At 50.8% G+C, this 114,850-nt stretch carries 114 protein-coding genes, 8 tRNA genes and 3 pseudogenes (2 of these 125 running past the window's edge); 51 read left to right on the forward strand and 74 right to left on the reverse strand.

Annotated features, from left to right (window positions below; genetic code table 11):
• The 8 genes from CWM57_RS09310 to uvrY all read right to left on the reverse strand — a co-directional run.
• Positions 1-319: the 5' end (the start) of a YecA family protein gene (locus CWM57_RS09310; RefSeq protein ID WP_100675378.1), read on the reverse strand. It extends 350 nt beyond the left edge of the window; 319 of the gene's 669 nt are visible here — the first part of the coding sequence; it begins with the start codon at positions 317-319; the stop codon falls past the left edge of the window.
• A gap of 90 nt (positions 320-409) precedes the next feature.
• Positions 410-1,291, reverse strand: a complete 882-nt coding sequence (locus CWM57_RS09315) for a dihydrodipicolinate synthase family protein (RefSeq protein WP_100675377.1) — start codon at positions 1,289-1,291, stop codon at positions 410-412.
• Between the two features lie 222 nt (positions 1,292-1,513).
• Positions 1,514-1,600: transfer RNA gene (locus tag CWM57_RS09320), tRNA-Leu, on the reverse strand.
• A gap of 13 nt (positions 1,601-1,613) precedes the next feature.
• Positions 1,614-1,687, reverse strand: a tRNA-Cys gene (locus CWM57_RS09325).
• 40 nt (positions 1,688-1,727) lie between these two features.
• A tRNA-Gly gene (locus CWM57_RS09330) sits at positions 1,728-1,803 on the reverse strand.
• A 150-nt stretch (positions 1,804-1,953) separates the two neighbouring features.
• The gene (gene pgsA / locus CWM57_RS09335; protein ID WP_008804219.1) at positions 1,954-2,502 is read right to left on the reverse strand and encodes a CDP-diacylglycerol--glycerol-3-phosphate 3-phosphatidyltransferase; all 549 of its coding nucleotides are present in this window, start codon (positions 2,500-2,502) and stop codon (positions 1,954-1,956) included.
• Positions 2,503-2,559: 57 nt separating this feature from the next.
• On the reverse strand, positions 2,560-4,392 hold the full coding sequence (uvrC, locus tag CWM57_RS09340; protein WP_074385435.1) for an excinuclease ABC subunit UvrC: 1,833 nt from the start codon (positions 4,390-4,392) through the stop codon (positions 2,560-2,562).
• Positions 4,389-5,045: a UvrY/SirA/GacA family response regulator transcription factor gene (gene uvrY / locus CWM57_RS09345; RefSeq protein WP_002911539.1), complete on the reverse strand. Its 657-nt coding sequence runs from the start codon at positions 5,043-5,045 to the stop codon at positions 4,389-4,391. Before uvrY ends, uvrC begins: the two co-directional genes overlap by 4 nt.
• Positions 5,046-5,506: 461 nt before the next feature.
• Here uvrY and CWM57_RS09350 point away from each other — a divergent pair, with 461 nt between their 5' ends.
• A complete protein-coding gene (locus CWM57_RS09350) occupies positions 5,507-5,731 on the forward strand; it encodes a DUF2594 family protein (protein ID WP_061154045.1) in 225 nt (74 codons plus the stop codon).
• 67 nt (positions 5,732-5,798) lie between these two features.
• Here the strand turns inward: CWM57_RS09350 and sdiA are convergent, their stop codons facing one another.
• From sdiA to tcyJ, 5 genes are all read right to left on the reverse strand, one after another.
• Complete coding sequence (gene sdiA / locus CWM57_RS09355; protein WP_074385434.1) at positions 5,799-6,521, reverse strand: transcriptional regulator SdiA; 723 nt, start codon at positions 6,519-6,521, stop codon at positions 5,799-5,801.
• A 319-nt stretch (positions 6,522-6,840) separates the two neighbouring features.
• Positions 6,841-7,593, reverse strand: coding sequence for an L-cystine ABC transporter ATP-binding protein TcyN (gene tcyN, locus CWM57_RS09360; RefSeq protein ID WP_100675376.1), 753 nt, complete (start codon positions 7,591-7,593; stop codon positions 6,841-6,843).
• Positions 7,590-8,258 (reverse strand): cystine ABC transporter permease, encoded by a 669-nt coding sequence (gene tcyL / locus CWM57_RS09365; RefSeq protein ID WP_008804215.1) that lies wholly within the window; start codon positions 8,256-8,258, stop codon positions 7,590-7,592. The genes tcyN and tcyL overlap by 4 nt, the downstream gene beginning before the upstream one ends.
• 15 nt (positions 8,259-8,273) lie before the next feature.
• Complete coding sequence (gene dcyD, locus CWM57_RS09370) at positions 8,274-9,260, reverse strand: D-cysteine desulfhydrase (RefSeq protein WP_061154042.1); 987 nt, start codon at positions 9,258-9,260, stop codon at positions 8,274-8,276.
• A 95-nt stretch (positions 9,261-9,355) separates the two neighbouring features.
• Positions 9,356-10,156, reverse strand: coding sequence for a cystine ABC transporter substrate-binding protein (tcyJ, locus tag CWM57_RS09375; protein WP_061154041.1), 801 nt, complete (start codon positions 10,154-10,156; stop codon positions 9,356-9,358).
• Between the two features lie 200 nt (positions 10,157-10,356).
• On the opposite strand from tcyJ, the gene amyA reads away from it, so the two are divergent.
• Positions 10,357-11,844, forward strand: coding sequence for an alpha-amylase (gene amyA, locus CWM57_RS09380; RefSeq protein WP_074385431.1), 1,488 nt, complete (start codon positions 10,357-10,359; stop codon positions 11,842-11,844).
• Between the two features lie 45 nt (positions 11,845-11,889).
• On the opposite strand, the gene yedD is transcribed toward amyA, so the two are convergent.
• Positions 11,890-12,324 (reverse strand): lipoprotein YedD, encoded by a 435-nt coding sequence (yedD, locus tag CWM57_RS09385; protein WP_165784168.1) that lies wholly within the window; start codon positions 12,322-12,324, stop codon positions 11,890-11,892.
• 372 nt (positions 12,325-12,696) lie between these two features.
• Here yedD and rcsA point away from each other — a divergent pair, with 372 nt between their 5' ends.
• Positions 12,697-13,320 carry a transcriptional regulator RcsA gene (gene rcsA / locus CWM57_RS09390; protein WP_074385429.1) on the forward strand — a complete coding sequence of 208 codons (624 nt, stop codon included), beginning with the start codon at positions 12,697-12,699 and terminating at the stop codon, positions 13,318-13,320.
• Between the two features lie 32 nt (positions 13,321-13,352).
• On the opposite strand, the gene dsrB is transcribed toward rcsA, so the two are convergent.
• On the reverse strand, positions 13,353-13,544 hold the full coding sequence (dsrB, locus tag CWM57_RS09395; protein ID WP_061154037.1) for a protein DsrB: 192 nt from the start codon (positions 13,542-13,544) through the stop codon (positions 13,353-13,355).
• Between the two features lie 133 nt (positions 13,545-13,677).
• Here dsrB and CWM57_RS09400 point away from each other — a divergent pair, with 133 nt between their 5' ends.
• Positions 13,678-13,899, forward strand: a complete 222-nt coding sequence (locus tag CWM57_RS09400) for a YodD family protein (RefSeq protein ID WP_165784174.1) — start codon at positions 13,678-13,680, stop codon at positions 13,897-13,899.
• 299 nt (positions 13,900-14,198) lie between these two features.
• On the opposite strand, the gene dgcQ is transcribed toward CWM57_RS09400, so the two are convergent.
• Both dgcQ and CWM57_RS09410 read right to left on the reverse strand, forming a co-directional pair.
• A complete protein-coding gene (dgcQ, locus tag CWM57_RS09405; protein ID WP_074386162.1) occupies positions 14,199-15,878 on the reverse strand; it encodes a cellulose biosynthesis regulator diguanylate cyclase DgcQ in 1,680 nt (559 codons plus the stop codon).
• A gap of 115 nt (positions 15,879-15,993) precedes the next feature.
• A complete protein-coding gene (locus tag CWM57_RS09410) occupies positions 15,994-16,905 on the reverse strand; it encodes a DUF808 domain-containing protein (protein ID WP_074385427.1) in 912 nt (303 codons plus the stop codon).
• 182 nt (positions 16,906-17,087) lie between these two features.
• Here CWM57_RS09410 and yedA point away from each other — a divergent pair, with 182 nt between their 5' ends.
• The gene (gene yedA / locus CWM57_RS09415) at positions 17,088-17,999 is read left to right on the forward strand and encodes a drug/metabolite exporter YedA (protein ID WP_061154034.1); all 912 of its coding nucleotides are present in this window, start codon (positions 17,088-17,090) and stop codon (positions 17,997-17,999) included.
• On the opposite strand, the gene CWM57_RS09420 is transcribed toward yedA, so the two are convergent.
• From CWM57_RS09420 to drpB, 4 genes are all read right to left on the reverse strand, one after another.
• A complete protein-coding gene (locus CWM57_RS09420) occupies positions 17,974-18,468 on the reverse strand; it encodes a very short patch repair endonuclease (RefSeq protein WP_044649871.1) in 495 nt (164 codons plus the stop codon). The genes yedA and CWM57_RS09420 overlap by 26 nt on opposite strands.
• Entirely contained in the window at positions 18,449-19,849 is a 1,401-nt protein-coding gene (locus CWM57_RS09425; protein ID WP_165784175.1) for a DNA cytosine methyltransferase, read from the reverse strand. The genes CWM57_RS09420 and CWM57_RS09425 overlap by 20 nt, the downstream gene beginning before the upstream one ends.
• Positions 19,850-19,925: 76 nt before the next feature.
• Entirely contained in the window at positions 19,926-20,633 is a 708-nt protein-coding gene (locus CWM57_RS09430) for a phosphohydrolase (protein WP_100675375.1), read from the reverse strand.
• 42 nt (positions 20,634-20,675) lie between these two features.
• On the reverse strand, positions 20,676-20,957 hold the full coding sequence (gene drpB, locus CWM57_RS09435) for a cell division protein DrpB (RefSeq protein WP_061154030.1): 282 nt from the start codon (positions 20,955-20,957) through the stop codon (positions 20,676-20,678).
• A 539-nt stretch (positions 20,958-21,496) separates the two neighbouring features.
• Here drpB and ompC point away from each other — a divergent pair.
• Positions 21,497-22,642 (forward strand): porin OmpC, encoded by a 1,146-nt coding sequence (gene ompC / locus CWM57_RS09440; RefSeq protein ID WP_100675374.1) that lies wholly within the window; start codon positions 21,497-21,499, stop codon positions 22,640-22,642.
• Between the two features lie 274 nt (positions 22,643-22,916).
• Here ompC and CWM57_RS09445 read toward each other — a convergent pair.
• Positions 22,917-23,006: transfer RNA gene (locus CWM57_RS09445), tRNA-Ser, on the reverse strand.
• Positions 23,007-23,096: 90 nt separating this feature from the next.
• Here CWM57_RS09445 and mtfA point away from each other — a divergent pair.
• On the forward strand, positions 23,097-23,897 hold the full coding sequence (mtfA, locus tag CWM57_RS09450) for a DgsA anti-repressor MtfA (protein WP_162677286.1): 801 nt from the start codon (positions 23,097-23,099) through the stop codon (positions 23,895-23,897).
• A 100-nt stretch (positions 23,898-23,997) separates the two neighbouring features.
• Positions 23,998-24,073, forward strand: a tRNA-Asn gene (locus CWM57_RS09455).
• A 242-nt stretch (positions 24,074-24,315) separates the two neighbouring features.
• Here the strand turns inward: CWM57_RS09455 and CWM57_RS09460 are convergent.
• The 3 genes from CWM57_RS09460 to CWM57_RS09470 are packed head-to-tail and all read right to left on the reverse strand — an operon-like array spanning position 24,316 to position 27,970.
• A complete protein-coding gene (locus CWM57_RS09460) occupies positions 24,316-25,527 on the reverse strand; it encodes an aminotransferase class I/II-fold pyridoxal phosphate-dependent enzyme (RefSeq protein WP_100675373.1) in 1,212 nt (403 codons plus the stop codon).
• Positions 25,528-25,548: 21 nt separating this feature from the next.
• Positions 25,549-26,880 (reverse strand): LLM class flavin-dependent oxidoreductase, encoded by a 1,332-nt coding sequence (locus CWM57_RS09465; RefSeq protein ID WP_074385379.1) that lies wholly within the window; start codon positions 26,878-26,880, stop codon positions 25,549-25,551.
• Between the two features lie 4 nt (positions 26,881-26,884).
• Entirely contained in the window at positions 26,885-27,970 is a 1,086-nt protein-coding gene (locus CWM57_RS09470) for an iron-containing alcohol dehydrogenase family protein (protein ID WP_100675372.1), read from the reverse strand.
• A gap of 365 nt (positions 27,971-28,335) precedes the next feature.
• On the opposite strand from CWM57_RS09470, the gene purB reads away from it, so the two are divergent.
• The 4 genes from purB (at position 28,336) to CWM57_RS09490 (ending at position 32,947) form a co-directional block, all read left to right on the forward strand.
• A complete protein-coding gene (purB, locus tag CWM57_RS09475; protein WP_100675371.1) occupies positions 28,336-29,718 on the forward strand; it encodes an adenylosuccinate lyase in 1,383 nt (460 codons plus the stop codon).
• Positions 29,715-30,251, forward strand: a complete 537-nt coding sequence (locus CWM57_RS09480) for a GNAT family N-acetyltransferase (protein ID WP_074385377.1) — start codon at positions 29,715-29,717, stop codon at positions 30,249-30,251. The genes purB and CWM57_RS09480 overlap by 4 nt, the downstream gene beginning before the upstream one ends.
• Complete coding sequence (locus CWM57_RS09485; protein WP_100630761.1) at positions 30,252-31,436, forward strand: amidohydrolase; 1,185 nt, start codon at positions 30,252-30,254, stop codon at positions 31,434-31,436. It begins immediately after the preceding gene.
• A gap of 167 nt (positions 31,437-31,603) precedes the next feature.
• Entirely contained in the window at positions 31,604-32,947 is a 1,344-nt protein-coding gene (locus CWM57_RS09490) for an MmgE/PrpD family protein (protein ID WP_100675370.1), read from the forward strand.
• Here the strand turns inward: CWM57_RS09490 and CWM57_RS09495 are convergent.
• The 5 genes from CWM57_RS09495 to CWM57_RS09515 form a co-directional block, all read right to left on the reverse strand.
• Positions 32,942-33,703: an amino acid ABC transporter ATP-binding protein gene (locus tag CWM57_RS09495; protein ID WP_008804191.1), complete on the reverse strand. Its 762-nt coding sequence runs from the start codon at positions 33,701-33,703 to the stop codon at positions 32,942-32,944. The two genes, CWM57_RS09490 and CWM57_RS09495, sit on opposite strands and share 6 nt — an antisense overlap.
• Complete coding sequence (locus CWM57_RS09500) at positions 33,696-34,634, reverse strand: amino acid ABC transporter permease (RefSeq protein WP_008804190.1); 939 nt, start codon at positions 34,632-34,634, stop codon at positions 33,696-33,698. The genes CWM57_RS09495 and CWM57_RS09500 overlap by 8 nt, the downstream gene beginning before the upstream one ends.
• Positions 34,631-35,527, reverse strand: coding sequence for an ABC transporter substrate-binding protein (locus tag CWM57_RS09505; protein WP_008804189.1), 897 nt, complete (start codon positions 35,525-35,527; stop codon positions 34,631-34,633). Before CWM57_RS09505 ends, CWM57_RS09500 begins: the two co-directional genes overlap by 4 nt.
• A 397-nt stretch (positions 35,528-35,924) precedes the next feature.
• Positions 35,925-36,884 (reverse strand): quinone oxidoreductase family protein, encoded by a 960-nt coding sequence (locus tag CWM57_RS09510; protein ID WP_100675369.1) that lies wholly within the window; start codon positions 36,882-36,884, stop codon positions 35,925-35,927.
• Positions 36,885-37,010: 126 nt separating this feature from the next.
• Positions 37,011-37,400, reverse strand: coding sequence for a RidA family protein (locus tag CWM57_RS09515; protein WP_074385372.1), 390 nt, complete (start codon positions 37,398-37,400; stop codon positions 37,011-37,013).
• Positions 37,401-37,541: 141 nt separating this feature from the next.
• On the opposite strand from CWM57_RS09515, the gene CWM57_RS09520 reads away from it, so the two are divergent.
• Positions 37,542-38,462 carry a LysR family transcriptional regulator gene (locus CWM57_RS09520; RefSeq protein ID WP_100675368.1) on the forward strand — a complete coding sequence of 307 codons (921 nt, stop codon included), beginning with the start codon at positions 37,542-37,544 and terminating at the stop codon, positions 38,460-38,462.
• A gap of 308 nt (positions 38,463-38,770) precedes the next feature.
• Positions 38,771-39,007, forward strand: a complete 237-nt coding sequence (locus CWM57_RS09525; RefSeq protein WP_008804185.1) for a hypothetical protein — start codon at positions 38,771-38,773, stop codon at positions 39,005-39,007.
• 198 nt (positions 39,008-39,205) lie between these two features.
• Here the strand turns inward: CWM57_RS09525 and ldtA are convergent, their stop codons facing one another.
• The 3 genes from ldtA to nac all read right to left on the reverse strand — a co-directional run bounded on the left by ldtA (position 39,206) and on the right by nac (position 42,200).
• Complete coding sequence (gene ldtA / locus CWM57_RS09530; protein ID WP_061153989.1) at positions 39,206-40,147, reverse strand: L,D-transpeptidase; 942 nt, start codon at positions 40,145-40,147, stop codon at positions 39,206-39,208.
• Between the two features lie 78 nt (positions 40,148-40,225).
• Complete coding sequence (cbl, locus tag CWM57_RS09535; protein WP_004180456.1) at positions 40,226-41,176, reverse strand: HTH-type transcriptional regulator Cbl; 951 nt, start codon at positions 41,174-41,176, stop codon at positions 40,226-40,228.
• 106 nt (positions 41,177-41,282) lie between these two features.
• Positions 41,283-42,200, reverse strand: coding sequence for a nitrogen assimilation transcriptional regulator NAC (gene nac / locus CWM57_RS09540; RefSeq protein WP_002911729.1), 918 nt, complete (start codon positions 42,198-42,200; stop codon positions 41,283-41,285).
• Between the two features lie 330 nt (positions 42,201-42,530).
• Between nac and CWM57_RS09545 the strand changes: the two genes are divergently transcribed.
• Positions 42,531-42,606 (forward strand) — tRNA-Asn (locus tag CWM57_RS09545).
• 73 nt (positions 42,607-42,679) lie between these two features.
• Here the strand turns inward: CWM57_RS09545 and CWM57_RS09550 are convergent.
• The 8 genes from CWM57_RS09550 to CWM57_RS09585 form a co-directional block, all read right to left on the reverse strand.
• Positions 42,680-44,170, reverse strand: a complete 1,491-nt coding sequence (locus tag CWM57_RS09550; protein WP_100630765.1) for a cysteine desulfurase — start codon at positions 44,168-44,170, stop codon at positions 42,680-42,682.
• Complete coding sequence (locus CWM57_RS09555; RefSeq protein ID WP_074385369.1) at positions 44,157-45,101, reverse strand: family 2A encapsulin nanocompartment shell protein; 945 nt, start codon at positions 45,099-45,101, stop codon at positions 44,157-44,159. The genes CWM57_RS09550 and CWM57_RS09555 overlap by 14 nt, the downstream gene beginning before the upstream one ends.
• 37 nt (positions 45,102-45,138) lie before the next feature.
• On the reverse strand, positions 45,139-46,314 hold the full coding sequence (gene moeB / locus CWM57_RS09560; RefSeq protein ID WP_100675367.1) for a molybdopterin-synthase adenylyltransferase MoeB: 1,176 nt from the start codon (positions 46,312-46,314) through the stop codon (positions 45,139-45,141).
• Complete coding sequence (locus CWM57_RS09565; RefSeq protein ID WP_008804180.1) at positions 46,311-46,601, reverse strand: MoaD/ThiS family protein; 291 nt, start codon at positions 46,599-46,601, stop codon at positions 46,311-46,313. The genes moeB and CWM57_RS09565 overlap by 4 nt, the downstream gene beginning before the upstream one ends.
• 59 nt (positions 46,602-46,660) lie before the next feature.
• Complete coding sequence (locus tag CWM57_RS09570) at positions 46,661-47,089, reverse strand: Mov34/MPN/PAD-1 family protein (RefSeq protein ID WP_100630767.1); 429 nt, start codon at positions 47,087-47,089, stop codon at positions 46,661-46,663.
• Complete coding sequence (locus CWM57_RS09575) at positions 47,082-47,987, reverse strand: PLP-dependent cysteine synthase family protein (RefSeq protein WP_100675765.1); 906 nt, start codon at positions 47,985-47,987, stop codon at positions 47,082-47,084. Before CWM57_RS09575 ends, CWM57_RS09570 begins: the two co-directional genes overlap by 8 nt.
• A gap of 64 nt (positions 47,988-48,051) precedes the next feature.
• Positions 48,052-48,981, reverse strand: coding sequence for a serine O-acetyltransferase EpsC (epsC, locus tag CWM57_RS09580; RefSeq protein ID WP_008804177.1), 930 nt, complete (start codon positions 48,979-48,981; stop codon positions 48,052-48,054).
• Between the two features lie 443 nt (positions 48,982-49,424).
• A complete protein-coding gene (locus CWM57_RS09585; RefSeq protein WP_100675366.1) occupies positions 49,425-51,059 on the reverse strand; it encodes a Na+/H+ antiporter in 1,635 nt (544 codons plus the stop codon).
• Between the two features lie 562 nt (positions 51,060-51,621).
• On the opposite strand from CWM57_RS09585, the pseudogene CWM57_RS09590 reads away from it, so the two are divergent.
• The 3 genes and pseudogenes from CWM57_RS09590 (at position 51,622) to CWM57_RS09600 (ending at position 54,351) form a co-directional block, all read left to right on the forward strand.
• Positions 51,622-52,402 (forward strand): annotated as a pseudogene (locus CWM57_RS09590) (TetR family transcriptional regulator C-terminal domain-containing protein).
• Entirely contained in the window at positions 52,323-53,300 is a 978-nt protein-coding gene (locus tag CWM57_RS09595) for an MDR family oxidoreductase (protein ID WP_100630769.1), read from the forward strand. Before CWM57_RS09590 ends, CWM57_RS09595 begins: the two are co-directional and overlap by 80 nt.
• Before the next feature lie 118 nt (positions 53,301-53,418).
• Positions 53,419-54,351 carry a nucleoside recognition domain-containing protein gene (locus tag CWM57_RS09600; RefSeq protein ID WP_012967638.1) on the forward strand — a complete coding sequence of 311 codons (933 nt, stop codon included), beginning with the start codon at positions 53,419-53,421 and terminating at the stop codon, positions 54,349-54,351.
• On the opposite strand, the gene CWM57_RS09605 is transcribed toward CWM57_RS09600, so the two are convergent.
• Positions 54,262-55,884, reverse strand: a complete 1,623-nt coding sequence (locus tag CWM57_RS09605; RefSeq protein WP_100675365.1) for an alpha/beta hydrolase — start codon at positions 55,882-55,884, stop codon at positions 54,262-54,264. The two genes, CWM57_RS09600 and CWM57_RS09605, sit on opposite strands and share 90 nt — an antisense overlap.
• A 270-nt stretch (positions 55,885-56,154) precedes the next feature.
• On the opposite strand from CWM57_RS09605, the gene pmrD reads away from it, so the two are divergent.
• A complete protein-coding gene (gene pmrD / locus CWM57_RS09610) occupies positions 56,155-56,400 on the forward strand; it encodes a signal transduction protein PmrD (protein ID WP_100675364.1) in 246 nt (81 codons plus the stop codon).
• Between the two features lie 129 nt (positions 56,401-56,529).
• Positions 56,530-57,984 carry an AMP nucleosidase gene (locus CWM57_RS09615; RefSeq protein ID WP_061153980.1) on the forward strand — a complete coding sequence of 485 codons (1,455 nt, stop codon included), beginning with the start codon at positions 56,530-56,532 and terminating at the stop codon, positions 57,982-57,984.
• Between the two features lie 88 nt (positions 57,985-58,072).
• On the opposite strand, the gene CWM57_RS27575 is transcribed toward CWM57_RS09615, so the two are convergent.
• Positions 58,073-58,231: a hypothetical protein gene (locus CWM57_RS27575; RefSeq protein WP_165784169.1), complete on the reverse strand. Its 159-nt coding sequence runs from the start codon at positions 58,229-58,231 to the stop codon at positions 58,073-58,075.
• Positions 58,232-58,836: 605 nt separating this feature from the next.
• Here CWM57_RS27575 and CWM57_RS09625 point away from each other — a divergent pair.
• From CWM57_RS09625 to CWM57_RS09660, 8 genes are all read left to right on the forward strand, one after another.
• Complete coding sequence (locus CWM57_RS09625) at positions 58,837-59,190, forward strand: type II toxin-antitoxin system RelE/ParE family toxin (protein ID WP_074385362.1); 354 nt, start codon at positions 58,837-58,839, stop codon at positions 59,188-59,190.
• Between the two features lie 4 nt (positions 59,191-59,194).
• A complete protein-coding gene (locus CWM57_RS09630; RefSeq protein WP_061153979.1) occupies positions 59,195-59,497 on the forward strand; it encodes a helix-turn-helix domain-containing protein in 303 nt (100 codons plus the stop codon).
• 704 nt (positions 59,498-60,201) lie between these two features.
• Complete coding sequence (locus CWM57_RS09635) at positions 60,202-61,065, forward strand: DUF6387 family protein (protein ID WP_032443437.1); 864 nt, start codon at positions 60,202-60,204, stop codon at positions 61,063-61,065.
• Positions 61,066-61,211: 146 nt separating this feature from the next.
• On the forward strand, positions 61,212-61,430 hold the full coding sequence (locus tag CWM57_RS09640; protein ID WP_002911792.1) for a helix-turn-helix transcriptional regulator: 219 nt from the start codon (positions 61,212-61,214) through the stop codon (positions 61,428-61,430).
• A 15-nt stretch (positions 61,431-61,445) separates the two neighbouring features.
• On the forward strand, positions 61,446-61,775 hold the full coding sequence (locus CWM57_RS09645; RefSeq protein ID WP_001588070.1) for a hypothetical protein: 330 nt from the start codon (positions 61,446-61,448) through the stop codon (positions 61,773-61,775).
• A gap of 13 nt (positions 61,776-61,788) precedes the next feature.
• On the forward strand, positions 61,789-62,100 hold the full coding sequence (locus CWM57_RS09650) for a hypothetical protein (RefSeq protein WP_001030749.1): 312 nt from the start codon (positions 61,789-61,791) through the stop codon (positions 62,098-62,100).
• A gap of 78 nt (positions 62,101-62,178) precedes the next feature.
• A complete protein-coding gene (locus tag CWM57_RS09655; protein WP_000164588.1) occupies positions 62,179-62,469 on the forward strand; it encodes a hypothetical protein in 291 nt (96 codons plus the stop codon).
• Positions 62,470-62,520: 51 nt separating this feature from the next.
• A complete protein-coding gene (locus CWM57_RS09660) occupies positions 62,521-62,901 on the forward strand; it encodes a hypothetical protein (protein ID WP_100675362.1) in 381 nt (126 codons plus the stop codon).
• Positions 62,902-63,026: 125 nt separating this feature from the next.
• Here the strand turns inward: CWM57_RS09660 and CWM57_RS09665 are convergent, their stop codons facing one another.
• The 4 genes from CWM57_RS09665 to CWM57_RS09680 all read right to left on the reverse strand — a co-directional run bounded on the left by CWM57_RS09665 (position 63,027) and on the right by CWM57_RS09680 (position 65,820).
• On the reverse strand, positions 63,027-63,431 hold the full coding sequence (locus CWM57_RS09665) for an H-NS family nucleoid-associated regulatory protein (RefSeq protein WP_100675361.1): 405 nt from the start codon (positions 63,429-63,431) through the stop codon (positions 63,027-63,029).
• A 160-nt stretch (positions 63,432-63,591) separates the two neighbouring features.
• Positions 63,592-64,059: a DUF4756 family protein gene (locus CWM57_RS09670; RefSeq protein ID WP_100675360.1), complete on the reverse strand. Its 468-nt coding sequence runs from the start codon at positions 64,057-64,059 to the stop codon at positions 63,592-63,594.
• A 198-nt stretch (positions 64,060-64,257) separates the two neighbouring features.
• Positions 64,258-65,058, reverse strand: a complete 801-nt coding sequence (locus tag CWM57_RS09675; protein WP_100675359.1) for a hypothetical protein — start codon at positions 65,056-65,058, stop codon at positions 64,258-64,260.
• 27 nt (positions 65,059-65,085) lie between these two features.
• Entirely contained in the window at positions 65,086-65,820 is a 735-nt protein-coding gene (locus CWM57_RS09680) for a replication/maintenance protein RepL (RefSeq protein WP_100675358.1), read from the reverse strand.
• A 1,339-nt stretch (positions 65,821-67,159) separates the two neighbouring features.
• Here CWM57_RS09680 and CWM57_RS28155 point away from each other — a divergent pair.
• The 5 genes from CWM57_RS28155 to CWM57_RS09705 all read left to right on the forward strand — a co-directional run bounded on the left by CWM57_RS28155 (position 67,160) and on the right by CWM57_RS09705 (position 70,967).
• Positions 67,160-67,429: a hypothetical protein gene (locus CWM57_RS28155; RefSeq protein ID WP_100675357.1), complete on the forward strand. Its 270-nt coding sequence runs from the start codon at positions 67,160-67,162 to the stop codon at positions 67,427-67,429.
• 233 nt (positions 67,430-67,662) lie between these two features.
• Positions 67,663-68,625, forward strand: a complete 963-nt coding sequence (locus CWM57_RS09690; protein WP_100675356.1) for a hypothetical protein — start codon at positions 67,663-67,665, stop codon at positions 68,623-68,625.
• Positions 68,626-68,687: 62 nt separating this feature from the next.
• Positions 68,688-69,860: a ComEA family DNA-binding protein gene (locus CWM57_RS09695; protein WP_100675355.1), complete on the forward strand. Its 1,173-nt coding sequence runs from the start codon at positions 68,688-68,690 to the stop codon at positions 69,858-69,860.
• Between the two features lie 459 nt (positions 69,861-70,319).
• Positions 70,320-70,529 carry a hypothetical protein gene (locus tag CWM57_RS28160; protein WP_048757356.1) on the forward strand — a complete coding sequence of 70 codons (210 nt, stop codon included), beginning with the start codon at positions 70,320-70,322 and terminating at the stop codon, positions 70,527-70,529.
• Positions 70,530-70,571: 42 nt separating this feature from the next.
• Entirely contained in the window at positions 70,572-70,967 is a 396-nt protein-coding gene (locus CWM57_RS09705; protein ID WP_032724213.1) for a hypothetical protein, read from the forward strand.
• Positions 70,968-71,093: 126 nt separating this feature from the next.
• Here CWM57_RS09705 and CWM57_RS09710 read toward each other — a convergent pair whose 3' ends face one another.
• Complete coding sequence (locus CWM57_RS09710; protein ID WP_100675354.1) at positions 71,094-72,512, reverse strand: hypothetical protein; 1,419 nt, start codon at positions 72,510-72,512, stop codon at positions 71,094-71,096.
• 332 nt (positions 72,513-72,844) lie between these two features.
• Positions 72,845-73,048: pseudogene (locus CWM57_RS28400) on the reverse strand (DUF4756 family protein); the annotation flags it as partial.
• A gap of 533 nt (positions 73,049-73,581) precedes the next feature.
• On the opposite strand from CWM57_RS28400, the gene CWM57_RS09720 reads away from it, so the two are divergent.
• On the forward strand, positions 73,582-75,546 hold the full coding sequence (locus tag CWM57_RS09720) for an AAA family ATPase (protein WP_100675352.1): 1,965 nt from the start codon (positions 73,582-73,584) through the stop codon (positions 75,544-75,546).
• Between the two features lie 206 nt (positions 75,547-75,752).
• Here CWM57_RS09720 and CWM57_RS09725 read toward each other — a convergent pair whose 3' ends face one another.
• The gene (locus CWM57_RS09725; RefSeq protein WP_100675764.1) at positions 75,753-76,076 is read right to left on the reverse strand and encodes a helix-turn-helix domain-containing protein; all 324 of its coding nucleotides are present in this window, start codon (positions 76,074-76,076) and stop codon (positions 75,753-75,755) included.
• 202 nt (positions 76,077-76,278) lie between these two features.
• Between CWM57_RS09725 and CWM57_RS09730 the strand changes: the two genes are divergently transcribed.
• From CWM57_RS09730 to CWM57_RS09740, 3 genes are read left to right on the forward strand one after another with little or no spacing between them, the layout of a single operon-like run.
• Positions 76,279-76,842: a hypothetical protein gene (locus CWM57_RS09730; RefSeq protein ID WP_100675351.1), complete on the forward strand. Its 564-nt coding sequence runs from the start codon at positions 76,279-76,281 to the stop codon at positions 76,840-76,842.
• Between the two features lie 5 nt (positions 76,843-76,847).
• Positions 76,848-77,399, forward strand: coding sequence for a lipoprotein (locus tag CWM57_RS09735; RefSeq protein WP_100675350.1), 552 nt, complete (start codon positions 76,848-76,850; stop codon positions 77,397-77,399).
• Between the two features lie 11 nt (positions 77,400-77,410).
• A complete protein-coding gene (locus CWM57_RS09740) occupies positions 77,411-77,686 on the forward strand; it encodes a hypothetical protein (RefSeq protein WP_100675349.1) in 276 nt (91 codons plus the stop codon).
• Between the two features lie 154 nt (positions 77,687-77,840).
• Here CWM57_RS09740 and CWM57_RS09745 read toward each other — a convergent pair whose 3' ends face one another.
• The gene (locus CWM57_RS09745; RefSeq protein WP_133122258.1) at positions 77,841-79,820 is read right to left on the reverse strand and encodes a hypothetical protein; all 1,980 of its coding nucleotides are present in this window, start codon (positions 79,818-79,820) and stop codon (positions 77,841-77,843) included.
• A gap of 117 nt (positions 79,821-79,937) precedes the next feature.
• On the reverse strand, positions 79,938-81,449 hold the full coding sequence (mobQ, locus tag CWM57_RS09750) for a MobQ family relaxase (RefSeq protein WP_100675347.1): 1,512 nt from the start codon (positions 81,447-81,449) through the stop codon (positions 79,938-79,940).
• A 773-nt stretch (positions 81,450-82,222) separates the two neighbouring features.
• On the opposite strand from mobQ, the gene CWM57_RS09755 reads away from it, so the two are divergent.
• From CWM57_RS09755 to CWM57_RS09780, 6 genes are all read left to right on the forward strand, one after another.
• Positions 82,223-82,894 (forward strand): hypothetical protein, encoded by a 672-nt coding sequence (locus tag CWM57_RS09755; protein ID WP_100675346.1) that lies wholly within the window; start codon positions 82,223-82,225, stop codon positions 82,892-82,894.
• 4 nt (positions 82,895-82,898) lie between these two features.
• Positions 82,899-83,204, forward strand: a complete 306-nt coding sequence (locus CWM57_RS09760; protein ID WP_004860249.1) for a conjugal transfer protein TraD — start codon at positions 82,899-82,901, stop codon at positions 83,202-83,204.
• A gap of 549 nt (positions 83,205-83,753) precedes the next feature.
• Positions 83,754-84,365, forward strand: a complete 612-nt coding sequence (locus CWM57_RS09765; RefSeq protein ID WP_165784176.1) for a type 4 pilus major pilin — start codon at positions 83,754-83,756, stop codon at positions 84,363-84,365.
• Between the two features lie 115 nt (positions 84,366-84,480).
• On the forward strand, positions 84,481-85,050 hold the full coding sequence (locus CWM57_RS09770; protein WP_087848987.1) for a type 4 pilus major pilin: 570 nt from the start codon (positions 84,481-84,483) through the stop codon (positions 85,048-85,050).
• 255 nt (positions 85,051-85,305) lie between these two features.
• A complete protein-coding gene (pilV, locus tag CWM57_RS09775; RefSeq protein WP_100675344.1) occupies positions 85,306-86,847 on the forward strand; it encodes a shufflon system plasmid conjugative transfer pilus tip adhesin PilV in 1,542 nt (513 codons plus the stop codon).
• Positions 86,848-86,980: 133 nt separating this feature from the next.
• A complete protein-coding gene (locus CWM57_RS09780) occupies positions 86,981-87,196 on the forward strand; it encodes a hypothetical protein (protein ID WP_100675343.1) in 216 nt (71 codons plus the stop codon).
• An 82-nt stretch (positions 87,197-87,278) separates the two neighbouring features.
• Here CWM57_RS09780 and CWM57_RS09785 read toward each other — a convergent pair whose 3' ends face one another.
• The 6 genes from CWM57_RS09785 to CWM57_RS28405 all read right to left on the reverse strand — a co-directional run bounded on the left by CWM57_RS09785 (position 87,279) and on the right by CWM57_RS28405 (position 95,594).
• On the reverse strand, positions 87,279-90,239 hold the full coding sequence (locus CWM57_RS09785) for a type III restriction-modification system endonuclease (protein WP_100675342.1): 2,961 nt from the start codon (positions 90,237-90,239) through the stop codon (positions 87,279-87,281).
• Between the two features lie 9 nt (positions 90,240-90,248).
• Entirely contained in the window at positions 90,249-92,135 is a 1,887-nt protein-coding gene (locus tag CWM57_RS09790) for a site-specific DNA-methyltransferase (protein ID WP_100675341.1), read from the reverse strand.
• Positions 92,136-92,314: 179 nt separating this feature from the next.
• Complete coding sequence (locus CWM57_RS09795; RefSeq protein ID WP_100675763.1) at positions 92,315-93,586, reverse strand: tyrosine-type recombinase/integrase; 1,272 nt, start codon at positions 93,584-93,586, stop codon at positions 92,315-92,317.
• Positions 93,587-93,765: 179 nt separating this feature from the next.
• Positions 93,766-93,841, reverse strand: a tRNA-Asn gene (locus CWM57_RS09800).
• A 128-nt stretch (positions 93,842-93,969) separates the two neighbouring features.
• Entirely contained in the window at positions 93,970-95,406 is a 1,437-nt protein-coding gene (locus tag CWM57_RS09805) for an EmmdR/YeeO family multidrug/toxin efflux MATE transporter (protein ID WP_165784170.1), read from the reverse strand.
• An 8-nt stretch (positions 95,407-95,414) separates the two neighbouring features.
• Positions 95,415-95,594 carry a DUF5951 family protein gene (locus CWM57_RS28405; protein WP_219163281.1) on the reverse strand — a complete coding sequence of 60 codons (180 nt, stop codon included), beginning with the start codon at positions 95,592-95,594 and terminating at the stop codon, positions 95,415-95,417.
• Between the two features lie 5 nt (positions 95,595-95,599).
• Between CWM57_RS28405 and CWM57_RS09810 the strand changes: the two genes are divergently transcribed.
• Positions 95,600-95,675, forward strand: a tRNA-Asn gene (locus CWM57_RS09810).
• A gap of 53 nt (positions 95,676-95,728) precedes the next feature.
• Here the strand turns inward: CWM57_RS09810 and CWM57_RS09815 are convergent.
• Together CWM57_RS09815 and CWM57_RS09820 are read right to left on the reverse strand one after the other, a co-directional pair.
• Positions 95,729-96,061, reverse strand: a complete 333-nt coding sequence (locus CWM57_RS09815) for a type II toxin-antitoxin system PemK/MazF family toxin (RefSeq protein ID WP_074385360.1) — start codon at positions 96,059-96,061, stop codon at positions 95,729-95,731.
• Positions 96,062-96,319, reverse strand: a complete 258-nt coding sequence (locus CWM57_RS09820; protein WP_100630806.1) for an antitoxin — start codon at positions 96,317-96,319, stop codon at positions 96,062-96,064. It lies immediately after the preceding gene.
• A gap of 527 nt (positions 96,320-96,846) precedes the next feature.
• Here CWM57_RS09820 and CWM57_RS09825 point away from each other — a divergent pair.
• A complete protein-coding gene (locus tag CWM57_RS09825; RefSeq protein WP_100675340.1) occupies positions 96,847-97,947 on the forward strand; it encodes an AarF/UbiB family protein in 1,101 nt (366 codons plus the stop codon).
• Here CWM57_RS09825 and CWM57_RS09830 read toward each other — a convergent pair.
• The 3 genes from CWM57_RS09830 to CWM57_RS09840 all read right to left on the reverse strand — a co-directional run bounded on the left by CWM57_RS09830 (position 97,944) and on the right by CWM57_RS09840 (position 100,712).
• The gene (locus CWM57_RS09830; RefSeq protein WP_061153976.1) at positions 97,944-98,915 is read right to left on the reverse strand and encodes a sensor domain-containing diguanylate cyclase; all 972 of its coding nucleotides are present in this window, start codon (positions 98,913-98,915) and stop codon (positions 97,944-97,946) included. The genes CWM57_RS09825 and CWM57_RS09830 overlap by 4 nt on opposite strands.
• Positions 98,916-99,121: 206 nt before the next feature.
• A complete protein-coding gene (locus CWM57_RS09835) occupies positions 99,122-99,958 on the reverse strand; it encodes an alpha/beta fold hydrolase (protein ID WP_064323654.1) in 837 nt (278 codons plus the stop codon).
• Positions 99,959-100,136: 178 nt separating this feature from the next.
• Entirely contained in the window at positions 100,137-100,712 is a 576-nt protein-coding gene (locus tag CWM57_RS09840; protein WP_100675339.1) for a hypothetical protein, read from the reverse strand.
• Positions 100,713-100,843: 131 nt separating this feature from the next.
• Here CWM57_RS09840 and CWM57_RS09845 point away from each other — a divergent pair, with 131 nt between their 5' ends.
• Positions 100,844-101,758 (forward strand): LysR substrate-binding domain-containing protein, encoded by a 915-nt coding sequence (locus CWM57_RS09845; RefSeq protein WP_100675338.1) that lies wholly within the window; start codon positions 100,844-100,846, stop codon positions 101,756-101,758.
• Between the two features lie 5 nt (positions 101,759-101,763).
• Here CWM57_RS09845 and CWM57_RS09850 read toward each other — a convergent pair whose 3' ends face one another.
• Together CWM57_RS09850 and CWM57_RS09855 are read right to left on the reverse strand one after the other, a co-directional pair.
• Complete coding sequence (locus tag CWM57_RS09850) at positions 101,764-102,099, reverse strand: DUF1869 domain-containing protein (protein ID WP_074385354.1); 336 nt, start codon at positions 102,097-102,099, stop codon at positions 101,764-101,766.
• Between the two features lie 6 nt (positions 102,100-102,105).
• On the reverse strand, positions 102,106-102,438 hold the full coding sequence (locus CWM57_RS09855; RefSeq protein ID WP_061153971.1) for a DUF1971 domain-containing protein: 333 nt from the start codon (positions 102,436-102,438) through the stop codon (positions 102,106-102,108).
• Positions 102,439-102,535: 97 nt separating this feature from the next.
• Here CWM57_RS09855 and CWM57_RS28030 point away from each other — a divergent pair.
• Positions 102,536-102,664: pseudogene (locus CWM57_RS28030) on the forward strand (hypothetical protein).
• Here CWM57_RS28030 and CWM57_RS09860 read toward each other — a convergent pair.
• On the reverse strand, positions 102,661-104,571 hold the full coding sequence (locus CWM57_RS09860; protein ID WP_012967625.1) for a putative bifunctional diguanylate cyclase/phosphodiesterase: 1,911 nt from the start codon (positions 104,569-104,571) through the stop codon (positions 102,661-102,663). The pseudogene CWM57_RS28030 and the gene CWM57_RS09860 sit on opposite strands and share 4 nt — an antisense overlap.
• Before the next feature lie 10 nt (positions 104,572-104,581).
• Positions 104,582-105,079, reverse strand: a complete 498-nt coding sequence (locus CWM57_RS09865) for a molybdopterin-dependent oxidoreductase (protein ID WP_100675337.1) — start codon at positions 105,077-105,079, stop codon at positions 104,582-104,584.
• 306 nt (positions 105,080-105,385) lie between these two features.
• Here CWM57_RS09865 and shiA point away from each other — a divergent pair, with 306 nt between their 5' ends.
• Positions 105,386-106,705, forward strand: coding sequence for a shikimate transporter (shiA, locus tag CWM57_RS09875; RefSeq protein WP_100630811.1), 1,320 nt, complete (start codon positions 105,386-105,388; stop codon positions 106,703-106,705).
• Positions 106,706-106,751: 46 nt separating this feature from the next.
• On the forward strand, positions 106,752-107,492 hold the full coding sequence (locus CWM57_RS09880) for a lipoyl protein ligase domain-containing protein (protein WP_074385352.1): 741 nt from the start codon (positions 106,752-106,754) through the stop codon (positions 107,490-107,492).
• Here CWM57_RS09880 and CWM57_RS09885 read toward each other — a convergent pair.
• Positions 107,452-108,408, reverse strand: coding sequence for a LysR family transcriptional regulator (locus tag CWM57_RS09885; protein WP_100675336.1), 957 nt, complete (start codon positions 108,406-108,408; stop codon positions 107,452-107,454). The genes CWM57_RS09880 and CWM57_RS09885 overlap by 41 nt on opposite strands.
• A 115-nt stretch (positions 108,409-108,523) precedes the next feature.
• On the opposite strand from CWM57_RS09885, the gene CWM57_RS09890 reads away from it, so the two are divergent.
• Positions 108,524-108,913, forward strand: a complete 390-nt coding sequence (locus CWM57_RS09890; RefSeq protein WP_008804146.1) for a tautomerase family protein — start codon at positions 108,524-108,526, stop codon at positions 108,911-108,913.
• A gap of 22 nt (positions 108,914-108,935) precedes the next feature.
• Here the strand turns inward: CWM57_RS09890 and CWM57_RS09895 are convergent, their stop codons facing one another.
• Positions 108,936-109,667: an HPP family protein gene (locus tag CWM57_RS09895; RefSeq protein ID WP_061153966.1), complete on the reverse strand. Its 732-nt coding sequence runs from the start codon at positions 109,665-109,667 to the stop codon at positions 108,936-108,938.
• Between the two features lie 195 nt (positions 109,668-109,862).
• On the opposite strand from CWM57_RS09895, the gene CWM57_RS09900 reads away from it, so the two are divergent.
• A complete protein-coding gene (locus CWM57_RS09900; RefSeq protein WP_074385350.1) occupies positions 109,863-110,972 on the forward strand; it encodes an adenosylhomocysteinase in 1,110 nt (369 codons plus the stop codon).
• A gap of 45 nt (positions 110,973-111,017) precedes the next feature.
• Here CWM57_RS09900 and cobT read toward each other — a convergent pair whose 3' ends face one another.
• The 5 genes from cobT to sbmC form a co-directional block, all read right to left on the reverse strand.
• Positions 111,018-112,085: a nicotinate-nucleotide--dimethylbenzimidazole phosphoribosyltransferase gene (gene cobT / locus CWM57_RS09905; protein ID WP_100675335.1), complete on the reverse strand. Its 1,068-nt coding sequence runs from the start codon at positions 112,083-112,085 to the stop codon at positions 111,018-111,020.
• Between the two features lie 27 nt (positions 112,086-112,112).
• Positions 112,113-112,853 (reverse strand): adenosylcobinamide-GDP ribazoletransferase, encoded by a 741-nt coding sequence (cobS, locus tag CWM57_RS09910; protein ID WP_008804142.1) that lies wholly within the window; start codon positions 112,851-112,853, stop codon positions 112,113-112,115.
• Positions 112,854-113,165: 312 nt separating this feature from the next.
• On the reverse strand, positions 113,166-113,489 hold the full coding sequence (locus tag CWM57_RS09915) for a DUF496 family protein (RefSeq protein ID WP_002911883.1): 324 nt from the start codon (positions 113,487-113,489) through the stop codon (positions 113,166-113,168).
• Between the two features lie 167 nt (positions 113,490-113,656).
• Entirely contained in the window at positions 113,657-114,715 is a 1,059-nt protein-coding gene (locus CWM57_RS09920; RefSeq protein WP_100630813.1) for an FUSC family protein, read from the reverse strand.
• Between the two features lie 98 nt (positions 114,716-114,813).
• Positions 114,814-114,850, reverse strand: partial view of a DNA gyrase inhibitor SbmC gene (gene sbmC, locus CWM57_RS09925; RefSeq protein WP_074385348.1) — the final stretch only. It continues 437 nt past the right edge of the window; 37 of the gene's 474 nt are visible here — the last part of the coding sequence; its start codon lies off the right edge, out of view — the gene reads right to left on this strand; its stop codon occupies positions 114,814-114,816.

The following is a 114,850-nucleotide window of genomic DNA, read 5'->3' on the forward strand; positions in this document are numbered from 1 at the left end:
CCGCTTCGCGGGTGCCAAACAGCGGTTCGAACTGTTCGGGATAGGACTCCAGCCGTTCGGCGATGTCGCTCATATGCTGCAGCGTCAGATCGACAAAGCGATCGCGCTCGCGGTCATTGGCCCAGCGCGGCACATTGTCCACCCCGCCCCAGATGGCCACCAGCCACTGGGCTGGTTCGATATCAGTCGGTGCTGAGAGAATAGCCGTCAGCAGGCCATCCAGTTCAGACACATCCAGAATAGCGCCTTCGGTGGCGTATTTCGCCAGCGTTTCGTCCAGCCATTCCAGTTCGTTTTCGTTTAAAGGTCCGGTATTCATTCACAGGCTCGCATGGTAAAAATCGGGCCTACAGTAGCCGAATTGCCGACAGAAAGCCACCCGGCGCGGCAATCCGCCTGCCCATGCACATCAGGCGAGGCCGTGCAGCGCCGCCGCCACGTCGCGAATGGCCTCCTCCCCTAACGGCAGCAAGGGCCGGGGAAGACAGTCAGGATCGCACAGCCCCAGAATGGCCGCCGCGCTGGCAATTACACGTAGGCTGCCGCCATAGCGGTCAAAGCATCGCCAGAGCGGGGTCAGCTGCGCATTCAGCGCCGCAACCTGCGCCGCGTCGCCAGTACGAATCGCCCTTACCAGCGCCCCCGAAAGTTGGGGAAAGAGCCCGCCGCAAACCGAGTACCAGACTTCGCAACCGGCCTGCAATCCCGCCGTCGCCAGGGCGTCGCCGCTGGCGCCAAGCGTAACGCGGGCGGGAAGATGACGGCGCAGCGTTGCCACCCGTTCACGCGCCTGTGGCTCAGGCAAACCGGGAATTTTAATCGAGGCGATGGCCGGCAAGGCGGCGATGCGCCCCTGCAGCTCATCCGCCAGCATGACGTGAGTGGTGCGGGGATTGTCATACAGGCAAACCGGAACCGAGACGTGCCGACAGACCTCTTCGTAAAAGGCAAAGATCTCCTCCGCAGAAAGCGGCTGATAGGACATCATCGGCAGTAATAACGCATCCGCCCCGGCCTGCTGGGCATCCTCCACCAGGCGCAGCACCTCGCTGGTGGCGATGGCGCCGACACCGACCATCATCGGGATCGACCCAACATGCGCTTTCGCCACCTGCACCACCCGCTTGCGCTGCTCACGACTCAGATAAGCGTAGCTGCCGGTCGAGCCCAGGATGCCCAGCGAGTCGACGCCGGTATCGGTAAGACGAGAGAGAATACGGATAAACGCCTTTTCATCAATATGCTGCTGATGCAGCGGCGTCAGCGGAAATGCGCAAAGCCCTGTGAACATGATGCCTCCGGCAGGCTGGGATACGAATCCGGTTGATAGTAGCAAGGAGAGATCGTTTTGTCCTGGGACAAATGAAAGATTGAATGAACGGCCTAATCTGAAGGGTAGAAGAAGGTTATCTTACGAGGATGTCAGGAAAAGGGAGGGATAGAAACAAAAAAACCACCCGTAGGTGGTTTCACGACACTGCTTATTGCTTTGATTATTCTGCTTTTATCCCAATGGTACCCGGAGTGGGACTTGAACCCACACAGCGCGAACGCCGAGGGATTTTAAATCCCTTGTGTCTACCGATTCCACCATCCGGGCTCGGGATATAAAGTGGAGGCGCGTTCCGGAGTCGAACCGGACTAGACGGATTTGCAATCCGCTACATAACCGCTTTGCTAACGCGCCTTTAATACTGAAGCACCCGCAACTGCCGATGCTGATAATCTGGAGCGGGAAACGAGACTCGAACTCGCGACCCCGACCTTGGCAAGGTCGTGCTCTACCAACTGAGCTATTCCCGCATTATCAAGTTATTTGCTAATTACTTGATTTTGTTATCGTCTGGAAGACTGTGCTGCCGTTCGATGCGTTGCATTCTACTTATCTCTCGCGGTGAGTCAACGGTATTTTTCGCAACTTTGCATCGTTTGCTGAAAATAACGGCGAAACGATCACTGATCAAGCAAATCGCCGCGCGCTGCGTTCAGATACTGCAGCATCGACCACAGCGTCAGCACCGCCGCCACGAGGAAAAGCGCGATCCCGGCCCACTCTACCCACGGATAAGGACGCCACAGCATCCATACCAGGGCGGCCATCTGTGCGGTCGTTTTGACTTTGCCAATCCACGAGACCGCCACGCTGCTGCGTTTCCCCAGCTCAGCCATCCATTCGCGCAGTGCCGAAATAATAATTTCACGGGCAATCATAGTCGCCGCCGGCAGCGTGACCCACCAGGTGTGATAGTGCTCGGCAACCAGCACCATGGCGATAGCCACCATGACTTTATCCGCCACCGGATCCAGGAAGGCGCCAAACCGGGTGCTCTGATTCCAGCGACGGGCCAGAAAACCATCAAACCAGTCGGTCACGGCGGCGACAAAGAAAATCAGCGCGCAGGCAAACGGCGCCCAGCTAAAGGGGAGATAAAACGCCAGCACAAAGAACGGGATCAGGATGACGCGAAACAGAGTAAGCAACGTAGGGATATTAAATTGCATAGTGACGGGTAACTATCTGTTGTAAGTAAAAATTAGCCCTATGTTGCTACAGAGCCCCTAATGTTTCAACGAGTAGAAGATCTTTTCTGCCAGACCGTGAGAGATGCCCGGTACTTTGGCAATTTCCTCGACGCTGGCCTGCTGCAGCCCCTGCAGCCCTCCCATATACTTCAGCAGCATCTGGCGACGCTTCGGCCCCACTCCCTCGATAGTCTCAAGCGAGCTGGTGCTCTTCACTTTCGCCCGTTTTTTACGATGTCCGGAAATCGCATGATCGTGCGATTCATCGCGGATGTGCTGGATTACGTGCAGGGCGGGCGAATCCGGCGGCAGGCTAAACCCCTCACCTTCCGGTTCAAAGAATAACGTTTCCAGGCCGGCTTTACGATCGCTGCCTTTCGCCACGCCCAGCAGCAGCGGATGATGTTTATCCCAGGGAACGTCCAGTTCGGCAAACACCGCTTTCGCCTGTGCCAGCTGCCCCTTTCCGCCGTCGATCAGGATCACATCCGGAATTTTGTTGTCATCAATCACTTTACCATAGCGTCGACGCAGGACCTGATTCATCGCCGCATAGTCATCCCCAGGGGTGATGCCGGTGATATTGTAGCGTCGGTACTCCGCACGCAGTGGGCCATTGCTGTCAAACACCACGCAGGACGCCACCGTCTGCTCGCCCATAGTGTGGCTGATATCAAAGCACTCCATCCGCTTCACGGCCGGCAGCTCCAGCACGGTGGCCAGCGCCTGCAGACGCTGATGAATGGTCGACTGCTGAGATAACTTGGTGGTTAACGCCGTCGCGGCATTGGTGCGCGCCAGCTTAAGGTAACGCGCCCGGTCGCCGCGCGGTTTAGTCTGCACATTGATTCGGCGCCCCGCCAGCTCCGACAGCGAATCGGCCAGCAGCGTCTTATCGCCGAGGTTGAAGTCGAGCAAAATCTCGCCCGGCAGGGTGCGCATCTGGCTACCCTGCAGGTAGAACTGACCGACAAACGTCTCCACGACCTCTCCCAGCTCAGTGCCGCCCGGGACTTTCGGGAAGTAGCTCCGGCTGCCCAGCACTTTGCCCTGGCGGATAAACAGCACATGGACGCAGGCCATTCCGGACTCAAAGGCGACGCCGATAACGTCGAGATCGTCGCCGGTGTTAGAAACAAACTGTTTCTCCGTCACCCGGCGCACGGCCTGAATCTGGTCGCGAATGCGCGCGGCCTCTTCAAACTCCAGACTTTGGCTCGCTTTCTCCATTCTGGCGATGAGCTGGGTCAGGACCTGATCGTCCTTGCCGGCAAGGAACAGCCGTACATATTCAACCTGCTGAGCATACTCTTCTTCGCTGACCAGCCCCGCCACGCACGGCCCCAGACAGCGGCCAATCTGATACTGCAGGCAGGGACGCGAGCGGTTGCGATAGACGCTATTTTCACACTGGCGAACAGGGAAAATTTTCTGCAGCAGCGCCAGGGTCTCCCGCACGGCATAGCCGTTGGGGAAAGGACCAAAGTACTCGCCTTTCGCATGTTTGGCGCCGCGATGCATCGCCAGACGTGGATGAGTATCACCGCTGAGGAAAATAAAAGGATAAGACTTATCATCGCGCAACAGCACGTTGTAACGCGGCTGGTACAGCTTGATATAGTTGTGCTCCAGCAGCAGCGCTTCCGTCTCGGTGTGGGTGACGGTCACGTCAATCTGCGCAATCAGCGCCACCAGCGCTTCGGTTTTACGCGACGCGAGATTGCTGCGGAAATAGCTGCTGAGCCGCTTTTTCAGATCTTTGGCTTTGCCAACATAGATGACGGTCCCGCCAGCATCATACATCCGATACACACCGGGCTGGCTGGTCACCGTTTTCAGGAAAGCTTTTGCGTCAAAAACATCACTCACTGGCTTGCTAACGACTCCGCATTACACAGGCCATGGCGAATTGCCAGGTGGGTCAGCTCCACATCGCCATGAATGTTTAATTTGCTGAACATTCGGTAGCGATAGCTGTTAACCGTTTTGGGACTCAGATTGAGCTGCTCTGAGATCTCATTCACCTTCTGACCTTTGGTGATCATCAGCATAATCTGCAATTCGCGTTCAGACAAACTGGCAAACGGCGATTCCGTTTTTTCCGGTTCAATCTGACTTAGCGCCATTTGCTGAGCAATATCGGAAGCAATGTAACGTTGTCCGGACGCCACGCAACGGATCGCATTTACCACTTCCTGCGGCGCTGCCCCCTTACTGAGATAGCCCGCCGCCCCCGCCTGCATGACCTTGGCAGGTAGAGGATTCTCGGTATGCACGGTGAGCATGATCACTTTCGTGCCCGCCACGGAGCGCGCGATTTTGCGCGTGGCTTCAAGACCACCGATCCCGGGCATGTTCATGTCCATCAGGACGACATCTGCGGAATTAGCCCGGCACCACTTCACGGCGTCCTCGCCGCAACAGGCTTCGCCAGCGACTTTAATCCCTTTTATATCTTCCAGAATGCGTCGTATCCCTGCGCGCACCAGTTCGTGGTCATCAACAAGAAGAACGTTGATCAAAGGAATAATCTCCAGAATGAGGGATAACGCTACTGATACTTTATCTCCCACATATTACCGGGTTTTATTGCTAATTTAAAAGGCAAAAAAATGCCCTCGCCTCGATTTGACTCTCATTTATGGCAATGTCTGTGCACACACAGTGGAAAGTCATTGAGAACAGTCAGTTGCCATGGTCTTATTTTTTAACAATCCTCATACAGAAAGCACAAAAAACACAACAGATTACGTAGCGCATAAATAGGAGGCAAAATATGTAACAAATATTAACGTGCTAAATATATGGAATAAATTAATGGCAGTCTGGCGGCTATTACGTATTATCCGAAGCACGGAATCATTCACAGCTCAGATGAGAGAACAGAAATTAAGCACTCCTTTTTTTTCCGCCGCTTGTGGTATACTGCGCGGCCTTCACATTGGGTAAGGCGCATTAGCGCAGCGAGTAAACGAGGATATCGATGAGCACACCAGATTTTTCCACTGCAGAAAATAATCAAGAACTGGCGCAGGAAGTCTCCTGCATGAAAGCGCTGATAACGCTGATGCTGCAGGCGATGGGCCAGGCGGATGCGGGTCGCGTGATTATTAAAATGGAAAAGCAGATCGCGCAGATGGAAGATGAGGCTCAGGCCGCCGTATTCTCCAGCACCGTTAAGCAAATTAAACAAGCTTACCGTCAATAATCCTGTGCCGGCTGAAAGTATCCCTGACAGCCGGTGTCACGTCTGGCACGCAGAACGACAGGCGCTCTCAGATTAACCCTGTCGCCACCGCGTAACAGGCTATCTGCGTTTTGTTCGGCGCATTGAATTTCCGTTGCATATTCTTCTGGTGGAAATTCACCGTATTTTCCGAAATAGAAAGAATCATCGCCACCTCCGCCGAGGTCTTCCCTTCCGCGGTCCATTTCAGAATTTCCAGTTCACGGCGGCTGAACTTCATTTCCGGCGGCATCACCATCTCATCTTCCAGACGCAGGAGCGTCAACAAGCTTAGCTCTGTCAGCATGCGCAGGCGCATCTCCAGTTCATCTTCAGGATAAGCGTCCGGCAAACGGTTATTCGCGGAGACGGAGAGAAAACCCTGCGCATGGTTGGGCAAGGTCAGACACTGGGTCACCCCTTTTTTCAGACCATGATCGCGGGCGCCGTCCCATAATGCCGCCGCATCGCGAAACAACCCATCCTCCCATGGCAGATGACCACGCATAAAATTCTCCGGGCGTAATACCGGATCTATCGCGAAATAGTTCTCGGCCTGGTAGTGCGACATCCATGCGCGGGGATAGGTCGACTGGAAGGTGACGCGGGGGCGAGTGAAAGGCACCGGATGGCGTACACAAAGCGTGTAGTAATCATATTCCAGCGCTTCGGTTTCTCGTTGCAGGAGATTATAAACCTCCTCACCAGCAGCCACGGACTGAAATTGATGCAGCATATCCCGCCGCCAGCTGAAAAAATCATTGTCCCTCATAGCTGTGCAAATAACTCCTGATTGATAATCATTATTATAAATACAGAAAACTAACACATAAATCTTATTTATATGTATAAAATATTGTCGCCGTCGCATTTATTAGTCTGAAGGCTTGCCTTTTTCCCGTTCTCAGCGCAGAACCTCGTGCCCACTCTCTTGTCATTTTCTACACCCTACAAAGGGGGGATGGGAAGCGGTGTATACGGCCACCGGGAGAAATCGCACAAAGAGGTGACGACGAGCGTGACGCGCCGCAGGGAAGACAGGCTGTACGCGGCGGCCCTCCCCCGGGAAAGCCGCCGCGCCAGCACATGGTTTACTGCATCAGAAATTTTTCGAGGAACTGGCGAGTGCGCGGCTGCTGCGGGGAGGCGAACAATGCTTTTGCCTCTCCCTGCTCGACAATGCGCCCTTGATCCATAAAGATGGCCCGATCGGCAACGTCGCGAGCGAAACTCATCTCATGGGTTACAATAACCATGGTGCGTTTCTCCTGCGCCAGTTGCCGGATGGTGTTGAGCACCTCCCCCACCAGCTCAGGATCGAGGGCTGAGGTCGGTTCATCAAACAGGATCACGTCCGGACGCATGGCCAGCGCGCGAGCAATAGCCACCCGCTGCTGTTGACCGCCGGAGAGGCGACGCGGATAGCTATTCTCTTTACCGCTGAGCCCCACTTTCGCCAGCAGATCGCGCGCCCGCACAATCGACTCCTGCTTATCTTCACCTTTTACGATGACCGGCCCCTCAATAATATTCTCCAGCACCGTACGGTGGGGAAACAGATTAAAGTTCTGGAAGACAAAGCCAACATGCTGGCGTAGCCGGCGGATGAGTCCTTTCTGTGACCCCAGGCTGCGACCGGCGTCGATGGTCACATCGCCAACGCGGATGGTGCCGCTCTCCGGTTGCTCCAGCAGGTTGATGCTGCGCAACAGAGTGGTTTTACCCGAGCCGCTGGGGCCGATGATCGCCACCACTTCCCCTTTCTGTACCTCCAGGTCGATACCGTGGAGCACCGTCTGGCCATGGAATTTCTTCACCAGGCTTTTCACTTCTATCGCACTCATTTCGGATCACGCTCCTGGCGGTTCAGCTGGTTTTCAAAATAGTTCTGCAGCGAGGAGAGGACGGTCGCCATCACCCAGTAGATCAGAGAGGCCGCCAGATACATGGTGAAGACCTCCAGGGTTCGGGAGGTGATAAGCTGCGCCTGACGGAACAGCTCTGGCACCTGGATCGTCGCTGCCAGCGAGGTATCTTTTACCAGGCTGATAAAACTGTTGGACAGCGGCGGCAAAGCGACCCGTGCCGCCTGGGGTAAGATGGCCCGGCGCATTGTCTGCCACGGCGTCATGCCGATACTGGCCGCCGCTTCCCATTGCCCTTTGTCGATCGAGGCGATGGCCGCGCGCAGGGTTTCCGCCGCGTAGGCCGCCGTATTGAGCGACAGGCCGATCATCGCCGCCGGAATCGGGTCAAGCTCGATGCCAAACTGCGGCAAGCCGTAGTAGATCATAAACAGCTGGGCGATAAGCGGCGTGCCGCGAAAAATGGAGATATACATGCGCGCCAGCCATTTTACCGGCCAGAGGGGCGACATGCGCATCAGCGCCAGGATAAAGCCCAGCACCAGGCCGAAAAACATCCCGCCAATGCTCAGCTGCAGCGTAAAGACGGCCCCTTTGAGCAGAAAAGGAGCGGAATCGATGACCAGTTGGATACTTTCTTGCATGCTGTCGTTTCTGTATTAGAGGTGAGGATGATAGGCAAACAGCGCCGGCGCCCCGCCGGTATGGACGAACAAAATCGGTCCTTCATCCTTAAAACGCTTCTGCGTAATGCCGTCGATAAGCCCGGCCATCGCTTTGCCGGTATAGACCGGATCGAGCAAAATACCTTCCAGCTCCGCCAGTAGCTTCACGGCGGCCATGCCTTCCTCGTTCGGCGTACCGTAGCCTGGGGCAAAGTAATCATCCCACAGGGTGATGTCCGCTTTCGCCTGCAGCTCGAGGCTATTGGCCACGGCCTGCTGCAGCGCCACCACTTTTGGCAGCTGGTCAGCTACAGAGCGCGATACCGTCACCCCAATCAGTTCCGCCTGCGGCATCAACTGTTCGAGCCCCACAGCCAGCCCGGCATGCGTACCGGCGCTGCCGGAAGCCACCACCACCGATGAGATCTCCACCGCGCCTTCGCACTGCTGGGCAATTTCCAGCGCGCTTTCCACATAGCCTAACGCCCCAAGCGCATTGGATCCGCCGACCGGGATGACGTAGGGGCGATATCCCTGCGCCTCGATGCGGGTCGCCAGCTCGTCGAGCTGAGCGGCAGGATTGGAAAGGGCATCGCACATCTCAACCTGGGTGTTAAACAGATCCAGCAGCAGGCGGTTGCCATTGCTCAGATAGTTCTCCGCCCGAGTGCCGATGGGGTTTTCCAGTAGCGCCACGCAGTGCAGCCCCAGTTTCGCGGCGACCGCCGCCGTCTGACGCACATGGTTGGACTGGATCGCGCCGGCGGTGATTAAGGTATCCGCCCCTTCGCGCAGCGCATCGGCGGCGAGAAACTCCAGCTTGCGCAGTTTGTTGCCCCCCATCGCCAGCGGCGTTGTATCATCGCGTTTGATAAAAATCTCGCGCCCAAGGTGATCGGACAAACGCGGCAGATACTCCAGCGGCGTCGGTGCGCCAATTAATTCCAGACGCGGAAAGCGGGTTAAATTTTGCAGTGACATGGCCCCTCCTGACTCAGTTATGCTTCATTATGCACACAGTTACGCGCTAAATAAAAAAAGGCGCTTCCAGGAGCGCCTTTTTTCACCACTGACCGTTATTTCGTCACGTCAGCGCCAAACCATTTCTCTGACAACGCCTTCAGGGAGCCATCTTTCTGCATATCCGCAATCGCGGCGTCTACCGCTTTCAGCAGATCGTCGTTGCCTTTGCGCAGCGCCACGCCAGCCTCCTGACGGGAGAACGCATCACCGGTTACTGCCAGCGTGTTGTTGGTTTTCTTCACCAGATCCAGCGCGGCCAGACGATCAACCAGAATGGCGTCAATACGGCCTACGCGCAGATCCTGGTATTTCGTCGGGTCATCATCATAGGTGCGGACATCAACGCCTTGGACGTTCTGACGCAGCCACTCTTCATAGTTAGTGCCCAGTCCGACGCCGACTTTCTTGCCTTTCAGATCCGCCGCGGTTTTAATCGCGCCTTCGTTACCTTTCTTCACCAGCGCCTGCACGCCAGAGATGGTGTACGGGGTTGAGAAATCGTATTTCTTCTTACGCTCATCGGAGATAGTGACCTGGTTAATCACCACGTCGATGCGTTTGGAGTCCAGCGAAGCCAGCATACCGTCCCATTTGGTCGGTTTGAGATCGGCTTTCACACCAAGATGTTTCGCCAGCTCGTTGGCAAACTCCACTTCAAATCCGGTCAGCTTGCCGTCATCACCCTGGAAGCTAAAAGGAGGATAGGTGCCTTCGAGGCCCACACGCAGGGTACCGCGCTCTTTAACCTGATTGAGCAGGTTTTCCGCTGCAAAAGTTTTCACGCTAACGCCAGCCATCAAAACAACGGCCATCGCGCCCATCAGCGCCTGACGACCCAGAAGTGCTAATTTCATAGATACCCCGAAGGTTAGGATTTTCCTGTAGTGTAAGGCGCTTAACCGCCTGACACCAACATCGTTACGCTACATCTTATGCCAATTTATTATATATGATCCCGATTAGGGTATAGCGAAAATCAGGGCTTTCCTCACCCGTTTTGCGGGATATCTCCCATACTGCAAAGGTCAGCCTGTTGACGTCTGGAGCATGGAAGATGAAAAACCCCACTTTGTTGCAATGTTTTCACTGGTACTACCCCGCCGGCGGCGAATTGTGGCGTGAAGTCGAAGCGCTGGCCCCCAGTCTGAATGAAATCGGCATCAATATGGTCTGGTTGCCGCCCGCCTATAAAGGCGCCTCGGGCGGTTATTCCGTCGGCTATGACACCTACGATCTCTTCGACCTTGGTGAGTTTGATCAAAAGGGCTCAGTCGCCACCAAATATGGCGATAAAGCGCAGCTGCTGGCGGCGATGAAGGCTCTGAAAGAGCATGATATCGCCGTGCTGCTGGATGTGGTGGTGAACCACAAAATGGGCGCCGATGAAAAAGAAACCCTGCAGGTGCAGCGCGTCGATGAGCAGGATCGCACCCAGATTGCCGAGGAGATCATTGAATGCGAGGCATGGACTCGCTATACCTTTCCGGTGCGAGCCGGGCAGTATTCGCAATTTGTCTGGGACTATAAATGCTTTAGCGGCATCGACCACATTGAGAACCCGACGGAAGATGGCGTGTTTAAAATCGTCAACGATTACACCGGCGAAGGCTGGAACGAGCAGGTCGACGATGAGCTTGGCAACTTCGACTACCTGATGGGTGCCAACATTGATTTTCGTAATCACGCCGTTACCGAGGAGATCAAATACTGGGCGCGCTGGGTCATGGAGCAGACCGGCTGCGATGGTTTTCGTCTTGACGCCGTGAAGCATATCCCCGCCTGGTTTTACAAAGTGTGGATCGAGCACGTCCAGGAGGTAGCGCCGCAGCCGCTGTTTATTGTCGCGGAGTACTGGTCCCATGAGGTGGAAAAGCTCCAGCAGTATATCGACCTGGTCGAGGGCAAGACGATGCTGTTCGATGCCCCGCTGCAGATGAAATTTCATGAAGCCTCGCGCCAGGGACGCGACTATGACATGAGCCAGATCTTCAGCGGCACGCTGGTGGAAGCCGACCCTTTTCACGCTGTGACGCTGGTGACAAACCATGATACGCAGCCGCTGCAGGCCCTTGAGGCGCCGGTTGAACCCTGGTTCAAGCCCCTTGCCTATGCGCTGATCCTGCTGCGTGAAAATGGCGTGCCGTCGGTCTTTTATGCCGATCTTTTCGGCGCATCCTATGAAGATACCGGCGGCGATGGACAAACTTACGCCATTGAGATGCCCGTTATCGAACAACTGCATGAACTGATCGACGCCCGTCAGCGCTTTGCTCACGGCGTGCAAACGCTGTGGTTCGATCACCCCAACTGTATTGCCTTCAGCCGAAGCGGCACCGACGAGGATCCCGGCTGCGTGGTAGTGATGTCCAATGGTGATGAGGGAGAAAAGACCCTGACGCTGGGCGAGAACTATGGCAATAAACGCTGGCGGGATTTTCTCGGCAACCGGGAAGAGATTGTCGAAACCGACGCTGAGGGTAGCGCGATCTTTACCTGCAACGGGGGTAGCGTGAGCGTGTGGGTGATGGAAGCCGTGCTGTAGTCAGCAGGCGATGCACCTGGCGGGCCGAACGGGCCCGCCGGAACCTCAGCGCGCGGAAGCCGGCGCGCTGACGGTCCCTGTCGTACGCGCTTTGGCCCACGCCTTTTCGCACTCAGGGGTGAGGCGTTCAACGCGGGTCAACGTCATACGGTCGTAGGAGAGGGTATTACCCTCACGCTCGATCGGATAGATATCCAGGGAAGCCGTAACATTGTAGATCTGGTTATCGCGGTTCATCAGTTTACCCGGCTGCGCGATCACGCGCTGCCACTGGCGGCAGTCGAAGGTATCCCCTTCTTTGGTGACGATCAGGCTGGCGATCGCGTCAGGGCTCATCATTTCACTCTGCGGCCCTTTCGATTGCCAGTAGCCCTCAAGGCCAGCCGGCGCCGGCGCTTTAACGACGTCATCGTAATGATCAACCTGCACACATCCGGCCAGCGCCAACACCATGCCAGCAAAAACTAACTGTTTCATCATTCATCCCACAAGCCGATAAAAAAGTATTGTGGCATTAAAGCGTTAAGCCTTCCACCCCCGCCCCCGGCGGAAAAACCGGGCAAGACAGAAGCCGGCAATTTGACCTTCATTTGAAATAAGGAAATTCCGAAAATAAAATATTGTTTGGGGCCTAACCATAGCATCTGTGGGCACTTTTTGTTTTTAATCCGCTCACACTACCGGTTCTCGACTTTACTTTAAGAGTTTTCCTGGCAAATTATATGCATAGATGCGGAATAGTTTAATGGAACTAATGGGTTCTTTCTTAAACCTACTATATACCGCTCGCAAGGACTGCTTCACAAAGTGAGTGTGAAGTGAATATCGTTACGTGTTGATTGAGGATGGGTCATGTCAACGATGATTATGGATTTGTGCAGCTATACCCGGTTAGGCTTAACGGGTTATCTGACCAGTCGGGGAATTAAAAAACAGGAAATCGTTGAGGTCCATAGCGCGGTAGATCTGCAAAAACATTGCGCCTCGTGCTGTCCGGCAGTGGTGTTTCTTAATGAAGACTGCTTCGTGCATGATGATGAAAGTAATGGCATTATTCGCCAGATCATTACGCAAAACCCGGCGACGCTGTTTGTTATCTTTATGTCGCTGGCAAACATTCATTTTGACCGCTATTTGCGGGTACGGAAAAACCTGCTGATCAGTTCTAAATCGATAACGCCAAAAGACCTTGATGTTATTCTGGTTAATTATCTTAAATACAAAAACAGCAGTCTGGGGCAATTAAATTTACCGACTTTATCGCTGAGTAAGACTGAATCCAATATGCTGCAAATGTGGATGGCCGGGCATGGCACGTCGCAAATTTCAACGCAAATGAACATCAAAGCGAAGACGGTATCGTCACATAAAGGCAATATTAAAAAGAAAATACAGACGCACAATAAACAGGTGATTTACCATATCGTTCGGCTTACCGAAAACGTCACTTCAGGTATTCAGGTGAACCTGCGCTGAAACAAACTGGCGGTGGTTCCGCCAGTCCCGTTTTATGAGGTTTCTTTTTCGACGAAGATCCCATCCGGGTGCCCCACTTCATTGAAAAACCAGATCCCTAAAGGATAGTCTTCCAGCGAAACCAGATACATCGTCCCTTCACTAAACGACTCAATTGCCAGCACTACCCCCGATCGACGTGGGCCACCGTCGGTCTTCACCGTGACACGATCGTTCACCTGCATATTCAATCTCCTCTATTTTTCAGCCAGTGTAGAACAAAACCACGCAACTCGCAGCGTTGCGGCCCATGACTGGTGTTTTTTTAGACTGACTATACTTAAAGAGGCTTGAGCGACGCTCAGCGAGGGGGTAATGATGAAGAATCGATTGACAGGCCAGGCCGGGAACGACGTTGATATCAATGTTGATGCTCTGCTGGCAGCGATTAATGAGATTAGCGAAAGCGAGGTCCATCGCACACTGGATGACCCGCATCGTGCCAGTATTGATGGTCGAGGAGCCCATACCTGGCGCGAACTGGCGGAGGCATTCGAGCTCGATATTCACGATTTCAGCGCCAGTGAAGTCAACCGCTAACGGTGGGCGAAAAAAATCCCGACTCGCAGGAGTCGGGATCAAACTTGCTAATGCAAGAAGCACTTGAAAATTCGTTACACCGGGAAATCCGATGCGTTAAAACATTATCCTCAATTATTTTGCATGACAAGAGATATTCATGGCGCAAATTATTGAGAATGTTGGCGCTTTGCAAGGAACAGGGCTACAAGGCTGATGCGAGAAGGCTTCGCCGCAAACCGGTTTCATTCGATAGCGCGATCCCTGTCGAACACTTTAAGAAAAATCTCATTTTAGCTGATTCTGGCGAAACGTTTTGCTCACGCTTCGCTGTCAAAGCAGACCTGATTGCGGCCGTTCTGCTTTGCCTGATAGAGACGACGATCGGCTACCGACTGCAAGGCTTCAAACTGATACTCCCCCTGCTCTTCACTGGCACTGACCCCCAGTGAGGCACTGACCCGCAGCGTCACATTGTTATGCAAAAAGACCTCCCGGCGCTGGATACGCAGGCGTAGCCGCTCTGCCACCACCGCCGCTTCCTGAAGCGTGGTATCCGGCATCACGACACAAAACTCCTCCCCACCCACGCGGCCCAGCAAATCGCCCTCACGAACGGTGCTGGCAAGGGTACTGGCCACCGTCGACAGCACTCTGTCGCCCGCCTGATGACCATAGCGATCGTTAATGCGTTTGAAGTGATCCAGATCGAGCTGGATCACCGCCAGCGGTCGTCCACTGCGCTGGCAGGCGCTGGCTACCGCCATCGCCTGTTCAAACAGCGCCCCGCGATTGAGCAGACGGGTTAAGGCATCGTGCCATGCCTGCCATTCGAGGGAGGTTTGCAGGACGCTCATATTGCGGACCATGCGGCGGATCACCAGCCAGGAGAGCAATAGCATCAAGGTGAAGAGCACCCACATCAGGGTCAGAGCGATGGTGATGGTACCAAAATTGCCCCGCACGCCTTCCCGCAGAGTGTGGATCCGCAGCAGCACGCCGTCAAAATTGCGCAGTTTGGCCCAGCTGATATAGCGCGTCAGCAAGCGCAGTCCCCCCTGGTTATCATGGACAAACGCGCGGCTGAGCAGTTCTTGTTCACGGGGGGACAATAGGGTCAGAACATTCCCCGGCGCGGAAGAGGCCAGCAGGTTCAAATGGCTATCATAAAGCTGGTACTCCCCCTCCTGCCCCCCCTGCATGGCGCTGACCAAAAACGCTTTTATTTCACTGACCGAGAAGTCCATCGCCAGCACCCCGCGCCAGTAGCCGGCGAAATCCAGCGGTATCGAGGCGGTGACCACCTGCTCTTCCAGCTGTGGATCGTCGTCAGGAAAGGTTTGCCAGATAACGCCCCGCCCCGGATTATTCCGCTGGCTCTGTCGGGTAAACCAGAGGGCGCCGATGGCTTGCGAATAGTGGGTCATCACCTGTGACTCGTCCCGCAGCGGCAGGGTCGAGGTGAAAAAACCACTGCGGGAGATATACTGCATTCGCTCAGCGAAATCGCGGTTATGTTGCGTCAGATTCAACAGATACCCCAACTCCAGCGTCGCCATCAGTTCATCAGCCGCGAGCGGATCGTCTTTCAGCAGCATAGGGTTGTTGCCGACGACGCTGCCCGAGACGCCAAACACCGGCAGCGTACGACGGTTCGGCAGCGCCACACGCCAGGCCTCCTGGTGACGCTGGCTCAGATAGCGCTGGCTGGCACTACGCAATACGTCGATATCAAGCGGCTGTTCAAGCGCAGACTCCATGCCGTGGCGAAAAAACATCATCCGGTCGATGTTGAACTGCAGTAGTCCATCCATTTCATGGGCGACATTAGCCAGATTATTACGCTGATTGGCCACGTAGGCCTCTTCCAGGACGTTGATTTCACGCCAGATCAGTACCGTGGAGAAAAAAAGCACCACGATAAAACAAACGTTAACCACATGCGCCGGGCGAGTCAGGTGGCGGAGCTTTTTCATCTTCAACCGAAGTGGCTTATCCATCATTCTCTCGCAGTACGTAGCGCAAACCTGACGATGTCAGCGCCCCGGGTTCTGTCGATGCCGGGCGCGCTTTTAGCGTAGACGACGCAGCGCCGTCGCGCTGTATGCAACCACACTACTTCACCGACCGGCGCAGGCTGCTCACCACTTTCACGCCCGCCAGCACCACTGCGCCAATGACAAAACCCAGCACCAGGTTGGCAATGACCGGCAGCAGGGAAGCCAATATCCCGCCCAGCCCCGCGCTCCAGTGCTCAATGGCATGATGCAGTGGCGCAATGCCGTGAACCACAATTCCGCCGCCGACAAGGAACATCGCCAGCGTCCCAACGATGGAGAGCACTTTCATCAGCCAGGGGGCTACCACTAACAATCCTTTGCCCAGCCATTGCGCCAGCGCAGCGCGTTTCTCCGCCAGCCAGTAGCCCATGTCGTCCAGCTTAACGATCACGCCCACCAGACCATAGACCCCGATAGTGACCAGAATCGCGATCCCGGAGAGGATCAGGATCTGATTGAGCAGCGGCGCTTCCGCCACAATGCCGAGGGTGATGGCGACAATTTCCGCGGACAAAATAAAATCGGTGCGAATCGCCCCTTTCACTTTGTCACGCTCAAAGGCCAGCGGGTCACGTTCCGCCAGCGCCTGAAGACGCTGCTGCCGTTGCGCAGGATCCTCTTTGTGCTTGCGCGCCTCCAGGCTGTGAAGCACCTTCTCCACCCCTTCAAAACAGAGGAACGCGCCTCCCAGCATCAACAGCGGCGTAATCGCCCAGGGAATAAAAGCGCTGATCAATAGCGCCAGCGGCACGAGGATCACTTTATTAACGAACGAACCTTTCGCCACGCCCCAGACGACCGGCAGTTCACGATTCGCTCGCACGCCGGTCACCTGCTGAGCATTGAGCGACAGATCGTCCCCCAATACCCCGGCTGTTTTTTTTGCCGCCAGCTTGCCCATCACGGAAATATCATCCAGTAGCGTGGCGATATCATCGAGTAACGTTAAAAGACTACTTCCTGCCAAAATAATTTCCTTCTCTTTTCATCAATGTCTCCCTCGAGTATGCGTTAAAAAACGGCCGGTGCCCAAGGTACAATTAGTCAATATAAATTTAACAAACTCGCGCAAATTAAGCGCTCGCCAGCACGATAGTTTTCACGTTTACTATATGTCCCCTTTCTATCTCTGCACCGTCGTGAGGAAGTATGTCTACCCGTCAGCTGTTACCGCTTATCGGGGCGCTGTTTGCGCTGTATATCATTTGGGGCTCTACCTATTTTGCCATCGCCGTCGGCGTCGCCAGCTGGCCGCCGCTGATGATGGCCGGTATTCGCTTTCTCTCTGCCGGCGTGCTACTGCTGGGCTGGCTGCTGGCCACCGGCCATAAGCTGCCAGCGCGCCGGCCGTTGCTTAACGCCGCGCTGATCGGGGTTTTGCTGCTTGCCGTCGGCAACGGCTTCGTCACTCTCGCCGAACATCAGCACGTTCCGTCAGGGATCGCGGCGGTGATGGTCGCCACCGTGCCGCTGTTCACCCTGTGTTTCAGCCGCTTTTTCGGCATCGCCACCCGTAAACTGGAATGGCTGGGCATTGCCATTGGCCTGGCGGGTATCGTGATGCTCAATAGCGGTGGCAATTTAAACGGTAATCCGTGGGGCGCACTGCTGATCCTGGTGGGTTCGCTAAGCTGGGCGTTCGGTTCGGTTTACGGGTCGCGGATTGAGCTGCCAACCGGCATGATGGCGGGGGCTATCGAGATGCTCGCCGCCGGGATCGTCCTGCTGGTCGCGTCATGGCTGACCGGTGAGACGTTAACCCATGTCCCCTCATGGTCCGGGATCGCCGCCCTGGCCTACCTGGCTATCTTTGGCTCGCTAATCGCCATCAACGCCTATATGTTTTTGATCCGTAACGTCACCCCGGCGGTAGCCACCAGCTATGCCTACGTTAACCCGGTGGTGGCCGTCTTGCTCGGCACCGGGTTTGGCGGTGAAAGCCTGTCGCTCATTGAATGGTTGGCGCTGGCGGTGATTATTTTCGCCGTAGTGCTGGTGACGCTGGGAAAATATCTCTTCCCCGCTCGCAGCGAGGCTACTCCTTGTAAGGCGTCGAAGTAAACGCCAGCTCGCGGATCCCCTGCGTATCGATCTGCGCGTCGTGCCCGGCGCCGCAGATCCACTCTTCCAGACGCTCGGTGAGCGCTTCATCATTTAGTTTCAACCGGCCGCGCAGAGCGCATTCCCAGATGATAAGCACCCGCCAGCCCTGCTCAGCCAGCTGTTGCCGGTCGCGGGCGTCACGCGCCACGTTGCCGGCGATTTTATCCAGCCAGAACGCCGTCCGGGTGGCCGGTACCTTAAACAGATAACAGTCATGGTGATGCCAGAAACAGCCGTGAGTAAAGATAACGCAACGGTAGTCGGGCAAGGCGAAATCGGGGCGTCCCGGCAGCGCGCGATCCTGGGCGACAAAGGTGAATCCCGCCCCGGTCAGCAGCGCCGCTATCCGCTTTTCAATCGCCGTATCGCGCGTAGCGATAGCCCGCATATTTTTACTGCGCGTGGCTTTATCGTGAACATCCGCCATCGTTATCATCCGCTTCGCGACGCGCCACCGCCTGGGCGATACGCGGCGCCAGGAGCTTCGCCACCGCGGCGAAGACCGGAACCACCACCGAGTTGCCGAACTGACGATAGGCCTGGGTATCCGACACCGGAATGCGGAAACGCGAACCCTGGGGCGATTCAAAGCCCATCAGCCGGGCGCATTCGCGCGGTGTCAACCGGCGAGGCCGCCGCTGTTGGTTCTGCGGATCGTCAAAATACTGCTCGCCCAACGGCCGGTCCCAGCCGCGATCGACGAGAATTTCGGCACCGTCTTTATAGTAGCGGGCAGACAGCGTTCGAGCCACGCTGTGGGGATTACCGGGGTCTACCAGGCCATAACCAAAGCCATTACCCCGCGCCTGATGCTTGCGGGCATAACGATAGAGATATTTCCACAGCACCGGCGTAAGGATAAATTTGGCATCCACCGTCGGCTCCAGCAGCTCGCCAAACGTCGGCCGCACCGCCGGATAGAGCGCAGCGATATCGCGCAGCGTAAATCCTTGATGCAGCTGCAGGTCGCGGCGGAAACCCACCAGCACGATGCGCTCCCGGTGCTGTGGTAAGAAATGGCGCCCGTCGATGACCTTAGGGTCATCCGGCCCGGTATGCCCGGCATCGGCCACCTCATACCCCAGCTCATCCAGCGTCTGCATGATGATGCGGAAGGTGCGCCCCTGATCGTGGCTTTTGAGGTTTTTGACATTCTCCAGCACAAAAATCGCCGGCTGACGTGCGGCGATGATTCTCACCACATCAAAAAACAGTGTCCCCTGGGTTTCGCAGGCAAAGCCGTGCGCGCGGCCCATGGCATTTTTTTTGGAGACGCCGGCAAGTGAAAAAGGCTGGCAGGGAAAGCCGGCCAGCAAGACATCATGCTGAGGAATAGTCTCGCGGATATGCTGCGCCGCTTCGTCATCGCTGACGTCGGGGCGGTGGCTGAGCGTGACATCGCGGATATCTTCATTAAAACGATGCTGTTGCGGATCACAGTACCAGTTGGCCTTGTAGGTACGCACCGCGTGCTTGTTCCACTCGCTGGTAAAGACGCACTGCCCGCCGATGGCTTCAAAACCGTTGCGGATCCCGCCGATACCGGCAAACAGATCGACAAAGCGGAACGCATAATGCGGGTGATGAACTGGCGGCGCCGGCAGCAGCGTCGCCAGATGGGCGATCTCCTGCGGACGCAAACGCCCCGCCGCGCGGGGGAGCGCCGCCACGCGTTTGAGGATCGCCGCGCTCCAGTGCTGTTCGCCGACGCTTACCAGTTCGGCGACCAGCGTTTTCACATCATAGATCGTCATCAGCTGACGCAGCAGCGCCTGAGCCTCTTCCCCGGCCTGCTCTGCCAGCGGCAACGACCTGTTTTCCTTAATTAACTTTTGCGGCATATCCTCAACCAGCGCGGACGATTTTTGCAGAGAGTACCATAAATCACTGGTCGGTTGACGCCTGCGGTGCAAAGCGGCGCAAAACCGCTTCATCCAGCGCCTGCGGCTCCCCCTGCAGCTCGGCGCTGAGTTTGGCCATAAATTCGACGAGGAAACGGGCATTGTGCTGCGCCATCTCTTTTCCTCTGGCCGTCTGCATGGTCTCCGGCAGGCGCAGGAGTTTGCACTGGAAATGGTCAAGGGCATATCTGCGGTCATCCAGCGCCCGCCGGTCAGCAAAAGGATCTTCAGCATCAAACAAGATGGTATTCAGGGCGCCGGCGACGGCAAAGACGCGCGCCAGACCAATCGCCCCCAGCGACTCAAGACGGTCGGCGTCCTGGACGATTTTCGCCTCCAGCGTACGCGGGGGGATCGACGCGCTGAAGCTGTGCGCCTCGATGGCATGGCTGACCGCCGCGTAACGCTCCACGGGAAAATCGGCAAAAGAGGACTGCAGGTTCGCGAGGGTTTTCTCGGCGGCCATCATCGAGGAACGGCTGCGCTCCGGATGATTCTTCGGCAAGCTGACGATGTCATGAAAATAGCAGGCCGTGAGGAGCACCAGTCGGTCGACTTCCTCCCCGGCGGCCAACTGGGTAGCCGTGGCCCAGACGCGACGAAAATGGGACAGATCGTGTGCGGCATCATCCTGCGCGTAATGCATCAGTATCCAGTGCTCAAATCGTTGCTGCCAGTCAACCAGGTCCATAGGCTTTCCTTTATGTGAAGGTCAGCCTCGAGCATAGCAACTTTACCGCTGATGATCCTGCTCGCCGCGAGACGGCCGGGTATACCAGACGACCGCCCCGAGGATCGCGCCAATGCCCGCAAGCACTAACATCCCCAACAGCGCACCAAGCCATTTACCTGCCGTGGTTCCAAAATCGCCCTCCACGCTGGCGCCGGGAACGCTCTGAATTTTTCCGACCACCCACCAGTAACGCACAATGACCCAGACACAATATCCGCAAAAAGCATACAACGCCCATAACGCGAGCTTCCCTCCGGGGCTGCGTTTTGCCTGCTCTTCCATCTCATTCCTCTCCGTGACACAACACACTACCGCCACTCAAAACGTGACAAGCGTCACATTATACCGTCAACCTGTGCAGCAGGCAGCAGTTTCATCCCCATCTTCTGCGTCAACCTGCGACTTATGCTGCCGGTGAGCGGGCGCTGAAGTGCTTTATTTATTCTTCTCCCCATGCAAAAAGTTTATTCCGTCGCGGGAGGTCGCTTATTGTATTGATAATGTATTGATTATTTTTCCCAGCCTAAAAGCAATTTTCGTGATGAATGATGCCTTGATGTTAATTCATACAACCCATTTCATTGAGTTAACAAAATCTATCAAATAACGTCATATCCTGTTGCTATATAACAAAATGATACCCCCCCTCAAAACCATTCATAAAAAATATAAAGAACCAAATAGAAATAAATTGAAATATTTTACATTATTTATTTACATCTTTTATTTTAAATAAAAATGAACTTAGTCGTTAGTATCTGATAGTCATTCCGGAGGGATTGTCATAATTCATAGAAATTATCATTAAAAGGGAATATATAATGAAAAGAAAAGTACTGGCACTCATGGTACCGGCATTATTAATGGCCAATGCCGTTAATGCCGCGGAAATCTATAACAACAACGGCAACAAACTGGACCTTTACGGAAAAGTTGACGGCCTGCACTACTTCTCTGACGACGCTTCAGAGGATGGCGATCAGACCTATGTTCGCTTTGGCCTGAAAGGCGAAACGCAGATTACCTCAGAATTAACCGGCTACGGTCAGTGGGAATACAATATTCAGGCAAATACCACTGAAAAAGAAGGCGCAAACTCCTGGACCCGTCTTGGCTTCGCCGGGCTGAAGTTTGCCGACTACGGCTCACTGGATTACGGTCGTAACTACGGCGTAGTGTACGACATCGAATCCTGGACCGATATGCTGCCGGAATTCGGCGGCGATACCTACACCCAGACCGACGTCTACATGACCGGCCGTACCAACGGCGTGGCAACCTACCGTAACAGCGACTTCTTCGGCCTCGTCGACGGTCTGCATTTCGCTCTGCAGTATCAGGGTAATAATGAAAACGCCGATTCTGGCGAAGGCACTAATAACGGCGGCAAACGTAAACTGGCGCGGGAAAATGGCGACGGTTTCGGTATCTCCAGCTACTATGACCTCGATATGGGGATCAGCGTAGGGGCAGCGTATTCGTCTTCTGACCGCACCCATAACCAGCTGGCAGAGGCTCGTAGCAGCCAGCGCTACGCCAATGGCGATAAAGCCGATGCCTGGACCGTCGGCGCGAAATATGACGCCAACAACATCTATCTGGCCGCCATGTATGCTGAAACCCGCAACATGACCTTCAACGGCAACGATAGTTTTGGTGGGATTGCCAACAAAACGCAGAACTTCGAAGTGGTCGCGCAGTACCAGTTCGACGACTACAATTTACCGCTGCGTCCGTCTATCGCCTATCTGCAGTCGAAGGGTAAAGATCTCTACACCTATTCTCGCTACGGCGACAAGGATCTGGTCAAGTATGTCGACGTGGGCATGACCTACTACTTCAACAAAAATATGTCCACCTATGTGGATTACAAAATCAACCTGCTGGATGAAGACGACCGCTTCTACAAAAACAGCGGTATCGCGACCGATGATATCGTCGCCCTCGGTCTGGTTTACCAGTTCTGATGCCCGTCAAAGCCCGCGTTCAGCGGGCTTTTTTATGTTCCCGCTCCGTTGAGATCACTCTTTTCGACATTGCCGCTTTCCAGGCGTACCTTCCCTCTTTATGATGCGTTTAAGCTCGTTCGGGCAAAAATCGGCGATAAGGTCCTAAAAGGATAACGCGCGCAACCGCGGCTCTACGCTGAAACCAGGACGATGATGATGGCGATACCCCAGCGCAGGCGTTATACCTGAAGCTAACGGTGTGATTGAAGGGGAATGGTCATAAAGAGAAAAGTGGCGGAGAGAGGGGGATTTGAACCCCCGGTAGAGTTGCCCCTACTCCGGTTTTCGAGACCGGTCCGTTCAGCCGCTCCGGCATCTCTCCGCTGTTGTGGTTGCTATAATGCCAGGATCTTTGGCATTTTAATAGCTCCCGTTTCGGTAATCGTGTTCAAGTGACGACTTTGCGAGCGATATGATGTTTAAATGGCCCTGGAAAGCAGATGATGAGTCCGGCAACGCAGAGATGCCCTGGGAGCAAGCGCTTGCCATTCCGGTTTTAGCCCATCTTTCACCCACTGAGCAGCGCAAGCTTACTCAGATGGCTGCCCGTTTCTTACAGCAAAAACGTCTGGTGGCCCTCCAGGGGCTGGAGCTCACCCCGCTGCATCAGGCACGCATTGCCATGCTCTTTTGTCTGCCGGTGCTTGAGCTGGGAATAGAGTGGCTGGACGGTTTCCATGAAGTGCTGATCTACCCTGCCCCGTTCGTCGTGGATGATGAATGGGAGGATGATATTGGTCTGGTCCACAACCAGCGGGTGGTGCAATCAGGACAAAGCTGGCAGCAGGGGCCTGTGGTGCTGAACTGGCTGGATATTCAGGACTCCTTTGATGCGTCAGGCTTTAACCTCGTGGTGCACGAGGTGGCGCATAAGCTGGATGCGAGGAATGGCGATCGGGCCAGCGGCGTGCCGCTTATCCCGCTACGCGAGGTCGCTGGCTGGGAACACGATCTCCATGCGGCAATGAATAATATTCAGGATGAGATAGACCTGGTGGGGGAAAGCGCTGCCAGCATTGACGCCTATGCCGCCACCGATCCTGCGGAGTGCTTTGCCGTCCTCTCGGAATATTTTTTCAGCGCGCCCGAGTTGTTCGCGCCCCGCTTCCCCGCCCTGTGGCAGCGTTTTTGCCACTTTTACCAGCAAGATCCGCTGAAGCGGATACGTGAGAATGGCCTGCAGGATGAAGACGATCGGCGCATTGTTCACTAAAACAACGCCTTGAGCTAAATTTAGCCATTTGAATCAGCAGGTTAATTTTAGTGTTGACACAAAAATACGAGGCCAGTAGTATGCGCCTCGTTCACACGATTCCTCTGTAGTTCAGTCGGTAGAACGGCGGACTGTTAATCCGTATGTCACTGGTTCGAGTCCAGTCAGAGGAGCCAAATTTAAAAAAGCCTGCTTTCGAGCAGGCTTTTTGCTTTTCGGTTTTCATGTCTCTTTATGAATCTTAATATGATTTAGATTCAACAAGTTAGCGTGAGAAGTTTTCCTGACGCATTTTCATTCCTTCCTCCGCATCAGGCAATATTCGTGGTCATTTCAGTTCGATTTTGCGGTGACCATCCTATGTCTTTTTGCGACACCAAACGCCGCAGTTTCAAGCCTACCGAAAAACTTTTTACGTTTACTCAGCGGGACTGAGTTTCGCACAGGCCGATGCAATGAGCCGTCCGGCTTCAGCTACCGTGGCGTTGTCTGTGGCAATCGATAATCGGAAATAGGGCGACAAGCCGTATGCGCTGCCGCCAACGCCGGACACGCCGCTTTCCAGCAGATAATCCAGCACGTCAGCTTCGTTTTCGATTTTCGCCCCGTCCGGCCGGTAACGTCCGATTAATCCGGCGCAGCGGCAAAAGACAAAGAAACCGCCCTGCGGCACCCGCAACTCCAGCCCGTCAATATTCGCCAGAATGTCAGTTATCACATCGCGCCGTTGCTGATAAGCCGCAACCTGTGGCGCAATAAAATCCAGCCCGCCGTTAAAGGCTGCCAGCGCAGCCGCCTGACTCACCGAACTGGCACCGGAACTGATTTGCGACTGCACCACGGTCATGGCGGCAATAAGCGCTTGTGGCCCGGCACCGAAACCAATCCGCCAGCCGGTCATCGCATAAGTTTTGGATACACCGCCCACCAGCAGACTGCGCCCCTGTAAATCAGGGGCTACGTTGAGCAGATTCTGGTGTTCACAGCCATCAAACAGAATGTGCTCATATAAGTCATCGAGCATGACCAGCACCTGCGGATGTCCGCGCAGGACGGCGGCCAGCGCCTGCAATTCCGCGGCGGAATATACCGCGCCGCTCGGATTACCTGGATGATTGAGCACCAGCCAGCGGGTGCGCGGCGTAATACTGGCGGCCAGCTGTTCCGGCGTCAGTTTGTAACCCTGTTCCAGATGACATTCGACCAAAACCGGTGTGCCACCGTTAAAACGCACGCTGTCCGGAAACGTCGGCCAGTAAGGAACCGGCACAATCACTTCGTCGCCATCATTGAGCGTAGCGGCAAAGGCATTGAAAATGACCTGCTTGGCACCGTTGGCAATCATAATGCCGGCAACAGCGAATGGCAGCCGGTTTTCCCGCTGCAATTTCTGTCGCACCGCCTCACGCAGCGCTGGAATGCCCGGCGTCGGCGTGTATTTGGTTTCACCACCCGCAATCGCCTCGTATGCCGCCTGTTTAATATGAGCGGGCGTATCAAAATCCGGCTCACCGGTGGTGAGATCCAAAATATCCACCCCAGCTTTTTTCAGGTCATTGGTACGCTGTTTCGCCGCTGCATTGGCGGAAAGTGACACGCGCTGAACGCGGTCTGACAAAGAAATCGTCATCGTAATGTTCCAACGCTAAAGTTAAGACTGGCGGTTAAAGTCAGGCTCAGGCAGACCAAGGTTTTGACGCAGCGTGCTGAATTCATATTCTTCACGGAATAACCCGCGACGGCGCAATTCGGGGATCACCAGCTCAACAAACAGCGAAAGCTGTTCCGGCATCACCGCAGGCATGATGTTGAAACCGTCTGCCCCGCCTTCTTCAAGCCAGTGCTGGAAATCATCGGCGATAACGTCCGCCGTACCGACCAGTACGCGGTGCCCACGCGAACCGGCAGCAATCGCGGCCAGTTCACGCAGGGTCAGATTTTCGCGATACGCCAGATCGGTCAGCAGTTTCACTCGGCTCTGATTACCTTCACCAGCAGGCACATCCGGCACCGGTCCATCAAGCGGAAACGCACTCAGATCCATATTAAAACGGGTGGAAAGCTGGCGGATGCCGTTATCAATATCCACCAGCGAATTCAGTTCACGCCAGGTTTCATGCGCTTCTTCCAGCGTGCGGCCCACGATGGGCATTACGCCTGGCAAAATCAGCACGTGATCTGGATTACGTCCAGCCTCTATCACCTGCTGTTTCTGCGCACGGTAAAAAGTTTGCGCTTCTTCCAGCGTGGCGGCCGCAGTAAACACGACTTCAGCCGTGGCCGCCGCCAGTTTCTGGCCGTCTGCAGAAGAACCGGCTTCAATAATGACCGGACGCCCCTGCGGTGAACGAGTGATATTCAGCGGACCCTGTACCTGAAAATACGTGCCCTGATGATTCACCGGCTGGATTTTCTCGTTCACGAAATACTGGCCGCTGGCCTTGTCCGGCTGCACCGCCCCCTCCTGCCAGCCTTCCCACAGTTTGAACGTCGCCTCGAGAAACTCATGCGCCACGGCATAACGTTCGGCATGCGTGGGCATATCGTCGCGGCTGAAATTGCGCGCCACGTCAGTGGAAAACGACGTCACTACGTTCCACGCCGCGCGGCCGTGGCTGATGTGATCAAGAGAAGAAAAGCTGCGTGCCAGATTAAACGGATCGCTGAATGTCGTTGAAGCCGTGGCGGCCAGCCCGATATGGCGTGTTTGCACTGCCAGCGCCGACAGCAAGGTCAGCGGCTCAAGCCGCGCCATGGTGGACGGCAACCGGTAGACGCTGGTCGCCAGAGCATCGCCGACGAAGAACATATCGAACTTGCCCTCTTCGGCTTTTTTGGCGATCCCCGTCAGCCAGTCGATGTCGGTCGGCGAACCCAGGTTTTCAGTTAAGCGCCAGCCACTGACGTGATGCCCGAGCGGCTGTACAAACAGGCCAAGACGCAATTGACGGGTGTTTTTTGCAGAAGATGAATCAGAGGTCATGGCGTTATCCCTGTGAATAAGAGTGAGTTTCGGTTTTCTGCAGGGCTTTTTCGATATTTTCCGCTGCTATTGAAAACGGTAAACGGGCGGCATTTTCGGCGGAGAATTTTACTTCGCGGGCAATGGCCGCGATGATCGCCTCCCGGTCACCATTCAGTGGCGGCAATGCCAGCGGCGCGTCATATTCACGTAACAACGACAGCAACTGCACCTCCGGCTGGCCGTCATCGCTTTCCAGCAGGGACTGCACCAGCAACCCGAAACCCACTTTCTCGCCGTGCAGCCAGTCATGCAATTCCGGCTGATGGGTGAAACGGTTATGGATCGCGTGCGCCACGCCCGGCGCAGGGGTTTCATCGCGCATGCTGTTAGCCATACCTGCCACCGCGATATTGGCGTCGATAACTTTCATCAGCGCCGGTGTGACTTCATGGCGGGCGTTGTCCTGCACCGCCTGAGCGCCGTATTGTTGAAAGACGTCCACCGCCAGTTTTGCCGCCTGAACTTTCAGGTTCAGCGCCAGACTGTCGTCGCTTTTCTGTTTATACGGGCGGAATTCGTACCATTTCGCCAGCGCATCCACGATGCCCGCTTTGAGATAACGCACATCGTTTTGCGCAATCACATTCGTGTCGACCAGCAGCATCAGCGGCATACGCGACAACGGCTGGCTGCGCACATGCCCGCCGTGCTCATTATAAATAATGCTGACCGGCGACCAGGCAGCACAGGTCGCGGCAACGGTCGGTATGGTCACCAGCCCGACGTGGGACAGCAGATTCGCCACCGCTTTGGCACAATCAAGCACCCGCCCGCCGCCAATGCCCAGTACCAGCGTGGCATTTTGTTCCCGCACGCTGTTCAGATGGGTTTCGATAGCCGCATCGGTACATTCCGTGGTGAGAAAATTGATCTGCCAGCGAATACCGGCTGCCTTCAGGCTGGTTTCCAGTTGCGGATTCACCGCCCGCCACGCTTTCGGGCTGGTGATGATCGCGACATCGGAGGAATGAACGGCAAGTAGCTCACCGGTGCGTGAAAGCAGGCCGGGCTGATGATGATAGGTCTGCGGTGATTTTATGGCGAACACATCGATGCCCTGTATTTATCGTCTGGTTAAAGAGAAACGCCCCGTAATTAAACAGGAATTTGATATGGGATATATTCAAGTGTTATTAAAAGCATCCTACGAGAATTGAAAAAATTAACAAAGTGCTAAGTGGGGATCCTTATTAACTTATTCTCAATAGCATAGATTGATTTTTGCTATAGCCTATAACCCCCTTGCATGCTGTGCTGGATCAAAGAAATAATAGTGTCAGACAGGGCTAATTTAACGCAATGAAAACAGACGCATCTGGCATCTTCCCATACCTGATACGCCATTTCGATATCGTGTTTTTAATGACGACCTTAAAACAACGTTAATTATCCCTTATATAAGACGAGAGTATTATGTCCTCACATCCGATAGATTTTCTTTTACTTGGCAACAATTTTGGCACACCCGAAATGCGGGAAATCTGGTCAGAGCAAAATCGCCTGACACAGCAAATCAATGTCGAAGTTGCGCTGGCATTGGCCGAAGGTGAGCTGGGTGTGATCCCGCAACAGGCCGCGCTGAGCATTGCGGAGCTGGCCAATGCCAGCCAGCTGAATATTAAGGACATCGCCGCCTCCGGCGCGCAGATGAAACATTCTCTGATGCCGGTGCTCACTGCATTGCAACAGCAATGCAGTGACGCAGGGGAATACATTCATTACGGCGCAACCACGCAGGATATCATCGATACCGCCACCGTTTTACAGCTGGCACAAACTCTGAAAGTGATCGTCCGTGACAGCACCGCCGTGGCGAATGAGCTGAAAGCGCTGGCGCGTGAGCATCAGTACACGCTGATGACAGGCCGCACCCACGGTATGCAGGCGTTGCCCACCACGTTTGGCTTTAAAGTCGCCGTCTGGCTGGATGAGTTTATCCGTCATCTCGACCGTCTTGCCGCCATCACGCCGCGTCTGCTGACCGGTAATATCAGCGGCGCGATCAGTACCTACGCTGCGCTTGGCGAAGTGGGTCCGGAGGTAGAACGCCGCACACTGGCGCGCCTGAACCTCAGTACGCCGAATATCGGCTGGCAGGCTGCGCGTGACCGCTTTTCAGAATACGCCTCGGTGGCGGTGCTGATCAGCGGCACACTGGGCAAAATAGGCAACGAGCTTTACAACCTGATGCGCACCGAAATTAATGAAGTCGAAGAGCCGTTCAGCAGCGGGAAAATCGGCTCCACCACCATGCCGCACAAACGCAATCCCGCGGCCCTCGAAGGTCTTGCCAGCCTGACACAGCCGCTGTTGCACAGCGCATCACTGATTTATCAGTCGATGCACGTGGAGCATGAACGTGATGCGATGAGCTGGCGCGCCGAGTGGATCGCCCTGCCGGAAATCTCGATTTATCTCTCTGCACAGCTGCAAAATGCTCAGTCGATTCTCTCCGGCCTGACGGTCAATAAAGCACGCATGCTTGCGAATTTGCAAATGCAGGACGGCCTGCTGCTGTCCGAAAAAGTGATGTTTGAGGTCGGTAAAAAACTCGGTAAACAAACCGCGCATCATCTGGTTTATGAATGCGCCATGCAGGCGTTTGAAAAACGACACGCTTTTAAAACCGTTCTGCTTGCGCATCCGGTGCTGGCGGCCTGTATTACTGAACGGGATCTTGACCACTGGTTAGATCCGGCTCATTACACCGGCTGCGCCGCGCAAAAAGTCGATGACGTCATCCGCTTTGCCGAGCAGTCCGGTCATCTGACTTCTCCTGAGGGATCTGGGTTATGACACAACATTTCAGGCGGCTGACGCTGGATGATAAACACGATTATCTGACACTGATGCTGGCCGCCTACGCGCCAATCAAAGCGCTCGGGATTCAGTTTGATGCTGCCACCGCCGATCTGGTACGCGTGACACAACACCTCGACGATCATGCAGTGTTTGCGCTCTTTGATGACCAGCGGATGGTGGCTTCGGTTACCCTGCGCTTCCCGTGGGGCGCAATGCCCGGCCCTTTGGGCCTGCCGCATATTGGCTGGTTTGGCACGCATCCAGATTACGCCGGTCAGAGCCTCGGCAAAAAACTGTTGGGCTGGCTGGAAGACAACATTCTGATCCGCGAACTGAAAGCCCCGGCTTACTCACTCGGCACCGCCACCAGCCATCCGTGGCTGCGCGATATGTACCTGAAACTGGGTTTTCAGCCGGTCTTTGAAAGAGACCTCGGCAAAGGACACATCACGCTGTACCTGAAAAAAATTCTCGATGAAAAAAGCCACGCCCGCTGGCTGGAACGTCAGCCACCTACAGGAGTTTAAATGTTAGATATCACGCAGGAACATCAGCCACTGGCGGCGTTTATTCAGGATTTTCGCCACCACCTGCACCGCCATCCGGAGCTGTCCAACGACGAATTTAACACCACCGCCAGTATCCGGGCGGTACTGGAGAAGTATCAAATCCGCGTGATAGATTTGCCGCTCAAAACTGGTCTGGTGGCAGAGATTGGCGGCATCAATCCCGGCGAACTGGTGGTGCTACGTTCTGATATCGATGCCCTGCCGATTGAAGAAAAATCCGCTGTGGATTACACCTCGCAAAATCCCGGAGTGATGCACGCCTGCGGCCACGATTTCCACACCTCGGCGGCACTTGGCGCGGCGATTTTGCTGAAAGCGCAGGAAGATTCGCTTTCCGGCACGGTGCGCATTCTGTTTCAGGCGGCGGAAGAAACCGGTCACGGTGCGCCGACGCTGATTAGCACCGGCGCGCTCGATAACGCTGCCGTCATTTTCGGCATTCATAACGATCCCTCTTTGCCGGTTGGCGTTATCGGCAGCAAAGACGGCGCATTAACCGCCGGCGTGGATCGCTTTGCGATCGCCATCTCCGGTACCGGCAGCCACGCGGCGCGTCCACACGAAGGCAACGACCCGATTATTATCGCCGGACAGGTGATTTCCGCGCTGCAAACCCTGATCGCCCGCAACGTGCCGTCCGCACACAACGCGGTGGTTTCTATCACACAGGTTCACAGCGGGAGTACCTGGAACGTGATCCCGGATTCCGCCTGGCTGGAAGGCACCGTCCGCACCTTTAATCAGGACACACGGGAACTGATCGAACGCCGTTTGCGGCAGATTCTTACGGGTATCGCTGCGGCATTTGATACCGACATCAGCCTCGACTGGCAGCCCGGCCCGCCGTCAGTGGTCAATACGGCTAAATGGGTGGATTTCGCGCTGGCGCACGGTGAAGGCTCCGGCTTTGAAGCCCGTCGCGTTGAAGCCAGCCCGATAGGGGAGGACTTCGCGTTCTATCAGCAAAAATTGCCCGGCGCATTCATCATGATCGGCTCCGGCGGTCCTTACGCGCTGCACCATCCACAATTTCGCGTTGACGATCGCGCCCTGTTTCCGACTGCACATTACCTGTCGCAACTGGCGGTACAAGCGCTGCGCACTCTCAGTGCGGAAATAAACAGCAAGGATAAAAGCGCATGAATCGACAAGCAGGCACCGACTTGCCAGGCATGGATTCTCATCGTTGACCCTTGACGGGCACCCGATTTCAGACGCCCTGCTGGTGCAACTGCATGCGCTCTGCGAGCGTGAACCTTTCGTTAATTTATTATCTCCGGTCGCTCAGGCCTGAAACGGGGAATACACCGATGACATTAACGCCATCGCTGGCGAAACTTATCGTCAGCTCGTCCCCTTCCCCCGCGGCTCGTGAAGCAGCACGGGAAGGGTTGCTGGATTTTTTGGCGGTTACCCTGCCGGTTTTACGCGGCAACTTCCCCGATGCAGGACTGAACAGTTTGCATCAGGTTTACCGCGCTGACGATCCGCCGACCCGCGCGTTGCTGCTCGGGTATGTCGGGCACGCGCTGGATTTTGACGATTTCCATCCCGATTTTCGCGGTCACCCCAGCGTGGTGATTTTGCCCGCGCTTCTGGCGCTGGTCTCACAAAGACCCGATATCAATGGCGCACATTTTTTCGATGCGTACGTGACCGGAGTGGAAATGTCCGGACGCCTCGGGCTGGCCGTCGGTTCTCAGCATTACACCCTCGGTTTTCACAATACCGCTACGCTCGGCACGATTGCCGCCGCCGCTGCCTGCGCGCGGCTGGTGAATGCCACGGAAAGGCAAACGGCAGTGATTCTGGGTATCGCGGCGACGCAGTCTGCGGGTTTACGTGCGCAGTTCGGCAGTGATGTCAAACCGTTGCACGCGGGCCTGGCGGCGCAGACCGCCGTCATTGCCACACAGCTCACGCTGGCAGGCTTTCACGGCCAGCCGGACAACGTGCTGGACAGCTTTTTATCGACTTATTGCGCCGGTCAGCAGCAGCCGGAAAAACTTATCTCAGACTGGGGGGCGCCGTGGCGGATTATCTCGCCCGGTCTGGAATTCAAACCCTATCCGACCTGCGGAGGCACGCATAGCGCCGCCGATGCCGCACGAGCTCTCCGCCAGGAGTGGCTGCAAACGGGCAACGGCGCGGATGTACTGATCGCAGCCATCGAACGCATTGAAGTGTCTTTTCCGCCGGGCGGTGATATTGCGGCGTCGGTGCGAAAACCCAACACCGGCGTTGAAGCCAGGTTCAGTCTGGAATACGTGATTGCGGCATGTTTGCTGCGCGGAGAACTACGCTTAGAGGATTTCTCATCGGTGCCGGTGGCGACAGATATTGCCGCGCTGGCAGAAAGTGTGGCGCGTTGCCCGGATTTCTCCGCGCCGCCGGACGAGCTGAACCCGGCCGCGCGTTTTCATCAGGTGACGGTGTTTTTGCGTGACGGCAGCGTGCTGCAACAGCGCTTCACGCGGCAGCAAAGCCTGGCGATCCCGTTTGATTTACCGGCAAAACTGCGTGCCTGTTTGCCCGACCTCACAGACGCAAAGCGGGTGGAGCTGGTGGCGCTGAGCAGGCTGGAAAACCGCGACAGTCTGCCGCGGCTGGTTGATATGTTATTTGCGAAACAAATTAACGCAGCGTCATTATAAAACCGTCGACAGGAAATTACGGACACGGACGTTCTCCGTTTCATCGAGTACACTTTTCGTTGGCCCCGACGCCACAATCTTGCCACCCTCCATAAAGATGACGTTATCTGCCACTTCTCGTGCAAAGCCGATTTCGTGGGTGACAATCACCATCGTGATCCCGGAGTGCGCCAGCTTTTTGATCACCTGCAACACTTCGCCCACCAGTTCAGGATCCAGCGCGGAAGTGGGTTCATCGAACAACATCACTTCAGGATCCATCGCCAGCGCACGGGCAATGGCTACACGCTGCTGCTGCCCGCCGGAAAGCTGCTGCGGCCAGTCATCTTCACGACTGGCTAACCCAACCTGCCGGAGCAACGCGCGGGCTTTACTGAGTACCTGCTCACGGTTTTGCTTCTTCACCCGCAAAGGCGCATCGGTAATATTTTGCAAAACGGTGCGGTGCGGAAACAGGTTAAATTGCTGAAATACCATGCCGGTACGGCTGCGCTGCGCGGCGATTCTGCGGCTGCTCAGTTCATACAATGCCTGCCCTTTCTGCTGATAACCCACCAGTTCGCCACCGATACGGATCGTGCCGCCATCCAGTTTTTCAAGATGATTAATACAACGCAGCAAGGTGGATTTCCCTGAACCGGAAGGCCCGAGGATCACCGTGACCGAACCGGCCGGAATATCGAGGCTGATTTCATCCAGAATGGTATTACCGGAGAAACGCTTAGTGACTTTGCGAAATTCAATAGCTTCACCCATGGCTGGTTTCTCCTGCGCTGATACTGGGGGTACTGACCGCGCCGGATGCCGACGCTTTCCCGGCTTTGCGTTTTACCTTGCGGTGACTACTGCGGCTGAAATGTCGTTCAACGTAATACTGAATCACTGAAAGCAATGATGTCAGCAGCAGGTACCACAACGTGGCGACCAGCAGCAGCGGGATCACTTCATAGGTGCGCTGATAAATAATCTGCGCGGAGAACAGCACATCCTGTAATGAAATCACCGAGACAACCGCTGTGGTTTTCAACTGACCGATCACTTCATTCCCGGCCGGAGGCAGAATGGCGCGCATCGCCTGCGGCAAAATGGTGTGGAGGAATATTTGTGCCGGGCGATAACCCAGAGCACGTGCAGCCTCGACTTGCCCGGTACCGACGCTCTGGATCCCGGCGCGGATAATCTCTGCGGCATAGGCAGACTGATGCATGACTAATGCAATCACGGCAGCACTGAACGGGCTAATCAGTGAGTTCGCAGAAGCGCTCCAGATTTCACCAACCCACGGCAACGAAATCGAAATAGTCGGGTAAAGCGCGGCAATGTTGTACCAGAGAAATAACTGAACCAGCATCGGCACCCCGCGGAAAAACCAGGTATACCCCCAGCTGACAGCGACCAGCACCGGATTGGATGACAGGCGCATCAGCGCCAGGATCGTGCCGCCTGCAAAGCCAAAAATCACGGAAATTGCGGTCAGTTGCAATGTCATCAGTACGCCCTGAATGATCGACGGGCCGGTAAAGTTTTCGGCAATCACCGACCATTCAAAACGCGGATTGCTGAGCATGGAGTTCCCCATAGCCAGCAATATCAGCAATACGATCAGGGCGCTTATCCAGCGCCCGATATATTTTTTACCGATGATCCGCAGTTCTTCCGGCTGCTGATCGTGTGTTTCACTGCTCATCCGAAAATCTCTTCATTACGTTTTGACTCTTTGACTGCGCCAAAACCGATGGACCATTTATCGAGGATTTTCTGGTAAGTCCCGTCCTTGATCAGCGAGTTCAGGGATGCCTGCACCGCCTCTTCCAGCCCCGACTGTTTAGGGAACGCCACGGAGACAGGCGCATCATCAACATGAATAGTGCCGGTCAGCGTCAGCGGTTTGACCTGGCTAACCTGATAGGTCAGACCTTCATACGGGCCGAAGAACATCGGTACGCGACCGCTGACCACAGCCTGTACGCCTGAAGGGCGATCCGGGAATACGGCAATCTTGATCGGCGGCTTACCCGCATCAGTACAAATTTTGCTTGCAGCTTCAAGACGCCCAATCTGCGTAGTGCCCGCGCCGGCGCCCACTTCCTGCCCGCACACAGCCTCAAAAGAGGTAAATGGCGCAATATTGGCGTCTTTACGCGAGATGACCCCCAGGCGCGACGCATCGTAGTAACTGACGAAATCGACCTGCTCGAGACGTTTTTTGGTGGCGTTGATATTGGATAGTGCGACGTCATAGCGACCCGATTTCAACCCCGGAATAATATTGTCGAAACCGCCGGTATCCTGCCAGCGCACTTCCACACCGAGCCTTGCCGCCACGGCATTCATCACATCAATCTCACGCCCGGCGAGCGTTTTATTGTCTTCCTGGAAAAAAGTGGTTGGGGGCGTATTCGGATTGGTGCCTGCAACGATATATCCGCGTTTGGCGATATCCGGCGGAAGCTTACTTTTCAGCGCCTCATCAGCGGTGACATGAAAGGTGGTAGAGGACGGAACAACCTGCCCGGCAGCCCACGCAGAAGAGAGATTCCCGGCAATCAGCAAAGGAAGCAGTAATTTAGATAACGTCATAAAGAAGCCTTTTCCTGGTTAAAACCTGTAAAAACCACAAAAGAGGTGTGGTAAAAGAGGCAAGGCCATCAGAGGGGTTTTATCATTGATAGTGCAACACCCGCCCTGCCTTAGACATGATTCTGCGGGCATATGCCTTTTACTGACAAATGAGAAAAAGAGATAAAGATTTCGAAAAAATGGGAAAGTCAGGGGCGGGCTAAAGAACGCTTTTCATTCAAACTCAAGGTCAGCGCCGCGGGCTCGCAGCACTCGATGGCTCAAAAGAATGTTAAACCACTCCCTTTGATATTCTGCGGTTTTAACCGTGCGCTCACGCCTGCTATGCGTCAGGTAAATCGCCTTGATACCAGATGCAAGTCATTAGCCTGGCGCACGCGTACTGGTCAAACGCACCTCATGGCTTCATCACGACGCGGCCAAGCGGTTTCGCTGTCTCAGCGAATTCGTGGGCCGCAGCAGCGTTAGCCAGGGGGAAGATACGGTCAATGACCACCTTGATACGCCCTGCTGCTACAGCCTGCAACAGGTCGTCCACACTGGCCCGCACGCCAGGCCTTGCCAAAAGGGGGCCCATGAAGACTCCCATGAGTGTCTGGTTAGACTGCATTGGCGGCCACAAGTCGACAGTCAGATTCCCCCCGCCCGCATTACCGACGAAGACGAGACGTCCTTCCGGGGCAAGTGCAGAAAGCGAAGCAGGCAGCGTCGTCCCCACCGGATCGATGACGAGGTCCACACCGGTACCCTGGGTGAACTGTCGGACACGGTCAACGATGTTGTGCTCGGCACGATCCACGACATGATCGGCACCCAGTTCAAGCAACCGGCTCCTGCGCTGCGTTCCGCTTGCCACGGCGATGACCGTTGCGCCGGCTTGCGAGGCAAGCTGAACGGCCGCGAGCCCCACGCCACCCGCCGCGGCCTGAATAAGGACGGTTTCTCCGTGTTGGAGCATGCCTCGGGTGAAAAGACAATGATGCGCGGTTGCAAAAGAAATCGGTACCACCGCCGCTTCAGGCATCTCCACGCCATCGGGGATAAGCCAGGTATGTTCCGCAGGTACCGCCCAACGTTCCGCATGTGATCCCTGCAGGTGAAAAGCAGCGACTCTGTCCCCAACCTTACGGCTACGGACATTCGATCCGACGGCAACCACGGTGCCCGCGGCCGCGTAGCCCACGACCCATGAAGGAAGCGGCGGCGGAGTTGAACGGCGGTTGATCAGATCGCCTCCTTCAATGGAGATTGCCTCGACAGCAATCAGGATATCGTCAGGCCCGGTGATCGGATCGGGGATATCGACATATTTCAGGACGCCGGGAGCGCCTGCCACGTCATAAACCGCTGCTTTCATAAATTGTCCTCTGTCCCCTCCGTTAATCCGCACCCGTCTGGCTAACTCTCCCGATCCAGCATAGACCTCCACAGGCAGCGCAGGCTGCCCTATTGAATTTTCGACTGGCGGAAAGACTCATAACGCTTAGGGCAGTCTGGCAATGACCTTTATCTCAAACGTGAATCCGTAAAGCCAGGTCACGCCGATCCCGGTCAACGTAGGGTAAGGCGCCTCCCCCCAATATTCTGGCAGAATACTCCAGATAGCGTCGAGATTTGACTCGGGATCGACGACAAAGAGGGTAACGTCTACCACGTCACCAAACGTGCAGCCCGCCGCCGCGAGCACAGCATTAAGATTATTGAACGCCAGCCTGGCCTGCGCTTGCAGATCGTGCTCAGGCGAGCCGTCCTCGCGGCTACCAACCTGCCCCGAAACGAACAAAAAACCATTGGATTTGATGGCCGGTGAATAGCGATTGCGCTCATAGAGCGTCTGTCGACCGAAGGGAAAAACGGCTTCGCGTGCTGTCATGTTTGTACCTTTATCGTGGGGCGAAATAAGCCCGGTGAATATAAAGACACTTTACAGCGGCGAGATCGGGCGGATAAACAAGCGACTTTGTCCCTCATTGTTTGTAATATCCAAACAATCGGTGAAAAGAGAGGATAAGGAATGGATCGTTTCGATGCGATGCGCGCCTTTGCTCGCGTGGTGGAGGCAGGTAGCTTCACGAAGGCTGCTCAAACGCTTCATATGAGCAAAACCACGGTGACGCAACTCATTCAGCAGCTGGAAGCGCGCCTGCGCGTCAAATTGCTCCATCGCACCACCCGCAAACTCGGTGTGACTCCTGATGGCGCGGTCTACTACGAACGCGTCATCCGTCTGCTGGCGGACATGGAGGATGCTGAAAACAGCCTGTCCAGTGCGGCGATGACGCCCAGGGGACGGCTACGGGTGGATGTACCCAGCCCGCTGGCCCGCCTTATTCTGGTGCCGGCGCTACCGGCTTTCCACGCCCGCTACCCAGATATCCAGTTCGACATGGGTGTGAGCGACCGGGTGGTGGATCTGATCGGCGACAACGTGGATTGCGTTCTGCGCGGTGGTGAAATCACCGACCAGTCCCTAATCGCACGCCATGTCGGCGATTTGCAAATCGGCGTCTACGTCGCCCCCCATTATGTGGAACGCCTTGGCGCCCCTGCGCACCCGCGAGAACTGCAAAACACCGACCATCGCATAGTAGGATTCGTGTCCTCACGCCCCCGTAAGATTGATCCTCTGGTTCTGCGCAGTGAGAGTGAACAGATTGAAATTACGGGCAATTATGTGCTTGCCGTAGATGACGGCAATGCTTACCTCGAAGCTGGATTAGCCGGGTTAGGCGTGATTGCGCTGCCAATCTATATGGCGGCAGCACATCAGGCTGTTGGCGCTTTGATTCCGTTATTTACACAATGGCGTATCAGCCCAATGCCCCTGCACCTGGCGTTTCCGCCGAACCGCCATGTCAACGGCAAACTGCGCGTTTTTATTGACTGGATCGTTGAATTGATGCAGCAGCATGTCCCCATTACCAATAATAAATAACGACATCCCAGCTCCCTGATTCGCTTATCAACGACGATGGGTGATCATTCCCGTTGTTTTGAACGAAAGTGAATAATAGAAATCGTTTTCCCAATTTAAATATTTATAACGAATCCGAGAACTATAATGCGGGATTGCCGTCCTATTCGGGACTCGTTGGAAATATTTCCCCTAACACTAGTCTGTTTGCCTAACTACAGTATTCATGGGATTACCGATGAGGTACACTTTATCTTTAATATCGTCATTCCCGCACCATTCATTGTAATTATAGAAAATTGCATTTAATAAAATAAGGATATTAATTTATGAAAAAAGGTATAAAAATTATCATCACGGTAGTTTTCGTGATTCTGGCATTGCTGAGCGGCATGATGAGCTTCATGATCGTCGGGATGGGGGTCAGCGGTAGTGGCTGTGGTCAGGAGTGTTTTGATAATATGGATTCTGCAAAACTCATTAGTATTATATTCTGGATATTGGCTATCATAAGCGGTATCTTCGCTTTCATGGACAATGGCAGCCAAAAAAAAGATCCTCAGTAACAATATTAAGTCCATAGATATATTTGCAGATTTTATCATCTCCTCCTGAGCATCTCCTGGCACCCTCATTAAAACGCCATCACCGCCACTGCTCATAAGTTAAGGATCGGTTTCCCGATCCTTATCCCCAACAACGTTGAATGCATCGACAGCAAAAGAGCCTTCTTACAATAACCGTTAATCAGGCTAAACGACCCGCTACAAACTCCCCTGCACCGCTGAGGCGCTGATATTCACCGGCATGCCGGAGCGGCGTTGCAGAGTTTGCTCGGCCTGCGAAGGACTCACTCCCGGCCCCTGGGTAAACTCGCGCAGCGCCGAGGTCATCGGTAGCGGGACCTTTCGGTCGGATTCAAATTCCGCCCGGTTGCGCGACAGCGGCTCGTGCACCTCCAGCCAATGGCTACCGTCCGGCTCCACGGTGTACTTCACCGGCTGATCGATCAGCTGGACGCGCGTCCCCACTGGTACGTTATCAAACAGGAATTTAATATCGTCATTGCGCAGGCGAATGCACCCCTGGCTGACGCGCAGCCCGATGCCAAAGTTAGCGTTGGTGCCGTGGATGGCATACAGCCTGCCGATGTAGATCGCATACAGCCCCATCGGATTATCAGGCCCGGGCGGCACCAGCGCCGGCAGGGTTTTGCCCTCTTTCGCATACTCGCGCCGGGTATTGGCGGTCGGAACCCAGGTGGGTCCCTCCTGCTTGCGCTCTACCGCCGTCACCCAGTTACGCGGGGTTTCGCGCCCGGCCTGGCCAATGCCGATTGGCAGCACTTCCACACTATTGCCCAGCGGCGGGTAATAATAGAGACGCATTTCGGCGACGTTGATGACGATCCCTTCGCGCACGGTGTCAGGCAGGATCAACTGCTGCGGAATAGTCAGCGTCGAACCGGAGTGCGGCAAATAGACATCGACGCCGGGGTTGGCCTCCAGCATATTGCTCAACCCCTGGCCGTACTGGGCAGCAAAACTTTCCAGCGGTTGGGTGTTGTTCTCCGGGACGGCGATGGTAAATGCGCTGCCCACCAGACGGCTTCCCTCCGGCGGCAGCGGATAGCTGACGGCCAGTGCGCCGTGGCTGGCGAGCAGCATCAGCGCAGAACAAAGTAATTTCACACGCCGCATCGTCATTTTCCCTTCCTCAGTCGCGACTCTCGTGTGTGAATTATAGCGTTATTTCCTCGCCTCGATCCGCTGACCCACCATGACTTAAATCTGATAGTCGATAGCAGCCTCTTCCGGCTCCATCGCCTGACGCTTAATTTCATCCAGCGACAGTCCGGCATTGCACAGTTCGATAAAGCGCCAGACGTAGTTGCGCTGGAGCTGGCCCCGCTTCAACCCCAGCCACACGGTATTGGCATCGAACAGATGGCGGGTATCGAGGCGCGTAAAGGTGTCCGCTTCCCTGGCATCCCCGGACTGCTCGGCGACCAGCCCGACGCCCAGCCCCAGCTCGACATAGGTCTTGATGACATCGGAATCCTGGGCGCTCAGCACAATATCCGGCATCAGCCCTTTGCGGTTGAAGGCCTCATCGATTCGCGAACGGCCAGTGATCCCCTGGCGATAGGTGATTAACGGCCAGCGGGCGATCGCCTCCAGCGTCAGAGGAGAAACCTGCGTCAAAGGATGATCCTTCGGCACCAGCAGGCTGTGATGCCAGCGGAACCAGGGGAAAGCCGCCAGCGTCGGGTCGTTGCTCAGGCGCTCGCTGGCGATACCGATATCCGCCCCGCCGTTATGCAGCAGCGCTTCGATTTCCTGCGGGGTGCCCTGCACCAGCTCGACGCGAACATCTGAGAACAGCTCGCGGAAGGCTTTAATCACCGGCGGCAGGCTGTAGCGCGCCTGGGTGTGGGTGGTGGCGATGGTTAAGACGCCGGAGGCATCATTGGTAAAGAGATCCGCCAGCCGCCGGACGTTGCTGGCTTCATTGAGGATGCGCTCGGCAATGGATAACAGCGCTTTACCCGGCTCGGTCATGCCTAACAGGCGCTTACCGCGACGGATAAAGATCTCAATCCCCAGCTCCTCTTCCAGTTCCCGGATATGGCGGCTGACGCCTGACTGCGAGGTATAGAGCATATTCGCGACTTCCGTCAGGTTGTAATCCTGACGGGCCGCCTCACGGATAATTTTCAGTTGCTGGAAGTTCACCCTTTCCTCCGGGCCAATGGACTTAACGTATCTGCTATTGTTAAAGTCTGTTGTCCCAGGTAACAAATAATAAAAACCAGCAACTTATTCCTTAAGAGAATATAGCCTAACTAACCAGCTGCAGTTCACGGTTCTCCAGCGACGGGCGGCTCACCAGAGACAGCAGGATCTCTTTCACCGCTTGCGCCTGCGGCGACAGACTGCCGCGTGCCGACATATTCAGCGACAGCGACAGGCTCATCGATGGCGTGCTAATCCGCGCCATCCAGCCGTTTGCCGCGCCGCACAGGGAGCGGGCAGCGGATTCCGGCAGGACCGTCGCCCCCATACCGCTGGCGATAGCCGCGGTCAGGGTGGTAATGGATTCGATCTCGCCGATAATTTTCGCCGACAGACGACGCAGGGTGAACGCCTCAGTGACCCGCGCCCGAACCGCGCTGTAATCCCGCGGCAGGAACAGGTTCATCTCCGCCACCGCCGTGAGATCCACGCTCTGTCCCGGGCAGTCGCGGGTACCCACCAGATAGAGATCCTCTTTCAGCAGCGGCTGGCTGACGATACCGGCCACTGGCGAACGCTCATACAGCACCGCCATATCCAGCTGACCCGCCAGCAGCTTGTCATTCAGCGCAGTGCCGCTGCTCTCCTGCAGATAGACCATCACCTCGGGCAACTCATTACGCACCGTCTGTAGCAACGGCATGGTAATGGCAGAAGCTGCCGTGCCCGGCGCCAGGCCAATCGAGACCTGACCACGCAGCGTCTGGCCGACGTTATTGACCGCCAGCTGCGCCTGCTCACACTGGCGCAGGATGGTTCGCGCATGGGTGTAGAGAATTTTACCGGCTTCTGTTGGCGTGACCCCTCGCTTGGTGCGTATCAGCAACTGCTGGTCCATTTCACCTTCCAGGGTCGCGACCTGCTGGCTCAAGGCCGGTTGTGCGATGTGCAAGACTTCAGCGGCCTGGGTCAGACTGCCGATATCGACGATTTTCACAAAATATTTCAGTCGTCTTAAGTTCATTTTGCCTCCTGTAAGGAACGCCAGCGTCAACGCTGGAAGTATGATGCAACTGGTTCTGCAATTTGCTTGCCAGCTTTTCAATTGCGCTGCCGCTGCCCGCCAGAGGCCGTGTTATAAGGGATAGTGATAACAATCCAGCTTTTATTTGCCCGGTAAGCAGATTGTGGTATGCCCCATTAGGGGTATTTTTGCACCGCAACGGTGCGTAATGGTGAAAAAAGCGGCGCCCAGCCAGGGGTTGTTGAAATTGTCAGCAGTTGAACGCAATTCTTTGAATCAGGCTTTGACAAGGCCGGATGGCATCGTTAATATGCGCCCCGTTCACACGATTCCTCTGTAGTTCAGTCGGTAGAACGGCGGACTGTTAATCCGTATGTCACTGGTTCGAGTCCAGTCAGAGGAGCCAAATTTAAAAAAGCCTGCTTTCGAGCAGGCTTTTTGCTTTTCGGTTTTCATGCGGCCTTACGCGGGTTGCGGCGTCATTGCCGCGCGGCAAATCGGGCAACCTGTTCGGCGAGAAAATCAATTTCCTGCGGCGTGTTATAAAAAGCCAGCGAAGGCCGGACGGTACTCTCATAGCCCAAACGACGCAGGATCGGTTGCGCACAGTGATGCCCGGACCGCACAGCGATGCCAACCTGACTGAGATAGCGCCCCACGGCTTCATTTTCATGCCCCGCCAGCACAAAAGACAAGACGCTGGTTTTGTTCGCCGCGGTGCCGACCAGCGTCAGGCCCGGAATAGCCGACAGCTTCGCAATCCCATACTCCAGTAAGGCATGCTCATACTGCGCAATATTTTCAATCCCCAGTGAGGTCACATAGTCGATGGCCGCCCCCAGACCGACGGCATCGGCAATATTGCCCGTTCCCGCTTCAAACTTATTCGGCGAAGGCTGATAGCGCGTCAGTTCAAAGGTCACGTCGGCAATCATGTTCCCGCCACCCTGGTACGGGCGCGCCTCTTCCAGCACCTCCTGCTTGCCATAGACGACGCCGATCCCGGTAGGTCCAAAAATTTTATGCCCGGAGAAGACGAAGAAATCGGCATCCAGCGCCGTGACGTTGGTCGGAATATGCGAGATAGACTGCGCGCCGTCGATGGCGATACGCACGCCAAAACGATGGGCGATCTGCACCAGTTCCTGAACCGGCGTCACGGTCCCCAGGGCGTTGGAAACGTGAGTGGCGGACACAAAACGGGTTTTATCGTTGAATAACCGAATATACTCCTCGACGATCAGCTGTCCGTGCTCATCAACCGGCGCAACGCGGATCGTCGCACCCGTCTCCTGCGCAATAAGTTGCCACGGGACAATGTTGGCGTGATGCTCAAGCTGCGTGAGAATAATTTCATCCCCAGGGCGTAGCAGCGGCTTCACGTAGCTGTGCGCGATAAGGTTGAGTCCCTCCGTGGTGCCGCGCACGAAGATGATATTCTCCGGGCCGCGGGCGCCAATAAAGCGCGATACTTTCTCCCGTGCGGCTTCATAAGCATCGGTGGAACGGGCGGCAAGCGTATGCGCCGCCCGATGAACGTTCGAGTTCTCGTGCAAATAATAATGGCTGATGCGATCGATAACCTGCTTCGGGCGCTGGGTCGTCGCGGCATTATCCAGCCACACCAGCGGATGCCCCTCCACCTGTTCGGCGAGGATCGGAAAATCCGCACGGATCCGCTCAACCGGGATCTGCCCAACCCGCGCCGCTGGCGCAGGCCGGGAGCCGAAAGCAGGCAATGACGCAAACCCGCGAGGGGCGATATCCGCCCTGCTCTCCTGGCCCAGTGGCACCACCCGCGGCGCGTAGGCCGCCTCCACTCCGCGCGGACGGGCGGGCGTATCGCCTAACAATCCTTGCAGATCCCGCGCGTCGGGCAGGCCATAATCGCGTGCAGAGGGGGCGTCACCCACCTCGCCGGGCCATCCGCCTGGCGCATAGGGAAGCGTGAATAAATTACTCGTAGTCATAATATTCACCCACTTCAACATCTTCCAGCACGGCAATGGCGTCATCGGCCAGGATCGCGGCGGAGCAATAAAGTGAGAGTAAATAAGAGGCCACGCCGTTGTCATCGATCCCGCGGAAGCGCACCGACAGCCCGCGAGACTGCTCGTTTGGCAGCCCTTCCTGATAAAGTCCCAGCACGCCGCGTTTATTTTCCCCGGAGCGTATCAGCAGAATATTAGTTTTCCCGCCCTGGCTTTTTGGGTTCTTCAGTCCGTCGACAAACAGTTTATCGGAAGGGATCAGCGGAATACCGCGCCACAGAATAAAAGTCCCGCCATGCAGGTTCACCGTGACCGGCGGCACACCGCGGCGCGTGGCCTCACGCTGAAAGGCGGCAATGGCCCGCGGATGGGCGAGGAAGAAGGAAGGCTCTTTCCACACTTTTGACAACAACTCATCCAGATCATCCGGCGTCGGGCGGCCGTTGCGGGTCTGAATGCGCTGCGAGTCATCAATATTTTTCAGCAGTCCATATTCATCATTATTGATAAGCTGGCTTTCCTGACGTTCACGCAGGCTTTCGATCGCCAGCGCAATTTGCTCTGACGCCTGGTCATAGGGCGAACTGTAGAGATCGGCGATTTTGGTATCGACGTTAATAATGGTCGAGATCGAATCCAACTGATATTCACGCGGTGTGGTCTGATACTCAATATAGCCCTGCGGTATCTCTACGCGCGAAGGATCCTGGCTGCATAATACGTCCAGCGGCGTCTCCCCCTCCACGACCTTGTTGACGCGATAAATTCCCGACTCCAGCCCTTTATAATCGAGAAAACGGCTGACCCAGCGCGGAGTAATTGCCGCGAATTGCGGCGCCGTTTTGGTCACGTTCGCTAACTGATACGCGGCTTCACGCCCCAGTGCATTAATACTTTTTTGTTCTGCCATGTTAAGTCCTTAGTGTTTGAAAGAGTGGAGCTGAAGGTTAGTACTGCGGTAAACGGGTATCGACATCCCGCGCCCAGGCGTTTAGGCCATCTTTTAAATTCATCACGCGCCCCTGATAACCTGCGCGCTGGAGTGCCCGAATGGCGAAAATACTGCGCTGCCCTATCTTGCACAGAAACACCGCATCGACCGTCGGATCGAATTCATCGATACGTCTGACTATCTGGCCCAGCGGCATCACTTTGGCCTGCGGAAATTTTGCGATCGCTCTTTCGTGGGGCTCACGAATGTCGATCAGTTGCAGGGGTTTTCCCTCCTCTATCCAGGCGTGAAGCTCAAGCGCCGTGACGCTTTCAATGGGTACTTCTGACTCATCAGGTTTCAGCCCGCAAAACTCCTCATAGTCGATGAGCGCATGGATCGACGGATGCTCACCGCAGACCGGACAGCCGGGGTCCCTCTCCAGCCGCAGTTCACGTTGCTTCATCTGCCACACATCAAAGAGCAGCAGACGGCCGATCAGGCTCTCGCTGCCGCCGACGATAAGCTTGATGGCTTCCGCGGCCTGAATCGTGCCAATAATTCCCGGCAACACACCGACCACACCGCCTTCCGCGCAGGAGGGCACCAGACCCGGCGGCGGTGGCTCGGGATAAAGGCAGCGGTAGCAGGGTCCTTGCCCGGCATAAAAGACGCTGGCCTGTCCTTCAAACTGGAAGATGGAACCGTAGACCAGCGGCTTACCCAGTAACACGCAGGCATCGTTGATCAGATACCGGGTGGGATAATTGTCCGTGCCGTCGACCACCAGGTCGTATTCGCGGATGATCTCGAGCGCGTTTTTACTGCTCAGGGTGGCGTTATAGGTTTCCACCTGAATCTCGGGGTTGATTGCTTTAATCTTGTCTTTCGCCGAAGCGACTTTGGGCCGGTTAATATCTTTGGTGCTGTGAATAATCTGCCTTTGCAGGTTGGAGATATCGACAAAATCAAAGTCGACAATCCCCAGCTTACCGACACCCGCCGCGGCCAGATAAAGCGCCACTGGCGCCCCCAACCCGCCGGTGCCAATAAGCAACACGCGGGCGGCCTTCAGACGCTTTTGCCCCTCAAGCCCGACTTCCGGCAGCAGCAAGTGGCGGCTGTAACGGGCAATTTCAGCATGCGTCAGTTCCGTCAGACGGTCGTCCGGGATAATACTCGGTCTACTCATATCGCCTTCCCGACGCCACCGGCAATGGCGGGAACCAGCAGCACTTCCGCCCCATCGCTAACCGGTGTCTCCAGCCCACCGGTAGTTTTAATATTGTGTTCTCCCACATACAGATTGATAAAGCTGCGCAACGCGCCTGCGTCGTCATACAGATGCGGCTGAATGTCCGGATATCGCGCCGCCAGCGCCGCGACCAGTTGCCCAACGGTGTGACCTTCGAGGGTCACCTTCCCCTGACCGTCGGTGAACGCGCGTAGCGCAGTGGGGATCAGTAATGTCGATGCCATAGTGATAATCTCTCCGTGTTTTGCTCTGGTTTCCGGCAACGTTGTGCCTGTTATTCACGTCATGAAACGATGTGCACTTCCTCCTGCAAAAAGCGCAGACGGTCCTGCGTGAGCCGCCAGCTGGTCAGCGCCCCCGCCTGCCGCTGCGCGACCGCCACGATGATGTAGGCGTAAAACGGCAGCGCATGTTCACGGTCAAATTCCGATGGAATGGCCGGATGATCGGGGTGCGAATGGTAATAGCCGATGACATCCACACCGTCCGCCAGCGCAGCACGCTCCGCCCGCAAGGCGTCGTCGGCAGTGATAACAAAGCGGTGGTACTGCTCTTCCGATTCCCGCGCGTTGACGATGGGGAAAATAGCCGTCACGCGGCCATCGCCCTGCGCAGATAAATGGCCAAAAAGCGCACCACAGCATTCATTGGGATAGGTCTTTTCCCCTTCAGCGCCAATCTGTCTGGCGATTTCGCGAGTCAATTCAATCATGAGTTTCATTCCAGAAAGGGTCGGTCAAATAGCGGGAGCCCACATCGCACAGCAGCGTGACCACCACCGAACCAGCCGGCAGCGTGCGGGCCAGCCGTGCGGCGGCGGCAACATTGGCGCCAGATGAAATACCGACAAAAATGCCGTCCCGCCGGGCGAGGCGTCGCGCGCTCGCATAGGCCTCCTCGGTGGTGACGGAAATCACACCATCAAACAGGGTTTCGTCGAGAATGCCGGGTTTAATGCTGCTGCCCATATGCTTAGTCCCTTCAATGCCATGGAATGGCGAAGCGGGCTGCACGGCGAGGGTTTTCACCCGCGGATCCTCGAATTTCAGCCGTCGGGCGGTGCCGACAAAACTGCCTGACGTACCCATCCCGGCGACAAAATGGGTGACTTGCTTTCCGCTCTGCTCCCAGATCTCTTTCCCGGTGGTCGCGAAATGCGTTTGCGGATTAACGGGATTGTTATACTGGTCGGGATAAAAATAGCGCTCCGGGTGTGCGGCGACCTGGGCCTGAACTTCAAGAAAAGCGCCATCGGAACCTTCAAGCGGATCAGTCTCCACAATCGTGGCGCCATACTGACGAATTATTTTTTTACGCTCCGGACTGGTATTCTGCGGGAGATACAGCCGAACGTGATACCCCAGCGCGGCGCCGATCATCGCGTAAGCAATTCCGGTATTACCGCTGGTCGCATCAATAATAGTTTTATCCGGCGTCAATAATCCCCGCGCAATACCGTCCAGTACCATCGCTTTTGCCGCGCGGTCTTTCACCGAGCCGCTGGGATTCATAAATTCAGCTTTCGCCAGCAGTGTGACACCCGATAATTCTGCAGTAAAAGAGGGCAAGGCTATTAAAGGCGTCGCGCCAATCGTTTCAAGTAAATTCATAATAATGATCACGCTGCTATTTTAGTGGTACGGGAACGGTAGGTTTCTTTTATTCTTGTAATGATTAAATACCGTCGCCGTCGCTGAAATGCCTCTGCTGAATTCGCGCCTGTTGGACATTACTGTCCGGTGGCACATCACGGGTTAGCCAGATATTTCCTCCGATGCTAGAGCGCGCCCCGATGGTAATTCTCCCAAGTATTGTCGCACCGGCATAAATCACAACGTCATCTTCAATAATAGGATGGCGAGGATAATTTTTTTGCAATTGTCCATCCTCACCGACGAGAAAACGTTTGGCTCCCAGGGTGACGGCTTGATAAATACGCACTCGTTTACCGACGATGGCGGTTTCACCAATGACCACGCCGGTTCCGTGATCGATAAAGAACCCATCATCAATCTGCGCACCGGGATGAATATCGATACCGGTCTGGCTATGCGCCTTTTCGGTGATGATGCGCGCCAGCAGCGGAAGGTCGAGCTGATGCAGTTCATGGGCCAGCCGATAGTGCATCACCGCATGAATTCCCGGGTAGCACAGCAGCACATCATCCATGCTGCGCGCGGAGGGATCGCCCTGATAAGCGGCGAGGATATCACCGTCAAGACGCTGACGAATCACCGGTAAACGGTTGGCAAACTGCTGAACGCGTCTGACCGCCTCCTGCAACAGGACCTCATTTTCCGCCTGCTCATCCGACTGATAATAGAGTTCCAGAAGCGCTTCTTCGGTGAGTCTGTCCAGCGCAGTGCCGAGCAAATGGCCGACGTAATAATCTTCCCCCTCTTTGCGTAAGTCCACGTCGCCTAAGCGCATCGGATAAAGCACTTTTATCAATGTATCCGCGACGGAATTAACGCTTTCCCGGGAAGGTAAACTCCGTTTATTACGATAATTATTCTTCGCGTGCTCATCGCGCCACGCCTGGCGAACGCGACGCAATTCATTGACGACATTATTTAAATGCCAGTTATTTTCTCTTTTCGGCAAGAGATACAATTCACCCGCTTCCGGCATAATAATATCCTTCATCAAAGCACTTCGATAAAATTCTTTTTGGCGTTACCTCACTTTTATGCATTACCCACATTAAAAACAAATAACCTTATTGACTTTCAATAGCTGAAAAGAATAAATAGTTAAAAATCAAGGCATTCTCTCCCCCTCACCTCACTCAGTCGTGACATCGCGTCCCGCCAGGTCAAGCATTGCAGGTGTCACACCTCAGTAATACGGGCGAAAAGCGGGCCCCTTGCGGTAAGCAGAGGCGGAGGTTTGCTTTCTGAGCCGCTAGCCCATGATCCGTCAAAGGCGCCAACATAAAAAAGCCTGCTTCCCAGCAGGCTTTGTTTTATACGGCGGCAGAACACCTCTTCCGGAAGGCGAACCAGCCCCTTTCCAGCGCTTACGCTCGGGGCCACAGCCCATGTTTGTTAGCGCAAGCTTTCTTCCTTCAGATCTATCTCCCGCAGCACTTCATAAAAGGTCGTATCACTGATGTTATGGGCGCGCCGCAGTCGGAACAGCTCCTGGCGCTGGGCGATAATGACCTCTCTTTGCATATACTTCTCCAGCCTGGCGCGCTTCGCCAGCTCCAGCCCGACGTCCTGCTCCTCGTCACTGTCGTTATAGTGCAGCCGCCGCTGGTACGTTTCCAGCAGCATATTGCCCGCATCGACCCGCAAAGCCTGCTCATTCGGATCGTCCACCGGCTCGTCCAGCAGTGCATTCAGGCGGTTAATCGCCACTTCGGTCATCACCGCACCGATATTGTCCTTCCCGGTGTCATGGGGTAAATCATCGGCAAGATACTGGGTCATGTACGGCAGGCCGACAGCCGCCACGATGAGCGACATCAGGATCACCGCCATTGAGAGAAAGATCAGCAGTTCCCGCCCCGGAAACGACGAGCCATCCGCCAGCATCACCGGTAACGTCAGGATACCGGCCAGGGTGACGGAACCTTTTACTCCCGCCAGCGCCATGACGGCCATGATGCTGAATCGCGGACGAATAGTGATAGCCTTGCCCCGGCGCTTACGGCGGAAAATCGTCAGGGTCATCGACAGCCATACCCAGGCAAAGCGCATCAGGCCAAGCGCCAGCGTGATGGCCACCGCGTACAGCAGCAGATACCAGGGAGACGAGACGCCGGCCTGACTGGCCACCGCAGGAAGCGAATTCAGCATGCGCGGCAGCTGCTCGCCCAGCATGAGAAAAATCATGCCGTTGAGGGTCGTCTGCAGCATGGTCCACACCGCGCTGCTTTTCATACGCGTCGCCGGTAGTCGGGGACCCGACAGCTGCTCATAGTGCATCGCAATGCCGGCGGCCACCGCAGCAAGAATGCCTGAGACATGGAACGCCTCGGCCAGCAGGTAGGCGGCAAAGGGGATAAGCAGGCTTATCAGGATCTGAATTGCCGGCTCCTCGCGGGTGCGGCGCACGAGAAAGTTGTTGCACTTGCCGGTGACCCACACCACCACGAGGCCACTAAGGATCCCCCCAAACGCCATCAGGAAAAACTTCACCACCGCGTCTCCCGGGGAGAAGCTGCCGGTCAGCACCGCGGCGATGGCGAAGTTAAAGGCGACAAGGCCTGAAGCATCGTTTAACAGCGACTCCCCTTCGAGAATATGCGCCATCCTTGAGGGAAGCGGCGAGCTGGCGGTCATTGCCGATACCGCCACCGGATCGGTGGGTGACAGAATAGCCGCGAGGGCGAACCCCGCGGCCACGGTGATAGCCGGGATCAGCCAGTGAATAAACAGGCCAATGCCGAGGATCGTCACCATCACCAGGCCTATCGCCAGCGACAGAATCGGCTTCATGTCCCTGAAAAAGGCGTCTTTGGGGATCCGCCAGCCGTCGAGGAAAAGCAGCGGCGGGATAAACAGCAGCAAAAAGATATGCGGATCGAAATCGACCTGAAATCCGCCGGCGGCCAGCGCGGCGCCTGCGGCGATCTGGATCAGCGGCAGCGGCACCTTAACGGGCAGAAGATGAGACACGAACACGGTCACGACGATGGCCATCATAAAGACCAACACAATAGTAATTAGCGACATTCGCCCCCTCCTCTGACGGCAATACTCATTCTGTACATCACGCTTTTATTCCTTTCCTTGCAGGTGTTGTTTCATCGCCGGTTTATTGCTTCAGACGCCGATAATAGAGGTCAGCAATCTCGGTATGATGGCGATGTTATTTAAACTACGGTGGCGCCTCATGCCGAACCAGGGGTGACAATGTGTTTTATCGTACCGCCTTTGTCAATCCGCCATCGTCTGCAAATAATTGACAATCCGCGTCTGCGGCAGCGTAATGAAGGCATCTCTGGCGCTTGTCTATGCCATCTCATCGTGATCACGGATCAATATATTCTTTATATTATTAGTTCTTCTTATCGTATTTCGAATACGGATATTACCAGGCAACCTAATAGAATTCGCAGAGTAATATTTCTCTGCCGAAAACAACGGTGATAACCGTACAGTGCCAGAAAATGCTCATGCCAGGCCACTTTCCTGACCCAGGTTGTTCGACATCCCTCTCCTCCGCCACGCTGCGCTTGCCCCATCCCGGGTTTGGGCGTACCCTGACCGACAATTAAACCACACGGTCTAAATGATGAATCCCGATACCTCCGCCGTCCTGAAGCCCCGCCGCGGCCGTCCACCCAAGGTCGATCGCCAGTTTGACGATACGCGCCAGGCGCTGATTCGCTCAGGCTTGGAAGTGCTGACCGAAACGGGCTATCTCGCGGCAGGTATCGAGGCCGTTATCAGGAATATCGATGTGCCCAAGGGATCGTTTTATCACTGCTTTAAAAGCAAAGAGGCCTTTGGCCTGGCCGTGCTTAGCGCCTATGGCGACTTTTTTGCGCATAAATTAGATAAATTCCTGCTGGACGACGCCGTGCCGCCGCTGGAACGGATGGCGGCTTTTGTGCGTCATGCCGGCAAGGGGATGGAGAAATACCAGTTTCGCCGCGGCTGCCTGGTGGGCAACCTGCTGCAGGAGGCCCCGCTGTTACCCGACACCTTTCCCGGGCGATTAAAAGCGATCCTGACGGCATGGGAGTCGCGCGTGGCCCGCTGCCTGCACGAGGCGCAGGCTGCCGGAGGGATCGCCCGCGACGCCTCACCGGACGCGCTGGCCCAGGTGTTCTGGATCGGCTGGGAAGGCGCGGTGATGCGCGCCAGGCTGTGCCAGTCCGCCGCACCGCTTCACCAGTACTGGGAATTTTTTGCGCACAGTATGACAACAAAAACACCTGCACAGGACGGCGTTAGCGCCGATAACCCCCTTCCGACGAGGAATACTCTGTCATGAAAGCATTAGTTCTGGACCAGATCGACAACCGCACCGTCGCCGCCGTCAAAGCGATCGACCTGCCCGCCCTTGCTGAAGGCGACGTTCGGGTCGCTATCGACTGGTCGAGTCTCAACTATAAAGATGCCCTGGCGATCACCGGCAAAGGCAAAATCATCCGTCAGTTCCCGATGGTGCCTGGCATCGATTTTGCGGGACGGGTGAGTGAAAGCCGCGATCCGCGCTTTGTTCCCGGTCAGTCCGTGATCCTCACCGGCTGGGGCGTAGGCGAAAATCACTGGGGTGGCCTGGCCACCGAAGCCTGCATCAAAGGCGACTGGCTGGTTGCCCAGCCAGCGGCGCTCAGCGCGCGCCAGGCGATGATCATCGGCACCGCCGGCTTTACCGCAATGCTGTGCGTGGATGCCCTCATCAGTGCGGGCGTCACTCCGGAAAGCGGGGATATCCTGGTCACCGGCGCCAGCGGCGGGGTCGGCACCACCGCCGTGGTGTTGCTGAAAGCGCTGGGCTACCGGGTGACGGCGGTATCGGGCCGGGAATCGACGCACGATTACCTGCGTCAGCTGGGCGCCGATGCGATCCTGCCGCGCAGCGACTTCGCGGAGACCCGTCCGCTGGAAAAACAGCTGTGGGCGGGCGCGGTGGATACCGTTGGCGGCACGATGCTGGCCAAAGTGCTGGCGCAGACGCAATACCGCGGCTGCGTCGCCGCCTGCGGTCTGGCCGGGGGCTTCGATCTACCGACCACCGTGATGCCGTTTATTCTGCGCAACGTGCGCCTGCAGGGGGTGGACTCGGTGATGGTGCCGACCGCTGAACGCGACGCCGTCTGGCAGCGTCTGGCCCAGCTCCTGCCGGAAAGCTACTACCAGCAGGCGGCCACCGAAATCACGCTGGAGCAGGCGCCAGCGTATGCCGCAGATTTTCTCAGCAACACGATTCACGGCCGGACGCTGGTCAATATCGGCCAGTAATCCTCTTCTCCCGGCGCCCGTGCGGCGCCGGATCCCGAGAGGATCAAGGCATATCATTTCCTTTCCCACGGGATTATGATGACGCGAACCGATGCCTTTGCGAGTGGTAAAAAAGTAAATGGATGTCATAAGCATCATTATGGCGGCGGGTAAATCATCCGTTGACGTTGCACTGTATACGCTGTTGCCGATTATGGTGATCATGCTGATCATCATGAAATATCTGGAGGTCCGCGGCATCCTCGATGTGATTGTTCGCTGGGTTGCCCCGCTGCTGAAGCCCTTCGGCTTAACCGGGATGAGCGCCTTCGCCCTGATCCAGATTAACTTTGTCAGCTTCGCCGCCCCGCTTGCGACGCTGTCGATTATGGACAAACGCGGCGTCTCGGACCGGCAAATGGCCGCCACGCTGGCCATGGTGTTCGCCATGGGGCAAGGCAACGTCTTTTATCCCCTCACCCCTTTTGGTCTGCACTGGCTGGCCTCGATCGTTATCTCGGTGATCGGCGGGCTGTGCGCGGCGGCCGTCGCCTGGCACGTCACCGGACGGCGCTTATCGGTCGCCGAGAATCCCCGCGCGGAAGCGTTACCTAACGCCGAGCAAAACAGCCAGGGCATTCTGGCGGTGATCAACAGCGCCGGCTCCGACGCCATCCGCCTGGCGCTCGGCGCAGTCCCGATGCTGATCTTGTCATTAACCATTGTCGGACTGCTGCAGGGCGCCGGGGCTATTGACCTGCTACAGCAGGCGCTGAAGCCGGTACTTGGCTGGCTGCATATCCCGCAGAACTTTGTTCTGCCGGCGCTGGTGAAGTGCGTCGCCGGGGGCACCGCCTACTTTGGCGTCATTTCTGAGCTGATCCAGCAGGGCAAAGTGACCGTCAGCCAGGTCAACGCCTCGGCAGGCCTGCTGATCCAGACCTTTGACCTCCCCGGTATCGGTATTTTTCTCGGCATCAGCTCACGGTTTGTCCGCCTGTTTCGCTTTGTCGTCCCCGCGGCGATCGTCGGCATCCTGCTGCGTACCGTTCTGCACCTGATCCTGTTTTAACGCCTCTGCTCTGGCCTGCGCTTTCAGGCAGGCCGTCACCGCCGCCTGCTCGCCGCAGGTGATGCGCTCATCGACGCGCGCCAGCATCCACGGAAAGAAAGGATTGGAGGTGACGCGCATTAACGTCTCCAGCCCCACGCTCAGCGTTCCGGTTTCCCCACGCAGTGAAATGGTGCCCAGGCTGATGCCGTAGCGGTTCTTCTCGTCCGGCTCGCGACCATACAGCGAGTCGCTCAGGGGAAACGGCACCGCCACATGCGACAGAGAGTACATATCCGCCGGCCAGGCGAGATGCAACGGATAACGATGCTCATCCCGCTCCTGCGCCAGCGTGGTACGGGCGATGGTCTGCAGCGTGTGCGCCGTCGCGTTGGTCACCACCGTGGTGGTATAGGCCCGCGGTGCCGGGGGCAGCAGCGTATTGACTGCCGCATAGAGCGCGGGACGAAACAGGACCCGGAGATCCGCCGCCTGGTTAATGTCGAACACCACCAGCTCGCTGCCGTTGTCCGGCAGGTAGCGGTACAGGGATTCCACCACCGCGCGGGTGCTGACCGTGGAATCCATCACCGACTGAAAGGTCAGGACCGGCGGCAGCGCTTTCAGCTCGCCCTGACGGGACGCGCGGATAATCTGCTGCTGCAGCGCCTGGCTCAATAACCAGGACTGTCTTGCCGCCTTGACCGGAAAGGAGTTGTACTTGAAGGGATTAAACTCAGGCGCCACGTTCAACCAGGCGGCGCGGGCGAACGCCGGGAAGATGGACGGCAGCCCGGCGAGGCCAGCGAAACGGGCAAACGCGGTCACGCCGATCATCGGCGACAGCAGAATAATCTGCTGGGGCTGGCGCAAGTGACTGTCCTCCAGGCTATCGAGAGCATACTTGAGCGCCAGTGCGCCGCCGTTAGAGTAGCCGACCAGATGCAGCGGCACGTCCGCCCCGGCCAGGCGCGTCGCTTCGCGCACCGCCAGACGCGTCGCCGCCAGCCAGGTCTCCCAGTCCACCGCCGTTAATGCTCCCGGCGCGGTGCCGTGCCCCGGCAAACGCGGCACCACCGCCACATAACCCCGCTGCTGCCAGAGTTGCGCCAGATAGCGCACGCTGTAGGGCGAATCGGTCAGGCCATGGAGCAACACCACGCTGCCGCGCGGCTTGCCCTGCGGCAACAGCACAAAAGAACGATTCCAGTCCTGCTTAAACTGCCCCGGCCAGACCCGGCTGTGACGATAAAAGCGGTTGACCGGGGTTTTATCTTCTTCCGGCAAAGCCTCTGTCACCTCGCGCTGGAGATCGGCGAAAATCGTCTTCTCCCGCGCCAGATACTGGGCAAAGGTCGCCTGGTCGATCGCTTCGGCCGACATCTCGTTGGCGCTCCAGGTATGCCAGCGATGCAGGGCCGGGCCACGCTGGGACTCATAAATCCGCCCGGCGAGAAAGACCACCAGCAGTACCAGTAGCGCAATGATCCCTTTTTTTAGCAGTGAGCCAATCACGGCGCCCGACGTTCGCCAGTGGCGTAAAACATGCTTCATGACGCTCCCTCTTATATTTTTCGCGTAGCCGAACTCATCTGCCCTATTCCTGACAGGCTATTTTCACTGTCTGCTTCTCAGCATAGTCATCGGTTCCGGGAAATTAAACCCGGCAGATCATTCATGTTTGGCGAAAAAAAACCTACCGATGAGATCAACGTTCGGTCGCGTATTTTTAAACACTGTATAAACCAAGGGGATAATCTTATTGTCAGACCTTGAGGAAACATGAATTATCGGCAGGGACGCGAACAGGACAGGGAGATATAGATGGAGTGGTGGGTAAAAAAAGTACGAAAAAATTCAATGACCAGCCCCTGCTGCGTCGTGCTACAGAGTGGTGCGCTGGAGATGATTGCGGAAATTGAAGCCTGTCGGCTCCGTCTGCAGGAAGGCGATAAACTCACTCCGCTGGCTAATGCTCGTTATTGTCTGAATAATAACCCGGCGCAGACGTTGAAGATCCTCAAAGCCACTCATTATAGCAGTGAGCGCTGGGCCAACCTCGGCGGATAAAGAGCACGTCAGGCCTTAGCCAGTTATGGTCTCAGTATCTTCGCATCCGATATATAAATTCCCCTTCGTCCTTTTCGCGCTGTGACATACTATCGGGAATGTCAGCAGACCTGAAATAAGGAGCGAATAATGAATCACAAGGCCGCCAGTCTGACCCCGGAACAAGCGCTTGCCGAGCTGGAAGCGCGCTATGAAGCATCGGTCACGGCGTTACGCAAGGCCATCGGCGACTATATCGACCATAATACGCTCCCTGATACCGAAGCCCGTGCGGAAGGCCTTTTTGTCTATCCGCAGCTGTCGGTCTCCTGGGACGGCGCCGACCATAAGGCCCTCAAAACGCGCGCCTGGGGGCGTTTTACCCATGCCGGTTGCTATACCACCACCATTACGAATCCGAAACTGTTCCGCAGCTATTTGCTGGAACAGCTGACCCTGCTGTATCAGGACTATGGCGCGCATATCAGCGTCGAGCTGTCGCAGCATGAAATCCCCTATCCTTATGTGATAGATGGCTCCACCCTGACCCTCGACCGCTCAATGAGCGCTGGTCTGACGCGCTATTTTCCCACCACCGAGCTGTCACAGATTGGCGATGAGACCGCGGATGGCCTGTTCCACCCTACCGAGTTCTATCCGCTGTCCCACTTTGACGCCCGCCGCGTCGATTTTTCGCTGGCGCGTCTGCGTCACTACACCGGCACACCGGCGGAACACTTCCAGCCCTACGTGCTGTTCACCAACTATACCCGCTATGTGGATGAGTTCGTCAGCTGGGGCTGCAGCCAGATCCTCGATCCCGACAGCCCCTATATCGCCCTCTCCTGCGCCGGCGGGATCTGGATCACCGCGGAAACCGAAGCGCCGGAACAGGCCATTTCCGATCTGGCGTGGAAAAAGCATCAGATGCCGGCCTGGCATCTGATCACCCACGACGGCAAGGGGATCACGCTGATTAACATTGGCGTCGGCCCGGCCAACGCCAAAACCATCTGCGATCATCTCGCGGTATTGCGGCCGGACGTCTGGTTAATGATCGGCCACTGCGGCGGCCTGCGCGAAAGCCAGACTATCGGCGACTATGTGCTGGCCCACGCCTATCTGCGTGACGATCATGTGCTGGATGCCGTACTGCCGCCGGATATTCCGATCCCCAGCATTGCCGAAGTGCAGCGTGCGCTGTATGACGCCACCAAGCAGGTGAGCGGGATGCCCGGCGAAGAAGTGAAGCAGCGGCTGCGTACCGGAACGGTGGTGACCACCGACGACCGTAACTGGGAGCTGCGCTATTCTGCTTCGGCGCTGCGCTTTAATCTCAGCCGCGCGGTAGCTATCGATATGGAGAGCGCGACCATCGCCGCCCAGGGGTATCGCTTCCGCGTGCCTTACGGCACGCTGCTCTGCGTCTCGGACAAACCGCTGCACGGTGAAATCAAGCTACCGGGCCAGGCCAACCGCTTCTACGAGGGCGCCATCTCCGAGCATCTGCAGATAGGCATCCGGGCGATCGACCTGCTGCGCGCCGAGGGAGATCACATGCACTCGCGTAAGCTACGCACCTTCAACGAGCCGCCGTTCCGTTAACCGGTGACGCAGGGATAGAAAGGAAACACGCTGGCGTTCCCCGCAGGGGATCGTCAGTGTGTAGCGATATACCCACCGGCGAGCAGAGTCATTTAGCGCTGAAGATGCTCATTTTTATTTTGTAAGCCATAAACCGGACAATATTATTCTGGGCCTTTTCAAGGCGATCTACTGAAGAAGACTCGGTCGATTCATAGCCAATAATGTCCTGGTTTTTGAGTATGGTGCGACCATTCACACTCATCATTATTTTTCTCTTTGCCGTCGCGACTGAAAACAGGGACATCGTAACACTGCTGTGCGACGCCCTCTCTTTGTTCCGGCGCGGTCCTTCTGTAACTTCCAGATTCACGTTCGGCTTTGGTTAAGCGCAATGTAATAACAAAATTTGTACCGGCTTTTTGTGGGGCACTGGGATAGTCAAAGACATAGTGACACATACAACTGGCTTCCAGAGGGTAAGGAAGCACTTTATTCCTGTCGCTGGCTTCTTTTTTGCGTTCATCGAGTGATTTTGCCCACGCAACAAATGGCCCCCGGGGTTGCCCTTACGCTTCATGACCTGCAAGAAGCGGCCTGATTCCAGGCTGGTCGTCCCGTTACCGACAATACCTTTGAAAATGTCAGGCTGCGTTGCAGCTAAGGTCACTCTTCACACTGCATCAATCCCTGATCGGGTTTCTCGGCACAGCTCGTAAAACGGTGAACACCTTGCATGTTATGCACAGAAATACCCGAATGCGTCTTCAGCATTGCAGTAACGGCGCATGAATCCCTCATTCCATCGCTTCATTATTACCCTTATAGCTTTACAACTATATAGTATTTAACCTATATTAACCTGGAGGTCCCGTGTGGACGATTAAAACAACGGATATGTTTGATCGCTGGTTTACCTCGCTCAATGATATCGATCGGGCCAGCGTGCTGGCAGCGCTGTTGGTCTTGCGGGAAAAGGGGCCGGGTTTGTCCAGACCTTATGCCGATACGATCAGAGGTTCCCGCTACAGCAACATGAAAGAGTTGCGTGTTCAGAGCCGGGGCATTCCAATACGGGCGTTTTTTGCTTTTGACCCGGCCCGTACCGGCATTGTGCTTTGTGCCGGAAATAAGGTCGGCAATGAAAAACGGTTTTACCATGAGATGCTCGCGGTCGCAGATCGGGAATTCACGAACTGGCTTAACAGATTGAAAGAGAAGGAGTAACGCGATGGGCAGAACGCTGGAACAGCTTCTTATAGATGAAAAACCGGATGTCGTTGCCGAAGCTCAGGCTATTGCTAAGGATATCCTGCTTAATATTCATCTTGCCGAACTACGTGAGAAGGTGCAGAAGACCCAGGTAGAAATGGCTCAGGATTTAGGCATAAAACAGCCTACCGTTGCAGGAATGGAAAAACCGGGCCGCGACCTGAAGCTCTCTACCCTTAAGCGTTATGTTGAAGCGGCGGGTGGTAAGCTGCGGCTTGATGTTGAGCTCCCGGACGGGTCGCACTATGAGTTTGTTTTGTAGCGTAGGGTAGAACGGCGGTGTAACAATCCAAAAAGATAATATACAGCCACTGCTTAAAGTGCCCGCACCTTTTTTATCACTTTTTCCAGCAATGGAGCCGGATCGATATCCAACAGCTGTGCCACATAGACCAACTCGATGATGTCCAGCCTACGCTCCCCACTTTCAATTTTTGCAATGAATGAACGATATTGTGAATGAAGTGCTGACCCGACTGGAAGCCATTATGAGCTGATACTTTTTATACGGCCAAAAGATGCTGAAAAGCAAAAAGCCTGCTCGAAAGCAGGCTTCTTAAATTTGGCTCCTCTGACTGGACTCGAACTTCATCTGTATCTCCTGTTATTACTGACTTTGTTAAAGTTAAATATATTTTTACCAACATATTTACCATCATTATTGTTTTCTTATCAATAAAATGTCAATTAAAAACAATTGGTTGTTGTCATAACCATCTAACTATACGAATCTGATTTAACTTTTTCTATCAACATGATGTTGTCGTTATTTTTGTTAAAGTAATTGATATAAAACAATTAGTTAATTTTTAGTAAATAAACGATGTTTAGTCAAGATTAAAGCACTTACATCCAAGATCACTTATCTGCTCTCACACCATTTTGAAAACCCGCCCCTCTTTTCCACTTTCTCTATCATGTTGAATGGGTTAACTTTTATGAAACTTAAAAGCAATCGGTAGAATAATGACTACACAAAAGGAAATGGAAGAAATCAGGACTGCATTATCTTGGTTTGATGTACGCCGATATGATGGCCTGAAAGACCTCACCCTAGAACAAATCTATGCAGAGCTTGAAAGACGGATGTTGGCTTACAAAACAAGGCAACAATGGGAAACAGCAGGCAAAGATAATCAAATGCAAGCTATATACCATGATGCCAAAATCCGATGTGGTGATGTGATACTTCAATCGGACTGGATTTCAGGCAATCACAGACTGTCACATAGCTATGCTGTAAGACCAATGAGCAGAGTTCAATTGTTCAACTATGGGCGGGCTATGTATCGGCTGGAGAATTCTGAGCAAACAGACCCTGTTGCAGTGAGTTCGGACTACATCTCTGAGTATCTTAAACAAGGGGGCATGAACCCTGCTAACAAGATGCTGATTGAAATTGACTTGGAAGAAGCCAGCAGTGACGATCTCGCAGAACACCTGAAAGTACTGATTGCTCTATGGCAAAAGCACCTAAAAACGCCTAAGCCACCTAAACGAATGTTTCGGTTTGGTCATAAGACCTTTGAAAGAATACTTGATTACAAAGTCATCCCTTTGATGGATTTGATCTCATGGGAACAGCTCTACAACGAAGGTAAGAACATACCTTTCAACATCTTAGCTGACATTCTACATGGTACTGGTGGGATTCGGAGCCGTGATAACATCAAAGATACTGATTATGATTACGCGAAAAGTTATCTTGATAACGATGAGTACTTCAAGGTTTTAAATGATTTTTATATTAAAAACAATATGTTAAAGGACTGGAAGATCACTGACGTGATAACATTTAACGATAAAGCCACGGATAAAAACAAAAAGTAAACACAAGGGATGTTCACAACCTGCGAATGTCCCTATAAAGAGTCTCCCTCCAAAATTTCCGCGAAACTCACGGTTGGTGAACATCCCTAGTTTAGAATCAGCCAAAATCCTAGAATTATCTCCATCGAACAACACAGGAGATAAACATGGTTCAAAACAAAACAGATAAAACTTTAAAACTTATTCGCTTATCAGAAGTAATAAGGAAAACCGGGTTCGGCAAGACGTGGATTTATAAACTTATCAGCGCGGGGAAATTCCCCAAACAAATAAAAATCGGTGAAAGAGCTGTTGCTTTCATTGAAAGCGAAGTTGATGAGTGGATTTATAAAGCTATAACTGCTTCTCGTAATACATCTAACTAATAAAAGGAAAATAACATGAAAAATATAAATGTGCCTGAAATATCATTTATCTTTGATAATGATAAAACTGAAGTTTTCTCAAGAATGGCAATGGATAACTTAGCTCTTTATGTGGAAAACATGTTTAAGATAATGGGTGATCAATTTGAACGTCATCTTTATGATGAAAAATATATGAATATGGTTATGGACCATATTATTTATATCACAAAACCAGACTTCCTCAAGTGGGTGAGAGACAATAATGTTGGGGAATGTATTTTTTTGATTGATGAAGTTATGGAAGATTTAAAATACTCTTATAGAGAGTTCAAAAAAATCTATCCTAAACTTGGCATTAAATAAAGAGGAAGAAATCATGAATAAAGATCTGAAAAAAGAAGCAAACAAGATATTACTGCATTTATCTAAACAATGCTTTGAATTGCGTGTGAGTTCTATTATTCAGAACCATCCTGAACAAGTAGAACAACTCAAGCATGAAGAAGCTTTTATGATGAATACTTATAAGGACAGTATTAAAGTAGCAAAACAGATGTTCCCTAAAGTCGTAAGGAATACATTCTTTGATGTAAAGTTATCACCAAGACTCATTGATAACGATTTTATATTGAAAGCATTAAAGGCATTTCATAAACAAATGGATTTTATGAAAGATTTTCAAAAGTAGTTTTTTGTTTTAGCCCCGTATTCAGGGGCTGAAAATAAGAGTAAGTTAAAATATATCATGTAAAAATGAGGAGTAATCATGACTAAAAATATTGAAAGTAAAAATACATCTACTGAGTTGTTCTATGATCTTGCAAAGCGTTCTTTTGAAGCGAGCTGGAAAACAATGCAGGATATGTGTAGTGATAGCATTTCGCATCTTGTCGATGATGCTGATTTTATGAGCGCATTTATACGGCTCACTATTAATCATATTTGTCATAACTTTGAGAAGTTTACTACACAAGAAGGAAATCAAGGACACCTTACAGAGGTCAACTTTGAAGAGGTTGCAGAACGGCTTGTGCGTAATGCTTGGGTGTTTTGCTAAAACTCATGTGTATTTTTATTTAAGTCTTAATATTAATAAGAGAGGATTTTTATGAAAAAAGTTAAGATGAGCAAAAAAGATAAAACGATGATATTTGCTATATCAGTGACATTAATGTTATACGTAAACAGGATTTACGGGATGGCAAGTGTAAATGATGAAGATGTTATGACTTTTGTAAAAGAAGAGGATGCTGTTGATTCACTGTTACGTGCTCAAATGTTAGAAATCATTAATGGTTTCGATTATTACAAAGGTCTTTATGGTTCGGGTAAAGAAAAAAAGGAGCATATAGATATGGCAGAGCTATTGGAGAGAGTAACATTTTATTATGACCTTTATATCAGGGATATGTTGATAAGAAATCTGGAAAAAGGACAATCCTTAGTTGATAATAGAGTGCTGGACTGGGATCTGGACATAAATAGATAACATCAGGAAAATGTTATTTAGAGGAATGTATGAGTATATCAATAGTGTAATGACGGAATGGATTCCAGTATTACATATAGCCTGATTTTTAAAACCGTCAAAATATATTGACGGCCTTAGAATGATCAGATTGCGAAGTCTTCCAATGTTTTACCTGCTTCAATAGCAGTAGCAATTGCTTTAGGAGTACGGCCCTGACCAGTCCAAGTCTGCTCATTGCCATTATCATCTGTATATTTGTATTTGGCAGGGCGTGGAGTTCGTGTCGATTTGGTTTTAGGCTTAGTTGAACCAACCACTAAAAGTAGTTCAGCAGGATCGATACCATCTTCTAACAGTTTCTGGCGGAAGGCTTCAAGCTTAGCCTGACGTTGTTCTTGTTCCTTGAGTATTGCCTGTTCTTCCTCACGGCGCTCATCAACGATAACAGAGAGTTTTTCCAGCATCTCTTCCAGAGTTGCCAGATCTGTTTCACGAGCCTGTGCGCGAAGTGTACGAATATTGTTCAATGTTTTAAGAGCTTCACTCATAGTATGTCATCCGGTGTTTTAAAAGGGTAATTAATAACGTCAATGTATATAATGCTGTTGAGCAATCAAAAGCATACCAGCCAGTAAATAATATAGTAAATATTGTCGGTTAAGCAATCTTAAAACATCTCATTTGACACAGATAACATAGAGCAGTTCTTTAAAGAGACATTTTTCTACGCTTTTGGCTTGATGGCTCGAACTCTGACGAGATGTGAGAGAGTTGCTCAAGACTTTGTTCTATGGAACGCTGAAACATCAGTGCGGCCTCTGTACGCTGTTTTAACACTAACATGACGATCTCTTCAGGGTTTTTCTCAAGAAGCCTTTGCCTGTAGATACTATACGTTTCGAGCTTATCAATGTTCTTGGAAGCGAAAGCGGAGGCTTGGTTAACAGGATTAAGCTCATCGATAAACTTACCAAGTAGAGATTCTTTCTTTTTGTCTAACTGACGTAGCTCGAAGTGCGCTGATTTGAATTTTTTAGCTTCAATCATAGGGGTATCATCGGAACGTAGTTTGCGATACTCTTTTCTATATTCGTCTATCGAAATATGATTTTTTAGTTCTTCAACGGTATTAAAATAATCGATTAAATCACTGTTATCTAATTTGACTCTTCTCATGGAAACCTCGTTAATAATTTAATATTGATATTTATATATTACGAGGTACAGAGGAAGTGTCAAATTAAAAAAACTCAAATCGATTTAAATGATTTTATTTCTCTTAGATACTTTATATGGTAGATACTTAACAGCTTGATGCCTAAATATATGTCTCACTTTAGCCTATTATAATAAAGCGGGGTAAGGTTATGCTTTTTAAACAAGATGAAGAGTTTTATATTGTTCGAAAATCAGTTCACCAGTATCAGTATAAATTTCAACCTTGCCAATCTTCCCATCAGGTCTTTTGATTGAGTAGCGAATTAATCTGGCATCAAAATATATTGCTAATAGGTCAGGTCGTTCAGTAAAGTCTCTTGTTTTTGTAGAACGGTCTTTTAGATAGCCATAGCTTGAACAGATCTGTTTTTTGAAATCTTTTTCAGATAAACCACTTTCTTTTATTTTAGTGGAAATGAAATCTTTTAACGGACGTTCATATTCCTCTTTTTCTTTTGCTTTACGTATTTGCTCTTCTTTCTTGCGCTGTTGTTCGAGGCGGTAAAGTTGCTCTTGTTCATCCTGCTTGCGCCCATGTTCCTCTTGGATCATTTTGCTGATAATACAAGCGGGAACAACCCGAATTCCCTCAGACCAATCCTGATAGGGATTGCAAGTCTGTATACGATGGACCGTGTTAGATATTTTTTCTATGTCTAGTTGTTTATCAAAGGAAACAATTCGTTGGTTATTCTCTTTTGAGATGAGTTTTGCGGTATTCTCTGTGGATTCCACACTCTTTAATTTGAATGAGGCTACTGCACTGTTGCGGCTTTTATAATATAACGCCTGTTTCCTATCTCCAATGTAGCATTCAAGGAAAGAGAAAATCTTAAACTCCTGAATACCAAATGTTTCCTCAAGCATGGTCATTTGTTCAGCAAATATGTTTAAGATATCGCTCTTGGATAGTTTTTCGTGAAGTTTTATTTCAAGCGATCCGGGTAGTTTTTTCATTATTATCTCCTTAGTGTGGTTATAAGTTTAGGATATTTCCTGTATGTGATTTTTTGAATCATCAACGTTCTTTCTTGCTTCCTCATTTTCCTTCGTTCTTTTATATACTTTACGTGGTTTATCGATATGTATGCTGTTATTAGGGTTGGGGACAGCGTTATTCTTTTTCTTCTTACTGAATACAAATGCGTCAGTGTAGATTTCTTTAACCTCTGTTTCTAAGGTCAGTTTTCTTCTTTCTTCTTGTGAATGTTTCGTATAGTCTTCTGGATACTGTTCTATTTCTGCGCAAAGATTACGAGCATTGCTCAACTGTTCTTTACGTTTCTTATCCAGTTGATGACTCATCCCTTTAGCGAAAATATTAGAGTTGATATAGAGATGACCATGATGCTCGACAAGTATTCCTTTCTGTCTGAGTTTTTTGAAAATGTTAGACATATTACCGGAAGCAATATTCAAGGCTTTGCACAGTGATGATTGTGAAAGGTTAATCAGATTTCCAAACTCCATATACTCCAAAATGTATGTTAATACGCGGAATTCATTCTTGGATATATCAAGATCAGAAAAAACTCTAAAGTTAGAAGTAAAGGCAAATACATAAGGTTGCGAAAATGAGATTGCTTTATCCTCCTCAGAGGAGATAACTGTAGTTGATTTTATATCTTTGTTTTTTAGCAAGCGTCTTGCGATATCAATCTTTTGCTCGGTTGTTAATGATTCAAATAAGTGTAATAGATCAGCATCGTTTGTATTCATATTATTCTCTCTTATTATTTTTGTTATACACATTTTAATACTATGCAAAAAAGTGAAAGTCAATAGTAGAACTATAAATAAAATAGGAAGTATATTCTTATGACAATGTTATATGTTAAATAAACTATGTTTAAACATAGATCTTGCTATGTTTAAACATAGGACGGATCTATGTTTAAACATAGGGGTTTACTATGTTTAAACATAGGAGAAAAGTTTATGAAGCCGCGATTTCACTGGTCTGGGACTATGCTTATAATTAAATAATTAGTAAGAAGTTAAGAGAGATCAGTTTTTCTTTTTTGTTATTTAGGATGGTTTTCTGCGTGGTTTATTTGTGCTTTATAACAATGGCACCGTTTGATTTTTTTGTTTTTACTTTATGTTATGAACAGCCAGTGATTGTTTCGTACAATCACGAAATGCTGCTTTTATTTGGAATGCTTAATTAAGATTTCTTTTGTTTTATTAGCGTCTACGACGCGATCTTTTTTGGATAAATCCATCATTATCGGAGACAAGCTCCTCACAGCAGAGTGATTGTTGCCAACAATCACGAAGTGCTGCTACTAAAGATATAGTTTTCCTATGCGTTTAAGAGCAAATGCTATATGTCAGAGAGAGGATATTATGTTCGGGAAAAGGATCTAGATATTAATGTCTTACTGGTGATTAAGAAAAATAATTTCATACCAGCATCAGGGCTTAGCCGTGCGTCAGCACAAGGGATGTGTTTTCAATAAATAGTTATTAAATGTATCAGGTAAAAATCGATATCAGTGAATATAAGTAAACGTGCTTTATAAAAGGTTAATAAACCACGTAGAAAGCTTGGTAAGACATTGGGAGCAGGAGGATGATATATATTCATCATCTTAATGCTTAAAACGCTTATAATTGATTACAAACAGTAATTTTATATCAAGAAAATTATTAATGAACAAATCCAGCATTAACAGGGCAAGCCCTGTTCAGCAAAGTGATTGTTACCAACAATCACGAAGTGCTGCTATGAAGAATATAGTTTTTCTATACGTTTAAGAGCAAATGCTATATGTATAAAGGGAGAGACCATGTTTAAACATAGGATCTGCATTCAATATTAGGAGAAAATAGATCAAACAATTGTCGAATACTTTTCTTTTTATCTAATCAACAGAAGATGAATAAAATAAAAATGTCAGTGTCAGGGCGTAGCCGTGCGTAAGCACAAAGATAAAGATCTTTTCAAAAATAAGTTTAAAAATAAGAAGAAAAATCATGATTGAAATGCAAATAAATTTGATTCCATTGCTTGCGATAGAGTATTAAATAGTAATAAACAAAAAAGGTAAAAACAATGAACAACATTAAAACTATAACACTCTTTCACCCCCATGAGAAAACACCATTTCTGATATGTATCGTAAACAAAGTGGAGAATACTAAACATGGAATAAAACTTACTCTTGAAAATGGTAATGACATTTGTGTCAATAATTACAGTCATTATCTGTTATCAGAGTCTGTAAATCGTTGTGACAACGATAGATTAAAGAATATTTATATTCGTTTGGTTTCAGAACTCACGCAGATGAGTGAAGAAACTATAAAATCACAGATGTTATAACATGAGTTATTAATTCTAATACCTTACAGATATTATATGTTTCTCAAATCTGTTATATGGTATTAAATAGTCAATGATGTTAGATGTTGTGATATTATTCATAAGGCCAATATTTTTTGGCTGGTTCTATATCCAGAGCTATCAACGAACATGGGTTAGGTTAAAGTTGAATGCAATAAGTGACAGTGTTCTGGTAAAATGCTTTGTCTGATAGCGTCAGGAGGCGATGAGCGATGGAAGGTAAATTAATTTTCTGTTCCGATGCAATACTGCGGTTTCAGTCCGATTACGATGAAACCTCGGCTGTTCCGTTGCTTTCCATACAGAACGCAGTAGATGATGCCGATCCCTTTTTTCTTCTCCGTTTCTTCCACCATACGACTCTGATTGAAGAAGGAACAACACTGGCAAGTATCTTCTTGGCTATAGAGCCGTGGAAGGCGTTGTTAGCGGCTTATCTGGACAGAGATGTTGGTGCCTATATAGATGAGGTAAGAAAACCGTCCGGGCCAACGACATGGGATATTGAATGGATTGGAATTGACCGTCGAAGCTCGGTTTATCGCGCTTATAAGCGTCAGGATATGGAAGAAGGGGAAGATTTTTCGGCCTATTTTAATCGTGAGCGGTTCCCGACTGATGAGTTTGACATAGAAAGTAGCTGTGATGCTTCAGGCTTCATTAAAGGGGATAAAGAACGCTGGAGTATCAGCGGTGATGTTCACGAAATTAAAAATCTACCTGTAATTCTCTATAGTAAACAAACATTGATTACTTCGTCGAAGGATGGATTGTTGAAGAAGAACGTATCAGGGGTGAAGAGTACCAAGCATAGCTGCTTAGTTTATGGTGATACCTCGTTTTCGTTCAGTGAGGTAATGGAAGCTATCTTCATCAGTGGGCTGTTCTTCTATGCGCCAAGAGACGCCGCCAGCAGCCTTGATGAGTTGAAAGCGAGTTTAGCCGGGCTGGAAGAAGAACGGACCGAGGTATCAAAAACGGCGCTGGTAGCCAATGAAACAGATAAAGAACCTACTATAGCCGTAGCCGAAGGTGCTTTTGATTCGGTCGCTGCTCACATGGAAACAGAAGCTGAGGAGTGGCAATCCATTAAGAAGCTATGCCAGCGAGAAGGTGAGCTACCCATACGTATCGGTAGTATTAAGACGGCTGAACCTCCAGAGTTTCGTTTTTAGTTTTGATAAGTAATAATCCACAACTTAATGATTATGTTATTATAAGTAGAAGGATGCTTTACATGCCGCACAAGAAAGTAGCATTACAGCTCATTGAAGAAACGCTTAAAGAACTCGAGTCACCAAAAGGTTCCTTGTTCTCGGCTATACAAAAATTACAGCGGACCGCAGATATCATTAATGACGATGATAAAAAGGTATGGTGTGCTATTCATTTGGGTGACGAAAAATATACAAAACCACTTAAATTGTTCTTAAAGTTCTTAATCGATAACAAAAATACTACTACGAAGGCATATGAGGAAAAATTAAATAAACATATAAAATCGTTATCTGATATAGGTATTAAGTCTGGTGTTCACTATTCAAATGAAGAACTTACGTTAAAAAATGATGAAAGTGGTGGTGGATATAATAACATTGGTTTTATTGAAGAGACATATGCTGACCTTGTGAGGAGAAAGAAAGGCAATGATGGCACTTTCTATAAGAATAATTTAAACCAACATATCAATTATGTGAGGAAAAAAGCACATGAACTAGCATCACAAATATATAATCAGCTAAAATTCTTAGGTACTGTCAGCAACTGTTTTGACATATTGAAGAATGCTGTCGATGATAAATTATTAGATCTAAATCCAGCTATCGCAGAACAGTTAATGTTGGCATTTAAATCTATCTCGTCAGATAAAGAAGAAGAATGGTCTCAAGCTCTAACTACATGTCGTAGGCTTCTGGAAGGGTTGGCTGATGAACTTTACCCTGCATCGAAGGAAAAGTTTAATGGTCGGACAGTTGGGCAAGGTCAATACGTAAACCGCCTTTGGGCATTTATGGATGGGGCTATTCAATCCGAAAGTAATAAAGATCTTGCCAAAGCACATATAGATTTTCTTGGATCATGGCTTGATAAAGTTAATAAGTTAACAAATAAAGGTGTTCACGCTGAGTTAGATCGAATTGAAGCTGTCAAGTCAGTATTCCACACGTATTTAGTTGTGGCGGATTTGCTTGAGTATATGTCAAATACTAAAGTTTCTGTCTCTAAGCCTGATATCAACAAAGCTACTTTAGATGAACTTGAAGCTTTATTAGATGTTAATCGGGCGATCGCCAAAGAAATTATTAAAGCTCGAGTTCGTGAAGGTAAACTTGATCTTGATATTTTGGGGGGCATTAGAGGTATTGGGCCTAAGACACTTGAAAACATAAAAGAGGTGTTTATTATATAACAAGCAACCTATTTATTGCAGTGCTTAAAAGAAGTAAGTCCGTTAGATATTATAGAGTGGAGCTAATGTAATTTAGCTCCTAATGTAGTCGCTCGTCTTATGATTAAGTGTGACTGGATAGTTATTCTTTATTAATTTCTGGAATAAATAGTAATAATGAATTCGACTGACTGGATTTTGTATTTATACCCATAAACCACAAGACGCAGGTTTGAGTACCTGAAAATTATCGTTAAATCGGGATGTTAGTGAGTCAGCTATATCCGGCAGCGTCTGGTTGAAAAAGACAGATATGGCTTTAATACGATCTCTGACTCACCCGTCACGACTGGAATCATGAAGGCGTTCAAGTTCAACTTTTTGTTGCTCAGTAATGAATATTTTCATGTTGGACAGCATTATCTCCTGTTGCTTGAAAAGCAAGTATCTTAAATGATCACGGGTATATATGTATAAAAAATCCAAGCTGAAGTGGCTACTACCGACATCAAAACACTGGAACAGCTTTTGAAGAAGTTCCGTCAAGTTGTCGCGGAGCGCCGGGAAGAATACTATTGGGAGATTGGTGAGAAAAAGGCTCAGAATTTGAGGGCTAAGAGATTACAAAAGTTGCTTGAGAAAATGGGGCGTGATCGTGTATCACCGGTGGATCTCATTGACTGGCAATAGCCAATCATAATATTGTATCTTCATCAAGCAACGGAGGTGTATATGGGCTGGGAACTTCACATAATAAGAACAGAAAATTGGTTCGATAGTGCAAGCGATCCAATCAGTAGTGTGGAATGGCTTCAGCTTGTTGATGATGATAAAGAACTGTCAATAGATAGCAAGAATGGGGAGTTTTTTGCTATATGGAGTGGCCAAAGTAAATACGATGAGCCTTGGCTTGATTGGAATGATGGAAGAATTTCAACTAAGCATCCTGATGAGGATCTTTACTGTAAGATGTTGCATATGGCTGATAAGTTAAATGCTGTAGTTGTTGATGAGGATGACCATAAATATTTACTACCAAGTGATCTGATGAATCCGTCATGGGCGAACTCATCACCGAGTGGTAAAAAACAATCTTTATGGGCAAGGCTAATTTCAAAACTAAAATAATATTTTTATATGTATTGGCTTGGATTCGATTTGAGATATTGCTCTAAGACTATATATTAAATCTGACAGATACATGTATGGTAACTGGTAGCTGTCAGATCAGGTCTGAGCTAATACAAATAATAATCAATGTATTAGTGTATTTATTTCATTTGCTCTTAAAAATTTTGTTTCTATCCTTAAAATATAGTAAATGAATTCTCCTCTTGAAATTAATCTCTTGTCATTTGTTAATAAGTAGTTGCATTTCCAAGCGTGTGTCAAGTGTTGAATATCTTGGTGGCTTGATTTTACTTTCATTTTATCTTTAGTTGATTCCGTTTTATAGTTAATAAGATCCAAGAAAGTACATAACCCTTCGATTTTATTTATAAGATCCTCATCATTTGTCCAAGTAATTTCTCTATTAATTAAATCATCTATTGAGAAACTAAGACCTTTACTTATAATTGTCCATTTTAAAAATTCATAAAGGCTTAATTCTCTTTCACTATCTAATATTATGTTTTCTATGACATGTTTATCACTAAAGAAAAATCCAATATTATTAGATATTCTTTTAACAAGCTTACTATTCTTATCAAAATATGAGTTGCTCAGTTCGTTAATTTTTGCAGTTATGTATTTATATTCTTCTGCTGCTACTGTAGCTGGTAACCAGCGTAGTACTCTACCAACTAATGAGTTTATATCTTCATTTATGAATGCTAATTCACCATCAATTCTCCCCATTAATACACCATCAGTGAGAGAAAGTATTTTCTCTAAGTAAACATTGAAGCGCATAATATCCATTTTTATACCATCCTCAATGATATATGGACTAAAAACAAAAATAGAGCTGCCAGATTCTTTCAATTTATCTATATCATTGCATAGTTTAATGTCTTTACCAGAGATATATTCGCTTAATACATTTTGGTCTACATATATGGATTTTTTTGTATTATCTATTGTTATTTTGATAAAGTTAGGTTTGAGATCTTTTAACGTCATGTACTCATTTAAGATTATGTCATTGTAATGAGATCCTCGATAGGAAAAGAAATTAATTAAGAATGAAGTTTTGCACGAATCAATCTTATATAATAATTGTTTAAATTCATCCTTGAATTCAGCATCAATTTTTTCTGAAACATAATCCTTATGTTTATATATATTCGCACAAACAAGGATTTCAGGGGTTTTACCATTAAGATGGAACGCTTCATAAAGATGAACACATAATTTCTTATGTTCCTCAAACAAATCATATAAACTTTGTTGAAAATTGATAAAATATTCATAAATTGTTGTCAAATCCAGAAAAGATATGCAAAACTGCACACTTTCAAAATCTCTGATCTTTAGATATAACTCTTGATTATCGCGACAAAAGATTCTAATTATTTCAAACAACTCATCATATGATCTATATTTATCTGTTTGCTGATACAATACTATATTGTAAAAGTCAACATCAATTGCTTCTATGTATTCAACTAAAATAGGTAAACAGGCCTTGCAAAGGTTCTTTACCTCTTCTATCTCATTATTATTCCGCATAAAACCTCATTTTTTGATTATAAAAAATTAATATCGGTTATTTAGTGAAAATATACTTCATGTTTATTAAAAATAATTTATGTAGAAAATATAAAATAAAATTTACCATGAGTAAAGAAGTTAAATGTGATGTGCCAACCGTCATGCTTAATAGTTTTTTAATTCAGTATATTGCCAAATAAAGCCTGAACAGATACCATAGTGTCGGCTACACTAAATAGCTTCGCGTAATAGCGCTACACTTGGAAGTGTGCGCCCTTCCTTCCGCGTTGTCCTCGTTCGATGCGAAGTGAAGCATCAATGTGCGAAGCTATTTAGTATAGCATATCCGTTCAGACAGACATTTTTCTACGTATTTTATTCAATGTTAAAAAATCTGATGAGACAACTGGAAAGTTGTTCGGGGTTCGTTCTACAGAATGCCTTAGCTCAATAGCGGCTTCTGTACACTGTTTCATCGCTAAGGCAAAAAATTCATCATCACTTTTTTCTGAAATTGCCTTACGGTATAGCACGCGCCCGCTAAGTAGCTCAAGATTACCTGATGATTACGATGAAATGCTAAAGCTAATACCTCAGATTAGCCCGCACTGATGAATGTACTTGGACTACAGAATATACGTGGGACCATAGTTGAAGATAACTTCTTATCTGAACTGGAAGCCTCTGGTGGTATCGTGCTTCATGCCAATATGTGCTATCCAGTAGCTGAATACAAGGACACAGACATTAGAATAGCTATCGAGCCGATAGATCTTGCGTACATGCGAGATCTGACCAATGACTATGCGGTAATGTCCAGAAACAATGAGTATGAGCACAAAATTGAGGGCGATCTCTTTGAGGCATTATCTCAGGCTGTAGATAGATTTAAGACTGCTGTTGTGTTGTATATGTTTGTTAAAACAATCCCTATATATTAAAAATGCATATGCAAAAGGAATATCAAACTATTTAAGAATAATTATTTTTATTACTTCACTTTAATTGCAACTAATGATAGAAATAAAAAATATTACGTTAAAAAATAAGCTCTTCATTTTTGTGATTTTATTGTAAAGGGGAAATAATGATCTCTGGGTTATTTTTACGTAACTTCAAAAATTATGAAAATATAAATTTCATTCCATTTTGGACGTCTGATAATGATAGGATGACAATTTTTGCAGGTGATAACGGAGCAGGTAAGTCTGCTATTTTAGAAAGCATTAACTGTTTGATGAATAACATCGATAGCAAGGAGTGGGCATATTCAATTGGACAAAAGAAAGATCGTGTTAATATTTTTCCGTTATTTCTAATAAAAAAAGATGAATGGTCAACTGATGACATTCAACAAATGGAGAGGATTTCTCATTATTTTTGGAACTATAACTTTCTTGACGTATCAGCTGCTGATTTTATAAAAAACTATATTTCATATAGAGATAATCTTAAGAATTGGTATTCGCCTGAAGAATATTATCTTTTAGCTATTGGTAAAAATTTTGATGGCAACGTTTTGCTCACGAGCACTTTTCATAAAAAAATAGCTGATGCAACTAAAAAAGATGGGGTTTCTAGAGATAAAATAAACTCTATTTTTAAAAAAATACTTGAGCGTTACAAATTTGTTTATCTTCCTGTAGAAAATAAAACAAGTGATATACTATCCCTTCAAGCAAATGAAATGCAGGGCATGATGGATAGAGAGATTTCAGATGAAATTAGAAATCTTTTATCTAATAAAGAACACCTCCTACCAACAAACCATCCATTAAATGATGGGAAAAAAAATGCGAAAAAGCATAGTGTAATTGACATTATTAATAATAAGTTGGATTTGTATATTGATGATATTAATGAAAAAATACCAGACGGTTATAAATTTGAATATAAAGGTGCTATTAAAAGACCTATTAAACCAACAGATATTTTGGATTCAATTTTTTTAAAGTACTTTTCTTACAGGCCATTATCAAAAAATTCTAAAAATATTAAAAATTTAAGCTCTGGAGAACAACGTATTGCATTGATTGATATTGCAACTGCACTTCTTTCTACAGAGTCTCCAAAAAATAAAGAAGTCATCTTAGCTATTGATGAGCCTGAGGTGTCTTTAGAATCAGCTTATAGGTTTGAGCAGTTTTCAAGCTTGATTAATTTATCTGAAAAATATAACAGACAAATATTTATTACAACGCACTGGTATGGTTTAGTATTGAGACCTATGCATGCTTCATTACATTATATACATAAAGATAATGGCAACGTTAAAATAGATGCATTCCCATTAGTAAATATTCAAGAAAGCAGAAGAGCTTTCCCTAATTCTATTGAGATTAGAAGTTATTTTGACTTAATGGCATCTATGTTAAGTTTATTAAAGAAAAATGAATACAACTGGATTTTTTGTGAAGGAAGTGAGGATTATTTATATCTTAAATCCTTTTTAAAAGATACGATCCCGAATCTATTCATCCTCCCTTTTAATGGGTGTGGGAATATAAAAAAAATATTCGATTTCTTACACGTACCATTTTCTGATAATGAAGAAAATAAACAAATTAAAGGAAAGGTAATGTGTCTGATTGATACAGATACAAAAAATATAATCAAGGTTGATGGTTATGGTTCAAATAACTACAATAGAAAACTTGGGTTCTATCGGTTGTCAATTCGTGATGACAAATCCGATATTGTCAGTATCGCATCGCCTGATGCGACAAATACAGAAATAGAGGATTTATTAGATCCTGAACTCATGTTCACATCATTAATTAATCTTTCTAAAAGTGATAGTACTTTACGAAGCTTTATGAGTTTATATAATTTGAATAAAAGTGTTAAATTCACTAACATAAGTAATGGGATGAGTTTTTTAGAAAGGAAAACAAAGTCGTCTCATGAAAAAATAAAAGATTTTTGTGATTATCTATCGACTAGTAAGCTTAAAAAACTCATTGCGGAAGAGTACAATAGAGACCCCAGTAAAGTTATAGTTAGACCTGAGGATCAATGGGTTATCAGAATAAAAAAATTCTTCTCTAAATGAATTTTATCAATAACCCCCTTATATCGAGTGGGAAGAATATTATTAGTCCAACAACCCACGCGAAACCTTACTCGTCATCTGACTGAAATTATATAGGTCAACAACATTCCCTTTGAACCAGATCTCAAGGGAGTTTATGTGAGCCGTCTATACCCGAGGGAGGATGCAAGATATTATTAACAACGCGGAAACGATCTTTATAACGTCTATTGATTATAGTTTTTGATTTTGACAATTATATTTTCTATATCTTCCTCAGACAGTTTATCAAAGTTCATCACGATAGTAGCAAGCTGGTCATTTTCCACATAAAAATATGCTAATGGGACATTTAGCGTTTGTGCTAATTTTTGAGCAGTATGGATATCTGCCTCATGTACTCCTTTTTCGTATCGGTTAATGCGAGTACTTGCTACAAATTCGTCGATCCCGGCAGCAATGCCCAGCTTCTTTTGAGACAAGCCAGCAGCAAGTCGCGCTTCTTTTAAACGCTTACAAAAGATTTCTCTATGGGATTCTCGCTGGTTCATAAAAGCCCTCATCATTAAGAGCTACGAGAATCGTAGTTTTACCTTGTCTTGAATACTACGTTTATCGTAGTATCTGCTTGGGGTGATGTACTGGTTTGCCGATACAGGTGACCTCAATGCTATCAAAAGTGATAGATAGAGAAGTTCACGCGACCCATACCAGTACAAGCCATTTTGTTATGTATGACCTATGGGAAATGAAATGAAGAGAATCTTACTTGTAGCTGCAATGGCCCTAACAGGATGCCAGCAGCTCAATGATGGCGTGAGTAAAGTCAATGGGGCAATCAGCTCATCTTTGTCTTCAGTAGGTAAAGCGCTGAATGGAAGTTCCGCCACTCAAAACCTTGGTCCCGCATCACCAGTATCAGGTCTGGGTGCTGTCTGCAAAGACTATGAAGAAAACGCAATGGCAGCAGAAAAGAAATGGACGGGGAAAAGGATCTCTATCAGCAATGCCACTGTTCTGGAAGTTACGAAGGGTAGAAGTGCCAGCGACATGATGACGGGGATGCCCAAATCAGCTCCTAACTATTATCTGCTCTTTAAAACAGCCGATACAAGCTACTGCGGCGGTATGGTCTGGTTGGATTACTACTCTGGTCTTGATGATGCGGTTCTTACCTATAAAAAAGGTCAGAAGGTAAGCGTCCGTGGAACCATCAACAATTTCGAAGTTCGTGGTTTTGCCACAGTAAACAATGCTGATATGCCAGTTCGTCTGGTTGTGTTCAGCAATGGCACTATCAATCATTATAAGGAATAATAACCATGCGTAAAATTTTATCCATTACTGTTCTTGCCGTGTTGTTATCAGGCTGTGGTGAAAAAGGCGATTTTGAGAAAGCGATCAACGCAAAATTTGCACAATCAAAGCTGTGCTATTCACTGCAGAACAATGACGTTACTTTCAACAAAGGTTTTCCTATAAAGGTTAATCATGGCTACCGTTCTGCCGGATACAGTGCCAGTGATGAAATACTGAAAGGTCTGGCTAATCAGGGACTGCTTGATGTCTCCCAACAGCCTAACGGTTTTAGCAGTGTTGATGTATTAGAGATAACAGACAAAGGCCAAGAGGTTGAGTTTTGGGATCGTAAAGATGGTGCCTGTGTTGGTCATCGGGTAGTTGCTGAGATAAAGGAATGGACCGAGCCGGGCAACGGTAATCAGAAAGTTGTTCGCGTCACCTATACATGGAAGTTAACTGATGTTCCATCATGGGTGGACAAAAGCGCATTCTCTGGTGTGAAAGGGATGAATGAGCCTGCCGATGGTGCCATGAATCTTGTTAAAACCAGCAACGGCTGGAAAGCGATCTGAGGGGATCTATTATGGAAAACAATACAATCCAGTGTCCTTTTTGCCTGAAAGAAAGCCAGCGCGGTGTGCAAGTTTGTACCGGCTGCATGGCGACTGTTTTATATGGAACCTACCCCGGCTGGTATGCTTTCGTGGTTATATTATTGACCTTCGGCCTGTCTATACTGATCGGAATGTCTACAGGCATAGCGGGAGCTACTATCAGCCTACCAATCATTGCGGTTGTTGGGTTTGTCGCAGGTAAGGCAATATTTTCTGATAATGTTGTGTTCAGGCGAAGAATGTAATCAGCTTTAATACAGGAAACCATACCTTTGATCTATCAAGGTATGGTTTCCTGTATGTGTAGCGGCGATAAGAGTTATGAGAATGGGACCCTGATTACAATGTAGTCACTAAATTTGTGGGCTTTTACCACGAAAAATGTCACCGATATCATTTTTAAAATACAGGGACGGTTTTTTCAAAATATATCTTCCAATACTTTTTCCAGTTGTCTCGCAAAGAAAATTGAGGACTCCTGCCATTCTCATAAAATTCTAACCACGGGAGGTCTAATATATTGTCTTTCCTAAGCTCTCTAGACATGTTAGTAGTAGAAATCTTAGGCCTGTTTATATCGATAGTAATGTATTCATTAATTATTTTTGTTAGCTCTACAGCATGACTTTTCTCAAATCCTCTGGCTTTCCTTAATACCAAGGCTACCATGATAATGGGAATATATATTGTCCCTTCTATTTTTAAAATACCAATGTTTTTGGGCATTAAGTTTAATATTTTATTGTCAATAGGTTTCTCTACATTTATTTTTTTGCCAGCGTTAATGGGTAGTTGAAGATGATCAGTGGATACAACCAGATTCAATCTTAATTGAGAGTTGTCCTGTTCAAAATCTAAAATTGAATTTTTAACTGACCTGTAATCTGATTTTGGTATCTCTATGTATTTTAGCTTGTTATTTTCATCGGATTCGATAATTAGCCCCAACGGGGCAGAACTTGATGACATCAATTCTACATAACAACCGTAATCAAGAGTGTAGAGTGTGTACTTTTTCCCTATGGTGTTGCGAGCAGAGACACCTTGTTTTAAAACGTGAATAACCCTCATGTCATAAAGATAATCAATTAGTGGGTGATTATTTTCATTACTTATTAAAAAACCACGAGACTTTCTATGTCCAATAACTTCATTGATTATTTTATCAAGTAATATAACAGCTTCTGGTTTGCTGTTAAGAGCAGCATGTTTGTTAACTTGAAACCATTTCTGTGCTGACTTACGGATATGAACTATCGATATTTTATTTTCCAGCGCCGATTGAGCGGCAAGAGAAATAATATTTATAGCATCGCGTGGAACACCTTCAACAGCACGAACATACTCATCAAATGCTGATGGTTGAGTAAATAAATCATTTATAAATAAATTTGTTTCAGCGTCACATATGGAATTTTTATCTATTGCCTGAGCATGTCTATGAAGAAGTGTTTTGAAGAATTTTTTTGCGGCATCGCGATCATTATCAAATACCATGTATTCATCTAAATTAATAACGGATGAAGCATCGGAACCGAGTTCAATTCCTATACGAACACCTGTGCCGTGCTCATTTATCATAAAGTTACAACGGTGTGCAATTGCAGCTATTTTTACCGTAATACCTGAAATAGGGTACAAAATCCGGCGCAGAAGCTCTGCAAGGTAAGGTTGGAGATCCAGTGGAACTTCAGACCATTCATCAATTAAAACCCATAGTTCCTTCTCAGGTAATTTGGCAATAATATTGCTGAGTAATTTTGTCATTTCTCCAAAGTGAATTCTTAATGTTTTTTTTCCTGATACTTTTAAGCGATCTGTATTATTTGATGATGTTCCATCTGAAAGTGAAAAATTAGCAGATATGCTTTTGTTGGTTAATCCTGCGGTTAACGTTGAATTCATCAAGTTTTGATTTGATGAACTCTTTTCTTCTTCTGTAATCCCTTCAATACTTAATGATGTTGCTTTCTCAACAAAATCATTCAATAACAGTGCTATTTCAGTTGCATTATCTATCTCTTTCTCAAAAATATAATCCAATATAACTTCATGAATTTTACATAGCGTATCAGAAAGTAATCTGGTCGCTCTTTCACTTAATAATATATTGGAGTCAGAAAAAATCCCTCCAGAAGAACCAATCATCCTCATATCAATAGGGACACAAATAATGCCTTTTTGTTGAACATTATTACAAAGAACAGCCAAAAAATGTGTTTTCCCAGTTCCTCTGCGACCAAACATTATTTGATTATCGTTGCTAGACAACAGGGTGTATGTGGGTCCAACATCAACAAAAGACTTGATAAGATGGTCTGGTTGTAATTTCTCTGCTCTCTTGGCAAGTCTCAACATGATTGAATTTATATTTCGCATAAGTATCCATTCTAGCTAAGTGTTTAGCTTCTTTACTGAGAAGAAAAACCTACCACCGATTTACTTAAAAAGTGTACCGTAAAGTACTCAAATATCATAGAGATGATTATTTATTTATCACTCATAATCACGATTATGACGATACCCCGGTGGCCTCAATTTTGGGACATGGCTCTTTCCAGTACATTCTGGTGGCATTGATGGCGTAAAAGTCACACTGTTATCAGCATCAGTTTTACCCTTCTCTGGACGACTTGGGAAACGTCGGCTCTCCTCCTTGGTAGGCTTGTAGTCATCGCTGTTAAATCTGGCACATTTTTCATACTCAGCGCGTGGGACGTAGATGCCTTGAACTTCATCGAACACATAGTTTTCAGCTATACGCTTATCGTGTTCCGCATCAACTGAAACAGGGGCTGGCTTCTTCTTGGCCCAGACAAATTTCTCTTTAAAGAAATCGATGATATAGACTGTGAAACGCTTAAACACGCCACTCTGACGAGGTTTAACTTGCTTCCTCTTGCTTTTAACAGGCGCACGTTTAACTGCGCCCGCTGTTGAAGAGGTAGGGGTTTTCAGTTTAGTGCGGGGTGAAGCCGGGATCACCAGTGATGGTTTTGATTGTCGGTCAACCTGACTAACCTTATCAGGGTTACGATAAGACTTAGCCGTTGGCCTTCTTTGTGAAACTGGAATCGTCAGAGCAGGTATGTTTTTTCTGTTATCTGCTGTACTGGCGAGAACATCAGCCAATACGATCTCCTCCGGCTCAGGGAGAACAGATACAGTAAAGCTCCTGACATCAACCACAATATCCAGTGGCAGATCTTTAAACAGGGAATACGTCTTTTTGGCTTCTTTCTTCCTGTCATCACGAACAGCCTGTTCTGCAGCACGCTGTTGTTGAGCGGCCTGAGTGTTCCAGCGACTACGAGGGATATGCCTCATTGGGTCACGGTTTGTTTCTTCAGCTTTGGCAAGCCAGATAGCTTTGTCTTCATTGTTAACAGCCACTACTGCCTGTTCAAGTGCTTCTTGATGCTGAACCCTGATGGAACGGTGGTCAACACGAACCTCATGCTCATATTTCTCAAGGAATTCGTTACAGAAGTCCTGCCAGCCTTTACGCCAGCCATCAAGCGTTTCAGGCTTATCCCACTCACGGACCTTTTTACCAAAGCCGGTAGAATGAACCTCACGGGTTGTTCCCATGATATGGATATGGGGGTTATGACCACTGATATCGTGGATAACAACATCGACAATGATTCCCTTCTTGGTGAAGTGTTCAAGAACAAAAGCAGCGGTGAGTTCAATGCTTTGTTCTGGTGTTAGCTCAGCGGGCAGGGCAATTTTAAACTCTTTGGCGAGACGGGCATCCTTCCTCTTCTCTGATGCTTCAACAGCGTTCCAGAGTGTTTCACTATCTACTATCAGATCTGGTGGTGTATTTTCAGGGGCAAAAATCTGCGCAAAGGCAAGGTCCTTTTTATGCGCTGTTTTACGACCATGAATATCACCAGTACGATTATCAGTGAAAACTTTACGATGACGATAGGCAGCGGAGGCAACCGAAGATTTGCCTTCGCCTCTGCTGATGTTCTCCATTTTAAAACTGTATATCGCCATCCACTGATACCTCTAATTCTGACTAGCTGCTTTTCGTTTTACGTAAGGAAAACGCTGGGGTTGACGTTGACCTTGATTTTGTTTCCGAAGGAAACGGTTTTAGCCTGCGGCAGGCAACCGTCGGTAGACCCCACGGCATTAGAGCGAAGCGATAATGCGTAAGTGGGCATTGCTTTATTTTTATTTGCCATAAATGGCTCAAAAATAACGACGATGTATAACGTTTCTCTCTTATTAATTAATACCGCTAAACAGAAAGTCTGTAAAACGAACAGGGTAAAAACTTACTAATAACAGCCTTAAAACAGGACGAATGGCTGAGGTATAACGCTAATGTCTGCTTTTTCGGCTTTTAGATAGTGTCCGAAGGACAAAAGGAGTGTCAATACTTCCCGCCGTAAGGCGGGAAAACTAAGATCAGACTAAAAAACATAAAATAAAAATGTTGTTATGTGAAATTTTTTCTACAGGTTGGGAGATGAAATTGGAACGTTAAAATGTTCGGTTAAAACATTTTCATTAAAATGCAAAAATAAGTAACGGGGAGAGTATTGGATATTTTATGTTAGTGAACGCTCGCGTATGTGTTGCATAATTACATGTATAGGCTGTTGCACTTTTGTGTAAACATTATTTTTTTTGAGTCTTTGTAAAAAATAGAGTCCTAAATTTCTACTGGAAGGTGATGTATTATTGATTTCTTCCCTATTTTGACAAATAGCAAGAACTATAATAAGTAACACTTCATATTAAATAATAAAAAGGAGTGTTTAATGAATGTATTTAACAGCAATGATTATGAAAGGGCCTGCATATGGTATAAACGCACCAAATATTGCGTTGAAAAATTTAACATAAAAATAGAAATTCTAAGGGGGAAATTAGCAGTGGATTTACTGAATAATCAAAGTGTCAACTATTTTCATACCGATTACCAATCGATAATAGATAACTTTGAAACAGAGGTTTATCACATTATTGAAACATATGCTGTAGATCAGCAATACCTGCCATTTTTGTTTATGATAATTGAGGAATATGCTGATCTAATATATGACTCAACAAGCTTTGTTTTACGTGTGTTAAGTCACAATGGTTTTCATGAATCACACAATATTCCGACTTTTGGTTACGAAGTATATGAGGCTAAAGGTCTCTTAAATTTAGATATTGAAGATATAAAAGAGCAGACAATATATAAGTATCATAAAATGGATTTTTCCTATCATGACTGGCATTTTAAGTATGGTGAACAAGAGTTGATGAACTCATGTGCTGGTTTTGAGAGTCGAGTTGCAAGACTATTTAAAGATTATGGATTTGATAAAATTTGTATTCCTGTATTGATGGCAATTATTATTAATGAAGTGGATCACATTTACGGGTTTTCAGATTATGGTTTTCTAGAGTCTTTAATCAAAGCAATTGAAAACAGGATAAAGTGATTACATGGATACAGAGGATAAAAAAAAGAAAACAAAAAAATCATTACAGCAAAAAATTGCCAGTGCACAACTACGTCTTAATCGATTGCAACACAAATCAAAGGTTGAAGCCAAACAGATTGAAACACGTCAGAAGATCATTCTTGGTGCTGAAGTTGCAAAAGCAGTTGATAGTAATGTGTTTGATGTGGACAAAGAATTGGTTCTTGGTTTTCTTTTGGACATTGGCGATCTTAATGATGAAGAAGTGATTAAATATAAAAAGAAAGGGCGTGCATTTCTTCTTGAAATGAAGGGCAGGCAGATTTAATTATTCATATCTAACACCTATATATATTGCTGCATATTAATTTGACTGTTTATCATTCAGTGATGTATGTACATCATCATTATAGAATGAATAAGAGGTGTAGTGCTATGATATGTGAAATTATACAAGGGTTTAAAAATTTCGGATGGAATAAGAAAAATAAGGACATAAGCTCTTCGAAAAACAAGGCATTTGCCCGATTACAATGGATTACAAAAAAAGATCGTGGTGATATATAAAATTCTCATTTTAAATTAACTTTGGCATTGACTTTTAAATAATAAAATTATATATATTATTCATCACTCATAAAGTGATGCCATTAATACAGGTGAATAACTCCATATTCAATCTTGTAATTCTGTATTGGTGGTTTTTAATAAAGTCAGGAAGCTTGCTTCCAATAAAAGGGTTGGATAATCTCCAGCCCTTTTATTTTTTTATAAAGACTTATAAATGATAATGATGTAAATTTTTACCTGAACTTGATCCATATTATTTATGGATTACTTTATCTCTTGTCAGTTAAATACAGGAGTTATAAAGCAAATGAGAGAGTCAGTATTAGTTAAATATAGGAAAAGTCAAAAAGGATTTTCCCTGTTAGAGCTTTTGTTGGTTCTTGGGATTGTTGCAGCACTAATAGTCGCCTCATTTATCTGGTATCCGAAGGTAAGAGATGCAAGATATGTTGATATCGAAGCTAAACATATTGGACAGATTTATGCCTCTGTAAGGAATGTGTATGCCGGGCAACCTGACTACAGCGGGCTGGCAACAACTGCTGTAGCTATACCAGCACAATTTTTCCCGGATGATATGCTTTCCAAAAATATTACATGGGGAATATCATCATGGGGCGGCTATGTCGTCGTTGACGCTAATGATGTCAGTCCATCAGGACTGGCAGCATCATCATTTACAATAAGTTATTCAGATGTGCCTGATAGTGTTTGTATAAAGCTAATATCTGCTGTTGAAAGTTCCTTCTATAATATCTATGTTTCAAACCAAAAGGGTATAAATGGCAGTGGTGAATCAGCGGGTAAGAATTATGGAACAATGGTTAAACAAAATGGGGCTGGAACCGACATAACGCTAATGACATCCACCTGTAATAGTGGAGGTCAGAATAACAGGATTGTATTTCTGGCACTTTAAAGGTAAGCCGTTCATCAGTAAAACTGAACTAAAACTATTTTAGTGTCTTGTTTTTTATCTTACATCAACTATTTCTTTTATAACCTTACGATTACCAACAGGAGATATAAAGGAAATGAAAAAAACAGTATTAATTAAAAATCAAAAAAGCAGGAAAGGTTTTTCTCTCTTAGAATTATTGTTAGTTCTTGGGATCATCGCAGCATTAGTTGTTGCTGCTTTTATTGTATATCCTAAAGTTCAGGCTTCACAACGTGCACAGGCTGAAAGTAATAACATAGCAACAATACAAGCTGGTGTAAAAGCACTCTATACATCAGCATCCAGTTTTACCGGATTGACAAATACTGTTGCGGTTCAGGCGAAAATATTCCCAGATAATATGCTAAGTGGTTCAGGTTCTTCTGCAACACCTATCAATGCATTCAAAGGAAATGTTGTCGTGGCATCGGCAAATACAGGGCCTTCCGCAGCAACAGGCTCCTCATTTACAATAACCTATTCAAATGTGCCAGCAGCAGAATGTACCAAGATTATCACTGCAGCCGCAGGGAATTTCTATACAGCAGGTGTAGGAACAGCAGGTAATGTTAAAGCCGCAGGTGAAGTATTAGATGTTGCTAAAACCGCAACGCAGTGCCAAAGTGGTGGAAATAGTAATACGTTGATATTTACTTCTTTATAAAAGTAGCATCATAGCCATAGTGTTCCACCTTGCAATATGGTTATGATTTACCTCTATAACCTTTCATATGATTAAAGATGGTTAGTGCCATCTTTAGTTTTTCTGTTTTTGTATGCAATAAAAAGATAATGTATCCTCTGGTAATCCGTCTATCTATTATTAAATTTGTTTCATGTTTTTGCTGCTTTGATATCTTGATTTATTTAATCATTTTGATAATTGTAATATTTAAGAGCAATAAATTAAGGTGAAAAAATGAATATGATTAATGTAAAAAAAGGGTTTTCTCTGTTGGAACTTATATTGGCATTAGGTATTGGTAGTGCAATGGCCTTGTTGAAGTTTCAGGATATGAAGGCATCGCAAGAGGACTTTACGGCAAAAACAGCCGGAGAACAGATCAGACAAATTGGTGAAGCTGTTAATGGATACATTAACTTACGCTATGATAAACTTTCTACGTTAACATCGAGTAGTAGTCAGAGTAATGATCCGGGGCCAAGAACGTGTAATGCGTCAGAGTGCGAAATAACCTACCAGACACTAATAAATGAAGGACTTCTGCCTGTTTCTTATAGTGGTCTTAATATTTACAAGTCATCATATAAAATCTTACTAAAACGTAGCGGAACGACTCCTAACTATGTTATTAATGGTTTGGTTATAGCTACTACGGCATGGAAAGAGGGTGGGAAAACACGCTACGATCTCCTTGGGAAAGCAATGCAGACTGCTGGAGTGGATAGTGGTATGACTCAAAGTGCAACAGTTATTTCCGGGATGCAGGGGCAATGGCAGGAGTCTTCTTCTAATTTCAGTAATATTACGGGTAGTGGTTTACTTGGATTCAGAACGGGTTTTAATAGTGCATTATATTCTATATATTTACGCCGTGATGGAACTCTCCCCATGACAGGTGATTTAAATATGGGAGGCAATAATATTAATAATGCAAAAAATATTACTGCGTCCGGTACCGGTAGCTTCGGTGGGAATATCACATCAGGTGGCACGGTCACAGCCGCAGGGCAGGTGGTTGCTCATAATGGATATGGAGACACTATTGCGCTTGGTGGTGATGCTGCTGGAAATGATTATGAGATAAGATTAAGTAATGGAACTAAACCTCTGAGTATTTTTTCCCCAAATGCTGTAGATTATACCACTGTTTTAAATGTTTATAAAAATGCAAAGATACAGCAACGCCTTGCCACTAATGGTCTTGATCCTAATGATTTGCCTTCAGGCTGGAGTGGTGGTCTAAGAACCAATGATGTCTATGCTGCTGGTACGGTTGGTGCTGGTTCAGGTGGTGCTGTTAATGCCTATATGAACAGCAGCGGTAATATATACGCTTCCAATGATGTTAATGTCGGGCATCAGGTTAATGCTCAGTATGTCTGGGCCTCGGGTAATCTTAACTCTAACTATATTCATTCCAATGGTAATATTGATGCTGATGGCAGACTGAATGCAGGGGAGTTCCTATATATTAATGGGAAAGCAAATGTAGGAGCAAACTGTTCACCAAATGGTTTACAGGGCACGGATTCAACGGGATTGTTGTTGTCATGTGTCGGTGGTAAATGGGTTAAGACATCAGGTACAGCAGGTTTTTTTACAAAAAATCAAGGCTCTTGCTTGGTTAAGAATCCTGACACTAATGCTTGTTCATGTCCATCTGGAACAACAGCTTATGAATTATTTTATACTACATCTACTGAGCAATCAGGTGGAGGAAGTCATGGCGGTGGCACGACAGTGGTTAAAGATAGAATATTATACCAATGTAGATGACTTCTTTAATACAATCAAAAAATAAATTTGATATTCATCGGGATGTAATTATATAGTTAATATATCCCGATTTTATTACATTTTTATGTTTTACATTTCAGGAGAACTTAATTTAATATAACAGGAGAGAGTTATGAACAAAAAAATATTAGTATTGTTAGTTGTGTTAGGTTTTTCAGCTATGTCCAATGCCAGTGAACCAAAATATGCTTTCCCTCAATCGGATAAGCCTGTTATATCAAAAATTAAAATCAAAAATGCTCCTGTGGATTCAGGGAAATATGGGCATGGGGAAGTGTTAGCAAATGGGATGTGGGTTAAAGGTAATACTGCAAACCATAAGAATTAAACATAAATATAAGAATGTTTTTTTATTGTTAATTATCGATGCGTTGATATAAAGGGCCTTATGGCCCTTTTAATTTTATAAATCAAATAGTACTCATAACTTCATTAATGTTAATTGCTCTCATATATCTCGCTGGACTTTTGTTTTGTGTCTTGAGTGCGTCAAAATGAGCAGTTCCGCAAGTTATTTTAGCATATTCTTCATTACCAAGACCAATGAGTTTACTTTTTGTCTCAACAACAAAGTAAATATGGTCTTCACCTTTGTCTTCAATAACCAAAGCCCAGTCAGGATTGTAAGTCCCTAATGGTGTCGGGATTTTAAACCATCCCGGCAGCTTCACATAAAGCTTAACTTCATTCTGTTCTTCGAGTTCCTGAGCGAAACGGCCTTCGACTTCAGAATCTTTAGGAACGTATTCGTAAACTGACTTAGACGAGGTTTCAAACAGATTACGGGCATATCCTGTTAATTCTTTATCCATAAAAAGACTTTGCGCATACACATCTCCGTTTAGTGGATAATATTTAATACCATCGACAATTGACAGGCGTTTGCAGTAGTTGATTCGGCCTATAGCTTCACTGATAAACTGCTGTGGATTTTTAGCAAAATCAGCGAGTCTTCCACTCTCTTTCAGGATGGTGCTTAAACTGCGTCTTGTCAGTCCGGTTTTTTCCTGTAGAACACCAAGAATATCTGGCAGTGGCTGCTCTGCAACATCTATAACAGCGCTTGTTGTCCCATTAGACTGAGCTTTGACATCAAGTCCAGATTGACTTTGTTTGATTGTTGCTTTGCTGAAACTGACCATTGCTTTTGCTACAGGCTGTATTTCAGAAAGTGATTTTGTACAGGATTTGATTAATTCATCTTCATCAAATGCCAGACGGTAAAGTGTTTTTTGACAAATGCGCTGCCATAACGCTTCAAATTCCGGGCTGTTTAAGACCTCTTTCCGGTATTTGATTACTTTACGCTCATCAGCATTATTTATATTGAGTCGTCCTGCTGATTTACGCAGAATAGATTCAATTTGCTCCTGAAGAGGAATGAACCTTTCGCTAACAGCAAAAGTGCCATTGAGAAGAGTTTCTTTCAGGGTTTTAGTGATTTTTCCCGATTTTTCAAGATAACCTTCGGTCTGTAGTTCAGCCCAAATCTCATGTGAATCGGCAATACCCACAGCTTGTGAGGAATCAGAGAATATCAGATGGGCAAACGCATCTTTTTCGATAATACCAAAACGGATACCCGTTTCGCTCTCAATTTCAGACTGTAATCGTTCAGCGTAGGCTTCGTAATTTTCACTGGCAACGACAGTCAGAATGTTAATGCTGTCATCACGAACACGTTCACCTTCTTGGTTAACGCACAGGCGAAGACCACGGCCTAATGTTTGACGACGTTCTCGTTCACTTCCCATCTCTCGAAGGCTACAGATCTGGAATACATTGGGGTTATCCCAGCCTTCTTTCAAAGCAGAGTGTGAAAAAATAAACCTCACCGGATTCGAGAAACTCAAAAGCTTCTCTTTATTTTTCATGATGAGGTTATAACCGCGTTCCGCATTTTCGCGGCCTGCATTATTGCTTTCGGTTGTTTCAGCCCATCCACCTTTTTTATCAATGGAGAAATAACCATCATGAACGTCTTTAGCATGTTCTGGATGAGAAGGGAGCAAATCTTTATATGCGGGGCTTTTGATCGCTTTTAGATATTCTTCTTCAAAGATACGAGCATATTCACCCGGTTCACGAAGTCCTTCTTCATTAGTCTGGCGATAGAAATCAACCTTATCAATGAAGAACAGGGTGAGAACCTTGATTTGCTGGGAATTCAGGCGAAGTTCTTTATCAAGATGTTCACGAATTGTACGCCTAATCATATGACGCTGGATGAGCATCGGGTCAATATCACCCACGACATCACCCACTTGCATATAGTAGGTATTAGAAGGCGTCTCCAGTGTCAGATAGCCTTCTTTGCCCGTGCGGATCTCACTTATCCTGTATCCCTGATAAATATCACGCCCCGTTTCGTCATCAAGTGCCGTACCGTCATACACGGTAATCTCAGAACGATTCACGCCCCCTTTTTTATCGGCTATATCAACAATAACAGTCGCGCTAATGCTATTCTTCTTACTGTTAATACTGACCAGTTTTACATAGGGGCTATTGCTTGCATTCTGGACTTCAAGCCCGGCAACTTCAATTTGTTTGACCAGTTTCTGATTGTAAGCATCAATGGCATCGAGGCGATACACCATATGATGTTTATGCACATGTGTCGCTGAATAGCGTAAGGTGAACATTGGGTGCATAGCATCAAGTGCGGTTTTACCCGCACCATTTAAGCCACCATCAACACTTTGCGGTTCATCGACAATAATAATTGGACGTGTAGCACGTATCAGATCAATTGGCTTATCCAGATCGTCAACGGTTGTTTTTTCACTGGACTGATAGAGCTTATTAACGTCTTTTTTGTTAATCGCGCCTACCGTCATTACCATGATCTGCATAACAGAGCTGGTTGCAAAATTTCGCACATCCGCAGGTTTAGACGAGTCATACAGGTAGTATTCGTATGGAACTCCCGCATAAAGGCTTTTGAAATGTTCTTCAGTGATTTGTAGTGTTTTATAAACGCCTTCCTTAATGGCAACGGAAGGAACCACAATGATAAATTTACTCATGCCATATCGTTTGTTCAGCTCCAGCATGGTGCGAAGATAAACATACGTTTTACCTGTCCCTGTTTCCATTTCAACAGTAAAATCGTGACTGTCAAGCACAGGTGAAGGAGGAAGCTGATTTTTCAACTGAATACTGTTTAAGTTTTTCAGCAGAACATCATCTTCGGGTATCTGTGGGTTTACAGGCATTGAACCTGTTGCGCCTTCAAATGAGAGTGCACCCTGAGCTGGGGCCAGCACAGTCATTTCGCTCTCCCACTTCTCCTGTCCCACAAACAAATCACAGACCGAAGTTATGGCGTTTTGCTGATAGGTAAGGTCAGATTCAAAATGTAGTTTCATCTCATTCCCTTACAGGCTGTGCAGGTTAGTCAGGCCGTGTTGTTCCAGAATGGCGCAAAGATTTGTTTTAGCGACGTTATTTTCAAACGCATCATCAAGGAAATAGCAGACCGTATCTTTCCCAACTTTTAAACTCTTATGCCAGTCGATGATCCCCTTGGTCAGTTCTTCTACTGAAGATGCAGGGATTTGTTTAGCAAAGCAGGTAAACAATTTGCCACCGTCAACGCAAGAAACGGTTAATCCATCAAACTGACGGGTTTCAATGTTTACACTCAGGTCGATGCCACGTTTTAGCATTAACTCTGTGAGTAAATCTTCTTCACTACGGCCTTCAAGGATTGGGCTTACATAGGCATCAATCTGTTCTGACAAACTTTCAGCAGTCGCTTCCCACGGACGGATGTTAGATGTATCGAGTTTAAAAACACGAAAACCAACGTCACCTTTCCACTCTGGATTGTCTTCACGAACCTTTTTACCCGCGCGGCGGAGGCGCTCTTTGGTTAGTTCTGATATTGTATGGTATTTTTCATCATCTATTTTTTCAGGTAATTGCACAGCAATATATCGGCGTGAACCACTGTCAGCAATATTTTTATTCAAAGTTGCGTGAGCCGTGGTACCTGACCCAGCGAAAAAATCTAGGATAATACAATTTTTATCATTGGTTGTTGCTAAGTGTAATATTCTATCTAATAATCTCAATGGTTTAGGCGTGTCAAAGAATACAGATTCTCCCTCCATGAGTTTTTTTAGTTCCTGCTTGGCCTCTTGATTATGGCCACATTCTTTATATGACCACCATGTTGTAGGAACAACACCATCTTGGACCTCAGTCAGGAATCTTTTGATTGATGGAACATTATTACCATTTTCTCCAAACCAGATTTTATTTTCTTTACACAATTCTGCAAAACGTTTTTCAGAAACCTGCCAGCATCTACTGGCGGGAGGAGTTACAATACGTCCTGATGGTGTGGTAATTGAGTAATCATTAGCCTTGGAATAAGTTTTGACTGATAAATCTACAGACTTCCAAACTCCACGAGGGTCATTGTCGGGGTTTTTATATGCTGCATTTTGTTCGTCTGATCTTGGTAGAAAATCTATGTTCCAACCATTTGCATCATTTTTTGAGGCCTTCCGTTGCTTTGCATATACTAAAATATGATCATGCATATCACTAAAATATGTTGCATCATTTTGAGGTGAGTATTTTTTTTGCCATACAATATTAGCAACAAAGTTCTCTTCACCAAAGATTTCCGAGCAAACTTTTTTTAAATTATCAACTTCAGCATCATCAATGGAAATGAAAATAACCCCATCTTCTTTCAACAAGTTTCTTGCAAGTTTTAAACGTGGGTAAATCATATTTAACCAATCAGTATGGTAACGTCCACTGGTTTCTGTATTTGTGCTTAAACGTGCTCCATCTTCTGTCTGTCCAGTAATTTCAAGATAATTTTTCATATTATCTTGGAAGTTATCAGGATAGACAAAATCTTTACCGGTATTGTAAGGCGGATCAATATAAATAAGCTTAACTTTTCCGGCATAACTTTTTTGAAGAAGCTTTAACACTTCAAGGTTATCACCTTCGATCATGAGGTTTTTGGTGTTATGCCAATCAACGCTTTCATCTTTACATGGGCGTAAGGTGCCACGAGAAGGCGTGAGAGCAAGCTGACGCGCCTGACGTTTACCATGCCAGTTCAGGCCATAGCGCTCTTCTTTGTCGTCTACATTTTCACCCAAGAGCTGTCTTAAAACGTCAAAATCAATACCGTTTTCATTAAATGCTTCAGGAAACAAAGAGTTAAGTTTGCTGATATTATCTTCAGTGATATTCATTGATTGTAGTTCTGTCATATCAGAAGTTATTTTTTTCATAAAAAGTATCCGTCATGAGGTCACGGGAAATCAGTGTCCGAAATTGGTAAGCATTTTACGGTATGAAGTGATAGCCATCAACCAGTGATGGCTATTCAAACATATCTAAAACAAAGGGTTACATGCTGCTATATGATGGGTTATCAAACAGTTAGCCGTAATTTTCTAACTCATAATGTTCACCTTTGGGCAAACTCAAACGGCCTGACCATATCGTTTCGATTGGCATCAAGGAAGTCAGCCCACCACTGGAGCATCAGTCGGCGCTGGTCAAGGTGCTTGGCCTTGTGGGTATAAGCAGCCCGGACACTATTGCTTTCCTTATGGCTCATTTGAAGCTCTACAGCGTCTTCTGACCATAAACCAGACTCAATTAAGGCACTACAGGCCAGTGTGCGGAAACCGTGTCCACAGATGTCCTGCTTCGTGTTATATCCCATATTACGTAGAGCTTTGTTGATGGTGTTTTCACTCATGGGCTTAAATGAGTCATAACAGCCAGTAAAAATTAATCCGTCATCATGACCTTCTTCATAAGTCAGTTGTCGGATCTCATTCAGTATCTTCATGGCTTGCTTACAAAGGGGAACGAAGTGTTTACGCTTCATTTTGGCACCACGAGTCGAATGTTTCACATTTTCAATGGCTTCACGCTGTTCGGGTATCACCCACAACTTACTTTTGAAATCAATTTCAGACCAGCGAGCAAAACGTAGTTCACTGGAACGAATGAAAATCATCAGATTGAGCTGAATAGCCAGTATGGTTAACCTGCGGCCTTTGTATTCGGCAATTTTTTTCAGTAGTTGGGGTATTTCTTCCAGCTCCAGTGCAGGGCGGTGTTCAGTCTGTGGTTTCTGAACAGCACCTTCCATATCATACGCAGGGTTATGGCGTATGAGTTTCTGCTGAACAGCATGACGAAGGATCGCCGTAATGTATTGTTGAATGCGCATGGCAACTTCAAGATAACCAAGAGCCTCAACTTTTTTCACTGGAACCAGCAGATCACCCGTATCAAGCTCGGCAACATCTTTATCGCCAATTGTCGGGAAGACATAGGTTTCAAGGCGCTTCCATACGGAATCACCATAATCTTTAGACCATTTTGTTTTCGTGGAGAACCAAGCTTTAGCCACCACAGTGAAGGTGCGTGTCTTATCACGCTTGGCCTTTAGTTCTTTAACCTCTGCTTGTTTCTTTGCATTAGGGTCAATGCCCTGAGCAAGAAGCCTTCTGGCCTCATCACGACGTTGTCTTGCATCAGAAAGAGAAACAGCAGGGTAAACACCAATAGAAAAGAGTTTTTGCTTCCCTTCGAAGCGGTAAGCCATTTGCCAGTATTTGGAACCCTTCGGGGTAACGCGAAGGAACATGCCAAAGCCATCGGTCAGCTTGTATTCCTTTTCAAGGGGCTTGGCGTTTTTTACTTTAGTATCAGTAAGTGGCATAACGGCATCCCCCGTTTGTTGGTAAAAATGCAATCGAACTACCATTACCAACATATTTACCAGCAAATGGGTATGGCTTCGAGTGGTTTTTAGTGAACGAGAGTGAACGTGAAAGAAGGGATAACCAACTGATAGAAATGCAGAAAGCAGACGTCAGTGAACGTCTGCTTCCCTTAAATTGGCTCCTCTGACTGGACTCGAACCAGTGACATACGGATTAACAGTCCGCCGTTCTACCGACTGAACTACAGAGGAATCGTGTGAACGGGGCGCATATTATCGATGACGCCCGGCGCTGTCAAAGCCTGTTTTCAATAAAATGAATCGTTTGCCGAATTATTCTTCACTTTGCGCAAAAAATGGCGTTCATCCCCGCAAACGGCTCAGGTTTCCTCCGACGTGGCCTTCACGCGCGGGTACTTCCACAGCCAGCGACCGCTCACCATGCGGAAGTAAAACAGTACGCCGCGCACCGCCCAGTCGAGCACCATCCCTAACCACACGCCAATCACGCCCATCCCCAGCACGATACCCAGCGTATAGCCCGCCACCACCCGGCAGCCCCACATCCCCAGCATCGACACCCACATGGTATAGCGTACGTCGCGGGCCCCCTTAAACGCGCAGGGTAAGGTCCACGACAGCGACCAGATTGGCATAAACAGGGCGTTGAGCCACAGCAACTGCTTCACCACCTCTTTCACGTCATCTTCATGGGTATAGAACGAGGCAATAAGACCGGCGAACGGGGCGCTACCCCAGGCGATCAGCGTCAGAATGATCGTCGACAGCCAGAACACGTGCCAGGCCTGGAATTCAGCCTGACCAATCTGCCCTTTCCCCAGTCGCTTGCCGGTGATGATCGTCGAGGCGGAGCCGAGGGCGTTGCCCGGCAGGTTAATCAGCGAGGCCACTGAAAAAGCGATAAAGTTGCCGGCGATAACGTTGGTGCCCATCCCGGCGACAAACATCTGGGTCAGCAGCTTGCCGCCATTGAACAGGACCGATTCGATACTGGCCGGGATGCCGATCCCCATCACCTCCCAGATAATGGCGAAGTTAAAGGGTTTAAAGTAGCTCTTCAGCGACAACCGCAGCGCCGGATTGAGTCCCACCATCAGCACCCATATAGTCGCCACGGCGCCAATATAGCGGGCAATGGTCAGCCCAAGACCGGCGCCGACAAACCCCAGCCCCGGCCAGGAGAAGATGCCATAGATGAGCACGCTGCTGATTAAGATGTTGAGGATATTCATCCCGCCGTTGATCAGCAGCGGGATTTTGGTGGTTCCGGCGCCGCGCAGTGCACCGCTACCGATCAGCGCTATCGCCGCCGCCGGATAGCTCAGCGCCGTCAGCTCCAGATAGGTCAGCGCGAGCGCCTTGACCTGCGCAGTGGCGTCACCGGCAACAAAATCAATAATCTCCTGACCAAAGGCATGGATCACTCCCGCCAGTAAAATGGAAAACAGCGTCATAATGGCCAGCGACTGACGCGCGGCCGCTCTCGCCCGCCGCCGATCGCGCTTGCCAAGGCTAAAAGCCACCACCACCGTGGTACCAAGATCGATGGCGGCAAAGAACGACATGATCACCATGTTAAAGCTATCGGCCAGCCCCACCCCGGCCATGGCCTCTTTTCCCAGCCAGCTGACAAGGAAGGTGCTCAATACCCCCATCAACAGCACACAGGCATTTTCCAGCAAAATGGGGACAGCGAGAGGGCTGATTTCGCGCCAGTACAGCACACGATAACGCTGACGTTTTTTAAACCAGGATGTCCGTTCGACAGCCTGGCGTACGGCGGAGGTGACGTTCAAGAGAGACCTTAGTGAGAGATGTTGAAACAACATTTCAAATGATGATTGAGAAATGGATATCCTGCAAAGTATTTTTCCTGAATAATTGTCGGAAATGACAACAAATTGTTGATGGAAGCGGCAGTTGCACCTGAACAGGCGAATTGATGTTTGACAAAAGATTTTTCGCCGCTAAGATACGACTCCACACGATTCCTCTGTAGTTCAGTCGGTAGAACGGCGGACTGTTAATCCGTATGTCACTGGTTCGAGTCCAGTCAGAGGAGCCACATTTAAAAAGCCTGCTTTCGAGCAGGCTTTTTGCTTTTTTGCGTCGCTGACGTTAACTGAGAATCGCATCCAGCCTGGCAAGCACCTCATTGATAACGGCGTCAGGTATGCGTTCCAGACGCTTGCCGTTCCGGGCCGCCATATCGATAGTTCTGGGCTGGTCGCAGCGAATAACACCTGTTGTTTTGGTCCCCGCTTCTTCCAGTGAGACCGTGAAACCTGCTGTACGTGCAAAGTGTCCGCCGCTGGTGACGGGAACCACGACCGGTAGTCGGGTCAGCTTGTTAAACGATGCCTTCGATACAATGAGTACCGGACGTTTTCCACTTTGCTCGTGGCCAGCAATCGGATCCAGTGAAACAAGCCAGATTTCCCCTCTGTCCATTTACATGATCTCCTTGCCCACCGCAGGCGCATCAATCCATTCCCGATCCTCTTCGCTCATTTCGGCGTGCGGATCACACTGCGCCAACAGTTCCTCAAGCGAATAATGGGGCCGTTTCTGCGGTTCAATAATCAGGCAGCCATTATCTATAGTCATACCCACTTCGCTGTCTGTCGACAGCTCCAGCGCTTTCAGCACGGCGGGAGGAACCGCCAGCATGATGGATCCGCCAACCCTTTTCAGGCGAGTTTTGTACATAGAGGACCTCCGAATATTATATTTTAATATAACATTCAGGGTGGATTGTGCACAATTCCTCATCAGATTCATGGTGATTTCCTTAGCGTAATAAACCGTCATCCATCGAAGGACAGATCCCAGTTTTCAGCGGTGTGATGACCTGTAAAACGGCAACCATCCTGATACATCGGATACTTCTCGCAGGTCAGGAAGCATTGTGTGCAGGCGAGAACTGATTTCGTCGTAAGAAGACCGATGATAGAAAACGTTTTTTGTGGTTCAAAAGATTATGGCGAATCAGATAAACAAAATGCGGCGCAGCTTCCGTATCCGGGTTGCGCCGGAGGGATATCAGGGGTAGCGCGAAGGCCAGATTTGCTCAGGTGCGATGCCTTCCCTGCCGCCTCCCTACGCCCCGAGTATCCTCCGTGAACATACCCCAGCTCAGCCTGAAAAAGCCCCCGCCAGTAGGATGAATTCTCTGCCGTTTGCGGGTGAGATAGCGTGGATTATCCACGCTGTCTAACGTTATACCCGGAGGCACCATGAACCTCAGACAACAGCAACAGCAGGCGTTCGATCGCAGCGGAGAACCCCTTATCGTCGGCGACGTCAGCCACTGCCCGCTGCCACCCGAAACCCTCGCCGCGCTGGGCCCCGATTCACCCTATGTAGTGCAGGTATACGGCTCGGGACTGACCGGCGAGGTTTACCGGCTGCGCATCGCCGGCAAGGAGTACAATTTAAAAAAACGACGCGCCGTCGCCGGCGTCGCCAACCTCAACGGCCAGCTGTCGTTTTTAAATGAAGTGCAGCGCCGGCAGGCGTTGCAGCGGCTGAAGGATAACCCGGTCACCGCCCCGCGCTTCACCCACATCGTTCCGACGCTGTATGCCGATTATCGCCTCGGCATCCTGCTCTCGCCGTGGATCGATGGCGAGCTGATTCACCAGCTGACCCCGACGCTGATCGCCCAGCTATTTACGACCCTGGAGGCCTGCGAAGAACAGGGGCTGATGGAGTGGGATCTCTGTCGTGGAAATCTGCTGGTGGACCGTCAGGAGCAGTTGTGGCTGTTCGATTTTGGCTACATGTATCCCTTCGATCCGCTCAGGGAATTCAACAGCAACGGTCTGGCCGATCCGCTGTTTCACTTTGTCGAGCGCTTTGAGACCCGCTTCTTTTTTAGCTGGCTGATGACCCAGGTTCCCGGCGCGGAGAAGCAGCTGGCGCACTATCGCGATCTAAAGCGGCTGGCGCTCGAAAGCTACCAGCGCAAGCTCGCCTGGCTCCGCGCCCGGCGGGCCGCCCCGCAGGTGCAGGCCCATTTTCAGCAGATAACGGCGCGCTGGGCGTCGGCGCTGGCGGACCCAGCCGCGCTGAGCCGGTTATTTGCCGTGGAGGCTTTCCGCTCCCACGTGCTGGATATCGAAGACGATCTGCATGGCCAGTCGTGTACCTTACTCACCCTGCAACGCATCGACTGGGTGCTAAACCAACTGGAACAGCATTATCGCTTTATCGCCGACGAAGGCGGTCTGTTTTACGATAACGAAGGCAAATCACAGCAGGCGCTGCTCAGCAGCTATGCGCAGAAGCGGCAGCAGGCGCAGCGGTACCTGCAGAACACCTCCACGCCAGGTTAGCGACGCTCGCGACCCTGCTTCTGCTTCGCCTGGTACATCAGCCGGTCAGCGGTGGCCACCAGCGCGTTGAGACTGGGGTGGCTGGCGGGATCGTACTCGACGCAGCCCCAGGAGAACGCCAGCTGCCAGGGGTTGGCCGCCTGCTGATTGAAACGGGCCACGTTGTGACTGAGCGTCTCCATCGCTGTCGCGGCGTCGTGGCGGCTGGTATTGGCGAACAGAATGATAAATTCGTCCCCACCCTGCCTGGCGAGGATATCGGACTCACGGAAGGCCGCTTTCATCAAATCGGCGATGGCGATCAGCGCGCGGTCGCCCTCTTCATGTCCCCAGGTATCGTTGATGTGCTTGAAGCGATCGAGGTCGACAAAGGCAAGGCTTACCGGCTCATGGCGGCGCTGGGCCGTCAGCAGGGCATACTCGGCCAGGGTGAGGAATCCCCGGCGATTAAACAGTCCCGTCAGCTCATCCGAGGTTGCCGCATCCAACACCTTGAACTCATCCTCCACGATCGCCGCCAGATCGCTTAAGATCTGCATTTCATGGGCGGAAAATGAACGCGGCTGGTGATCCATCAGACAGAACGATCCGACGGTCGCGCCATCCGGCAGTTGCACTGGATACCCGGCGTAAAAGCGGATAAACGGCGCCGCAATGACCAACGGGTTATCGTGAAAGCGCTCGTCCTGCTGCATGTCGTTGACGATAAGCGGGTCGGTTTGCAGGATGGTATGGGCGCAAAATGAAATATCTCTCGGCACCGTGTCCACATCGAGGCCGGCACAGGACTTGATATGCAGGAGATCTTCCCCCACCAGACTGATGGACGCCACCGGCAGGTTATACAGCGAACGGGCAAGCCTGGTCAGGCGATCGAAGCGTTCTTCTTTTCCGCTATTCAACAGCCCGGAAGAGCGTAGCGATTGCAAGCGACGCTGCTCGTCGGGATGAAGTCCGGCTAATTTCATTGTCTCTCTCTTGTCTCTTGCGCAGAATTCCGCCGGGTTTCTACAGAGAAACCCGGCGTTTTATCCTGCCAGGGGGAAAATAGTCGTCAGGTATCCCATGAGTTAAGCAGATTTCCCCTGCTCGTCAACCAGCGCCCCCCGGCGACTGGCGGCCAGGGCGCTGGCGGAATGCCATTAACGGCATTCTGCCCGGCAAAGGGGGAAGATCAGGCGCGGATAAACGCCAGCAGATCGGCGTTGATGGTATCGGCGTGGGTGGTGTGCATCCCGTGCGGGAAGCCAGGATAAATGATCAGCTGGCTGTTTGGCAGTAGCTTGTCCTGCAGGATGGCCGCATTTTTATAGGGAACCACCTGGTCGTCATCCCCCTGCAACACCAGCACCGGCAAGGTGATCGACTTAAGGTCTTCCGTCTGGTCGGTCTCTGAAAACGCCTTGATGCCTTCATAATGGGCCTTGGCGCTGCCGATCATTCCCTGTCGCCACCAGTTCTGGATCGTCCCCTGCGACACTTCAGCTCCGTCACGATTGAAGCCATAGAACGGGCCAGAGGCGACGTCGAGATAGAACTGGGCGCGGTTCGCCGCCAGCGCTTTGCGGAAACCGTCAAACACCTCGATCGGCGTACCGCCCGGATTCTGCTCGGTTTTCACCATCAGCGGCGGGACGGCGCTGATCAATACCGCTTTCGCCACCCGGCCCTGCGGCTGGCCGTAGCGGGCGACGTAGCGGGCGACCTGGCCGCCGCCGGTGGAGTGCCCGACGTGGACCGCATTGTGCAGATCCAGATGTTCCACTACCGCCGAAACGTCCGCCGCATAATGGTCCATATCGTGCCCCTCGCTAACCTGATCGGAGCGGCCATGACCCCGACGGTCGATAGCGATGACCCGGAAACCTTCGGCAAGGAAAAACAACATCTGGTTATCCCAGTCGTCGGCGCTCAGGGGCCAGCCGTGATGAAAGACAATCGGCTGAGCTTCCTTTGGACCCCAGTCTTTGAAGTAAATGTTGACGCCGTCTTGGGTGGTGACAAATGCCATATTACAGACTCCTCTTTCAGGATAACCAGCCTGCAGGCCCGAGCCTGGGCTGAATGCCGACGGCGGCCGGCAGGAGTGCCGACCGCACAGGAATGTGATGCCTGTAACAGTGTAGAAGAAATTTGTCACCACGCCGGGTGAGTTACCCCGTCTCGTTTCATTTGCCTCCCGGACTCACTTACGCTGCACTCTCCTGCTGCCTGATGCGCACGATCAGCGCGCCGAGCAGCGACAGGTCCAGCAGCACGGCGAAGGCGAAGCACACGCCGCTGCGCCCGGCCCCGGCAGTGTGTTGGGCCAACAGCGTCGCCACGATGACCACGACCACGCTCAGCAGCGTTGCGCCATCGACTCTGGGCCCACACTGCGCCGACCGTCCCGCCGCAATTCGCCAGGCGACAGCCGCCCCCGCCCCGCCGCACGCCACGCCCGGCAGCATGGCGGACCAGTCCTGCCCGCCATACCAGGCCACCAGCGCCAGCAGCCAGCCGGCCGCTGATAGCAGAAAGGCCCAGCGCGTCGCCGCCAGGGGCGAGCGATAAAGCCAGGACTGCCCGCGTGTGGATCCCCACCCGGCGCCGAAGGCGGCGACTAGCGCCGTCAGCAGACTCAGCGCGCCGGTCACTCCGATAACGGGAACCATGTTTAACAGCAAGACTCCGGCGGCAAAAGCCACGCTCAGGGCGATGGCGCGGCCACGCGGCTCGATCATCCCCGCCGCGTCCGCGGCGGTGTAGCGGCTTACAACGTGCATAATTGACTCCTGACAGGCGAAGCAGCATGAATTTAATTCATGCCACTGTCTTTACATGCCCGTAGCCTAGCGCCACTATATTGCCTTACACAAACGCATAGTTTTCAGCTATAGATGAGAAAAACTCAGCCATGAGAACACCCCGTCTACCGCCGCTGGGGGCGCTGCGCGCCTTTCATGCCGTCGCCCGCCACCGCAGTTTTAAACAGGCCGCCGAGGCGCTCGGCGTCAGCGCGACGGCGGTCAGCCATCAGATTAAACTGCTGGAGTCGGTGCTGGCGTGCCGGGTGTGCGAACGCAGCGCGCAGGGCGTTAGCCTGACTGCCGATGGCGAGATCCTCTACGCCGCCACGCAGCGCGCCTTTAGCGCCCTGGAGCAAGCCGTCGTCCAGATCGCTCATGCCCGTCAGCCGCCATCCTTAACTGTCACCACCACCTCCAATTTTCTCACCCACTGGCTGGTGCCACGGCTGGCGGACTTTACCGCTCGCTTTCCGGCTATCGACCTGCGTCTGCACACCAGCGTCGAACGGGTGGATCTGCAACTGGGTACCGTGGACGCCGCGATTCGCTATCGTGAAACGCCGGAGCCGGACCTGTGCTGCACGCTGCTGTATGAAGATCGTTTTATCGTGGTCGCCAGCCCGTCGCTGGGCCTCGCCCGGCATGAAGATCTGCAGCGGGTGACGTTGTTTCACGTCGCCAACCGCCGCGTGCCGGCCGACTCGCCAAACTGGGAGAACTGGCGCCGCCGCTATGGGCCGTCGACGCTGAATATTGATGCGGGGTTAACCTTTAGCGATGAGACCCATGCCCTGCAGGCGGCGGTGGCCGGCCAGGGGGTGGTGATCGCCAGCGAACTGCTGGCGCGGGATCTGCTGCAGCGCGGGGTGTTGTCCGCGCCGTTTAGCTGTGCATTACCGGGCGCCTGCTACTACCTGGTCACCACCGAGGCAGCGGCGCAGCGCGCGGATATTATCGCTCTGCGGGAGTGGCTGGTCGGCCAGATGGTATTAGGTGACGGTCGCCATCCGGAGGAAGAGTAGCGGGCTTACCAGCCGCAAACGTTGGTCTCTTCATCGGACTCGTAGCCGCGAACGATATTGATCAGATCCTTCACCGCATCAGCGGCGGTGAGCGGGTCGCGCAGCGCCGCCAGCGAGGAAAAGGTTTTATCAACCGAGACGCCGTTATTATTATTGGTGACGGTTAACACCCACTCCCCTTCTTCGTTACCACCCGGCAGATCATTCAGTAGACTATTTACCGCCTCCACCGCGTGCTGCGGAATATAAAGCGCCATCGGTTTGAGATATATTTTTTCACGTTTTTCGTGAAGCTGGCCGTTCTCTACCGCCAAGGCATAGCCTTTATTTTCACTGTTCATCTCTGGTTATCCCTCGATGAGAATTTTCGGATCAACGTAAAAGTCGACATTAAAAACCGTGTCCTCGCTGAGCGCCTCAATACAGTGCCATTTCTCCGGCGGAAAAACGCCAAACTGCCCGGCTTCAATGGTCAGGGTTTCAACAGGATCAGGGCTGGTTTCATCGGCATAGCCGAGATAGCGGATCGCCCCCTGCATCACCGAGAGACGAGGATAGACGCCCTGCCGGGTGCCAGCATCCAGATGGCGACGCCAGATAGAGGCCGGGGCGGTCTCTTTGGTCCACAGCGGCGTGCTGCGGGTGTGAACGTAATGGGTGGGAATAATGATTCGCTGCATGATTGTGCCTCACTTTACCGTCTCAAATCCGACGGTCAGAAATAGCCTATATGATGCATATCATATACCCCTTTTAAACGCTAAGGATATTATTTTATTGCTGATTTTACCGTCTACTCCTTTTTATACCTCTCAGGGATTAGCGACGCGGTAAAATAAAAAAGGCGATTTCAGGATCCTGAAATCGCCCGGGAGAATAAAAATAAACGCGTTAAAAATTTGTTAGCGCAGCGGACTCGGCTTGCCGATTAAATACCCCTGGACCAGGTCGCACCCCAGCGCCTGCAGCGAGGTCAACTGCTCTTCGGTTTCCACGCCTTCCGCCACAATACGCATATGCAGACTCTTTCCCATACTGATAATCAGGCGAACGATATCCAAATCGTCTTTTTGCTCCGGAATATTGATAACAAACGAGCGGTCAATTTTGATTTTATCGAACGGGAAGTAGCTTAAACGCGACAGAGAAGAATAGCCGGTACCAAAGTCATCAATGGAAATCTGAATGCCCTGCTCGCGCAGCTGGCTGAGAATTTCCAGCGAACGGGTATTCTCATTGAACACGTCCGACTCGGTGATCTCCAGATCCAGGCGTCGCGGATCGAGGCCGGTCTGCTGCAGCACGCCGATAATGGTATCGGTCAACGACGTGTTCATCAGTTGAATCGGCGAAACGTTGACCGAGACTTTTAGCGGCGTCGCCCAACTGGCCGCTTCGGCGCAGGCGGTTTTCAGCACCCACTCGCCGAGGGTATTGATCAGGCCGATTTTCTCCGCGACGGGAATAAACACCGTCGGCGGCACAGCGCCGCGCACGGGATGGAACCAGCGAACCAGCGCTTCATAGCCGTAGATTTCACGCGTGACGGTGTCGGCGATCGGCTGGTAGTAGACTTTAAATTCGTCATGGGCCAGCGCCTGCAGCAGGTCATCTTCGAACGATTTATTCTCCTGCAGGCGCTGCAGCATGCCCGGCCGGAAAATTTGCACATGACCGCTACCCTCTTTTTTTGCCTCGTACAGCGCAAGGTCGGCACACTTGTACAGATAATCGGTCCGGCTTTCGCCGTCAGAGATAACGATCCCGATGCAGGCGTCGATATTAATCTGCGCATCGTAGATCTGATAGGGCTGGCTGATCTTCTCCCGGATAACATTGGCGCGCTCGAGAGCCATCTCTTCTGTCAGATCGTAAGAGAGCATCGCGAACTCATCGCCGCCAAGGCGATACAGCGTCTCGGAGGTTTTGCGGAAAAAAGAGAGACGGCTGGCCAGATCCTGCAGCAGCTTATCGCCAGCATCATGGCCGAGGGTATCGTTCACATCCTTAAAGCTGTCGAGGTCGAACAGCATCACCACCGCGCAACCCTGATAGGGACGCACCTGGTTGACAATCTCCTGCAGCCGCTGCCAGAAAGAGAGACGATTCGGCATACCGGTCAGCGAATCATGGTAGGCATCGTACTGCAGTCGGCGGTTCTGCACCTGCAGCTTCTCTTTCGAGGCCTGCAGATCGTTGGCCAGCGTCTTCATGCGCACATGGGCGCGACGCAGGTTATTATTCTGCCGGAGCATCAGCAGACCGAGAGTAATACACATGGCGATCAGCAGAATGGAGATCACCGAATAGATATAATAAAGATGCTGGATTTTATCATGCGTGATATTAACAATATTAATATCTTGCGTCAGGGTGGCGGCGGCCATTGAGGTCAGGGGGCCATCCAGTTCACTCAACACCGGCAGGATCTGTTTGACCTGCTCCGGCGTCATGGTATCAACTTGTTTATCAAGCAGATGAAGATTACGAATCAGCGTCGCGACCACCGTCTTCCGCTGTTCGCTTTTATTAATAAATTTACCCAGATCGCCCTGCTGCAGGAGTTCGATCTGGCTCATCATGATCTCCAGGCGCAGGCGCACCTCATCGTGGTCCGCCCCTTCGGCCCCGATCGCCATTCCCGCCAGACGAGACTCCAGTCGCATATATTCCGACACCATCTGCGACATTGACCACGAGTCTGTATAGCGGGTAAATTTTTGCAACTCACTCTGTCGCTCATGCACCAGATAAGTAATATATCCGGTAACAATAAATAACGACAAAATAATAGCCGTGAGTATTCGATTCAAGATCCAACCCTTACTCTATAATAATCTTAGAAACTTGCCAGGCCGATCGGGAATAATAGATCTGGTTTTGTAATTCAGCGCTGCTGTCGTAAGGGTAGACGATAAATAATGGACCTTTATCGCGAACACGCATATATTCGCCGTTCATTTTTAACGCCATAATGACCGGGAATTTATAAAAATCATCAATCGGAATAATGGTGGTGTAGTCGTTAAGCGCCAACACGCGGGCGGATTTGCCCTTAGCACCGACTAAATCCATGAGTTTATTAAGGGGAATGCCCTCAAAACTAACCTTACCGGTGTACCAGGGTGTGGTGGTTTCCACCGTCTTCATCCCCAGTTTTTCCAGCGCCGCGAGGTCAAAAACGGCCTTGTCACCGACGTTCGTATTCCCGATTTTTCCGGAAATGGTCAGTACAGGTTTTCCTGTCGGCGCAGGCAGTTTTTCAGCATAAGCAGAAGGCAACATGACAGAACAAAATAACACTGCAAGAAGTAGACGCATTTAACTCACCATTCCAGAGAAGGAGACATGTTAAGTGTAAACCATTTACGTCAATTCTTAAAAGGTGTCCCTCTTTGTTATCCGTTGATTTAATTAAAAGTATAAGCTGGCTGGCAAATTGCCAGAATGTTTAGTACAGGGTGTGATTTAGCCCGCCTTTCTCGTCGCTTCTTTTTTGCACCATCTCCCCGCTTAGCAGGCAAACTACTTTCCTCCAGGGCCGCTGCGCGGTAGTCTCAGAGCAGACGCAATAGTAAAAGCGTCTCATTCCAATAACGACAAATTACGTGACTGACAGGACAGGGTATGGATTCAACAATAAGCGTGCAGCCCGTCGAGGCGCCAGATTCATTGCTTCGCGCCCGGCGGGCGGCATGGGGCAGTTTTGCCGGCGCGGTGGTCGACTGGTACGATTTTCTTCTCTACGGCATTACCGCCGCGCTGGTGTTCAACCGCGAATTTTTCCCGCAGATCGGCCCGGCGATGGGGACACTTGCCGCCTTTGCCACTTTCGGTGTCGGGTTTCTTTTTCGCCCGCTCGGCGGGATTATCTTTGGCCACTTTGGCGACCGCCTCGGGCGCAAACGGATGCTGATGATGACCGTCTGGATGATGGGTATCGCCACCGCCTGCATCGGCCTGCTCCCCTCGTTCAGCCAGATCGGCTGGTGGGCGCCGGCGCTGCTGGTGTTCCTGCGGGCGGTTCAGGGGTTTGCCGTCGGCGGGGAATGGGGCGGCGCGGCACTGCTTTCGGTGGAGAACGCCCCGAAGGGAAAAAAAGCCTTTTACAGCAGTGGGGTGCAGGTGGGCTACGGCGTCGGCCTGCTGCTCTCGACCGGGCTGGTCTCGCTGATCAGCAGCCTGACCACTGACGAGCAGTTCCTCAGCTGGGGCTGGCGCTTACCGTTCCTGTTCAGCGTGGTGCTGGTCCTTATTGCGCTATGGATCCGTAACGGCATGGCGGAATCGCAGGAATTTGAAGCACAGCAGAGCCAGGCCAACCTTCAGCCAGAGAAGAAGCGATTACCGGTGGTGGAAGCGCTGCTCCGCCATCCGGGGGCGTTTTTATTGATTATTGCGCTGCGGCTGTGCGAGCTGCTGACGATGTATATCGTCACCGCCTTCGCCCTCAGTTACTCCACGCAAAACCTCGGTCTGCCGCGCGAACTGTTTCTCAACATCGGCCTGCTGGTGGGCGGGCTTAGCTGCCTGACTATCCCCTGCTTCGCCTGGCTGGCTGACCGCTATGGCCGTCGGCGGATCTATATCACCGGGGCGCTGATCGGTACCCTGAGCGGGTTTCCTTTCTTTATGGCGATGGAGAGTCAGTCCGTCTTCTGGATCCTGTTCTTCGCCCTGATGCTGGCCAATATCGCCCATGATATGGTGGTCTGCGTCCAGCAGCCGATGTTTACCGAGCTGTTCGGCGCCAGCTATCGCTATAGCGGCGCCGGCGTCGGCTACCAGGTGGCGAGCGTGGTCGGCGGCGGCTTTACGCCGTTTATCGCCGCGGCGCTGGTCACCTTCTCCGGCGGTTCATGGCACAGCGTGGCCCTCTATCTGACCGCGGGATGCCTGCTGTCGGCGCTCACCGCCCTGCTGATGAAAAAACAGACCGTCCACTGACCCACCTGCGGGGGGCGTGACCCGCGCCCTCCGGTAAGGAGAATGCATGTCTCTGTTGTCCCTGGCCGACTGCTGGCCTCGCCGTTTTACCCCCTCCTCGCTGGCGCTGCAGTTTTGCGAGGACCCCACCCAGGCGGAACAGCCGCTGTTTGCCAAAGCCAGCGCCGGAGAGGCCGTCGCCCAACTCTGGCAGGCGCCGCAGGGATTTGTTGTGCCCGGGAGCTATCGTCAGTTTGCGGACCTGCCGGCGGTCAGCGCGCATTTTGCCGCGCGCGGCTGGCCGGTATGGCTTCGCCGCTCCGGGGGCGGTCTGGTGCCTCAGGGGCCGGGCATTATCAACCTGAGTCTCGCCTGGCCGGTGCAGCAGTCGCTCGGCGAGGCCGCCGAACCCATCTACCTCTCGCTGTGCACGGTGCTGCAGCGTACCCTGGCGCGCTTCGGCGTTGCCAGCCACGCCCGGGCGGTAAACGGTTCCTTTTGCGATGGCAGGTATAACCTCGCCTGCGGGGAGGGCGAGGAGGCGCGCAAGATTGTTGGCACCGCCCAGTACTGGCGGCCGCTGGCGGCAGGCCGCGGCCACGTGGTGCTGGCCCATGCGGTGATCCTTATTGACGCTGACCTTACCGCGGCGCATCAGGCGGCGAACGCCTTTGAAGCGCAGCTCGGCAGCGAGCGGGTCTATTGCGCCGACAAAACCGTCACCCTCGCGCAGCGCCTTCCCGGCGAGCGCCATCTGCTGCCCCGCTTTAGCGAGGCGCTGGCGCGAGAGCTGGACGCGGCTCGCTGAAGGTCGCTTTCAGGTAGCGGCTGAAGGTTTCCACCGCGCGCGACACGCGCGGAGTATAGGGCCGGATGACATACAGCCGATCGGCGAACACCTCCACCGGCTGCCACGCCGGCAGCAGTTCCTGCACCAGCCCGCGGCCAATGGCCTCCCGGGCGCTGAAATCCGGCAGCAGTGCCACTCCAAGCCCCGCCAGCACGGCATCGCGTAGCGACTCGCTGTTATTCGTGGCGAAGGGCCCCTGCACGTTGATGGTCACCCGTTCATCGGGCGTCTGGCGGGAGGCGAACGTCCACTGCGGACGCTGTGGCCCACGGGGATAGGTCAGGCACTGGTGGTGGCGCAGATCGTCGGGGGTCTCCGGGCGGCCATGGCGGCGAATATAGTCAGCGGACGCGACGATCAGCGTCGCGGTGTGACACAGCGGCCAGGCGACGTGGGTGTCCGGGAGCGCCTCGCGCCGACAGTGGCGGATGGCGAGGTCGAACCCTTCGCTGGCCAGAGAGACCAGCCGGTCGGTCACCTCAAGCTGCAAATGCAGCTGGGGATGCTGATGCAAAAACGGCGCAATCGCCGGGACCAGCTGCTGGCGGGAAAAGGCCACCGGCGCGGTCAGGCGCAGCGTTCCCCGCAGCGGCCCGCCCTCATCGCAGGCGCCGGTGAAAATTTCCCGCAACTGACCAAACGGCTCGTTGAGCTCCGCCACCAGCCGCAGTCCGTCGTCGCTGAGGCTGACGCTGCGGGTGGTGCGACGGACCAGGGTTTTCCCGGTCACCCGCTCCAGCTCGCTGATTTTCTGGCTGATGGCCGACTTGCTGATCCCCAGCTTTTCCGCGGCCCGGGTATAGCTTTTTTGCTCTTCCAGCACCGTCAGCCAGTACAGATGAGCCCAGTAACTCTCCGGACGACTCTCGCTCATGTGATTGTTCACCAGTAAAAACAATGTATTCAACTATAGCGGTTTTTGCCCGCGACGGCATCGGCTAGCATCCTGTTCAGCCCGTCATTATTCCCTAACGATAAGGAACACCTGCATGCCATTACTGACATTTGACCTGATTGAAGGCCGTACGGAACAGGAGATCAGAACCCTGCTGGATGCCGCCCATCGCGCCGTGCTGCGCGCCTTCGAGGTACCGGAACGCGACCGCTACCAGATTGTTCACGAAAACAAAGCCCACCATATGGTGATTGACGATACCGGCCTCGGACTGACCCGCACGCGGGATCTGGTGGTGGTGCGGGTCTATACCAGCCCGCGCAGCGAGGCGCAGAAGCAGCGCTTCTTCGCTCTATTGCAGGAGGAGCTGGCGGAGCACTGCGGTCTGAGCGGCGATGATGTGATGGTGTCGATTATCAGTAATCAGAAAGGTGACTGGAGCTTTGGCCGCGGGGTCGCGCAGTATCTTACCGGCGATCTTTAACCCGCCGCCCGAAGAGCGCCCTTTAGCGGCGGGCTGCCGTCGCGATGCGCTGGCGCGCCTGCTGCTCAATATTCTCCAGCAGTTCCTGGACATCATCTTCATCAATATCGAGGAACTGGCCTTCCAGCAGCGCGGCGTGAATATCCTCCCGGGTGACCGAGATGCCCAGCGGCACCGCCCGGGGCTTGACCTCCTCCGCCGCCAGCGGATGGGGGTAGCGGCGGCCAACCAGGTTATTAAACACGATGGCCAGCAGCGCCAGCATCAGCGAGTTGAGCAGCACCGGCGTCAGCACAAAGTGATAGCCTTCGCTGTGCACCCCGGCGCCGCCGAGGATCGCCGTCAGGGCCACCGCGCCGCCGGGGGGATGCAGACAGCGCAGAAAATACATCCCGGCGATCGCCAGCGCGGCCGCCAGCCCGCAGGCCAGCGCCGGATGGGGAACCAGCATGCCCACCGTGACGCCGATCAGCGCCGACAGCACATTACCGCCGACAATCGACCATGGCTGCGCCAGCGGGCTGCTCGGCACGCCAAATAACAGCACCGCCGACGCGCCCATGGGGGCAATAAACCACAAATTGACTTCGCCGAGCAGCCAGTGGCTGAACATGCTGGTTACTGCCAGCCCGGTGCCGGCGCCAATGGATCCCAGCACGATATGCCGGCGGGCCACCGGTAGCGCGTGCGGCTTCAGGCGCCCAAGGAAAATCCGCAGCCGTGAAAACAGCCCCGCAGAAATGACACTCAACATCGCTTTATCGCTTAGGTCATAGGAATTACTTATATTTTCTTTTTTTAACCTTACATTAACAACCCTGTATTTCACAGGGGGATAGCGTGGGCAATCTCGTCCAGAGGGCACAGGGCTGTGAATTCTCGCGTGGACTGATAGAATCCCTTTTCTGTCAGGGGGATACCCCTTTTGCGAACTGAAGGTCATAACCCAGTGAATAATAAAATCTCTTTAGCGAAAGAAGTGGCATGGGCCAGCCAGAATATGCCGCGTACCCTGCGTCAGGTCGCCGCCCTGCCCGACCTCAGCGGCGTGCGCCTGGCCTGCTGTATGCACCTCGACATGAAAATGATCCCGCTGGTGCAGGGGATCCTCGACAAGGGCGCTCAGGTCTTTTTAACCACCTGTAACCCCACCACCGTGCAGGACGACGTGGTGGCCTGGCTGGTGGAGCGCGGCGCCGAGGCCTGCGCGTGGCGCAATATGAGCGATGCCGACTGGCAGCAGTCATGGGAAAAAGCGATTGCCTGGCAGCCCACTCACCTGTGCGAGATGGGCGCCGATATCACCACCCTGCTCCACCAGCGCGGCGAGTTCGGTAACATCGTGGCGGGTCTGGAAGCCACTGGCTCGGGCGTCAATCGGCTGGGCGATATTCAGCCAGGCTATCCGATCTTTAACTGGGACGATCTGCCGGTCAAAGAGGGGCTGCACAACCGCCATATGGTCGGTCTCACCGCCTGGCACACCTTCTTCCAGACCACTCATCTCACCCTGCATGAGAAAAAAGTGCTGGTGATCGGCTACGGCCTGGTCGGCCAGGGCGTCGCGGCGGCGGCAAAAGCCTTTGGCGGTCAGGTGATGGTGGCGGAGATCGATCCTGCCCGTCGTCTGCAGGCGGCCTACGACGGCTGGCACGTGGTGGATTTGCAGGAGGCTATCGCCTCAGCGGATGTGGTGGCCACGGCGACAGGCGGGAAAAACGTGGTTAATCGCCAGGCGCTGGACCGCGCGAAAGCGGGAGTCTTTATCCTTAACGTCGGCCACGTGGCGGAAGAGATCGACGGCGAGTACCTGCGCCAGTACCCTCAGGAAGAGGTGATGCCGTATATCAACGCCTACCGCATGGCCGACAAAACCCTCTATCTGCTGGCCAATGGTTCGATGCTCAACCTGACAGCGGGCTTCGGCGACAGCCTGAACGCTTTTGACGTCACCCTGGCGGTGATGGCCAGCGGCATCCGCCATATTGTCACCGACGGCATGCGCGCCCCGGCGCAGGTTTACCTCCTGCCCCAGGCGGTCTGGCAGCAGGCGCTGTAAACGCAGCGCATCGTCCCCCCATCGTGGGGACGATGCGCTTTATCATCAGGACGAGGGCGCGGTATCGGGCAGTACAATGTTGCTCTGCGCCAGCGTTCCCATCTGGTTGTACATCACGCTGGCGGCATCCAGCAGGTGCATGGCCAGCGCGGCGCCGCTGCCCTCTCCCAGGCGCATGTCCATATCGAGGTAGGGCCGCAGACCCAGCGCGTCCAGAGCGATCTGCGCCCCTTTCTCCGCCGACAAATGCGAAGGGACAAGATAAGGATGCGCCGCCGGGGACAGGCGACACGCCGCCAGGGCAGAGGCATAGGAGAGGAATCCATCCAGCACCACCGGCAGACCACAGGAGGCCGCCCCGAGGATCACCCCGGTCATGCCCACCAGATCGTAACCGCCCACCTTCGCCAGGACATCCAGCCCCTCCTCCGGGTTCGGCTGGTTAAAGGCTATCGCCTGGCGCACCACCGCCACCTTATGGCCCCGCTGCGCCAGCGGCAGATTGGCCCCACAGCCCACCACTGCGTCAGGATCGCTGCCCGTCAGGACACTGATCACCGCTGCGGCCGGGGTGGTATTGGCCATTCCCAGTTCGCCGACGCCAAAAACTTTCACCCCGTCGGCGGCGAGCTGGCGGGTGAGATGCATGCTGGCCAGCAGCACCGTCTCCGCCTGCTGGCGACTCATCGCCGCCGTCCGGGCGATATTCCCGCTACCGCGGGCCACCTTGAGGTTAATCAGGCCCGGCAGCGGGTCGGCATCGATGCCGACATCCACCACCTGCACCCTGGCCCCGGCCTGCGCCGCCAGCACGCAGACGCCGGTGTTGCCCCGCACCATATTGCCGGCATGAATGGCCGTCACCACCTGCGGCGAAGGCGTCACGCCTTCATGCCAGACGCCATGGTCGGCGCACATGACCACTATCGCCTTCTCCGCCAGCGCCAGCTGCCCCTGCAGCCCCGGCAGACCAGCCAGCTGCACGGCCAGCGTCTCCAGACGGCCAAGGCTACCGGGCGGCTTTAGCAGGCCATCAATATGCTGCTGAGCGCGCGCCATGCCCGCCACATCGGGCTGCGGAATGGCAGCCAGTAACGCAGAAAGTGTTTCCATTCTGTTCCTCACCGTTGGCGCCAGGCCTTACAGCAGCGCCAGTAAAAAGAGTAATTCACCCAGCTCAATCGCTGCCCCGAGAGTATCCCCGGTCTGCCCACCGAGGGTTCGCTTCAGCGCCCATCCCAGACCCCAGATCAGCACCAGGGTGATCAGCGCGGCGCGCAGGCCCTGCAGCCCCAGCAGGACGGTGGCCAGCGCTACCCCCATCGCCATCGTCACCAGCGTCTGCTGCAGGCTAACTTTGCCAATAAACAGATTGCCCAGCCCCTTTTCCCGCGCGTAGCGATGACGATACATCAGCAGCACCGCCATTCCGCGACCGACGGCGCAGGCCGCCGCCAGCGCGGCGATGGGGTGGGTATCGCGCAGCAGCAGCTCGCCGACCACCAGCACTTTCGCCACCAGCACGAAGATCAGCGCCAGCCCGCCGTGGGTGCCCAGCCGGCTGTCGCGCATGATCTCCAGCATCCGATCGCGGGTGCGGGCGGAGAAGATGCCGTCGCAGGTATCAGCCAGCCCGTCAAGGTGAAATCCGCCGGTGAGCAGCGCCAGCGCCAGCACGCCGAACAGCGCCGCCAGCGGGACGCCGCACCACGGCTGCAGGAGGAGCGCCACTGCGCCGGCGATGGCGCCGAGCAGTAAACCGACCAGCGGAAAGGTGACGATACTGCGCTGGTACTGTTCGATCTCCAGGCCCTGAGATAACCGCGCCGGGACCGGCAGGCGGCTGATAAACGAGAGTGCAGCAAAGAATGACTTAATCACGTGAGGTTGACTCCTGTCGGCGAAAGCAGCGGAAGAGTTCGGTCGCGCCCGGTCAGCACCTGAGTTTGTCTTCTGGCGAATCGATCGTCGGAGAGGTGAGAGGTGTTGAGATATCGCCCTGACGCCGCTGCGTCAGATGCCCGGCCAGGATGAGAGAAACCCTTCCGATATCAATACGTTTTCGCGGGGCAGTATAGCAAAGAGTCGGTGAGGAGAGTCAGTTGCCGGGACAAAGTTTTGCAGAAAAAGAGACGAATGGGGAGGTAGAGCAGAACAGCCCGGCGACGTCGATCGCCGCCGGACCGGCAGGGATTAGCCTTCGACTTTGGCTTCGCCCATCACTTTCAGTTTTTTGGAGATGTCGCGGCGCTCTTTGGACAGCTCGGCATTTTTGATGATGTAATCATCAACGCGATCTTCGTAATCGCTCTTCATGCTGGCGATGATGCCCTGGATAGCTTCCACGCTCATGCCCGGTTTGATGTAGTCGCTGAGGTTGTCCAGCAGCAGAACGCGCTTCTGGTTATCACGGATCTTTTTCTCAACGTCCTGAATTTCACGCTGCAGTTTGTTCTTACGACGGTACAGACGAACAAACTCCAGTACGTCCTGGAAAGAAGGCTTAGTTGTTTCCATTTTTACACCCCTAATAATTGAGATTCGGATTCGTAAAGCGACTGCGTTATAGGGCTAACATAACTGCTAGCAGTCGCTGATGACAATGTTTTTTCCTTTGCGTTTATCATAACCCTAAACGCTGCTGAATCGAAACAACCCATGCAGTTACCCGGTGCATCTGGTGCTTATTTGCGCAACGCGCGGCAGATCAGATGCGACAGCAGCTCCAGCTGACGCGCCAGTTCAATCGAGAGCCAAACATAGCCATGAATTGGGGTTTCCGCCAGGCTGTCGTCACCCTGCTCTTTCATCAGCTGGCGCAGTTCGAGGACGATCTCATTCAGCTTTTCATTGTTGGCGCGCACAGGCTGAGGGTTCCCTTCATACAAGGCGTGGGCGATGGCCAACAGCGTCTGCTGGGTCATCTGCTGCGTCTCCCGCAGGGTATGCGCATTGAGCATCACAAAATGACCCGGACGGGTGGCCCACCAGGCATTGATCTGCAGCTCCAGCATGCAGACGAGGTTGCGGCTGACGGTCTGGATAGCCTCGAAGATCGCCTTCTGGATGTGCGTCTCTTTGCTGGCGGGGGTGATCAGCCCGCGCATTTTGACGACGTCGTTCAGCGCCTGCTGGAGATGCTTTTCCAGCCGCGGCCGATCCACTAAATTTGGTGAGAAGCCGGCCTGGTAGAGGCGGTTAAAGTTGGTGACATAGCTGGCCATCTGGATGCGCCAGTGGATGAACGCCCGCTGCGGCCAGATACCGGTAAACAGCATCGCCAGCAGCGAGCCGAAGATCACGTCGCCGCTTCGCCACAGCGCGGTATGCATATCGCCGGGCGGCGCCCCTACCACCACCGACAGGGTAATGCCGATCAGCAGGGCCTGATAGGGTTTCTTGCCCAGCGCCAGCCAGCCGCAGAGGAACATCGCCGCCGCGCACCAGAGGACCATCAGCGGCAGAGAGATGAGCTCAAGCTTCAGCGCCACCAGCCCCAGCACCGAACCGAGGATCGTGCCGCCGATGCGCTGAAACGCCCGCGGCACGACGTTGCCCCAGAAGGAGATCGGCCCCATCACCACCACCAGGGTGATGAGAGGCCAGGTCCCCTCAGGCACGTTCAACAGCCGCACCAGCAAAAAGGTGAGCACAAAGGCCAGCGCAATCCGCACACCATGCACCACCCGATAATGGCGATACAAGCGGATCTCAAATGGCTTGAGTGATTTATCAGCGCGCACAACCCTCTCCGGCAAAACGAAAAGGCCAATTGTAACTGCTTTTTCGCCCGGAGCGTGCCGGGAATGTAAAAATCCTTGTCCGGAACAGGGGTAAACCGCTACGACGCTACGCGCTCAACGGGGACATACATGTCG

It is taken from the genome of Klebsiella sp. G-Nf4, assembly GCF_002810615.1.
Classification (GTDB): domain Bacteria; phylum Pseudomonadota; class Gammaproteobacteria; order Enterobacterales; family Enterobacteriaceae; genus Klebsiella; species Klebsiella variicola.

Coding starts and splice junctions, on each gene's coding strand:
- CWM57_RS09315 (WP_100675377.1), bottom strand. CDS start 1,291: ATGTTCACAGGGCTTTGCGCATTTCCGCTGACGCCGCTGCATCAGCAG.
- pgsA (WP_008804219.1), bottom strand. CDS start 2,502: ATGCAATTTAATATCCCTACGTTGCTTACTCTGTTTCGCGTCATCCTG.
- CWM57_RS09350 (WP_061154045.1), top strand. CDS start 5,507: ATGAGCACACCAGATTTTTCCACTGCAGAAAATAATCAAGAACTGGCG.
- sdiA (WP_074385434.1), bottom strand. CDS start 6,521: ATGAGGGACAATGATTTTTTCAGCTGGCGGCGGGATATGCTGCATCAA.
- tcyN (WP_100675376.1), bottom strand. CDS start 7,593: ATGAGTGCGATAGAAGTGAAAAGCCTGGTGAAGAAATTCCATGGCCAG.
- tcyL (WP_008804215.1), bottom strand. CDS start 8,258: ATGCAAGAAAGTATCCAACTGGTCATCGATTCCGCTCCTTTTCTGCTC.
- dcyD (WP_061154042.1), bottom strand. CDS start 9,260: ATGTCACTGCAAAATTTAACCCGCTTTCCGCGTCTGGAATTAATTGGC.
- tcyJ (WP_061154041.1), bottom strand. CDS start 10,156: ATGAAATTAGCACTTCTGGGTCGTCAGGCGCTGATGGGCGCGATGGCC.
- amyA (WP_074385431.1), top strand. CDS start 10,357: ATGAAAAACCCCACTTTGTTGCAATGTTTTCACTGGTACTACCCCGCC.
- yedD (WP_165784168.1), bottom strand. CDS start 12,324: ATGATGAAACAGTTAGTTTTTGCTGGCATGGTGTTGGCGCTGGCCGGA.
- rcsA (WP_074385429.1), top strand. CDS start 12,697: ATGTCAACGATGATTATGGATTTGTGCAGCTATACCCGGTTAGGCTTA.
- dsrB (WP_061154037.1), bottom strand. CDS start 13,544: ATGCAGGTGAACGATCGTGTCACGGTGAAGACCGACGGTGGCCCACGT.
- CWM57_RS09400 (WP_165784174.1), top strand. CDS start 13,678: ATGAAGAATCGATTGACAGGCCAGGCCGGGAACGACGTTGATATCAAT.
- dgcQ (WP_074386162.1), bottom strand. CDS start 15,878: ATGGATAAGCCACTTCGGTTGAAGATGAAAAAGCTCCGCCACCTGACT.
- yedA (WP_061154034.1), top strand. CDS start 17,088: ATGTCTACCCGTCAGCTGTTACCGCTTATCGGGGCGCTGTTTGCGCTG.
- CWM57_RS09420 (WP_044649871.1), bottom strand. CDS start 18,468: ATGGCGGATGTTCACGATAAAGCCACGCGCAGTAAAAATATGCGGGCT.
- CWM57_RS09430 (WP_100675375.1), bottom strand. CDS start 20,633: ATGGACCTGGTTGACTGGCAGCAACGATTTGAGCACTGGATACTGATG.
- drpB (WP_061154030.1), bottom strand. CDS start 20,957: ATGGAAGAGCAGGCAAAACGCAGCCCCGGAGGGAAGCTCGCGTTATGG.
- ompC (WP_100675374.1), top strand. CDS start 21,497: ATGAAAAGAAAAGTACTGGCACTCATGGTACCGGCATTATTAATGGCC.
- mtfA (WP_162677286.1), top strand. CDS start 23,097: ATGATGTTTAAATGGCCCTGGAAAGCAGATGATGAGTCCGGCAACGCA.
- CWM57_RS09460 (WP_100675373.1), bottom strand. CDS start 25,527: ATGACGATTTCTTTGTCAGACCGCGTTCAGCGCGTGTCACTTTCCGCC.
- CWM57_RS09465 (WP_074385379.1), bottom strand. CDS start 26,880: ATGACCTCTGATTCATCTTCTGCAAAAAACACCCGTCAATTGCGTCTT.
- purB (WP_100675371.1), top strand. CDS start 28,336: ATGTCCTCACATCCGATAGATTTTCTTTTACTTGGCAACAATTTTGGC.
- CWM57_RS09480 (WP_074385377.1), top strand. CDS start 29,715: ATGACACAACATTTCAGGCGGCTGACGCTGGATGATAAACACGATTAT.
- CWM57_RS09485 (WP_100630761.1), top strand. CDS start 30,252: ATGTTAGATATCACGCAGGAACATCAGCCACTGGCGGCGTTTATTCAG.
- CWM57_RS09490 (WP_100675370.1), top strand. CDS start 31,604: ATGACATTAACGCCATCGCTGGCGAAACTTATCGTCAGCTCGTCCCCT.
- CWM57_RS09495 (WP_008804191.1), bottom strand. CDS start 33,703: ATGGGTGAAGCTATTGAATTTCGCAAAGTCACTAAGCGTTTCTCCGGT.
- CWM57_RS09500 (WP_008804190.1), bottom strand. CDS start 34,634: ATGAGCAGTGAAACACACGATCAGCAGCCGGAAGAACTGCGGATCATC.
- CWM57_RS09505 (WP_008804189.1), bottom strand. CDS start 35,527: ATGACGTTATCTAAATTACTGCTTCCTTTGCTGATTGCCGGGAATCTC.
- CWM57_RS09510 (WP_100675369.1), bottom strand. CDS start 36,884: ATGAAAGCAGCGGTTTATGACGTGGCAGGCGCTCCCGGCGTCCTGAAA.
- CWM57_RS09515 (WP_074385372.1), bottom strand. CDS start 37,400: ATGACAGCACGCGAAGCCGTTTTTCCCTTCGGTCGACAGACGCTCTAT.
- CWM57_RS09520 (WP_100675368.1), top strand. CDS start 37,542: ATGGATCGTTTCGATGCGATGCGCGCCTTTGCTCGCGTGGTGGAGGCA.
- CWM57_RS09525 (WP_008804185.1), top strand. CDS start 38,771: ATGAAAAAAGGTATAAAAATTATCATCACGGTAGTTTTCGTGATTCTG.
- ldtA (WP_061153989.1), bottom strand. CDS start 40,147: ATGACGATGCGGCGTGTGAAATTACTTTGTTCTGCGCTGATGCTGCTC.
- nac (WP_002911729.1), bottom strand. CDS start 42,200: ATGAACTTAAGACGACTGAAATATTTTGTGAAAATCGTCGATATCGGC.
- CWM57_RS09550 (WP_100630765.1), bottom strand. CDS start 44,170: ATGACTACGAGTAATTTATTCACGCTTCCCTATGCGCCAGGCGGATGG.
- CWM57_RS09555 (WP_074385369.1), bottom strand. CDS start 45,101: ATGGCAGAACAAAAAAGTATTAATGCACTGGGGCGTGAAGCCGCGTAT.
- moeB (WP_100675367.1), bottom strand. CDS start 46,314: ATGAGTAGACCGAGTATTATCCCGGACGACCGTCTGACGGAACTGACG.
- CWM57_RS09565 (WP_008804180.1), bottom strand. CDS start 46,601: ATGGCATCGACATTACTGATCCCCACTGCGCTACGCGCGTTCACCGAC.
- CWM57_RS09570 (WP_100630767.1), bottom strand. CDS start 47,089: ATGATTGAATTGACTCGCGAAATCGCCAGACAGATTGGCGCTGAAGGG.
- CWM57_RS09575 (WP_100675765.1), bottom strand. CDS start 47,987: ATGAATTTACTTGAAACGATTGGCGCGACGCCTTTAATAGCCTTGCCC.
- CWM57_RS09585 (WP_100675366.1), bottom strand. CDS start 51,059: ATGTCGCTAATTACTATTGTGTTGGTCTTTATGATGGCCATCGTCGTG.
- CWM57_RS09595 (WP_100630769.1), top strand. CDS start 52,323: ATGAAAGCATTAGTTCTGGACCAGATCGACAACCGCACCGTCGCCGCC.
- CWM57_RS09600 (WP_012967638.1), top strand. CDS start 53,419: ATGGATGTCATAAGCATCATTATGGCGGCGGGTAAATCATCCGTTGAC.
- CWM57_RS09605 (WP_100675365.1), bottom strand. CDS start 55,884: ATGAAGCATGTTTTACGCCACTGGCGAACGTCGGGCGCCGTGATTGGC.
- pmrD (WP_100675364.1), top strand. CDS start 56,155: ATGGAGTGGTGGGTAAAAAAAGTACGAAAAAATTCAATGACCAGCCCC.
- CWM57_RS09615 (WP_061153980.1), top strand. CDS start 56,530: ATGAATCACAAGGCCGCCAGTCTGACCCCGGAACAAGCGCTTGCCGAG.
- CWM57_RS27575 (WP_165784169.1), bottom strand. CDS start 58,231: ATGATGAGTGTGAATGGTCGCACCATACTCAAAAACCAGGACATTATT.
- CWM57_RS09630 (WP_061153979.1), top strand. CDS start 59,195: ATGGGCAGAACGCTGGAACAGCTTCTTATAGATGAAAAACCGGATGTC.
- CWM57_RS09635 (WP_032443437.1), top strand. CDS start 60,202: ATGACTACACAAAAGGAAATGGAAGAAATCAGGACTGCATTATCTTGG.
- CWM57_RS09640 (WP_002911792.1), top strand. CDS start 61,212: ATGGTTCAAAACAAAACAGATAAAACTTTAAAACTTATTCGCTTATCA.
- CWM57_RS09645 (WP_001588070.1), top strand. CDS start 61,446: ATGAAAAATATAAATGTGCCTGAAATATCATTTATCTTTGATAATGAT.
- CWM57_RS09650 (WP_001030749.1), top strand. CDS start 61,789: ATGAATAAAGATCTGAAAAAAGAAGCAAACAAGATATTACTGCATTTA.
- CWM57_RS09655 (WP_000164588.1), top strand. CDS start 62,179: ATGACTAAAAATATTGAAAGTAAAAATACATCTACTGAGTTGTTCTAT.
- CWM57_RS09660 (WP_100675362.1), top strand. CDS start 62,521: ATGAAAAAAGTTAAGATGAGCAAAAAAGATAAAACGATGATATTTGCT.
- CWM57_RS09665 (WP_100675361.1), bottom strand. CDS start 63,431: ATGAGTGAAGCTCTTAAAACATTGAACAATATTCGTACACTTCGCGCA.
- CWM57_RS09670 (WP_100675360.1), bottom strand. CDS start 64,059: ATGAGAAGAGTCAAATTAGATAACAGTGATTTAATCGATTATTTTAAT.
- CWM57_RS09675 (WP_100675359.1), bottom strand. CDS start 65,058: ATGAAAAAACTACCCGGATCGCTTGAAATAAAACTTCACGAAAAACTA.
- CWM57_RS09680 (WP_100675358.1), bottom strand. CDS start 65,820: ATGAATACAAACGATGCTGATCTATTACACTTATTTGAATCATTAACA.
- CWM57_RS28155 (WP_100675357.1), top strand. CDS start 67,160: ATGAACAACATTAAAACTATAACACTCTTTCACCCCCATGAGAAAACA.
- CWM57_RS09690 (WP_100675356.1), top strand. CDS start 67,663: ATGGAAGGTAAATTAATTTTCTGTTCCGATGCAATACTGCGGTTTCAG.
- CWM57_RS09695 (WP_100675355.1), top strand. CDS start 68,688: ATGCCGCACAAGAAAGTAGCATTACAGCTCATTGAAGAAACGCTTAAA.
- CWM57_RS09705 (WP_032724213.1), top strand. CDS start 70,572: ATGGGCTGGGAACTTCACATAATAAGAACAGAAAATTGGTTCGATAGT.
- CWM57_RS09710 (WP_100675354.1), bottom strand. CDS start 72,512: ATGCGGAATAATAATGAGATAGAAGAGGTAAAGAACCTTTGCAAGGCC.
- CWM57_RS09720 (WP_100675352.1), top strand. CDS start 73,582: ATGATCTCTGGGTTATTTTTACGTAACTTCAAAAATTATGAAAATATA.
- CWM57_RS09725 (WP_100675764.1), bottom strand. CDS start 76,076: ATGAACCAGCGAGAATCCCATAGAGAAATCTTTTGTAAGCGTTTAAAA.
- CWM57_RS09730 (WP_100675351.1), top strand. CDS start 76,279: ATGAAGAGAATCTTACTTGTAGCTGCAATGGCCCTAACAGGATGCCAG.
- CWM57_RS09735 (WP_100675350.1), top strand. CDS start 76,848: ATGCGTAAAATTTTATCCATTACTGTTCTTGCCGTGTTGTTATCAGGC.
- CWM57_RS09740 (WP_100675349.1), top strand. CDS start 77,411: ATGGAAAACAATACAATCCAGTGTCCTTTTTGCCTGAAAGAAAGCCAG.
- CWM57_RS09745 (WP_133122258.1), bottom strand. CDS start 79,820: ATGCGAAATATAAATTCAATCATGTTGAGACTTGCCAAGAGAGCAGAG.
- mobQ (WP_100675347.1), bottom strand. CDS start 81,449: ATGGCGATATACAGTTTTAAAATGGAGAACATCAGCAGAGGCGAAGGC.
- CWM57_RS09755 (WP_100675346.1), top strand. CDS start 82,223: ATGAATGTATTTAACAGCAATGATTATGAAAGGGCCTGCATATGGTAT.
- CWM57_RS09760 (WP_004860249.1), top strand. CDS start 82,899: ATGGATACAGAGGATAAAAAAAAGAAAACAAAAAAATCATTACAGCAA.
- CWM57_RS09765 (WP_165784176.1), top strand. CDS start 83,754: ATGAGAGAGTCAGTATTAGTTAAATATAGGAAAAGTCAAAAAGGATTT.
- CWM57_RS09770 (WP_087848987.1), top strand. CDS start 84,481: ATGAAAAAAACAGTATTAATTAAAAATCAAAAAAGCAGGAAAGGTTTT.
- pilV (WP_100675344.1), top strand. CDS start 85,306: ATGAATATGATTAATGTAAAAAAAGGGTTTTCTCTGTTGGAACTTATA.
- CWM57_RS09780 (WP_100675343.1), top strand. CDS start 86,981: ATGAACAAAAAAATATTAGTATTGTTAGTTGTGTTAGGTTTTTCAGCT.
- CWM57_RS09785 (WP_100675342.1), bottom strand. CDS start 90,239: ATGAAACTACATTTTGAATCTGACCTTACCTATCAGCAAAACGCCATA.
- CWM57_RS09790 (WP_100675341.1), bottom strand. CDS start 92,135: ATGAAAAAAATAACTTCTGATATGACAGAACTACAATCAATGAATATC.
- CWM57_RS09795 (WP_100675763.1), bottom strand. CDS start 93,586: ATGCCACTTACTGATACTAAAGTAAAAAACGCCAAGCCCCTTGAAAAG.
- CWM57_RS09815 (WP_074385360.1), bottom strand. CDS start 96,061: ATGGACAGAGGGGAAATCTGGCTTGTTTCACTGGATCCGATTGCTGGC.
- CWM57_RS09820 (WP_100630806.1), bottom strand. CDS start 96,319: ATGTACAAAACTCGCCTGAAAAGGGTTGGCGGATCCATCATGCTGGCG.
- CWM57_RS09825 (WP_100675340.1), top strand. CDS start 96,847: ATGAACCTCAGACAACAGCAACAGCAGGCGTTCGATCGCAGCGGAGAA.
- CWM57_RS09830 (WP_061153976.1), bottom strand. CDS start 98,915: ATGAAATTAGCCGGACTTCATCCCGACGAGCAGCGTCGCTTGCAATCG.
- CWM57_RS09835 (WP_064323654.1), bottom strand. CDS start 99,958: ATGGCATTTGTCACCACCCAAGACGGCGTCAACATTTACTTCAAAGAC.
- CWM57_RS09840 (WP_100675339.1), bottom strand. CDS start 100,712: ATGCACGTTGTAAGCCGCTACACCGCCGCGGACGCGGCGGGGATGATC.
- CWM57_RS09845 (WP_100675338.1), top strand. CDS start 100,844: ATGAGAACACCCCGTCTACCGCCGCTGGGGGCGCTGCGCGCCTTTCAT.
- CWM57_RS09850 (WP_074385354.1), bottom strand. CDS start 102,099: ATGAACAGTGAAAATAAAGGCTATGCCTTGGCGGTAGAGAACGGCCAG.
- CWM57_RS09855 (WP_061153971.1), bottom strand. CDS start 102,438: ATGCAGCGAATCATTATTCCCACCCATTACGTTCACACCCGCAGCACG.
- CWM57_RS09865 (WP_100675337.1), bottom strand. CDS start 105,079: ATGCGTCTACTTCTTGCAGTGTTATTTTGTTCTGTCATGTTGCCTTCT.
- shiA (WP_100630811.1), top strand. CDS start 105,386: ATGGATTCAACAATAAGCGTGCAGCCCGTCGAGGCGCCAGATTCATTG.
- CWM57_RS09880 (WP_074385352.1), top strand. CDS start 106,752: ATGTCTCTGTTGTCCCTGGCCGACTGCTGGCCTCGCCGTTTTACCCCC.
- CWM57_RS09885 (WP_100675336.1), bottom strand. CDS start 108,408: ATGAGCGAGAGTCGTCCGGAGAGTTACTGGGCTCATCTGTACTGGCTG.
- CWM57_RS09890 (WP_008804146.1), top strand. CDS start 108,524: ATGCCATTACTGACATTTGACCTGATTGAAGGCCGTACGGAACAGGAG.
- CWM57_RS09895 (WP_061153966.1), bottom strand. CDS start 109,667: ATGTTGAGTGTCATTTCTGCGGGGCTGTTTTCACGGCTGCGGATTTTC.
- cobT (WP_100675335.1), bottom strand. CDS start 112,085: ATGGAAACACTTTCTGCGTTACTGGCTGCCATTCCGCAGCCCGATGTG.
- CWM57_RS09915 (WP_002911883.1), bottom strand. CDS start 113,489: ATGGAAACAACTAAGCCTTCTTTCCAGGACGTACTGGAGTTTGTTCGT.